General features: G+C 43.6%; 76 protein-coding genes (2 of these 76 running past the window's edge). 50 read left to right on the top strand and 26 right to left on the bottom strand.

Going from position 1 to position 115,343, the window contains the following annotated elements; genetic code table 11:
- The 6 genes from P3L47_RS06670 to P3L47_RS06645 form a co-directional block, all read right to left on the bottom strand.
- On the bottom strand, positions 1-874 hold the 5' portion of the coding sequence (locus P3L47_RS06670) for a PDDEXK nuclease domain-containing protein (RefSeq protein ID WP_277783092.1). 194 nt of this gene lie to the left of the window's left edge; only the first 874 of its 1,068 coding nucleotides appear in the window; it begins with the start codon at positions 872-874; the stop codon falls past the left edge of the window.
- A 525-nt stretch (positions 875-1,399) separates the two neighbouring features.
- On the bottom strand, positions 1,400-2,512 hold the full coding sequence (locus tag P3L47_RS06665; RefSeq protein WP_277783091.1) for an aldose epimerase family protein: 1,113 nt from the start codon (positions 2,510-2,512) through the stop codon (positions 1,400-1,402).
- Between the two features lie 18 nt (positions 2,513-2,530).
- Complete coding sequence (locus P3L47_RS06660) at positions 2,531-4,675, bottom strand: alpha-galactosidase (protein WP_277783090.1); 2,145 nt, start codon at positions 4,673-4,675, stop codon at positions 2,531-2,533.
- A 23-nt stretch (positions 4,676-4,698) separates the two neighbouring features.
- Complete coding sequence (locus tag P3L47_RS06655) at positions 4,699-7,482, bottom strand: glycoside hydrolase family 2 protein (protein WP_427910566.1); 2,784 nt, start codon at positions 7,480-7,482, stop codon at positions 4,699-4,701.
- Positions 7,483-7,594: 112 nt separating this feature from the next.
- Positions 7,595-10,882: a DUF5107 domain-containing protein gene (locus P3L47_RS06650; protein WP_277783088.1), complete on the bottom strand. Its 3,288-nt coding sequence runs from the start codon at positions 10,880-10,882 to the stop codon at positions 7,595-7,597.
- A 10-nt stretch (positions 10,883-10,892) separates the two neighbouring features.
- Complete coding sequence (locus P3L47_RS06645; RefSeq protein WP_277783087.1) at positions 10,893-12,266, bottom strand: sugar porter family MFS transporter; 1,374 nt, start codon at positions 12,264-12,266, stop codon at positions 10,893-10,895.
- A gap of 130 nt (positions 12,267-12,396) precedes the next feature.
- On the opposite strand from P3L47_RS06645, the gene P3L47_RS06640 reads away from it, so the two are divergent.
- Positions 12,397-13,284 carry an AraC family transcriptional regulator gene (locus P3L47_RS06640; RefSeq protein ID WP_277783086.1) on the top strand — a complete coding sequence of 296 codons (888 nt, stop codon included), beginning with the start codon at positions 12,397-12,399 and terminating at the stop codon, positions 13,282-13,284.
- Between the two features lie 50 nt (positions 13,285-13,334).
- Here P3L47_RS06640 and P3L47_RS06635 read toward each other — a convergent pair whose 3' ends face one another.
- From P3L47_RS06635 to P3L47_RS06615, 5 genes are all read right to left on the bottom strand, one after another.
- Entirely contained in the window at positions 13,335-15,764 is a 2,430-nt protein-coding gene (locus P3L47_RS06635) for a glycosyl hydrolase (protein WP_277783085.1), read from the bottom strand.
- A 56-nt stretch (positions 15,765-15,820) separates the two neighbouring features.
- A complete protein-coding gene (locus tag P3L47_RS06630) occupies positions 15,821-17,605 on the bottom strand; it encodes a RagB/SusD family nutrient uptake outer membrane protein (protein ID WP_277783084.1) in 1,785 nt (594 codons plus the stop codon).
- An 18-nt stretch (positions 17,606-17,623) separates the two neighbouring features.
- On the bottom strand, positions 17,624-20,944 hold the full coding sequence (locus P3L47_RS06625; RefSeq protein WP_277783083.1) for a TonB-dependent receptor: 3,321 nt from the start codon (positions 20,942-20,944) through the stop codon (positions 17,624-17,626).
- A gap of 205 nt (positions 20,945-21,149) precedes the next feature.
- On the bottom strand, positions 21,150-22,085 hold the full coding sequence (locus P3L47_RS06620) for a FecR family protein (RefSeq protein ID WP_277783082.1): 936 nt from the start codon (positions 22,083-22,085) through the stop codon (positions 21,150-21,152).
- A gap of 111 nt (positions 22,086-22,196) precedes the next feature.
- A complete protein-coding gene (locus P3L47_RS06615) occupies positions 22,197-22,745 on the bottom strand; it encodes an RNA polymerase sigma-70 factor (RefSeq protein WP_277783081.1) in 549 nt (182 codons plus the stop codon).
- 294 nt (positions 22,746-23,039) lie between these two features.
- On the opposite strand from P3L47_RS06615, the gene P3L47_RS06610 reads away from it, so the two are divergent.
- The 9 genes from P3L47_RS06610 (at position 23,040) to galA (ending at position 37,788) form a co-directional block, all read left to right on the top strand.
- Positions 23,040-23,648, top strand: a complete 609-nt coding sequence (locus tag P3L47_RS06610; protein ID WP_277783080.1) for an HU family DNA-binding protein — start codon at positions 23,040-23,042, stop codon at positions 23,646-23,648.
- Positions 23,645-24,208 (top strand): RNA polymerase sigma-70 factor, encoded by a 564-nt coding sequence (locus P3L47_RS06605; protein WP_122361957.1) that lies wholly within the window; start codon positions 23,645-23,647, stop codon positions 24,206-24,208. The genes P3L47_RS06610 and P3L47_RS06605 overlap by 4 nt, the downstream gene beginning before the upstream one ends.
- Positions 24,209-24,300: 92 nt before the next feature.
- Entirely contained in the window at positions 24,301-25,266 is a 966-nt protein-coding gene (locus P3L47_RS06600; RefSeq protein ID WP_277783079.1) for a FecR family protein, read from the top strand.
- 172 nt (positions 25,267-25,438) lie between these two features.
- Positions 25,439-28,816 (top strand): SusC/RagA family TonB-linked outer membrane protein, encoded by a 3,378-nt coding sequence (locus P3L47_RS06595; RefSeq protein ID WP_277783078.1) that lies wholly within the window; start codon positions 25,439-25,441, stop codon positions 28,814-28,816.
- 29 nt (positions 28,817-28,845) lie between these two features.
- Positions 28,846-30,585 carry a RagB/SusD family nutrient uptake outer membrane protein gene (locus tag P3L47_RS06590; RefSeq protein WP_427910541.1) on the top strand — a complete coding sequence of 580 codons (1,740 nt, stop codon included), beginning with the start codon at positions 28,846-28,848 and terminating at the stop codon, positions 30,583-30,585.
- 34 nt (positions 30,586-30,619) lie between these two features.
- On the top strand, positions 30,620-31,081 hold the full coding sequence (locus P3L47_RS06585) for a DUF5018-related domain-containing protein (protein WP_277783076.1): 462 nt from the start codon (positions 30,620-30,622) through the stop codon (positions 31,079-31,081).
- A 101-nt stretch (positions 31,082-31,182) separates the two neighbouring features.
- A complete protein-coding gene (locus P3L47_RS06580; RefSeq protein WP_277783075.1) occupies positions 31,183-33,852 on the top strand; it encodes a beta-galactosidase in 2,670 nt (889 codons plus the stop codon).
- A 138-nt stretch (positions 33,853-33,990) separates the two neighbouring features.
- Positions 33,991-34,938: an alkaline phosphatase family protein gene (locus P3L47_RS06575; RefSeq protein ID WP_277783074.1), complete on the top strand. Its 948-nt coding sequence runs from the start codon at positions 33,991-33,993 to the stop codon at positions 34,936-34,938.
- A 15-nt stretch (positions 34,939-34,953) separates the two neighbouring features.
- A complete protein-coding gene (galA, locus tag P3L47_RS06570) occupies positions 34,954-37,788 on the top strand; it encodes a beta-galactosidase GalA (protein WP_277783073.1) in 2,835 nt (944 codons plus the stop codon).
- A 92-nt stretch (positions 37,789-37,880) separates the two neighbouring features.
- Here galA and dpp7 read toward each other — a convergent pair whose 3' ends face one another.
- Together dpp7 and P3L47_RS06560 are read right to left on the bottom strand one after the other, a co-directional pair.
- Positions 37,881-40,013: a dipeptidyl-peptidase Dpp7 gene (gene dpp7 / locus P3L47_RS06565; protein WP_353934106.1), complete on the bottom strand. Its 2,133-nt coding sequence runs from the start codon at positions 40,011-40,013 to the stop codon at positions 37,881-37,883.
- An 18-nt stretch (positions 40,014-40,031) separates the two neighbouring features.
- Positions 40,032-41,390, bottom strand: coding sequence for a TIGR00341 family protein (locus tag P3L47_RS06560; protein WP_122361972.1), 1,359 nt, complete (start codon positions 41,388-41,390; stop codon positions 40,032-40,034).
- 204 nt (positions 41,391-41,594) lie between these two features.
- Between P3L47_RS06560 and P3L47_RS06555 the strand changes: the two genes are divergently transcribed.
- The gene (locus P3L47_RS06555) at positions 41,595-43,664 is read left to right on the top strand and encodes a sensor histidine kinase (protein ID WP_122361973.1); all 2,070 of its coding nucleotides are present in this window, start codon (positions 41,595-41,597) and stop codon (positions 43,662-43,664) included.
- Between the two features lie 11 nt (positions 43,665-43,675).
- On the opposite strand, the gene P3L47_RS06550 is transcribed toward P3L47_RS06555, so the two are convergent.
- Both P3L47_RS06550 and ruvB read right to left on the bottom strand, forming a co-directional pair.
- Positions 43,676-45,181 carry a lipopolysaccharide biosynthesis protein gene (locus P3L47_RS06550; protein WP_122361974.1) on the bottom strand — a complete coding sequence of 502 codons (1,506 nt, stop codon included), beginning with the start codon at positions 45,179-45,181 and terminating at the stop codon, positions 43,676-43,678.
- A gap of 38 nt (positions 45,182-45,219) precedes the next feature.
- Positions 45,220-46,245, bottom strand: coding sequence for a Holliday junction branch migration DNA helicase RuvB (ruvB, locus tag P3L47_RS06545; RefSeq protein WP_122362077.1), 1,026 nt, complete (start codon positions 46,243-46,245; stop codon positions 45,220-45,222).
- Between the two features lie 167 nt (positions 46,246-46,412).
- On the opposite strand from ruvB, the gene P3L47_RS06540 reads away from it, so the two are divergent.
- From P3L47_RS06540 to P3L47_RS06495, 10 genes are all read left to right on the top strand, one after another.
- Complete coding sequence (locus P3L47_RS06540) at positions 46,413-47,381, top strand: hypothetical protein (protein ID WP_277783072.1); 969 nt, start codon at positions 46,413-46,415, stop codon at positions 47,379-47,381.
- A complete protein-coding gene (locus P3L47_RS06535) occupies positions 47,347-48,036 on the top strand; it encodes an ABC transporter ATP-binding protein (protein WP_277783071.1) in 690 nt (229 codons plus the stop codon). The genes P3L47_RS06540 and P3L47_RS06535 overlap by 35 nt, the downstream gene beginning before the upstream one ends.
- Before the next feature lie 72 nt (positions 48,037-48,108).
- Positions 48,109-49,320 (top strand): ROK family transcriptional regulator, encoded by a 1,212-nt coding sequence (locus tag P3L47_RS06530; RefSeq protein ID WP_122361977.1) that lies wholly within the window; start codon positions 48,109-48,111, stop codon positions 49,318-49,320.
- A gap of 216 nt (positions 49,321-49,536) precedes the next feature.
- The gene (locus P3L47_RS06525; RefSeq protein ID WP_277783070.1) at positions 49,537-50,454 is read left to right on the top strand and encodes a dihydrodipicolinate synthase family protein; all 918 of its coding nucleotides are present in this window, start codon (positions 49,537-49,539) and stop codon (positions 50,452-50,454) included.
- A 5-nt stretch (positions 50,455-50,459) separates the two neighbouring features.
- Positions 50,460-51,662: an AGE family epimerase/isomerase gene (locus P3L47_RS06520; protein ID WP_277783069.1), complete on the top strand. Its 1,203-nt coding sequence runs from the start codon at positions 50,460-50,462 to the stop codon at positions 51,660-51,662.
- A 49-nt stretch (positions 51,663-51,711) separates the two neighbouring features.
- A complete protein-coding gene (locus tag P3L47_RS06515) occupies positions 51,712-52,956 on the top strand; it encodes an MFS transporter (RefSeq protein WP_122361980.1) in 1,245 nt (414 codons plus the stop codon).
- A 99-nt stretch (positions 52,957-53,055) separates the two neighbouring features.
- Entirely contained in the window at positions 53,056-54,678 is a 1,623-nt protein-coding gene (locus tag P3L47_RS06510) for a sialidase family protein (protein WP_277783068.1), read from the top strand.
- 6 nt (positions 54,679-54,684) lie between these two features.
- On the top strand, positions 54,685-56,694 hold the full coding sequence (locus tag P3L47_RS06505) for a family 20 glycosylhydrolase (protein ID WP_277783067.1): 2,010 nt from the start codon (positions 54,685-54,687) through the stop codon (positions 56,692-56,694).
- 15 nt (positions 56,695-56,709) lie between these two features.
- Positions 56,710-58,815 (top strand): GDSL-type esterase/lipase family protein, encoded by a 2,106-nt coding sequence (locus tag P3L47_RS06500; protein WP_277783066.1) that lies wholly within the window; start codon positions 56,710-56,712, stop codon positions 58,813-58,815.
- An 18-nt stretch (positions 58,816-58,833) separates the two neighbouring features.
- Complete coding sequence (locus tag P3L47_RS06495) at positions 58,834-60,039, top strand: cyclically-permuted mutarotase family protein (RefSeq protein ID WP_277783065.1); 1,206 nt, start codon at positions 58,834-58,836, stop codon at positions 60,037-60,039.
- An 862-nt stretch (positions 60,040-60,901) separates the two neighbouring features.
- Here the strand turns inward: P3L47_RS06495 and rhuM are convergent.
- The 5 genes from rhuM to P3L47_RS06470 form a co-directional block, all read right to left on the bottom strand.
- Positions 60,902-61,297 (bottom strand): RhuM family protein, encoded by a 396-nt coding sequence (rhuM, locus tag P3L47_RS06490; RefSeq protein ID WP_277783064.1) that lies wholly within the window; start codon positions 61,295-61,297, stop codon positions 60,902-60,904.
- A 12-nt stretch (positions 61,298-61,309) separates the two neighbouring features.
- On the bottom strand, positions 61,310-61,624 hold the full coding sequence (locus P3L47_RS23890; RefSeq protein WP_486651779.1) for a virulence RhuM family protein: 315 nt from the start codon (positions 61,622-61,624) through the stop codon (positions 61,310-61,312).
- Between the two features lie 79 nt (positions 61,625-61,703).
- Positions 61,704-62,453 carry a TIGR02757 family protein gene (locus P3L47_RS06480; RefSeq protein WP_277783063.1) on the bottom strand — a complete coding sequence of 250 codons (750 nt, stop codon included), beginning with the start codon at positions 62,451-62,453 and terminating at the stop codon, positions 61,704-61,706.
- Positions 62,454-62,456: 3 nt separating this feature from the next.
- Positions 62,457-63,158, bottom strand: coding sequence for a DNA alkylation repair protein (locus tag P3L47_RS06475; RefSeq protein ID WP_277783062.1), 702 nt, complete (start codon positions 63,156-63,158; stop codon positions 62,457-62,459).
- A complete protein-coding gene (locus P3L47_RS06470; protein WP_122361987.1) occupies positions 63,155-64,117 on the bottom strand; it encodes a 2-hydroxyacid dehydrogenase family protein in 963 nt (320 codons plus the stop codon). The genes P3L47_RS06475 and P3L47_RS06470 overlap by 4 nt, the downstream gene beginning before the upstream one ends.
- An 84-nt stretch (positions 64,118-64,201) precedes the next feature.
- Between P3L47_RS06470 and P3L47_RS06465 the strand changes: the two genes are divergently transcribed.
- On the top strand, positions 64,202-65,437 hold the full coding sequence (locus P3L47_RS06465; protein WP_249389736.1) for a nucleoside recognition domain-containing protein: 1,236 nt from the start codon (positions 64,202-64,204) through the stop codon (positions 65,435-65,437).
- Positions 65,438-65,570: 133 nt separating this feature from the next.
- The gene (gene ybeY / locus P3L47_RS06460; protein ID WP_122361988.1) at positions 65,571-66,005 is read left to right on the top strand and encodes an rRNA maturation RNase YbeY; all 435 of its coding nucleotides are present in this window, start codon (positions 65,571-65,573) and stop codon (positions 66,003-66,005) included.
- A 28-nt stretch (positions 66,006-66,033) separates the two neighbouring features.
- Here ybeY and P3L47_RS06455 read toward each other — a convergent pair whose 3' ends face one another.
- Positions 66,034-67,092, bottom strand: coding sequence for a PDDEXK nuclease domain-containing protein (locus P3L47_RS06455; protein WP_277783061.1), 1,059 nt, complete (start codon positions 67,090-67,092; stop codon positions 66,034-66,036).
- A 207-nt stretch (positions 67,093-67,299) separates the two neighbouring features.
- Between P3L47_RS06455 and P3L47_RS06450 the strand changes: the two genes are divergently transcribed.
- The 7 genes from P3L47_RS06450 to deoC all read left to right on the top strand — a co-directional run bounded on the left by P3L47_RS06450 (position 67,300) and on the right by deoC (position 76,291).
- Positions 67,300-69,915, top strand: coding sequence for a sensor histidine kinase (locus tag P3L47_RS06450; protein ID WP_277783060.1), 2,616 nt, complete (start codon positions 67,300-67,302; stop codon positions 69,913-69,915).
- 8 nt (positions 69,916-69,923) lie between these two features.
- Entirely contained in the window at positions 69,924-70,679 is a 756-nt protein-coding gene (locus P3L47_RS06445; protein WP_277783059.1) for a LytR/AlgR family response regulator transcription factor, read from the top strand.
- Positions 70,680-70,784: 105 nt separating this feature from the next.
- Positions 70,785-72,662: a tRNA uridine-5-carboxymethylaminomethyl(34) synthesis enzyme MnmG gene (gene mnmG, locus P3L47_RS06440; protein ID WP_277783673.1), complete on the top strand. Its 1,878-nt coding sequence runs from the start codon at positions 70,785-70,787 to the stop codon at positions 72,660-72,662.
- Positions 72,663-72,745: 83 nt separating this feature from the next.
- Positions 72,746-74,554: an excinuclease ABC subunit UvrC gene (gene uvrC / locus P3L47_RS06435; RefSeq protein ID WP_277783058.1), complete on the top strand. Its 1,809-nt coding sequence runs from the start codon at positions 72,746-72,748 to the stop codon at positions 74,552-74,554.
- Between the two features lie 9 nt (positions 74,555-74,563).
- Entirely contained in the window at positions 74,564-75,016 is a 453-nt protein-coding gene (dtd, locus tag P3L47_RS06430; RefSeq protein ID WP_122361994.1) for a D-aminoacyl-tRNA deacylase, read from the top strand.
- 1 nt (position 75,017) lies between these two features.
- On the top strand, positions 75,018-75,356 hold the full coding sequence (locus tag P3L47_RS06425; protein ID WP_277783057.1) for a nucleotide pyrophosphohydrolase: 339 nt from the start codon (positions 75,018-75,020) through the stop codon (positions 75,354-75,356).
- The gene (gene deoC / locus P3L47_RS06420) at positions 75,353-76,291 is read left to right on the top strand and encodes a deoxyribose-phosphate aldolase (RefSeq protein WP_122361996.1); all 939 of its coding nucleotides are present in this window, start codon (positions 75,353-75,355) and stop codon (positions 76,289-76,291) included. Before P3L47_RS06425 ends, deoC begins: the two co-directional genes overlap by 4 nt.
- A gap of 67 nt (positions 76,292-76,358) precedes the next feature.
- Here the strand turns inward: deoC and P3L47_RS06415 are convergent, their stop codons facing one another.
- A complete protein-coding gene (locus P3L47_RS06415; RefSeq protein WP_122361997.1) occupies positions 76,359-77,333 on the bottom strand; it encodes a polyprenyl synthetase family protein in 975 nt (324 codons plus the stop codon).
- A 98-nt stretch (positions 77,334-77,431) separates the two neighbouring features.
- Here P3L47_RS06415 and polA point away from each other — a divergent pair, with 98 nt between their 5' ends.
- Both polA and P3L47_RS06405 read left to right on the top strand, forming a co-directional pair.
- Positions 77,432-80,218: a DNA polymerase I gene (polA, locus tag P3L47_RS06410; protein ID WP_277783056.1), complete on the top strand. Its 2,787-nt coding sequence runs from the start codon at positions 77,432-77,434 to the stop codon at positions 80,216-80,218.
- A gap of 393 nt (positions 80,219-80,611) precedes the next feature.
- Positions 80,612-81,640, top strand: a complete 1,029-nt coding sequence (locus P3L47_RS06405) for a hypothetical protein (protein ID WP_277783055.1) — start codon at positions 80,612-80,614, stop codon at positions 81,638-81,640.
- Between the two features lie 386 nt (positions 81,641-82,026).
- Here P3L47_RS06405 and P3L47_RS06400 read toward each other — a convergent pair whose 3' ends face one another.
- Positions 82,027-82,608: a GNAT family N-acetyltransferase gene (locus P3L47_RS06400; protein ID WP_277783672.1), complete on the bottom strand. Its 582-nt coding sequence runs from the start codon at positions 82,606-82,608 to the stop codon at positions 82,027-82,029.
- Positions 82,609-82,749: 141 nt separating this feature from the next.
- On the opposite strand from P3L47_RS06400, the gene ychF reads away from it, so the two are divergent.
- Positions 82,750-83,853: a redox-regulated ATPase YchF gene (ychF, locus tag P3L47_RS06395; RefSeq protein ID WP_122362000.1), complete on the top strand. Its 1,104-nt coding sequence runs from the start codon at positions 82,750-82,752 to the stop codon at positions 83,851-83,853.
- 39 nt (positions 83,854-83,892) lie between these two features.
- Here the strand turns inward: ychF and P3L47_RS06390 are convergent, their stop codons facing one another.
- Positions 83,893-87,891: a hybrid sensor histidine kinase/response regulator transcription factor gene (locus tag P3L47_RS06390; protein WP_277783054.1), complete on the bottom strand. Its 3,999-nt coding sequence runs from the start codon at positions 87,889-87,891 to the stop codon at positions 83,893-83,895.
- Positions 87,892-88,117: 226 nt separating this feature from the next.
- Here P3L47_RS06390 and P3L47_RS06385 point away from each other — a divergent pair, with 226 nt between their 5' ends.
- From P3L47_RS06385 to P3L47_RS06375, 3 genes are all read left to right on the top strand, one after another.
- Complete coding sequence (locus tag P3L47_RS06385; protein ID WP_122362002.1) at positions 88,118-91,402, top strand: SusC/RagA family TonB-linked outer membrane protein; 3,285 nt, start codon at positions 88,118-88,120, stop codon at positions 91,400-91,402.
- A 38-nt stretch (positions 91,403-91,440) separates the two neighbouring features.
- Positions 91,441-93,051 carry a SusD/RagB family nutrient-binding outer membrane lipoprotein gene (locus P3L47_RS06380; protein ID WP_122362003.1) on the top strand — a complete coding sequence of 537 codons (1,611 nt, stop codon included), beginning with the start codon at positions 91,441-91,443 and terminating at the stop codon, positions 93,049-93,051.
- A 133-nt stretch (positions 93,052-93,184) separates the two neighbouring features.
- Positions 93,185-95,584, top strand: coding sequence for a glycoside hydrolase family 3 N-terminal domain-containing protein (locus P3L47_RS06375; protein WP_122362079.1), 2,400 nt, complete (start codon positions 93,185-93,187; stop codon positions 95,582-95,584).
- Between the two features lie 407 nt (positions 95,585-95,991).
- Here the strand turns inward: P3L47_RS06375 and P3L47_RS06370 are convergent, their stop codons facing one another.
- Entirely contained in the window at positions 95,992-97,128 is a 1,137-nt protein-coding gene (locus P3L47_RS06370) for an acyltransferase (RefSeq protein ID WP_122362004.1), read from the bottom strand.
- Between the two features lie 62 nt (positions 97,129-97,190).
- Entirely contained in the window at positions 97,191-98,318 is a 1,128-nt protein-coding gene (locus tag P3L47_RS06365) for an AraC family transcriptional regulator (RefSeq protein WP_277783053.1), read from the bottom strand.
- A gap of 205 nt (positions 98,319-98,523) precedes the next feature.
- Between P3L47_RS06365 and P3L47_RS06360 the strand changes: the two genes are divergently transcribed.
- The 14 genes from P3L47_RS06360 to P3L47_RS06295 form a co-directional block, all read left to right on the top strand.
- Entirely contained in the window at positions 98,524-99,486 is a 963-nt protein-coding gene (locus P3L47_RS06360; protein WP_277783052.1) for a fimbrillin family protein, read from the top strand.
- A gap of 690 nt (positions 99,487-100,176) precedes the next feature.
- On the top strand, positions 100,177-100,737 hold the full coding sequence (locus P3L47_RS06355; protein WP_277783051.1) for an RNA polymerase sigma-70 factor: 561 nt from the start codon (positions 100,177-100,179) through the stop codon (positions 100,735-100,737).
- An 89-nt stretch (positions 100,738-100,826) separates the two neighbouring features.
- Positions 100,827-101,783 (top strand): FecR family protein, encoded by a 957-nt coding sequence (locus tag P3L47_RS06350; protein ID WP_277783050.1) that lies wholly within the window; start codon positions 100,827-100,829, stop codon positions 101,781-101,783.
- A gap of 216 nt (positions 101,784-101,999) precedes the next feature.
- A complete protein-coding gene (locus tag P3L47_RS06345; protein ID WP_277783049.1) occupies positions 102,000-105,368 on the top strand; it encodes a TonB-dependent receptor in 3,369 nt (1,122 codons plus the stop codon).
- 12 nt (positions 105,369-105,380) lie between these two features.
- Positions 105,381-107,126, top strand: a complete 1,746-nt coding sequence (locus P3L47_RS06340; RefSeq protein ID WP_277783048.1) for a RagB/SusD family nutrient uptake outer membrane protein — start codon at positions 105,381-105,383, stop codon at positions 107,124-107,126.
- A 32-nt stretch (positions 107,127-107,158) separates the two neighbouring features.
- Positions 107,159-107,617, top strand: coding sequence for a DUF1735 domain-containing protein (locus P3L47_RS06335; protein ID WP_277783047.1), 459 nt, complete (start codon positions 107,159-107,161; stop codon positions 107,615-107,617).
- Between the two features lie 98 nt (positions 107,618-107,715).
- Positions 107,716-109,755, top strand: a complete 2,040-nt coding sequence (locus P3L47_RS06330; RefSeq protein WP_277783046.1) for a beta-galactosidase — start codon at positions 107,716-107,718, stop codon at positions 109,753-109,755.
- Between the two features lie 315 nt (positions 109,756-110,070).
- Complete coding sequence (locus tag P3L47_RS06325; protein ID WP_277783045.1) at positions 110,071-110,649, top strand: RNA polymerase sigma-70 factor; 579 nt, start codon at positions 110,071-110,073, stop codon at positions 110,647-110,649.
- A gap of 78 nt (positions 110,650-110,727) precedes the next feature.
- Positions 110,728-111,705 carry a FecR family protein gene (locus tag P3L47_RS06320; RefSeq protein WP_122362015.1) on the top strand — a complete coding sequence of 326 codons (978 nt, stop codon included), beginning with the start codon at positions 110,728-110,730 and terminating at the stop codon, positions 111,703-111,705.
- Positions 111,706-111,962: 257 nt separating this feature from the next.
- Positions 111,963-113,099 carry a carboxypeptidase-like regulatory domain-containing protein gene (locus P3L47_RS06315; RefSeq protein ID WP_277783044.1) on the top strand — a complete coding sequence of 379 codons (1,137 nt, stop codon included), beginning with the start codon at positions 111,963-111,965 and terminating at the stop codon, positions 113,097-113,099.
- A gap of 977 nt (positions 113,100-114,076) precedes the next feature.
- Positions 114,077-114,292, top strand: a complete 216-nt coding sequence (locus P3L47_RS06310; protein ID WP_004320352.1) for a hypothetical protein — start codon at positions 114,077-114,079, stop codon at positions 114,290-114,292.
- A gap of 11 nt (positions 114,293-114,303) precedes the next feature.
- Positions 114,304-114,525: a hypothetical protein gene (locus tag P3L47_RS06305; RefSeq protein ID WP_277783043.1), complete on the top strand. Its 222-nt coding sequence runs from the start codon at positions 114,304-114,306 to the stop codon at positions 114,523-114,525.
- A 12-nt stretch (positions 114,526-114,537) separates the two neighbouring features.
- Positions 114,538-114,948 carry a PcfK-like family protein gene (locus tag P3L47_RS06300; protein ID WP_134855715.1) on the top strand — a complete coding sequence of 137 codons (411 nt, stop codon included), beginning with the start codon at positions 114,538-114,540 and terminating at the stop codon, positions 114,946-114,948.
- A gap of 2 nt (positions 114,949-114,950) precedes the next feature.
- A protein-coding gene (locus P3L47_RS06295; RefSeq protein ID WP_277783042.1) for a PcfJ domain-containing protein crosses the window boundary here: on the top strand, positions 114,951-115,343 show its 5' portion. 939 nt of this gene lie beyond the right edge of the window; only the first 393 of its 1,332 coding nucleotides appear in the window; its start codon is at positions 114,951-114,953; its stop codon lies beyond the right edge, outside the window.

Here is a 115,343-nt window from a genome sequence, read left to right as displayed (position 1 = left end):
CACCTTCCGTTCGTTTCAGTTCGTCATACATACGTACATACATATCCATCTGCCCTACGTCTTGATGCGTTATCTTTCCGACTTTCAAGTCCACGAGCACATAACATTTCAGTACTACATTATAGAATACGAGATCAATGAAATAGTCCTCGGCATCAGTGCGAATATGTTGCTGTCGGGCAACAAAGGCAAAACCACGTCCAAGCTCCATTAGGAAGTCTCGCAAATGTGTGATGATACTAGATTCCAACTTGCGCTCTGAAAAACTTTCATCAGATTTAAAACCGAGAAACTCTGCCACTAACGGACTTTTCAGGATTTCTTCTTTCTGCGGAACAGCCGCTTTCATATTTTCTTCAGATAATATCGGCTGCTTAAAATGACGCTCATAATATTGTGTCGAGATATTCCGGCTCAATGTACGTACGCTCCACATTTGCTGCGATGCGTTTTCCAGATACCAGCGGACAGCCGCCTCATCCCCGACCCGAAGAGTTTGGTATATATGCGTCCAGGTAAGATTTGGAAATCGTGATTTCCAAATCTCATAATTCGGGACTATTATATAAAACTGTCGGAATGCCCGTAGATAACGATCGGAAAATCCACTCCCATACTCATGTGTCAGTTCCTGAGCAAGCATTTTAATCAATTCCTTACCATATTCGGCACGCTCTTTTCCATGCTGTTCTTCTTCCACGATACGCCTGCCTATATTCCAATAGGTAGTAATCATTGCCGTATTCACTGCTGCATAAGCCGTAGTTCTACCTGCATCAATGATGCATTTTATCTCTTTGATAAAATCAAAAGAGTGAGAGTCTATTATTTGATCATTATTCTCTGCCATGGATTTTGAATCTAATTTTTTCATAATTAAGCGTTTTTATGTTACGTAATTCGCAAATATACATAATTAATGGATGGATAAGAATAGTAAGTATATTTATTATCAATAAAAAGCAATTGCCATGCCGACAAACAGCATATACTAACAGCCTTCCCTCCCCCTTTTAATCGTTGATAAAGGAGATACTACCTGTTAAGAAAGGAGGAACTATGTGTTAAGTGCTTATATTTTGTTGCTACCCTGTACACCATAGCTGATTACGCTGTACGCCCTGCGTGACTACCCTCTACACCCTGGCTAACTCCCCTGTACAGGGTGGTTTTACTAAATAGGGACTTTACTCCTAATTTGTCGGGATTTAACACGTAGTTGTCTGCCTTTTAACAGATAGTCTTTTAGCAGCACTGATGACAGATGACAGACTCCGTTGCAGATAAAAAAAGCATCTGTCACGCCCTTATCCACTGAATGACTACGTGTTACATCAACGAATGACAGATGACAGATACTTTTCTAAAAACTTTGTGTAGAAAGTTATTTTTCTCGTGGCTACCGGCTCACGTTCGTGAAGCAGTATTCGGTGATATGGCGATACTTCTTTGCCTCATCTATCAGGATAGAGGGGAAAGCCGGTTGGTTAGGCGCATCCGGATAGCCCTGTGTTTCAATGGCTATACCTGCACTGGCATAGTAAGGGGTATTACCTTTCCCGATGTCCGTACCATCCATAAAATAACCGTTATACACCTGGACGGAGGGCTGGTTGGTATATATTTCCAACATTCTTCCGGAAAGATCATCAGACAGACGGGCGGCAAAGCTCAATTCTTCGGGTTCTTTGGTATCCAAGATATCCAAGGCATAGGCCAGGGAGAAACCTTTGTCCTTTTGTATCTGCGGATGTTCCTCAACCAATGACGAGACAATGGTACGGGGCGAACGAAAGTCGAGCGAGGTTCCGTCTACCGGTAACAATCGGCCTGTAGGAATTAATTCACCGTCGCATTCTATGATAGCAGAAGCGTTCAGAGTCAGGTTATGGGATAAGACATTTTTCCTCTCTGCCGGAGCGGAAGGAGATTGCAGGTTGAAGAAAGCATGATTGGTCATATTAACAGGAGTCGGATGGTCGGTCGTTGCTTCGCATTCCATCCGCAGGGTATTGTCCGCTTTCAACAGGTAAGTAACCTTCACTTGCAGGTTGCCCGGATAGCCCTCTTCACCGCTTTGTGAATTATTTGTGAACTCGACGGCTTCCTCTCCGGAAGGAGAAATATATGTACGGAATTTCCAGTAACGGTTGTGAAAAGCATCGATTCCACCGTGTAAATGGTTACGAACAGGTGTACCGTACACATCGTTGGAAGCTAACAGATACTCCTGCCCTCCTATCCGGAAACAGGCATTACTGATCCGTCCGCAGACACGACCGACGATAGCACCGTGGTATCTCTCCCCTGCCGTCCGGTAACCGTCTATCGTATCGAACCCAAGCACGATATCCGACAAGCGACCCTCCCGGTCGGGTACCCACATACTTACCCAACGTGCACCGTAATCGGTGAACTGGGCGACAAGACCGTTACGGTTCCTTAATGTGATCAATTCAGCGGCAGGGATCAATCCCCCGCCGCTGAATGTCGATGCAGATAGAAGTTTCATATAAGAAGCTATGCTTTATTATTGTTTTACGATCTTGAAGATACGGCTTTTGAAAGCTCCGTACAACGGAAACTCGACACCTATATTCATTAACTGGCGGCCTTTATAAAGACCTTCCATGCCGTCGATCCGATAAGAAGCATCCGCTTCCAGTCCGCGTAGTTTCACCTTTTTGGGGCGTTTGGTCTCCGGAATGGCGTTGTCAGGATATTCAGCCAGGTTATATACGAATACTACAGATTCCGTTTTCGGCTTATTGACAAACTGGAGCACGCTCCGGTTATTTTCATAGGGGGAAACGAGACGGTAATGGTCGCCTTTATGAACCGTTTCACGGATCTCTTTATACAGGGCAATCTTCTCACGAGCCGTTTCTTTCTCCTTATCGGTCCACTTTGTTATGTCATAGCCGACACCCAGCACACCGCACATGGATACGTCGAATTTAAATTCCAGCGGATGCTTCTGGTTATGCCAGTCCTCCTGCGTCACCCAACTGATCATGGAATTGGACGGGAAAGCATTCAGGAAAGAATACTGGATGAAAGTTCGTTCCACCGGATCGGTATTATCGCTTGCCCAACAGAAATCGGTACGTGCCATCATACCCAGGTCCACTCTTCCCCCGCCACCGGCACAGTTCTCGAACCACACATCCGGAAATTCGGCACGTAGCGTCTCAAACAGGCGGTACAGGTTTTCGATATATTTGATACGCACAGCCCGTTGCTCGTCAGTCGGTGCAGACAGGAAACCCGGTTCAGTCACCCCGCGGTTCATATCCCATTTGATGAATTTGATATTGTTTTCACGCAACAGAGTAGAGAAGCTGGTATACAGATACTGATAGACATCCTCACGTGCGAGATTCAGCATCAGCTGGTTACGTGTCTCATGACGGGTACGGTTGGGATAATGGAACACCCAGTCAGGATGCTGACGGTAGAGGTCGCTGTTCGGATTTACCATCTCCGGCTCTATCCAGATACCGAAATCCAGCCCCATAGCATTGATCTTATCGATCATCGGCTGCAGGCCGTTAGGGAATTTATTCTTATCGACCGTCCAGTCTCCCAGACCGCCTTTATCGTTCACACGGCCTTTAAACCAACCATCGTCGATCACGAAAACCTCGACACCCAGCTCTTTAGCGATCTTTGCCAATGCCAGCTGATGCTCTTCATTCACATCAAAAGTGGTCGCATACCAGCTATTATACAAAACCGGGCGTACCTGGTCGCGATGGGAAGGATACAGCACCTTTTCACGGGTAAAAGAGGCCAGGTTCTGTGAGACACCTTCCATTCCCCGATTGGTATATCCTATCATCATTTTGGGGGTAGTAAAACTTTTTCCGGGCTGAAGAACCAGGAGTTGATCCCAGAAACTGATACCTCCGGTCACCTGTACCTCGCCGGGAGCATACTTTTCGAAATCCATCCGCCAGTTGCCGCTATACTGCAAAGTACCGAACCAAACTTCCCCGCAGGTCTCTTCCTGCTCGCCTTCCGGCCTTATCGCAAAGAAGGAAGAACCGTATGAGCGCAGGTCTTTTGTCTGAATTGTTTTCAGTCCCTGGGTCAGTTTGGTCACGTTCATCTGGTATTCGTAGCCCCACCTGCCGGACAAATGCGTCAGTTCATAGGCATTCTTCGGCAGAAAGAAGGTTCCGGACTGGGCATTTTCGATATCGATACTGCCTTTCTTTCCCGTATTCTTTATCTCTATCCACTTTTCCAGCAGATCGTATTCCGGAAGGACACGGATATATTCCGTTACCGCCAGCGGATAAAACTTATCTTTCTGATGGATAGCCAACGTCGTGTATCCATCCTGTGTCAAAAGCTCCGAACCGGCATAAGTCAGCTCTATATCCCTCACCCGATCTTTAAAGACAGCTTCCAGCATCGGAGTGGTAGCCGAATAGCCGCCGCGAACCGTTACTTCCTCGCCTAACGGATGACGAAGCATGTCCGGATCCTGGCTTTTATCACCGAAATAAAACATATTCACGACTCCCTGTTCAGACACACGTATCTGATAAATAAAAGAGCGCGTAGACAATGTCCACGACTTTCCGTCATTACCCGTTGTAACAGCAGACTGTTGTGCCCAACCCATCCCTGTCACCAGTACAAATAACACGATAAACAGCTTCTTCATAAGTTACTTTCTTTTTACATTAATCAATAAATATCTTCCGGTTTGCTTGTTTCCGCAGAGGTTCCGCCTATAAGCAATCGGGACAAAACTCCCGATTCCATCGTGTTTGACGGGTTAAATGCATCGCTTTTCATATATTCAAGCAGACTGAAATATAACTGACGCGCTTCCGGGCGTTGCTTCCAGTCAGACAGCAAATCCATAGAACAGAACAGGAGTTTACCCGCTCCGACTTTCACCTCAAACAGATTCGACAAGCGGCGGTTATTGACAAAATTATCGACAACCTCCACCAAAGGCGTTACAGCAGGCAAGCTATCTGTCACGACCGTCCGGGACTGTTTCAGCAACGACCACCATTGCCAGTCGGTATAGTTGCCTGTCGGGAAATGGCGGAATGCCGGATGCGTGGCATCACATAAGATACCCATCGAACCTGCCTGTTTCGGGAAATGAACCGGACTCCAGAACACCGGAACGAATTTGCCTTCCAGTCCTTCCACCTTCTTATAATCGGGGTTATACAATACTTTCTTTCCGTCGGCTAACGCCTTTTGAGCCTCCCGTTGGTCACGAGTAACGATGATTTCGCCCTTTTCAGTTGTCAACTCTGCCGGATATACCCAAACAGACCATTCATTCCGGTAAGGCGTATCCTCCAATGAAAGCGACAAAGTCAGGCGGCCTGCTTCCTTCCGATTCAAAGGACAACTGATCGCTACAGGCAATTTGTTCAATCCGATGGAAAGGGGCTGACAAGCGATCTTTCCCTGATTCATCTCTTTTCCCGCCTCATCTTTCAATACCCAGGAAAGAGATTGCCCGCTCAGCTCGCGATCGGTAAAGTTCGCAATCTCCACAGATGCCGTAAAAGTCTCATCGTTTGTATAAACAGCTTTCGGAAAACGTGCCAAAGGAGTTACCGGAGCACATGCCTGACGGAAAGTCTCCGCATCGGTTACCCCCTTACTGTCCCAAAAGGCATCCAACAGACCGACCAAAGCCGTTCCCTGTCCGGGAAAGTCGTGCAGGTCCAGCAACTGGAAACCACTGCAACCAGCCGTTTTCATCGCACGTTCTATCTCTTCCTTATAGAGAATAGATGCCAGATAACCGGATGCTTTCAGGTAATCACCGGCTTTATCCAAAAGACCTTTCTGTTCCAGTTCCTGTCTGACACCTTTAAAGTTCAGAGGGTCGAGTACACCTGTATATTTATCTATCTCCTTCAGGTTCGGGAAAATGGAATACTGTCCGATCTCGTGGGTGATCAACGGAACGGTCATGCCCTCGACGGATGCAACATAATCTTTGTCAAACGAAGGTGACTGGGTATCGAACACACCCTGACCACGTACCCAGCCTTTCTTTGTCCATTGCGTGATAAAGAAATCATCGTCCGGTTCGGGCCAGTCACCATGACCTCCTTCAAAGGTAAAGGAGGTAGTTGTATATAGATGACGCGGGTCCTGCGATTTGACATGTTTCAGTAATCCGGTCAGGAAATCAAAATCGGGTTGCAACTCATTACCCAGACTAAAGAAACAGAAAGAGGGATGATTTCCGTATTCCGACAGGATACGGTCGGCTTCAGCATACAGGAATTTGTTTGTCCGGGCTTCTTCACCCACTTTCAAAGACCAGAGAGGCAGCTCCACCTGCAGATAAAAGCCCAAAGAATCCGCCACTTGAAAAGCGGCTTCCGGCGGGCACCAGGAATGGAAACGGAGATGGTTCAATCCCCATTCGCGGGCAGTCAGGAATACTTTCTTCCATCCTTCCGGATCCATCGGCGGACGACCGGTAAGGGGGAAAATACAGCATTCGAGCGTTCCCCGCAGAAATACCTTTTTCCCGTTCAATAACAGATCTGACTGGTTTCGGCTAAATTCACGCATACCAAACCTAACACTCCCTTTTGCCTTCTGTGAACCAGCTTCCACCTTCAGATCCATTGTATATAGAGTAGGGTTAAATTCACTCCACACTTCTATCGAATCACCCATCGGACAGGTGATGTTCACCAGGTTTTCACCTGGCTGAAAATCCATCTGCTGCTCGAAAGAAGATATTTGCAATCTGCTTGTTGAGTTTTCCACCTTAGCTGACAACATACCTTCTATTCGTTCACCTGCATTAAAGACCTTACCTTGTATGCGGATTTGCTTACGGGTGATATCCGGATACACCTGCAGATTGTCGATGGAAAGGGCCTCTTTTGCAGTCAGAGATATTTCTCCGATGATACCGTTCCACATGATCTGCGTTTCGTTGGTGTAGGCATGTACCATATCATTGACAGAAATATCGTGTTGTTTCCGGTTATCGACACGGATCGCCAGCTTGTGTTTACCGGGTGTCAGATAGTCCGTCAGGTCGAAACGATGCGGACTGATCAGGCTTTCACAAGTTCCCGGCACAGGTTGTCCGTCTATCCAGACTTTCGTCTGCCAGATAACGCGTTCCAGTTTCAGTTCGATAGATTTGTCTTTCCAGTCCGATGGAATCGTGATTTCACGCGAATACCAGGCGGGACCGACATAGCTGTTCCGACGGGTCAGGTGAAGTATCTGCGGCTTGCCGACTGAAGGAGGCAAACTGTTCGGAGTGCCGTAGCCTGCCTCATCGGTAGTCCCCGGTAACTCTATTTTATCGGTAAACGAATGTTCAAACCACTTCTCCGTTACTCCGACATCAGTACTGTCCAAAGCAAACTGCCACTCTCCGGCTAAAGAGAGTTCAGATGATCTTTCCCTGCAAGAAGAAAATATCATCAGAGATATGCATACAAATAGAAGTTGCTTCATCATATTTTGTTGTTCTAGTAATTTGGTTATTGTTAGTAAGCTATCCCCTCATCAAAGGAACCTGTAACAACCAAGACCTCCTATTTATTGGATCGCTCAAGACCTCCTATAGTCAGATCATTTCCCGATGTATCTGTACTCCCTGATGGTTATTATCCATTTCGGCAGCAATATTGAAATACTTCATTGCTTTTTCGGTATCTCCCAAGCCCAGGTGGCCTAATGCCATCAGGTAATTGCAGTGGATACGGTTCTTTTTGTTCATATCATCTTCCCAAATCTGCAAGTCCGGCAGGGAGACGGCGAAGTAATCCATCTTAAAGACATCATACACATGCTTTTCACCATAGGAGATCAGATTGTTGAAGCGACCGCGTGCCTCGTCTTCACGACCCAGTTTACGCAATGCCAGTCCCTGATAGAATATCTTATCCGGCTTCTGGTCGTTGTAATACATAGCGGCTGCAGGCTGACTGTTTCCGACACTGGCTTTGAGGAATAATCCGGTTGCTTCTTCATTGCGTCCCAATCCCTGCAAAGCACAAGCTTTATAATAATTGAAATCATTCTCCTGGGCACCGTACAGTTTCCCTTCTCCAAAGTTATGCGGATAGACGAAACATTCTTCTATCAAGTTCAATGCATCCTGATATTTCCCTTCCGACAGCAATTGCTTCACCAACTCTACGCGGGCAAGCTGATATTGGGCAGGAACTTTACCTTCTCCCCCTTCCCACGGATGGAACTTGCGGGCATCGATCATGCGGATGGCTTCTTCATACTGTCCAAGCTGGTTGAGTAAAGTGACATATTCCAGATACAGGTCATCGCGCTCGAAAGCGACTTCTTTGTGTTTATCCAGGAAAGCCAGCCGATCGGCATGCGGACGGTTCAAGCGTTTATACAGTTGGTCAAGCTCCATCAGAATGCGGGCGTCTGTCGGATCGAGGGCAAAAGCCTTCTCCAATAAAACAACTGCTTCTTCCTGCTTATTCAGTTTATTGAAATAAGCGAGCGAAAGGTTACGCAATACGGTCGGGAATGTTTCATCCTGCTTCTTCGAAGCTTCCCAACAGGCAATCGCTTCCGGATACTGACGTTTGTCGTACCACAAATTGCCCAGGTAATACAACGCTTTCGGAGCCTCGGCTGCAAAATCAACCACTGCCTGAAGAGCCAGAATAGCTTCCAACGTATTCGGGAAACAGCAGTCTGGAATTTGCTGTTCAGCCTCACGGATTGCCGCCAAAGCCTCTTCCTTCCGATCCAAACGGATCAGGAACCAACTCTTATAATAATGTAACATCGTCTGATCGGCAACCTGCAAATCGATGGCCGTCTCAGCCACCTTCAATGCTTCTTCCCAGCAACCTGCCGATGCATAATCGAGTGCCAGCTCGCTATAATTATGTCCTTCCGGACGCATCAAAGCGACCAGTGCTTTCAGATCGGAATCGTTCCCGGTTATCAGATACTTTTCAAAGCCGCAACCAAAGTTGAAACGGTCGATACGCAACGATTCGTCGATCAACGCAATCGCCTCATCGTTTCGTCCCAAGTGACGAAGAATAATAGCCTTCAAATGACGTCCCCGCAGGTTATGCCAGTTGCGGAGCAAGGATTTATCTATTTCATAAAGAGCTTCTTCCCACTCTTCTTTTGCAGCTGATAATTGGGCGAGAGAATAATAGCCGGCATCCTGCCAGGCTGCATTCCAACAGGCTTTATAGAAAAAGTCGTATGCTTCTTCATTCTTTCCCTGATATTTCAGGGAGAGGCCCAGGTTGTATAACGGTTCGCCGTCATACGGATTTGGATTCCGCTCGGTCAATGTCTTCACCGCCTGACGCAGATAAGGTTCTGCCTGGGCAAACTGTCCTTTACGGATCAGCCACAAACCCATTGCATTATTATTGCGTACATCGGTCGGATCGCGGCGGATGGCTTCCTGATAATAATCCGTAGCCGAATAGGTGGCATGGCGATACTGTTCCAGATGCAGACCGGTCAGGTAGAGTTGTTCGGTAGTCCGTACATCTTCCGGATCGAGTGCTGCTTTCGCAGGTTCGGGAACTTCTTTGATCACATCCGGTTCAGGTTCCCATGTCAATACCTGTTTGCCTTTTGCATTACAGATACAAACCTTCACATCGCACAAACTGTCGACAGGAACAAACTCCTCCAGTACATTTTCGGGGGTGATATCACGGGTAATATCGAGACAGGTTTCCCCTGCTTTTTCGATGGTAATATGCAGCTCCTTCTGTACCGAAGTGGCAAATATCTTTAATAAAGCGCCCTTTCCATCGGGTTCTATGTTCATCAGAAGATCGGAAGAGGCGTTCTTTACGACACCCAGTTCGCGGTAAGGCATGAAGTACTGGGTGAATGTTTTTTCTTCGTAAGGTTGCAGCCAGGTGAAGTCGGGCTGATTGTCGGTATAGACACCGGTCATCAGTTCGATATAAGGGCCGTCGGTATCCGTCAGGTTGCGGTCCCAGGCTTGTCCGAAATCGCCGTTCCCCCAGGTCCACTGTTTTTTACCCGGTGAGATGTGATGGTTCGCCACATGCAGGACACCGGCACGGGTATCGTTCTCATAGCCTCCCACAAAGTTATATTTGGAACGGATCGCCATATAAGAGGTAGGAACCGGGATATTCTTGTAACGGGAAATATCCACGCCTGCCGAATAGTCCATCTTATAGTAAGTGCCCGTAGCAATCGGGTAACGCGAAACATCCCGTTTTCCATGATCGAAAACGGCGTTTACATCGGCAGGAAATACCGATTGATAGGCATCATTTACGGCAACTGCCGGGTTGGCCCACCAAAGGAAGGTCTGTGGAACCGGAGTCGGATTATACAATTTCCCCTGTATCTCCAATACTGCACGTCCCGGACGCAAGGTAAAACCTGCCATCCCTTTCTGATGGAACATCCGTTCGCGTTCGCTTACCCAAACGATGGCACTTCCATCGGCACAACGTTCGATCGTATAGTCGATCGGCAGGAACGTACTCGGACGGTGATGTTGCGGCCAGTTAAACTCGATACCGCCGGAGATCCACGGTCCGGTCAGTCCGACCAAAGCGGGTTTGATAACATGGTTATAGTAGATGAAATGGCGGTTTTTGATCTTATCGTACGCCATTTGTACCCGTCCGCCCAGCTCGGGAAGGATCATCACTTTTATATATTCGTTTTCCAGCCAGACAGCATGGTAACTCTTTTCCTCGCAGGTATCCTCTATCTTTTCAACCACCGAATAAGGGTAAACCACACCACTGCTTCCCTGGTAAACACGCTTCTCCAGGAACATCGGATTCTTTTCAGCTTTGCCAATACCGTAGGTAGGAAGAAGGATATCTTCTTCCCAAACTTTCACATTTTCAGTCATTTCAGTATATTTATTTCGTTAATTCTTTTTCCAGTTCCTCTAAAGTTTTACCTTTTGTTTCAGGAAGTTTCGCACGGATAAACAGGAATCCGCCCAGACAGATAAGACCATACAGCCAGAAGGTTCCCGAAGCACCCACCGCTTCATTCAGTATCGGGAAGGTATAGGTCAACAGGAAGCAGGCCACCCAAAGGAAGAAGGTAGAGATCGCCATTGCCATCCCGCGTATCCGTACCGGGAATATTTCGGAAAGAACCACCCAAACCACCGGCGCTAGCGACATAGCATAGCAGGCAATAGCCATCACTACCAATAGAAGCATCGGCCAGCCGCTCATTTCCAGGAAGTAGCAGGTACCTAATACCGCATAAATAATGGCCAGCCCGGCAGAACCGACAAACATCAAGGTACGTCTGCCCCATTTATCCACCGTATAGATAGCGACGAAAGTAAAGATCACATTAGTCACCCCTGTCACTACAATATTCATCAGGACATCAGATACGGCATAGCCTGCCTCTGAAAATATCTCATGTGCATAATTGAAGATCACATTGATACCACACCACTGCTGGAAGATAGCCAGTACGATCCCGATCACCAATACATTCCGGACTCCCGGCTTCAAGAGTGCACTCCAGTTTGCTTTTTCCTCCTTTTTATCGGTCAATTGGGCTAATTCGTTCAAAGTCTGATCGGCATACTCATTGCCACCGATACGCAGAAGAATGCCTCGTGCCTGTGTGGTCTTTTGTACGGTTGCCAGCCAGCGAGGACTTTCAGGAATAATAAAAGAAAGGACAAAAAACAATCCTGCCGGAACCAGCTCCGCCCAGAACATCCAACGCCACGCCCATTCGATACTGTTTGCCGTCAACGTTTCGCCTCCTTGTGTAAAGTATTCTCCGATCTGCCAGTTTGCCAACTGTGCCATCAGGATACCTAATACGATTGTCAGCTGATTGAGGGAAACGAATTTTCCCCGGACTGAAGCCGGAGCTACCTCAGCGATATATACCGGCGATACGTTCGAAGCAATCCCGATACCGAACCCACCGATGATACGATAAATAATAAACCAGGTAAAACTGTCGACCGCCCCTGTCCCATAGGCCGACCATACAAAAAGAAAAGAAGCGATGATCAACATTTTCTTGCGCCCGTATTTATCACTCCATTCTCCGGACAGTAATGCACCCACCAGGCAACCGATCAAAGCACTACTCATAGCCCATCCGCGAAGAGCGGCAGAGCCTTCCAACCCAAAGAACGGTTCATAAAATATCTTTGCACCACCGATCACCACCCAGTCGTAACCGAATAGCAATCCTCCCATGGCAGAGACGAGACAGATAAGTAATAAATAAGCTGTTGTTCGCTTCATGACAATAGAATTAAAGTTATGGTGCAAAGAAACGGTCTTTTCTTCAACAACGAAATAGATAAAATCAGCTTAAAGATGGACAATATTCCGATTTAATCATATCTTTGCAAATATCTATAAATCTGGTACCATGATCAAACTAAAAGACGGTTTTAGCGGCGAACGTGCACTTGTGCTTCCCCAATCGGTTGTGCAGGAGATGGAGAAAGATGCTCTTTCATCGATCCTGCATATTACAGACATAGGTTATTATCCGAAAGCCCTGCATCATTTCCGGGAACGTACGGAACCGGTCAGCCAGTTCGTTTTCATTTATTGTATAGAAGGAGCCGGCTGGTTTCGCGTCGGCGAACAGGAATGTACGGTAAGAGCAAATCAATATTTCATACTGCCTGCGGGAGTTCCTCACGCTTACGGTTCGGACGAGAATAATCCCTGGACAATTTACTGGATACATTTCAAAGGGAAACTAGCCTCTTACTTTGCCGGGCAGGCCAGTCGTCCGATAGAGATCAAGCCGAGCGTACAGTCCCGTATCAGTAACCGGAACGATCTTTTCGAAGAGATATTCCGCACACTGGAAATGGGATACAGCCATGAGAACCTGTTGTATGCCTGCTCCGCCTTCCATTATTACCTGGGGTCTTTACGCTACCTGCAACAATACCGCGAAGCGGCCCGCAACGAATCGGATGCAAATGATATCGTAACAGCGGCCATCCATTATATGAAAGAAAACCTGGAAAAGAAACTGACATTGGCCGACCTGGCAACTCATATCGGTTACTCACCATCCCATTTCTCTGTTCTGTTCAGTAAACGTACCGGATATGCTCCACTGACTTACTTCAACCAACTGAAGATCCAGCAAGCTTGTCACTTACTGGACTTCACCGATATGAAAGTCAACCAGATCTGTTTTAAGATAGGAATCGAAGACACCTACTACTTCTCCCGCCTGTTCAGCAAGGTGATGGGGATGTCACCGAGGGAGTATAAGAAACAGAAGAAGGGGTGATTCATATGCTCATTAAATATCATGAAATTAATTAGTTTCTCATTTCAAACTCACTTATATTTAATTTTTTGTTCTATTAGTTGTACAGGACCAACCAATCCTGCAGGCTGAAGAGGAGAATCCTTTCGGTGGTAATACCAGATATAAAAAGCTTTCCGTTCTTTAGAAGGACGGGGTTGTTTTTGTATAAACCAATCAGGAAAAGCTTTCATCGCTCTCCCCATTTCAGGACCACGATCTTGCCCCCATTCAAAATCTGCGGGGTATTGTTCATCTCCGATCAGGCGATTTGCCCAGTTGTTGGTCACGGCTATTTCCAGTCGGTTGTTTCCTGACTTTAACCATGAAGTTATCTCTATTTGATAAGGTGGATACCACAAAACCCCAACATGTTTATCATTAATCCTAACTTCCGCTATATCATTCAATTCTCCTAAATCGAGTATAATCCGCTTATTATCATCTATTAAAGATTTGTCAATCCCTATTTCCTTTTTATACGTTGCTGTACCAGAGAAATATTTTATCGAAGGCTCTGTGTGCTGGCTAAAATCAGATAATACAGGAAAATTTTGTTCAAAAGTTGTATCCAATTTAGGTTCAAAGCAGACTAGCCAATTACCTCCTAGCTGATAACTGGTTTCCTGCATTACTTCAACAGCCGGTAATACTAAGTTCCTGTAACCATGCTCCTTCTTTCTCGGAAAAACCACAAAGACAGACTCGTCCGGATAAAGAGTCAGATTAATATAAGTAGAATCACCTGATTCTTCCCAATCATATATCTGTCGAATAATACCACTATCTGCATGCCACAATTCCGGGACTCTATTCTTCACATCAAAAGCGAAGCGATTGTTCAAATCAGAATGGGTCGGATTGATAACAAAATAGATTTCGGCATCTGCCATACTTCTATGTAACACATTTTCGTTTGTAGAGATAAAAGCACTCTCCTGCAATAACATTTGACAACGAGCAAGATAAGTAAAATAAGCCTTTCCAGGCTTGATCCAGGTCTGATTTCTCCCAAAATGAGTTCCCCACCAGCCCATGCCCATACCCGGTTGATAGTCATCCTCAAATGGCTGATGAACCCAATGATGCAAAAATAACAGATTAACACCAGAAAGAAAACTTCCATCTGTGGAATGCTTAAGGAAAGCCGGATCTTCTGTATACTGACTGATCTCCGGACGCCCAGTAAATGCTTCTGCACCCACTAACCTTTTCCCTGCTGTTTTCGCAGCTTCAGTTATTTCCGAAGATATAGCACCATCTTCTCCAATCCAGAATTCTCCTATTGGTAAATCCGCAATCGGCACACATTCCGTAGTATTAAAAGGTCCAGAGTAAGGCTCCCAATAAAATTGTAAACCAGCTTTATTTATCATCTCTTTAGCAACCATCCAACCATTATCAATATATAAACGATTTACAACGTCTTTAAAGTCTTCATCAAACCTATTGATCTCCTCATTCTCTTTACAGGATTGTTTCAAAGCAATCCAAGGAAGTGGATCATATCCTTTCCGTTGAATAAAGGCATCTCTAAATCCAGGAGTCCAGTTTTGGTCTCCCGCTTCATAACTATCAATCAAAATATGAGTGAAAGTCGTCCCTATATAATCATGTAAATATTCGGTCAAAGGGTCTAAAAAGTTTTGCCAGTGATACAGGTTTTGTTCCCTGCTCATTTTATCCGCTTCAAGTACTTTCCCAATCAAGTCATCCGGCAACGGATGAGGATTTGCCATGGTCGGTGCATATCCAATCCGATACACTGTCCACATCCCGCCTGGAACATTCCATTTGAACAAGCCATTTGAATCCATAAAGCCAGAAACATTGATTACCTCATTAATCGATACTTCAGATTTATCAGGAACAGCCATAACAGCGATATCTCGATAAAAAGTCGCTTGTTTATTACTACTTCCCCACCCTTTATAAATCGGCAATTCGGGTTTCTCCAAAAAAAGTTCGACCAGTTGACACCCTTTTATCTCTGTTCGGCTGTAAACCAGTGTTTGCATACCTCTTTCCTCTGTAATCCAAGGTCCTCCAGTTGTCGAATACCCCGGAGTATTTTGCATACCTAATTTCAATCCTAGTCGCTTTGCCTCCGAAGCTGCATATTTCAAAGCTTCCCAGTAAGCCTCGCTTCGATAGATCTGCTCCGGCCAAGGATTATTTTCAATCGGGACTTGCGACTCCTGAACAGCTGATGTCAAATTAAAAATAGTTGCTCCTCCAATACCAGCCTCTTTCATGGCTTCCAAATCTTTTGTTATTCCCCCCTTTGAGAAATTGCTCCCCATCCAATGCCACCATACATAAGGACGATAGTCCATAGTCGGTTGTTGAAACATTCCAGCCAACTCCTCAATTGTTATGCTTTTTCTCCCCTGTTGGCAATCAGAAGCCGAACAGGAACACGACAAAAGCAATACGGATAATATATATAAAATTTTATTCATAATTTCTTCAATTAAAGGGAAAGGGAGTCTGTTTTATCTACCTTTCCCCCAATTATTTACCAACCTTGATTTTGTTTCAAATCTACATCTTTATTTGTATCGATAACAGATTGTGGAATAGGCCATACACTAAACATTTTATTCAATGTATTACGCGGATAATCCCAATAAGAATATCTCTTGATACGATCAATAGCAACCGTACCTCCCATACGCAATAAGGTATTCCAACGACTCTCTTCGTAAACCAATTCACGAGCTCGCTCATCCAATATAAGATCAACATTTACATCCGAACTCGTTACCAGATAGCTACATTTTGCCCGTGAACGTAACATATTAATATCCGATGCTGCACCAACATTATTACCCATACGCATCTTGGCTTCCGCACGCAAAAGAATGGTTTCAGGTAAACGGATCAGATAATCGTCACGAAAAATACTACGCAATGTACCATCTGTAGCGGGCATATAAACATCAGGAGCTATTTTACAAGATATAGGATATAACATCGTATAAGCTGCATCTGCTGGTTGTCCATTTTCATCTATCCGATAAAGAACTTCCCAAGGAATCTTTTTACCATAATATTCCGATGTCTTTACATTTCCCAAATAAGTTCGATGAAAAACAGCTTCAGAATTACGTAAATCATCACCCCATTTATCTGCATAAATCAAATCACGAGCATATGGTGTTGGAGTTATCTGGGACATGCCGAAACCTCCTACATCTTCCCTATCTCCCGTAATATATGCTGCTCCCTGATCTCTGAATACCGGTCCATAAATACCCGGATAATCCAAACAAGCCTTTTTACCATCGGATTTATACACATCATAATCAGACTGAGCACACCAAATAGCTTCCATATTTCCTTGCTGATAATCCTGATTGCCAACCTGAAACAAATCCCAATAAACATTTCCATCTATTGGATAACCCGCAGAGGAATAAGTATGATCTGGTGTTTGCTCTGCCACTGAAGAAGCATAATAAAATTCAGGATGTTCATCTTTACGCGTCCCAAATCGCTCCGTCATAAGACTATATATTCCGGAATCAATAACATCATTAGCATACAAAATTGCTTTATTATAGGTAGTGGCAGCATCTCCCCCTTCTGATTCTTGTAATATCCCCTTATCCAAATACAACTGACAAAGGTTATGTTGTGCCGCAGCTTTTACCAAGCGTCCAGCTTCTGCAGTCTTTTCCGGCAAATCATTCAAAATAGCCTCCATTTCTTCAATAGCATACTGATACGTTTCCATTTGTGTAGAACGAACATAATCATAACGCGGAGTAGTTGTAATCTCTGTCACCAAAGGGACACCGCCAAATAATTCACCTAAATTGCGATACGCAAAAGCCCTAAAAAAACGAGCTTGTGCAATAATATACGCTCTCTCCTCTTCCGAATTCCATACAATATCTTTCCTATCGGCAGCATATAAAGCCATATTCGCCGAATTAATTAAATAATAAAATGCGGCATAAGTATCCTTAAACACAGCATTCTCCGAATTAATTATACTATAATCGTTAAAACGATAATTAAACCGTATCGTCGGGACATCAAACATATCAGTTCCATTCCCCATACTGTATGACCATACATTTAACTCCGAGGAATTATCATACGGACAATAGATATTACGAACCAGTTGATAACAAGTCGTCACAACCTGATCAACTTGTTCTGACGTTGAAAATACATTATCAATCGTATAAAATGTTTCCGGATCTTCTTTTAAAAAACCTGCATCATCGCAACTTACCCCAAAAAAGATTACCAATAGCGACAAAACAATATGCTTGCTATATATTTTTTTCATTACCTTACAATTTAATAGTTAGAAACTAAGATTTAATCCTAATGATAAACTGGTCGCAACAGGATATGTTCCACTTACTGCCGTACTGCCCGTTTCAGGATCCCCACTTTGATAACCAGTAATAGTTGCTAGATTCTTTCCGGCAAGATACAATTTGAAATTATTTATACCAAGATTCTTCACCCATGGCTGGTTAAATGTGTAGGACAACGTCACATCTTGCAAACGAACATAAGCCCGACTCTGCAAACCGAGGAAATAACCGTCACCTGTAAAAGTTGCTGACGGATATTTATTATTAGGTTTTTCTTCTGTCCAATAAGGTATATATATACCATTTGAAGCAAAATAAGCTCTTTCCCCAGAAGTAATATATGCGTGGGGATTACCTTTTTGAAAATATCCATTACCACCAAAAACACCGGTTATCATTATATATAATTCCCAATTCTTATATTGTAAAGTATTATTCAGGTTCAATTTGAAATTAGGGTCAATACTTCCTAAGATAGTACGATCCTCTGAATCAATTTTTCCATCACCATTTTTATCAACATATTTTGGAGTACCAGCAGAAACTCCATTTACCTGCATATACTCTACATCATTAGTCTGAACAATACCATCCTGTTCATATCCGAAAATAGAATGAATCGATTCACCAATAAATAAGCCATTCCCAAGATCATCATCTTCTTTTCCATCGCCATTCAGATCCTCACCATAAAGATGGACCAATTTATTACGATTCAACCAAAATGTCAAAGAAGAGCTCCAGGAAAAATTTTTATTTTGAATATTAACACTTCGAACAGTAGCTTCAACCCCTTTATTCCTCACTTCTCCCATAGAAGAAAGCATACTGCCAAAACCTGTCATAACAGGAATTGTCCGAGTAAATATTTGATCGTTTGTTTTTGAAAAGTAAACATCTAAATCAACAAATAGGCGACTGTCAAACCATGTGGATTCAAAACCGACATTCCATGCATCCGTTGTTTCCCAACCTAAATTTGCATTGCCAATCGAATTCTGATGGATACCATAAGAAGGTTTTCCTGAGTTATCAAAAGGATAGTATATACCGCCTGACTGTCCATTACTTACTCTTGAAAGTGTAGAATATCTACTCAATCCCTGATTACCATTCTTACCCCATGAAAATTTTAATTTCATATCATTCAAAAATCCGACTTTTTTCATGAATGTTTCATTACTAATACGCCATGCAGCTCCTACAGCTCCAAAGTTTCCCCATTTGTTATTCACCCCAAAAACAGATGAACCGTCACGACGATAAGAAGCTGTTAAATAATAAGTATCATTGAACGAATAAGAAACACGCCCAAAATATCCGACATTAGTCTGTTTCCAGTTATCTTGCGATATTTTTTGAGTTGTAGCATAATGAAGTCCATTTAATCCTAAAACTGTATTCCCATTCGCCGCGAAATCGGAACCGGACAAATTCTGACATTCATATTTTGTATAGTCACGGGTAGCAACAGCTGTTAGATCAATACTATGTTTGCCAAATACTCTATTATAATTCAATATATTATCAATCACATGGCTAGAAACCCTTTCATTAGCCATATAACCACTAGCACTACTTAAATAACTATTTTGGGTTGTAGCCGAATAACGATCATCATTATCATAAGCCCCGTTAGGAACAAAAAAAGACTCATGGGTAAATTCTCCGCATTTCCTATAATCCAAATTACCAGCAAAATTAAAACGATAACTTAATCCGGAAATCCAGGGACACTTTACTACAGCATAAGTATTAGCACGAAGATTATCTCGGTAATCAACATTTTCTTTTTTGGTTTCGTCATAAATCCCCCATAACGGATTTATATTCCCACGGGTACCGTCCGGATTTGCTTCTAATAATCCATTAGGTCTGTACATCATTCCATAAGGAGACAATATTGCTGCATTCCACACAGTTACTCCCAAACCTGAATAATCCGGTCTCGTATAGGCAGCATCCAAACCTATCTGCAACCAATCTGTGATATTTGCATTCACTTTCGCTAATACCGAAACACGCTCAAAATCATCACCTTTGATAACACCCTCATTTTTTGTATAAGTAGTAGACAAATAATAATTCATATTCTCACCAGCTCCAGAGATGGCAGCCTGATAATCCTGTATCCATCCGATTCGTGAAATTTCATCTAACCAATTTATTTCATTTCCAGACTTCATATTCAATTCCTCCTGAGGAGTCAAAAAACTGTAATCCGAATATCCGTTCGCAGCTGCCACTGCATCCAACCATTGTTCACCATTCATTAAATCCGGTTTAAGATGCCATGCCTGCATACTCCCACTTATATTTAAATGAATGACAGGTTTACCTGTTTTTCCTTTTTTAGTAGTAATGATAATCACACCATTGGCAGAACGAGAACCGTAAGCAGCTGAAGATGTCGCATCTTTTAATATGTCAAATGATGCAATATCATTGGGATTAATATCATTCATATTTCCTAAGAAAATAACTCCATCCACAACGATTAACGGATCATTTGAACCGGAAATAGAATTTTGCCCACGTACTTGCATAGAAGGTATTCCTCCTGCTGAATTTGTAAAACCAATATCCAGGCCAGAAACATTTCCTTTCAAAGATTCCAATGCATTCAAATTACTTGTTAACGCTATCGGAGAATTTTCTAATTTTACAGAGGCTACAGAACCTGTAAAATCTTTCCTTTTTGCTGTTCCATACCCAATGACAACAACTTCATCCAAAGCTTGCAAATCTTCTTTTAGTAATATATTCAATTGAGTCTTATTCCCAATTTCGACTTCCTGTGTTACATACCCTATATAAGATACAAGAACCAATCCATTTCCTGAAATCTCTAGTATAAAATTTCCATTAATATCTGTAATTGTTCCTATACCCGTACCTTTTATTGATACATTCGCACCGATAATCGGTTCGCCGTTTTGATCTTTGACAACACCTGTCACTTTCTTTGATACTTGTTGGTTCGACATATTTTCAGATGTAACAGTAGCTTTCGCTAAAGTGATATTCTTACCCACCACTTTATAAACCACACCTGTACCTTCAAATACTCTGTTAAGAACTTCAGAAACAGGTTCATTATTCACATCGACAGAGACTTTCTTATTCACATCGACTTCATTCTTATCATACACGAACAAGTAATCGGTCTGTTTTTCTATTTCACTAATCACTTTCTGAATAGAAAAATCGTTAGCCTGTATCGAAACCTTCGCATTCTGCGAGTTAGCTTCAACCGCAAAAAGTGTATAAACACAAGTAAACAAGGCAATAATAGTGATCTTCATAATACGAAATATATGTTTAATTTCACGTATAGATTGTCTGTACAAAATATAATTCATAATTTTGTAATTAATAAGTTGTTAGTACTTCGATAAATATCCCAGTTCGGGGTTCTAACCCATAACCGGTAAGCGTTGGCGCGCTTGCCGGTTTTTCATATACTTTTTATGTCATAGGCAATCAGATTTAAAGGGTTACACAATAAAGTCAATGAATAGTAATCAGATTCTTCTCCTCATCTTTCTTATAAGTGAAATGGTTTGTCAATTGCAAAACATTTAAGATATGATCCAGACCATCCCTCGTCCGGAACTTACCCGTACAATGCCGTTTGTTCTCCAGTACGGATTTATTTTTTACATCGATGTTTACATCAAAATATAATTTCAGTTTATCCAGTACTTCGGTAAGCGGCTCATCAAAATAGAGAATACCTTCGCGCCAGAGGTAATAATCCTTACTTTCTATGGGAACAACCGATAGCCCGTTATTCCCAAGCACGGCACGATTGTTAGGAGTAAGAGACAGGGCACGGGCTGTTATACGATCCGATATTTCAACTTTTCCTGTTAACAGGGCTGTCTCAAATTCCTTCGATTGCTTATAGGCATTTACATTAAAGGAGGTACCCAATGCCTTAATATCATATATAGATGTCGAAACAATAAATGGTTTTTCCTTATTGGCCTTTACTTCAAAAAAACCTTCACCTTCCAGGGTTACCTGCCGTTTTCCCTCAACGAAGCGAGTAGGAAAATTCAGTGTACTCCCGGCATTCAGCCAGACTTTAGAGCCATCGGCCAGTGTCAACTGTGCATTCTGTCCGGCCGGCACATGTACGGTCTGCATGGCAATATCTTCTTCCGTGCCCGGATTGAACCAGTAATTCAACGTAAATCCCAAAACAAAAACAGCAGCAATCTTCACCGCCTCCCGCATAATACTCCGCCACCTGAACTTTCCTTTCAGCGACAGTGTGACAGTTTCCGGTTCTTCGTACCAAAAACCAATTTCATACAAACGGCACAGCTGCTGATAATGTTTCATATTTGCCACATCAGCATCCAGCCATTCCGTGATCAGGCGGGACTGTCCTTCCGTTGTACGACCTTCAAAATATAATTGTAATAGTTTATCGTCCATATTCTTTTGCTTTACATATATAAGACGACAGCCGGAGAAAGTTCACTAGTACCGGACGAAAAAAAAATTTCATTCGAATGAAACTACTTTTTCGTCCGAATGAAACCCAATTCAATTAAGCAGGAAATAAATCAAAGGCAGATAATCTTTTAAAGAAATGCGTAACGCTTTCAATGCTTTTGCTATATGATAATCGACTCCTTTTACCGTGATACCCAGTGCTTCGGCAATTTCCTTGCCGGATTTCTGATCGAAACGACTCATCATAAAAACCTTGCGGGTCTGCGAAGGCAGTTCTTCTAAAGTCCTGGTTAGGATCTGTTGGATCTCTTCTGAGAAAATATCATTCGGGTTACAGGCTTCAAGCGTCGAAATACGGATAGATAATTCCCGTTGTTGCCATGCCGCCATGGCTTCAAAGGCTTCTTCTATACTGGTCTGCTTTTTCAGATAGTCAAGTGATTTATGTTTGAGTATGGTCAATAACAGAGCAAGAGGCTTCTCGACAGGCTCCTTTTTCATCGTTTCCCACAACTTGATAAGAGATTCCGTTGCTATATCTTCAGCCACCAAGTCATTACGAACATACAACCGGGCAAAGCGGTATGTCTTATCATAATGCTTCACATATATATTGTTAAATCGTTCGATCTCTGACATTGTTATATAGTATAGACAATACAAACTTACATAAATATCCCAAACTGCAATACAAACGGAACCAAATATAATAGGGAGATAGCATCAATTACCCTCCTGCAAGATTAAATTACCCCGCAGACTGTATGGGTTTACTGGAATATATTGTACATTTGTATTGATTCCCTATTCATATCACAGCTGTGATACAAAAGAAACTCAACTGTGATACAAACGGAATCCAACTGTGATATGAAAGAAACACAGCTGTGATATGCAATAAAACTGTTAAATAACCTTTTACCAGAAATTATTATGGGAGCTAAATACGCTTTATATGAGAATCCTAATCCCAGAAAAGATGGGAAGAAACAGCCTCTACATGCTCGAATCGTGCCTAAAGGGACAATCCGTACACCGGAAATTGCAGAAGAGATAGCCGATAGCTGTGGTTATTCCACGGCTACGACCAAAGGAATGCTGGATGCTCTGGCAAAAGTGATTTCCAAGAACCTACGTAGAGGATATACTGTGGAACTGGATGATCTCGGCTCATTCTCTATCTCGCTGAAATGCCGTCCGGTAATGGACAAGAAGGAATTACGTTCTTGGTCAGTACATTTCAATAATGTCCATTTTAAAGGAAGCAAAAAGTTGAAAGAACAGTTGAAACCCCTAGACCTGGAACGCGATTCGCAAGCCGGAGCTACTCGTTATTCTCCGGAACAACGTAAAGGTCGGATGCTGAACTCTATGGAAGGGAAAGAATACTTTACGGCTGCACAATATATGCGTTTGAACGGATGTAACCGTTCCACTACCATACGCGATCTGAACGAGTTGATCGAAGATGAGAAAATAAAAAAACTCGGCCATGGAAAAACTGTATTATATGTATCTGTAAAGGGAAAGGAGGAGGTATGACACAACTCTCAGGAATAGAGAATGCTACATTCTCAAAAATCTATCTGATCTATTTTCCTAAGCTTGTACGTTTTGCACGGGAATATGTAATATCTATTGAAGATGCGGAAAACATCGTACAGGATATTTTCATGTATCTTTGGGAACACCGGGATATGCTGGATTCCCTGACCAATCCGAATGCCTTTCTGTTTACTCTGACAAAAAACAGATGTATTGATTTCTATCGTCACAAAACATTCATAGACAGCAAGAATGAATCGCTGGATAACCTTCCGGAAAGAGAACTAAAATTAAAAATGGAGGCATTGATGCAATTCGATGAAAATATTTTTACGGAGAAGGAAATAGAAGACTTACTGGCTAAAGCAATCGAACACCTGCCGGAGAAATGCCGGCAGGTGTTCATTCTGAGCAGAATGAACGGCTTAAAATATGAAGAGATAGCCACACAAATGGATATTTCCGTCCATACTGTGCAAAACCACATTGTAACCGCTATACGTAAACTGAAAGTTGAGCTAAAGGACTATCTCCCTCTCTTTGTTTTCATTATCTAAAATCTTTTCAAAAAAAATTTACTTTTTTTCTGTTTCCGACTAGTAGATGGCCGGAACTTATCCGTCATATAAACAGAACAAGCACTAATAACATGAATGAACAATTAGATAAATATTTCCTCGGAGAACTTTCAAACATAGAAAAGAGAGCACTCTTCGATCAGATAGAATCTGATCCGGCTAATAAAGCCGAATTTATCCGGATGCAGAACACAGTTACGGTATCCAAACTCGGAGAGCAAAGTGGAGATAATGAATGGGCCACACAAAAAATGGAAGAACTGGGAAGCCGGATCAACCACAAAAAGACCCGTAATCTTTATCTCAATCTAGCTAAATATGCGGCAGTGGCAGCTATTCTTCTCGTCAATATCTGGTTACTCACCGATAAATTCATACCCAAAGAAAAAACCGTACTCTATACAAAAATAGAAGTTCCCAAAGGTCAACGTATCTATATGACACTTCAGGACGGGACGAAAGCATGGTTAAGTCCCCGGTCAATTATTAAAATCCCGAATGAGTTTAGCAATAAAGAACGTTCGGTTGAACTGGATGGAGAAGGTTTCTTTTCAGTAACAAAAGATACGGAACGTCCTTTTATCGTTAAAACTAAACAATATGATATAAAAGTACTCGGTACCAAATTCAATATATTCGCTTATTCAGAAAGCAACCGGTTTGAAACAAATCTGGTAGAAGGTAGTGTACAGGTTATCAACAATAACAGACCACAGGAAAATGTCATTCTGAAACCAAATGAAATGGTCTCCCTTTTTAATGGTAACCTAATAAAATCCACCGCTTCATTCAACAATGAAGAATATTTGGAAAGTGGAATATTCTATTTTAGTAATAAGAAATTTTCTGAAATACTGGATTATCTGACCTTATGGTATAAGGTAAAATTTGATATCAAAAATACAGCCCAGATTGATCAGTATGTATCTGGAAAATTCCGTCAAAGTGATGATATTGAAAGGATATTGAAAGCACTTCAGGGCGTTCACCATTTCCGGTACAAAATAGTCAACAATGAAGAAATCGAAATATTTTAATAAAACAAATATTCACCTAAAATTATAGTGCCTATGAAATAGAACCAGATCATTCCACAGGACATGGTATAAAAAAAGGGGCAAGTGTTACCAGCACCTACCCCCTAAGTCAATACCTTCCTTTTTTCATGTATTCCACAAACATTTAAAAACAGTATTAACTTTTAAAGCTATGAGCAAAGTTATGAAAAAAAACTTATTGCTATTGTTCAATCGTGTCAATTATATTGAATTAAAGCATACAATTCGTATTATGAAAATAACGACAGTTCTCACATTAATTGCAATTTTCCAGCTAAGTGCCACTTCTTTGCATTCCCAAAATGCCAAAGTGAGCATCAGCAGGAATAATCTGCCACTCAAGGAATTTATCCATGAGATAGAGAAACAGACCGATTATCTTTTCATGTACAGTGAAAAAGAGATCGATCTGCAAGAACAGGTACAAGTCAAAGCAAAAAACAAACCTGTTTCAGAAGTACTGGAAGAGGTATTTGCCGACAGCCAAATCAAATATAACTTCAATGAAGGATATATTTCCCTACGAAAAGCAGAAAAAGGATCAATCAATCAGGAAAAACGAAAAATATCCGGTATTGTTAAAGAAACAACCGGTACTCCTATTATCGGAGCTAATGTCGTAGTGAAAGGGACTACTATTGGTAGTGTCACAGATATAGACGGTCGTTTCACACTGGATGTTCCGGCAAACGCAACCCTTACTATTTCTTATATAGGCTATCTGGCACAGGAAATCGCGGTCGGAAACAAATCGGATTTCTCTATCCTGCTAAAAGAAGATAGCGAAACATTGGATGAAATTATCATTATCGGTTATGGTACCACTTCTGCTAAAAAAATGGTTTCTGCCGTCACATCCGTAAAAGGAGAAACATTACAGGACTTACCTTTTCCGAACGTCGCATCCACCCTGCAGGGACGGGCTTCCGGCGTAATCATCCAGAACCAAGGCGGAGAACCGGGTAGTGAACCTAAAATATCCATTCGTGGCGGTGGTGACCCGTTATATGTTATCGATGGTATCATTACCACAGACTGGGAGTTCAAAACATTGAACTCAGAAGACATTGAAAGCATCTCCATCTTAAAAGATGCTGCCTCACTGGCTGTTTACGGTTCACGCGCAGCAGACGGTATTGTTTTGGTTAAAACAAAAGAAGGTCGAAAAGGCAAACGGTCAATAGTCTACTCTTTCAATGCACAGTACAGCCAGCCAACTGTTTTACCAAAGAAACTGGATGCTTACACATATGCAGATGTTCAGAACCAGGCAGCAATAGCAGACGGATACGGAGAATACCATCAATTCAGCAAGGAAGAAATGGATGCCATCCGAAACCAGTCCGATCCTTACCTGTATCCGAATACAGACTGGTATTCGTTAGGATTGAAAAACTTCGCTCCGGAATACAGACATTCTCTATCTATGACTGGCAATCAGAAAGATGTCAACTATTATCTTTCATTAGGTCTTTTCGACCAAGGTAGTTTGTACACTTCCGATGCTTTGAATTATTCAAGATACAATCTCCGAAGCAATGTGAATACGACTTTTGAAGAAATTGGTCTGAAAGTATCTTTCAACATCAATGCTGCCATGGAAAAGAAAAAATACCCTTCATTTTCTGCTGATAAAATCTGGGATCATCTGAATGCCAAATCACCTTTAGATCTTGCCTTCAATGAAGATGGCACTTTAAGTACGGTATCTGATAACCCGTTGATGGAAATGGATGAACGCTCCGGATATGATAAGAACGACGGAATGTACTTAAACACACAATTTGCAGCCGACTGGGCATTGCCTTGGGTGGAAGGTTTGTCACTTGGTTCTATGCTTTATTACCGCGTCAATTCCAGTCATATAAAAAAGCTTTCAGCCCGTGCTCCCCAATATGGTAAAGATGGTACATTGTTGGAAGTAACAAAACCATCACTAAGAGAAGAATCCTATACCGGTGAATCTTACCAATTTGAATTAAATGCAGCTTTCCAGCGTACATTTGCCAATGTGCATTCAATTGATGCCAAGGCGGTATTTACCCTGGCTGAAAATACCGGACATAATTTCTGGGCTTCCCGCAGAGACTATCTGTCGACTACCGTCGATCAGTTGTTTGCCGGCTCCAGCACGACCATGCAAAATGCAGGAAATTCGGAAGAAGGCGGTCGAATGGGATTGGTTGGTCGCTTGAAATATGACTTCGCGAACCGTTATTATATAGAAGGTAGCTTCCGCTACGATGGTTCGGATAATTTTGCTCCGGGACATCGTTGGGGATTCTTCCCATCTGTCGCTTTGGGATGGGACATCACAGAAGAACCTTTCTTCAAAAAACTCAATCCGAAGAACGTTGATCTCATAAAGCTACGTGGTTCTTACGGACAGATGGGGACAGAGTCCGGAGTAAACCGATTCGGTTATCTGTCCACTTACAATATGGTTGAAAATGCAATCTGTATCGGTGGAGATTTATTATCCGGATTTAATGAAGGAGGACTGACATCCCCCGAATTATTAAGCTGGTACACACGTAATTCTCTAAACTATGGTATTGATGCGGCCTTCTTCAACCATCGGTTAAAAGGTTCCGTCGACTATTTCTTTTATGTAACCAAGGGGGGATTGGTTAGTCCGGAAGACCGTTACACGACTCCGCTGGGGACCAAATTGCCACAAATCAAGTCGAACAATGAACATCGTCGCGAAGGCTTTGAGTTATCCATGAGATGGAATGATAATATAGGTTCGGATTTCCATTATGAGATCGGAACAAACATGACCTATTACAACAATTTGTATGTGGTAAAGCAAGAAGAAGCGTTATCTACGCTGATGAACCCGTATAAACGCAGTACACACCAAACGGATTATTACAAAGTCATACTTATCGACAACGGTTTGTATCAGTCGCCGGAACAGATATTGGGTGTACCGCGCAGGTTAGCATCTTCCGAAACAAAATTAGGAGATATCGTTTATCAGGATCTCAACGGTGACGGAAAGATAGATGCTGAAGACCAGATACGTTACGGTATGCCTACCGCTCCTCATTTTACCTATGGCGTGGATTTTGCATTCTCTTACAAAGGATTTTCTCTATCCGGCCTGCTCTACGGAACAGGTAAACGCAACATGGAATTCGGTGTCAATACCCAAAAAGACGAATCCGTCCATGTAAAAAACGAATATCAACTGGATTATTGGAGAGAAGATAACAGGGATGCACTTTTCCCGAGAAAATCGTTATCAGCAAGCGTTAACGGAGGTAACAATCAGGTAGAATCGAGCTTCTGGGTGAAAAATGCTTCATTCCTTCGTTTGAAAAACTTGTCACTATCTTATGATTTCAAATACAAGCTGTTGAAGAATGCAGACTGGCTCAGCATGTGCCGGGTAAACCTGACGGGAAGCAACCTATTTACCATTTCCGGAGTTTCAGACTATTTCGATCCGGAAACGACTTCCACAAACGGAGGTTATCCGGTACAGCGTGTTTACTCTATCGGTGTAACAGTCGGATTTTAATAAAGGTATAACAATTGAATTTTAATAATATGAAAAATATGAATATTAAAACAATATCAGTGGCCTTACTAATAGGGTGTACGGCTTGTAGTGACATTCTAGACAAAGGTCCGTTAGACAAATTTTCGGAAAACGATGTATGGGAAAGTGCGGAATTGGCACAAGCCTTCTTGTATCCCTCACTCAATTATGCCACCGGACAGTTGGTGTGGAATGATAAATGGACGGACAATGATGTCATCCAGGATGACGGAGACGCTTCGAACGTAAATAAAGAACAGATCGACCGATATTTTGATGCCGGCTGGAACCCTGGGGCAGATAAAGATAAAGCCGGGGATATTTATACCAACATCCGCAAATGTAATCTCATGCTCCAAAAAATGGAAGAAAACACGACCTTCCTGGAACAAGATAAAAATTACCTGATTGCACAGGCTAAGATGCAGCGTGCCATGATCTACTTCAGCCGTGCTCGTTTGTTCGGAAAACTGATGATTGTAGATCGTGTACTCGATCCAGAAGAAAAGATGGAACTGCCCAGAACGGAAACAATCAAGGACACGTATGATTTCATACTGAAAGATTTGCAGGATGCAGCTGCCGAACTGCCCTCCTCCATTAAAGGCTCCGAGACAGGTATGCTTACTCAAGGTGCAGCCTATGCATTAATGGCGGAAGTAGCACTTCACGGTGCAGCCTATATCGAATCCGGTCAAGATGAGTACTACAACATTGCAAAGAAAGCCAGTGAAGACCTTTTTGCCCTCGGAGAATATAGTTTGGATACCGATTACGAAAAAATGTTCAACGAGTTCGATTATGCACTCAATTCAAAAGAGATTATTTTGGCCCAGTTCAGGCATGAAAATAACACAACGTTCGCAGATACCTGGATGCAGAATCTTGTTCCGAATGTGAACAATGATAAACTGAAAGAGTTTGCCAATCCTAAACTGAATGATAGTTTTGAAGGATGGATCGGTACATTTCCTTCCGTTGACCTGGTAAACGATTACGAAGTCAGAGACACGGACGGAACAGCCAAAGACTGGGATCAAAGTAGTTTTTACAAAAGCTGGCAACAAAATGGCGGATATGTTTCGGACGCTATTTATAAGAACCGGGACAATCGCTTCTATGCAACTGTCGTACAAGACTCAAGCCATTTTTTCAACAGCCTCGTAACGATGCGCGCAAAAGGTAATATGCATTGGGATAGTAAAGCCGGAGGTGATTGGGGAATGGCTCTAAACGGATATGTTTATCGCAAAGGTATATACACGGCAAAACCGTTATTGAATTCAGACCCGACTTATTATCATTACGTAGTTCTGCGATTGGGACGCTCTTATCTGAACTATGCTGAGGCAATGTTACGTTTGGGTAACATCTCTACGGCAATTGAATATATTAATAAAACCCGCACAGTACATGGTGGAATGCCGGAACTTCCTTTGAACTTGTCTTCTGAACTTGCCTGGAAAGCCTATAAACGTGAACGCCGTATCGAGTTAGTACATGAAGGTGACAGATATTGGAGTCTATTGCGATGGGGAAAAGCCGACAAAAAAGATAAAGTGGAAGAATTGACAAAAGCTCATCACGCTATCAGTATTTCCGAAGACGGAAAAAACTTTGAAATTATTCCTTTACCCTATCAGAGCTCTTCCAACGAACGTATCTTTACAAAGAAAAGATATTTGTTCCCGGTTCCTGAAGGAGAAAGAGTAAACAACCCGTCTCTCGATCAAAACGAAGGATGGTAACTATTTATAAATATCTTACAAAACAACAAGAAAAATGAAAGCATTGTATAATTATTTAGTTCTACTTTTATTGATCGTCATAAACACTTCTTGTCTGAAGGCCGGTTTAGACGAACTGGAAACATACAGTCAGAATGATATTACAAATATTCGTTTTGAATACAGATGGTGGGATGAAAGCGAGAAAAGACTTCGTGTTATAGAAATGGCAACGGAAAAAACGATTAATGTGGATACAAAGGAAATAGTATGTTCAATAAAGGTTCCAGATGCTACACAAACTTTTACCGCTCCCATCAGAGAGCAGGTTTCTTTGACTACATTAGCAATTAATGTCGACGTGTCTTCAGCTGCTCGTATCACTCCAATAGATGGTGCTCCGACAATGGGAACATTTCCCTCCGATTTTTCTGCAAAAGAATTTGTATATAAAGTTATAGCAGGAAATGGGGATGATGCAAACTGGACAATCAAGATTACGAATTTCGTAAAATAAGAAAATTTCATAAAACAGACTCTTTATATTCTAAAAGCTGGGTTAAGAAGGAGAAAAATCCTTTTAACCCAGCCTCTTAACTAAATTCAATATTATCGGGAATGAATAAAATATGCCTATTATCCGCTTTTTCTCTTATCGCGGGGGGAATCTCCGCCCAACATACGATAGACCTAAGTAAAGTTTCTTCTCCTTCTACCCAATACCTGACATTAGGTAATCCAGGGCCGGCCGGAAAAGAAATCCGTATAAATAACCTGTACATGGATGAAGGAGGAATTCCGAAACTCCCTGTCATGGGGGAATTTCACTACAGCCGGATGCATCCAGACTATTGGCGAGACGCTTTACTGAAAATGAAAGCTTCCGGTATTAACATCGTTGCGACCTACTGTATTTGGTCATTACATGAAGAGACGGAAGGCGAATTATCCTGGGAAGGTCATCTCAATCTCCGGCGTTTTGTTGAATTATGTAAAGAGTTAGGGTTGAAAGTACATCTCCGCGTCGGCCCCTATTGCAATGCAGAAATCAAGAACGGAGGACTTCCTGACTGGATTGTCGAAAACAAACACCTCAAAGTTCGCTCGAATGACCCTCTATACCTTGAATATACGCGTCGATGGTATCAAGGTTTATATGGACAGATCAATGGCTTGCTATGGAAAGATGGCGGTCCGATCATGGCTCTTCAACTAGAAAATGAATATGTAACAAGAGGAATGATCGTCTCTCATTTAATGAACTTGAAGAAAATGGCTGTCGAAATTGGTTTCGATGTACCTCTTTATACCATGACTCACTGGATGGACAGTGAATATCCTAAAGGAGAAATCGTGCCTTACGCCGGCTTCTATATTGAAGCACCGTGGACTACCACCGGAAAAGAAGAAATGCCAACTTCTAACTTTGAGTTCTTTACTTACAATCGTTTATCCGATAACATCGGCACAGATATCATCAAAATCGAAGGAGACGTAGAATCATTGAGTGGAGAGAACAACGATTCTCCTTTCTTTACCTGTGAAGTCGGTGTCGGGTCAACCACATTTTATCACCGCCGCGCAGTTGTCCCTGAAGAACTGGCGGGAGAAATGATTAATTTACGCCTGGGATGTGGGGCTAATCTAATGGGATATTACATGTATGTAGGTGGCTCCAACCCCGTAGGAGAAAAGAGAACCTTCCAATCTTCCGGACCACGGATCAGTTACGATTATCAAGCACCGATCCGTGAATTTGGAACATTAGGTACTGTTATGCAGGAAACTAAAAAATATAATTATTTCATGAATGATTTTGGAACGACATTGGCACCATCCATCGCTTATCTTCCCAAAGAAAATCAAAATCGTGATAATTTACAATGGGCTGTTCGTAACAATGGGGCTACAGGATACTTATTTTGTTCGAACTATTTATACAGAAACGGTAAGAAAGATTATAAAAATGTTCAGTTTTCCATAAAGCTGAAAGATGAAACCATCCGTATGCCGCGTAAAAAAGTGACAATAAAAGATGGAACTTATTTCCTTTGGCCGTTCAATCAAGAATTGAGCAATGTCTTATTGAAATATGCAACCGCACAACCTATTTGCTCTTTAAAAGAAGATAACAACGATACCCATTTCTTTTTTGAAGACGATTATATTCAAAGTGAATATCTAATAGCAGACAAAGAAATACTGGATGTTAAAGTAAAAAACGGCAGTTGTAAAAAAGAGAAAAACGGATATTTTATCAATCAGTTAACTCCTGGTAAAGAATGCGTAATCGAAATCACTAAAAAGGACGGTTCGACGGTACGTTTCGTGACATTGACGGAAGAGGAATCTGACCATATATGGAAAGGAACTCTAAAAGGAAAAGAATTTGTTGCTATCACTCATTCGGCATTGATCTACGACAAGGACAAGATCACGCTTATCGATGATCGGCCTGCAACAGAAATATGGATGTACCGGAATGGTTCCTTCAAACAACAAAAGTATCAGGCAGCCCCACGCAATCTGCAAGCCACTTTCCGTTCAATCACACCTATGGAAAAAAGTCAGTGGATCCGACCGACAGAAGGAGATAAAGTAAAACGCTCATTTGTTCTGAATACATTCTCTACGATAGAACAGGCCTATTTACGCTACGTCTCTCCAACTTCTGTCCGTTGTATTCTAAACGGTAAAGAGGCTAAAACGACTACGATGGACCATTATTCGTATGCTGACGTAACTTCTTTACTTCAAAAAGAAGACAATACGATAGAGTTCTCTTTACCGACAAATAAAAGTGTCATGGCCGAGATTGAAATTCTCTTGAAGAACGGCGAACGTATTATATGGAATACAGATGCAACCTGGCTATCGGCAAAAGACAATCAACCGGTAATTATCGCAAAAGAAGAAAAAAAGGTTGTCACTTACGATCCGAAAGAACACATTGCCCTCTACGAAATAAAAGCTCCGAGGGTATCTTCCGGAGAAGAAGAAACACGCATGTATATCTCCTACAAAGGGGATATAGCCAACGCATACCAGAACGGTCGGTTAATAGGAGATTCATTCTATGACGGTACAGACTGGATTCTTAGCTTAAGTCGGTTAAAAGAAGCCATTGATGTCAACCCGATGGAAATCCGCATCAACGGGTTAAAATCGGCTGACGCTCCTATTTATTTTGAAAAAAATGTTGATCCTGCCGATTGTGTAAATCCTACTATTTCCGGTATTCAGGTAAAACAGGAATATCGTTTCAAAATAGAAATGGATTCTATTTAAACTCATGTAAACAGGGCACAAGAAAAGTACGCAAACGTTTGCGTACTTTTTTTGTGAAAATTAAGTGTAAAACAATATATTCCATTATTTTTGAGCACTGCTAAACCATTGACAAAACAATATAAAATATAGACTCCTATGGAAAACTCAAGAAGAAACTTTTTTAAGAAAGGACTTGCCGGAGCATTGACATTAGGCACTGCCTCCCTTGCCAGTCCCGCAACGGCTTTATCAACAAAGGCAAGCGCCTCCCGTGCAAAACGCATTGTTTTAATCTCTCTCGACGGCATTTGCGTAGACGGATATTTGAAAGCAAAAACGCCCAATTTGGATGCACTGATGGCCGAGGGTTCGCTTTCACTAGAGACACGTGTGGTCATGCCTTCGGTCACATTACCCAACTGGACCAGTCATCTAACCGGGAGCGGTCCGGAACAGCACGGTGTAGTGGACAACAGCTGGGAAATAACCAAATTCACATTACCCGCTATAGAAAAAGATAGTGCAGGATATTATCCTTCGGTATTCAAAATATTGAAAGATACCATTCCTACGATGAAAACAGCATTTTACTATAACTGGATCAATCTGTTCTATCCATATAACAAACAATATTTCGACGAAGTAAGTTATCTTGAACAGGATGCTTACATACCGAATTATGAAAAAGCATTGTCCTTCCTGATGGCAAACCGGACAAATCCGACTTTAGTCTTTCTCTACTCTGTGCATACCGATCATGCCGGACATAAATATAAATGGATGTCTCCGGAATATATCCGATCGATTGAAGAAGCAGACATCGAGATCGGCAAGTTTATCAATAAAATGAAACAGGAAGGAATGTATAAAGATACTCATTTCATGTTTCTCACAGACCATGGCGGTATTAATTACGGACATGGCGGAGTCAGCACAGACGAAATGATCGTACCGTGGGGAATCACTGGTCCCGGAATAAAAAAAGGATTCAAGATCACAGAAGCCAATAATACGGTAAATACTGCAACAACTATCCTGCATCTGTTCAAGGTTGATCAACCTTTATTCTGGACTGGAGAGGTAATAAAATCGATATTCAAATAATCCAATAATATTACAATGACAACATTCAAAAGTTTTCTACTTCTTTTGTGCATAAGCTTCTCTCTGCAGGCACATGCACAGGAAAAAGTAACCAAGCGCGAAGTCCTGTCCCTCGATAAAGGCTGGAGCTTCCACAAAGGGGATATCCCTTATCCAGTCATCAAAGGCCATAATGCAACTTACCGGAACGCCAAAGCCGGATATGTAAGCGGAGCTGCCTCTCCAAACTATGACGACTCTTCCTGGCGTATAGTCGATTTACCCCATGACTGGGCCATCGAAGGGAATGTGAATCCGGATGCCAACCTCTCCCAGGGATACTACGACCGCGGTTTTGGCTGGTACCGCCGCAAATTCAAACTCGACCCCGAAGACAAGGGGAAACATCTTGAGATACAATTCGACGGTATTTCAACCCATGCAACCATTTGGGTAAACGGAACTGTACTGCATCGCAACTGGTGCGGATACACCTCCATGTATATCGACATCACTCCGTATGCAACTTACGGAGATGAGATCAATACAATCGCCGTACGCGTGGATGCAGAAGCGCAGGAAGGCTGGTGGTATGAAGGAGCGGGAATCTACCGTCATACATGGCTGGTCAAACGTTCGCCGCTGCATATCATTACCGACGGTGTATTTGCTCATCCAGTAAAGAAGAACGACAGCCAATGGGAAATACCTGTGGAAGTTACTTTATATAACTCGGGCAAGTTACCGGCTGACGGAGAAGTCGAAGTCACCCTGTTCGCTCCCGATGGCAAACAAATGACAACACAGTCAAAAGCAGTCTCTGTCACTGCATTAAGAGAAGGCATTACCCATCTCCCGCTGACCGTATCAGACCCGAAACTTTGGTCACCCGACAGTCCTAGCCTCTATAAAGTAAAGACTACAGTGAAACAAAACGGCATTGTAACCGATGAGGTCGAAACCAAATGCGGCTTCCGTACCATCCGTTTCGATAACAATACAGGTTTTTGGCTGAATGGAGAGAACATCAAGATAAAAGGTGTTTGTAACCACCAGGATCACGCCGGAGTCGGTGTTGCCGTTCCCGATGCCTTTTGGGAATTCCGCCTCCGCAAATTGAAAGAGATGGGAGTCAATGCCTATCGTGTAGCTCATAATCCGGTTGCCAAAGAGTTTATGGCTGCTTGCGACAGCATGGGTATCATGGTTTTAGATGAAAACAGATTGTTCAACACTTCACCCGAATATGTGCGTCAACTGGAGTGGCAAGTACGCCGCGACCGTAATTGTCCAAGTGTCATCCTTTGGTCTGTTTTCAATGAAGAACCGATGCAGGGCACGGAAAACGGGGTTGAAATGGTTCGACGTATGTATGATGTCGTTAAAAAGATGGATCCGACTCGCCCTATTACGGCAGCCATGAACGGAGGATTCTTCTCCAAATACAATGTATCACAAGCGGTAGATGTCGGCGGATTCAATTACCAAATCGAAAGTTACGACCGTTTCCATGAAGAGAATCCGGAACTTCCTCTGACCAGTTCGGAAGATGGTTCGGCCTTTATGACCCGAGGAGAATATAAGACAGACTACGAAACACACGTGATGGATTCCTATGACACTGAATGTGCCGGCTGGGGTGCTACGCATCGCAGAGCTTGGAAAGCTGTGAACGAACGTCCCTGGATGGCCGGTTGCTTCTACTGGACCGGATTCGATTATCATGGCGAGCCGACTCCGCATCGCTGGCCAACAGTCAGTTCCTTCTTCGGCATCATGGACTTATGTGGTTTCCCCAAAATGGCTTATTACCTGCATCAGGCACAATGGGTAAAGGATAAGCCAATCCTGGAACTGGTCCCACACTGGAACTGGCCTGCCGATTCCATCGGAAAACCGATCAAAGTAATGGCTTTAAGCAATGCAGACAAAGTGAAACTGTTGCTGAACGGCAAAGAAATATCCGAACAACAGGTAGATCCCTACGAAATGAATACCTGGTTCGTTCCTTACAAGCCGGGTAAACTGGAAGCGATCGGCTACAAAAACGGCAAGATCGTTTCGCGAACGAAGGTGGAAACGACTAAAGAACCTGTCCAGGTCCGCCTGACTCCGGATCGTAACAACCTGGCAGGCGACGGAAGAGATGCCATGCCTATAACCGTAGAGGTCATTGATTCCAAAGGCCGTCACGTCCCGACAGCCAACCATATGATCGAATTCACCGTAACCGGTCCGGCAGAAATCATCGGTTTGGGAAATGGTGACCCCAATTGTCACGAACCGGAAAAAGGGAATAAACGCAGCCTGTTTAATGGCCTTGCACAAGTGATCATCCAAAGTAAAGAAGGCGCAGGAACAATTACTCTGACAGCCTCCACTCCCGGATTAAAACCGGCTGCGATTACAATCAATGCCGACCAGGTCGCTCCTATTCCATCCATTGCTCCTGAATTTCCGCCTATGTTGCTGAATAAATGGGTTGCTTCTCCCCTTTCGACCGAGAAGCCTGATGCAACCCGCCAGATAGCAGACAACGACATGAACAGCTGGCAACCGGTAGCAGGTAATGAACTGATCAAACTGGAAAATGCCAACTTCGTTATATTACGTTCCACGTTCAATCCCTATGAAGCACATAAGACAGAAGGTGGAAGTATCCTCTTCAAACAGTTGACGGGGAAAGCAGAAATTTGGTTGAACGGAAAACAGATAGGCTCCAAGGCATCAGATAAGGAAGAAGACTTTACAGTCGAGTTCCCTGCAGTAAACGAAAGATGTGACCTGCGAGTATTACTGAACGGAACAACAGACAGTGCCGTAGGCCTGAAAGGTAATGTAACAGTCCGGACCAAACGGGCTGTCAAGTAAATATTTGCTGATATAAAAATGGCGCAAATCATCATTGAATGATCTGCGCCATTTTTATATTCTTAGTTTTTTACAAACGAATCACAAACTCGTTATCTAACCAGCTGCAATTCCTTGATCAAGCGCGGGCATTTTCCCCATTTGTCGATCATGTAAAGGACATAACGGATATCTACTGCGATACAACGCTGCAAGTCCGGTTCGAATGCGATATCGCCACTCATCGCTTCCCAGTTTCCATCGAAAGCAAGACCGATCAAACGGGCGTTTTTATCGAATACAGGGCTTCCTGAGTTTCCACCGGTAATATCGTTGTTCGTTAAGAAGCAAAGCTGTAATTCGCCGTTTTCATTGGCATACTGACCGAAGTCTTTGCTGCGGATCAGATCCAGGATTTCCGGCTGAACCCAAAATTCGTCATCTTCCGGATTCTCTTTTTCAAGAATACCTTTTTCTGTAGAGTAATAATCATACCAGGCAGCATCATACGGACGGTAACCGCCGATGGAACCGTAGCTCAAACGCATAGTGAAGTTCGCATCCGAAGAAAGGGCCTTTTCCGGATACATCTCTTTCAGTCCGGCAAAATACAGACGCTCGCCTTTAGCGATTTCGAAATGGGCATCACCCATAAACTGCTGCAATTCGAATAAAGAAATCAGCGTAGACAAGCTCAGTTCGGCTGCCGGATCTTTTTTCAGTTTCGCATACAGTTTAGGATCTTTCAGCATCTTCTCGATCTTGTCGTATGATAGCAAGGAAGTCTTTTTAAAGACATCTGCTGCATATTTAGCATAATTGCCCTTATACTTTTTATCGATCTTCTGATAGATATCCGGCAGATACTGGGCAGGAACACGTTCTTTCACTACCTGCATCATGGCTGCCAGTACTTTCTGATCGAGCGTAGCATCATAATCCTTAAAGAACGGCTGGATCTTATCCTGCAGAATGCTGTCTATCTCTTCCGGAGTAGAACCATTTACATCCACTCCCTGAACCATACGTGCCAGACGCACTATTTCAGTACCGCTCACAAATGCTTCAGACAAATAAGTGGAAACATTTCTGTATTCATCTGTCGAAGTATATCCTTTTTCCAATAATTCCAGTACTTCTCCATATTTTTCTTTACGCTCCGGTGTCTGAGCAACCCAGGCTGCAAAAGCAGCTTCTTCTTCCTTCTTACGGTCTATCACGTTCAGGTTAGCCAAACCGCGGTTCATACCGATCGAGTTCTTCCAATAGTTGGAACTTCCTGCATATTTAGATGCATATTTAATGCGAACTTCATCGCTGGCCAACATAGCTTCTTTCCAAATAGCCTGCTTCACGCCACGCACCTCGATACGCGGTTTATTGCTGTCTTCGATACGCTGTTTTACGCCCCATGAACTCAGATAGCGGTCCGTACTTCCCGGAAAACCGATCGTCATCGCATAGTCTTTATCCTGATAGCCCTGCAGAGATACTTCCGCTACATATTTAGGACTGTACGGCTTGTTGTCTTTGCTGTATTCTGCCGGTTTATTATTGCCATCGGCATACACACGGAATACAGAGAAATCACCCGTATGACGCGGCCACATCCAGTTATCCGTATCGCCACCGAACTTTCCGACAGAACTGGGCGGAGCAAACACCATACGAACATCGTTGAATACATCGTAAACAACCAGGAAATACTTGTTATTATTGTAGAAAGGGATCACGTCTGCCGACTGAAATTCCGTATTGCCGATAGAGTCGCAGATTACCTGTCCGATAGAATCGGCAGCAGCCAAACGCAGATATTCTTCTTCAATATTCGCGATTTCACCGTTGATACGGTCACTGACATCCACTGTCTCACGCAGGTATCGGACACTCAAACCCGGAACGGGCAACTCTTCTTCCTTACTCTGCGAAACAAAACCATCTTTCAGATAATCATGTTCAACACTACTCAACTGCTGGATCGAGCCGAAACCACAGTGATGATTGGTAAAGACCAATCCCTCTTCCGATACGGTAATACCGGTACATCCGCCACCAAAAATCACAACAGCATTGGCCACACACGGGTCAGTTTCACTGTAGAGCTGCTTGTAGGACGGAACAAATCCAAGTTCCTTGATCCTCGCCAGGTTCTGTTTGTTTAATTCCTTCAGAACCCACATACCCTCATCGGCATATACCTGGCCTGCAGCAATCAGAAGCAGTAAAACTGCCCATACCTTCTTCATAAAATTCATTCTTTATATTTATTCGATTAGTAATTTGATATTCTTTGCATTCACACGGGCCTCCAACCACTCCCGTATTTTTTGTTGTTCTTTTTCATTGATACGTTCTTTACTTTTCAGGTAAACCAACATAACCGTATCCTGCTTCATGCTGTCGGTAGTCATAATATAGGTATTCGAACAGGAGGCTTCGAGAACGGCCGGAAATAATACTTTCATTTCCGGGATCAGTTCGGATGTGATACGTGAAGCATTTTTATAACGGTCGACCGTCTTTTTCAACGAATCGATCTGTATGGACTGTACACGTAAAACTTCTTCACTATTCTTATAAAGATCCTGCATCAACATGCTTTTCAGTTCATTTATATCTGTGGCTTCCTGTCCAAAACCTTGCTGGACAACTAATGAAACATCTTTCAGTCCATATTTGCGAAGCCGGCTCCGTGCTATTTCGATCATCGGGTCCGGCACGTTTTCACCGATCAATACGACCTTCACCTCCTGCTTCTCACTGGTATTTGTCACCGTTTTGCTTAATATCTGCGTATTCGGGAACGCCAGCTCTTCCGATACGAAATTGGTAACCCGGTCATTGAAATAACTGGAACGGATCAGGTTATAACTTAAGAAAAGACTGGGAACGATCGTGAAAAATACGATCACACCGACATAGCGCGTCACCACTTTCTCACGTTGCTTATCCAGGAACACCTTTTTAGGGTATTTCAAAAGCCGGACAACCACGAAAGTAGCCAGGCTGATAAATACCGTATTGATGAAATAGAGATAAAAAGCTCCGAAGAAATAATACAGATTACCACTTGCCAATCCGAAACCCGCCGTACAAAGCGGAGGCATCAACGCCGTTGCGATAGCCACACCCGGAATCACATTTCCCTTACTTTTGGTAGAACTGGCAACAATTCCCGCCAATCCACCGAAGAAAGCGATCAGGACATCATACACGGTCGGTTGCGTACGCGCCAACAATTCACTTTGTGCCTCACTGATTGGTGAGATCAGAAAAAACAAGGTTGAAGTGATTACACTAAAGACAGTTGCTGTCAGAAAATTACGGAAAGAGCGCTTGATCAGTTCAAAGTCATAGATACCCAATCCAAGACCGAATCCCATAATAGGTCCCATCAACGGAGAGATTAACATCGCACCGATAATCACCGCAGTAGAGTTGGTATTCAACCCCAATGAAGCGACAAATGTTGCAAAGATCAAAACCCAAAGATTAGTACCTTTAAACTCAATACCTTTCTTTATAGATTCAACTGTTTCCAGTTCATTTTCTTTCTCTTGGCGAACGTCAAAATTACGAACAAAGAAGTCGCGTATTTGCTTGTGTAACACTCCTTTTTCCATCCCACTAACTTGTATTTATAAATACTCCGACTAATAGCCTCACCTTAATCGTGCAAAGATAGAAATTGTATATCGAAATAAAAAATAAGAAGTGTGAACAAGAATAAGTTGTTCAAAATTAAAAGAATTGTTGATTTTCAATTAACTTTGCGAATGAGCAATCACATTTTACGACAAGAGTTCATTTTAATATCTATATAAATAATGAAACGCTACTTAATTCTTATATATCTGCTTAGTTACGTCCTGTCTGTCGTAGCTAATAATTCTGCGACTAAAGAAATCTTAAACGCTGGTTTAAAATCAGTAACCTCCGCCCGGGAAAAGCTGGAAATACTGACTAACCTAATGGATATCTCCCGTCAAGAGGAACAAGTCAACTATGCCAAAGAACTTTATAAAGAAGCTATTGCCGAGAACGACGATTACTATAAAGAAGCAGCTCTTACTGAAATTCTTCGTTTCTACGTCAACAACGACATCAAAGACAGTACCGATGTCTACATGGACGAGGCAAAACGCGAACTGAAAGGGAAAGCACGCGATTTTTTGGTTACTTATATGCAAACGATCATCGATGTACGTGTCGTCTTTTATACAGAAGGGGAAAGCAGAAAAAAGTTGATAGAACAATACCAGCTTAAACTGGAAACAGACAAAGATTTGTCACCACTGGAAAAAATGTCCATCAATTACCTGTTGGGAATGGCATACAGCAACCGCGAAGAACCGGGTAATGAAGAAAAATTGCATAACGATATCTGTACACGCTTTAAAGAGGTTATAACACTTTCTGAAAATATCCCGCTGCAATATTCTTATCTGTTCCGCCTGAACACGTTTAACCTCCTGACGCTCTATTCACTTGATCCGACAGACCAGGCCAAATACGCCTTTCAGTATCTTTACATGCAAAAAGAATATGCAGAAACAAAAGAGATGAAAAAGCGTCCTTATGTAACCAAACGACATCTGCTCAATGCCTATTCCTGTCTGGCTTGTACCGCTAAAACATTCGGTAAAGATATGGCAACTTCCTATTATCAGCATTTTATGGACTTGAACAGGCAATATCCTGAAGATGCCCCCTTTTCTGCAGATTACGATCGACTTTTCACATCGCTTAATTATTACCGGACAACAGATCAACTCTTGAAAGCCACACAATATTGCGATTCCGTCATGCATTATTTCCGTACAGCTGACTTCAAAATTGACCTGTCCGATCATATCATATCGACTCTGAAGGATAAAATAGATATGCTCGACAGCCTTCATCTTTATAAGGATGCTTATCAGGCTCAAAAAGAATATACCCTGTTGCTGGACTCTACACGGATCAGGAACATGAACGAGAAGCTGGAAGACCTGGAAATCAAAAAACGGGTAGATGAACTGGTCATTGAAAAGAAAGCATTGGAAATCGATCTGCAAAAGAGCAGAAATCAACTCTATATGTTCCTGTCTTTATTCATCCTGGCCGTCAGTTTTGCCATTTTTGTCGCATTTCGCTTATGGAAAATTAAAGCTTTATATATAAAACTGCAAGAATCTAACCTACAAGTAATCCTTGCCAGCGAGAAAGCCCAGGAAAGTGAGCGGATGAAAAATGCTTTCATTAAAAACATGTGTCATGAGGTCCGGACACCATTGAATGCGATCAACGGATTTGCCGACCTGATCACGGAAGAAGATATTACAGCCGAAGAAAAACAGGAATTCAGCAAAATCATTTTCGAGAATTGCAACCACATCACTTCCATGATGAACAGTGTTCTGGAAATTGCCCAACTGGACAGTAATAAGGAAGAATTATCATTATCACCGGTCAATATCCACCTGCTTTGCTCTTGTGAAATGGAACAATTGAAGAGGCTTAACGGAAAAGAGGATATTGAATACCAGATCGAAGGCGACCGGCAAAAAGATATGGCTTACACCAATGCAAACCATTTCAGCCTCATCCTGTCCCACCTGTTGAACAATGCGAATAAATTCACCGACAAGGGACACATTACCCTTGCTTACAAAGCAGAAGAGGAACAGAACCGGATGGTAGTTGAGATCACAGACACCGGTTGTGGCATTTCCCCTGACCAACGTGAATGGATATTCGAGCGGTTCACCAAAGCAGACGATTTCGTTCCAGGTTCCGGATTGGGATTATACCTCTGCCGGCAGATTGCACACCGTATGAAAGGTAAGATTTACGTAGACCCCGATTATACAACCGGCCTACGTATCATCCTGACGCTCCCCCTCAAACCGGAATAAATATTCGGGAACTATTTCTTTTTCCCAAAATAACGTCCGACATAGGGTAATTCCTGTAACGGCAAATCACGTTTCACCACGATACCGACAAACAGACAAAGCAGCAAAGTACGGTATCCTAAACGCAAAAACTCCGATTCTATCGTCGGCAACATGCCGGCGAGATAGAAAGCGACGGCTAAAACAGAATAGATAGCTGCGGATTTAAGATCGTATTGTATCGGGAATTTCTTCTGGCCGATAAGATATGAAAGAAGCATCATGATCAGATTACTGGCAAAAGAGGCCCATGCACAAGCCATATATCCGTATGTTGGAGCAAAGAATACAATAATCAGAATCGTAGCTATACACCCGATCGTTGAGAAATAAGCTCCCCACTGGGTTTGATCAATCAATTTATACCAAAACGAAAGATTGAAATAAATACCGAAAAATAATTCACCCAACATAACGATAGGTACCACACGTAATCCCGGATAATAAGCTTCTGCCACAAAATGCTTTAATATATCGATATAGAACATGACTCCCAGGAATATGATCAATGAAAAAATAATGAAATACTTCATCGCTTCCGAATAGGACTTCTTGCTGTCATCATCCTTATTCTTCGCAAAGATGAATGGCTCATAAGCATAGCGGAACGCCTGGGTAAACATCACCAGTACAACAGCTATTTTAAAGCAGGCACCATATATTCCCAGCTGTGTATTTGCCAACTCCTTATCTTCAAACAGAAAAGGAAATAATATCTTATCTGCCGTCTGGTTAAAGATACCGGCTATTCCCAAGATCAATATTGGGAAAGAGTATTTGAGCATTTGACGGAGCAAAACGAAACTGGCTTTTTCACGCAACCCCGGAACCATATCCGGAATAAGCAAAACAAAGGTTACCACCGAAGTTATCACATTAGCAATAAAGATATAACCGACCTGGTAATCGGGCATATAAAACCAATTAACCAAAGCCGGAAGATGATCGGATAACCACGGACAAACTATTAAAAAGAAAAGAACCAGGATAATATTTAAAAAAATATTGAACAGCTTTATAGAGGCAAAACGAACCGCTTTTCCCTGATATCTCAGAAAAGCAAACGGGATACAGCAAAAGGCATCTATCGCTACAATAGCCGCCATCATTCCGACAAATTCCGGATTCGAAGCATATCCCAAAGAATTACTGATAGGATGCAAGGCATTAAAAATGATCACCAGGAACAGAACGGAAGTGGAAGCTATACTAAACAAAGTGGTAGCATATACCCGCATCGGAAGCGTTATTTCCTTCTTATTCATAAAACGGAAAAATCCCGTTTCCATCCCATAAGTAAGTATAACCATCAACAACGCCGTCCAGGCATATAAATTCGTAACGATCCCAAAATCACTCTCCGTTGCCAGTACACGCGTATACATCGGCACGAGCATCCAGTTCAGGAATTTCCCTACAATACTGCTAACGCCATAAATCGCAGTCTCTCCTGCGAGCCGCTTCATTCCTCCAGCCATAACTAAACAATTGATAATTGATAATTGACAATTGACAATTAAAATAAAGAACCTATCACTCCGTCACCCCGCGTCCGTCCCAAATGGGTATAAGCCAGTTCCGTTACCTCGCGGCCCCGCGGTGTGCGTTTGATAAATCCTTCTTTGATCAGGAAAGGTTCATATACTTCTTCCAGCGTTCCGGGATCTTCACCTAAAGCCGTAGCAATAGTCGTCAGGCCGACCGGACCTCCGCCAAATTTGTCTATAATTGTTGTCAGTAACTTATTATCTATCTGATCCAGACCGTATCGGTCAATATTTAACGCCTCCAACGCATAGCAGGATATAGCCTTGTCTATTTCGCCGGAACCTTTCACCTGTGCAAAGTCACGCACACGACGCAACAACGCATTGGCAATACGAGGAGTTCCACGGCTACGGGAAGCTATTTCCTTGGCCGCACTCAGTTCGCATTTTACATTCAGGATATCCGCACTACGAAGAATGATCTTCGTCAATGTCTCCATCTCATAATATTCGAGGTGCATATTGATCCCGAAACGGGCACGCAACGGACTGGTCAGCAAACCGCTACGGGTAGTTGCCCCCACCAACGTAAAAGGCGCCAAGTCTATCTGGATGGAACGGGCGCTCGGTCCTTTATCGATCATAATGTCGATCCGGTAATCCTCCATAGCCGAATACAAATATTCTTCCACGATCGGACTCAGACGGTGAATCTCATCGATAAAAAGGACATCATCCTTTTCCAGCGAAGTCAGCACACCCGCCAGATCGCCGGGCTTATCCAACACCGGCCCGGAAGTCACTTTAAAACCTACTCCCAGTTCATTGGCGATAATATTCGATAATGTCGTTTTTCCCAGTCCGGGAGGTCCATGCAGCAATACATGATCCAATGCTTCTTTACGCATACGGGCAGCCATTACAAAGATTTTCAGGTTCTCGACTACTTTGGCCTGTCCGCTGAAATCGTGAAAAGAAAGGGGACGGAGTGCATTCTCGTACTCTCGTTCACTTTCCGGCATACGGGTATCTCTTATATCAAAATCGTCTTCCATATTTTTGCTCATTGCCTCGCAAAGATAGTAAATATATTCGCTTTACACCGGATAGCCGCCTATTAGCAAATACAAATTTCTTCCCGATGCAAAATACAATTACCATGTATACTAATCTGAAATAGATAAAATTCCCTACATTTGTCGGGAACGTTAATTGAACACCCATGAACAGTGCATTCCTTCGTTTCAGGCTCCGGCAGTCGGGAAAGTTTATCCGTGAAATTCCTGTGATCTATCTGATTGCGATAACAGGCATTTTGCTTATCCCCGGAATTGCACTGTACCAATTTACAAAGGAATTAACAGGAAGCCTGATCATAGCAGCCCTCTTGCTGACACTTCTGGCTTTGTTTCAGTTAGGGAGAAAAGACTACCATTTCATCTTTCTTGCTGAAAGGAATGCCTGGAAAGTATTTTGCATGGATTACATCTTATTATCCTTACCGTTCTTTATTATTATACTGATAAATTCATTCTGGTATATATCGCTGGCAATTATAATAGGATGCCTGGGAGTCAGTTTCATAAAACAGCCTTTTCACCGGACAAAGAAAGGGATAGATTCTCCTGAATGGATACCGGCAGAAGCCTTTGAACTACGGTCAGGAATACGAAAATACGGTGGCTTGCTATTGGTTCTTTATATCAGTGCATGGATAGGTCTGTTGCTGCCTTTCGCCTCTTTGGCTTCATTTTGGTTTTTGACAGTTATATTATCCGATCTATTCCGATTTTCAGAGCCGGTACAGATACTCTGTGCACAGGAACTCCCAGCCAATAGGTTTCTGCACAGGAAACTGTTCCTGTATCTTAAATTATTCTTCTGCGCGATAATTCCCGTTTGCGCGATATATACGTTTTTATATCCGGAACACTGGTGGCTTATCCTCACCTTTCTAGCCGCAATATCCCTTAATATATCGTTATTCATTGTAAACAAATATGCCCATTATCTGCCTGGCACTAAGATAACAGGAGGACAAGTGCCCCTTACTATTGCTGTAATAAGCATTTTCCTTCCGGTTCTTTTACCGGTTATCCTGTTTTTCCTGATCAAAAACTATCTGGCGGCACGCCGGACTCTAACAACCTATTTATATGCTTACAATCCGGAATCTACAAGTAGAATATAAAAAAGAATCTCCTGTCCTGAAAGGGATCAACCTCTCGATGGAACCGGGTAAAATACATGGTTTGGTCGGCTTGAACGGTGCAGGAAAGACCACCTTGCTGAATACGCTTTATGCTTTCATCCGCCCGTCCGAAGGCTCGGTCCTTTACAATGACACAGCTCTGAAAAGAAAAGATATAGCGTATCTGGAAGCCGAAAACTATTTTTACCCTTATATGACAGGACGGGAATACCTGAATCTTTTTCCGGCAGGCAAAAACGGATTTGACACAGAGAGCTGGCAACAGCTTTTCCATATTCCACTGGATGATATCACAGAGAACTATTCCACAGGGATGAGAAAGAAACTCGCCTTGCTGGCCGTCCTCAAACCGGATAAGCCGATTCTGATCCTGGACGAGCCATTCAACGGTTTGGACCTGGAAAGCGCACACATCCTCACTCTTATCCTGCAACAACTCCGGGAAGGAGGCAAAACGGTGTTGGTTACATCACATGTTTTCGAAACATTGACTTCCAGCTGCGACCAGATCCACCATATCGATCACGGCACAATCGACCATAGCTATTCCAAAGAGCAATTCGGAATGCTACAGGAGTTACTCTATTCTACTATAGAAAACCGGGCTTCCGATCAGATAAGAAAACTTATTTAAGAAGAAGAGAGAGATTTGAAATTTATTTATCTATTTTTGCCATATAATCATATAACTGTAAATAATATAGCCATGAATACAAAATTCCTCATTACAAATGACTGCACACGTAGTGAGCTTCTTAAAAAGAAAATCATACATTTCTACATTGCCAATGGTGATGCTACAATTGCTGAGCTATGTAAAGAAATGGATTTAAGTATCCCGACCGTCACCAAACTGATCGGTGAACTACAAGAAGATGGTTATATACTGGACTTCGGGAAACAAGATACCAGCGGAGGACGAAAACCGAATATCTACGGACTGAATCCGACATCCGGCTACTTTGTGGGTGTAGACATATACAAGAATAAAATAAATTTGGCAGCCGTTGATTTTAAAGGGGAAAAAGTTAGAATAGAAGAAAACATCCCTTATTTAATGGAAAATACACCGGCCGCACTTGAATCTCTATGCCGGTTAATCAATACATTCATCGATTCGCTCCCGATAGAAAGAGAAAAGATATTGGCTGTCGGAGTAAACATCTCAGGGCGTGTCAAACCAGTATCGGGATACAGTTACAGTAGATTCTATTTCGACGAAAAACCTCTTTCACAAATACTGGAAGAACGTATCAAGATAAAAATATATATTGAGAATGATAGTCGAGCCATGCTGTACGGCGAATATATGCAGGGAATCGTCAAAGGAGAAAAAAACATACTATATATAAATATGAGCTGGGGACTGGGACTTGCCATCCTTATAAACGGGGAACTTTATTATGGTAAATCCGGTTTTTCCGGTGAATTCGGACACTTCTGTTTCTTTGATAATGAAATATTATGCCATTGCGGCAAAAAAGGTTGCATTGAAACCGAAGCTTCCGGTTCTGCACTTCATCGCAAACTGCTCGAAAAATACAAAGAAGGAAGCAGCACCATCCTGGCCAAAAAAATAGACCAAAACGAGGAGATCACCATGGAGGATATGATAGAAGCCATACAAAAAGAGGATGTACTATGTATCGAAATACTGGAAGAAATGGGCGTCAACCTGGGAAGAAGTATTGCCGGACTAATGAATATCTTTAATCCGGAACTGGTTGTATTAGGCGGTACATTATCCCTGACAGGTGAATACCTCAGTCTGCCGGTCAAGAGTGCCATCCGTAAATATTCACTGAATCTGGTCAGTCAGGATACAGAGATTAAAGTATCTAAATTAGGTGAACGTGCCGGAGTGCTGGGAGCATGTTTATTGTCCCGAAGTAAGATACTCGGTATGATTCGCTATTGATCATCCTGAAGTGCATTGCCAAAACCTTACAATTCACAACTTTACATTTCCTGTTGTTTATGTTTTTACCAAACTGGCAGGTCTTTGGTATTTGGTTTGTTATGCGCTTATTAATAAATAATATCCTTAAACAAAAGCCATATTATTAAAATATTTTATTTATATTTGCCGCATATTTAAAACAACAGCAACAATAACTATTAAATACGAAGTACCATGGAAAGAATTAAAGGTCTGATCGATGCCCCTTTTACTCCGTTTTATGAAAATGGAGAAGTGAATTACGAACCCATTGAAGCTTATGCTAAACTCCTAGTCAACAACGGATTAAAAGGCGTATTCATCAACGGATCATCCGGCGAAGGATACATGCTGAACGAAGAAGAGCGCATGAAACTGGCCGAAAGATGGGTGGAAGTTGCCCCGGAAGGATTCAAAGTGATCGTACATGTCGGAAGCACCTGTGTAAAAACAAGCCGGAACCTGGCTGCTCATGCTCAAAAGATCGGCGCATGGGGAATCGGTGCCATGGCTTCTCCTTTCCCAAAAGTAAATCGCGTGGAAGAATTGGTGAAATATTGCGAAGAGATTGCTTGCGGAGCACCGGAACTGCCTTTCTATTACTATCACATTCCGGCCTTCAACGGCGCTTTCCTTTCTATGGTAGATTTCCTGAAAGCAGTAGACGGGCGTATTCCTAATTTTACCGGTATCAAATATACGTACGAGAGCCTGTATGAATATAATCAATGCCGATTGTACAAAAACGGCAAGTTCGACATGCTGCACGGACAAGACGAAACGATTCTGCCTTGCCTGGCCATGGGCGGTGCACAAGGTGGTATCGGCGGAACAACCAACTACAACGGCAAGGAATTGGTCGGTATCATCGAAGCCTGGAAAGCAGGTGACCTGGAAACAGCCCGCGAAAAACAAAACTTCTCACAGGAAGTGATCAACGTGATCTGCCATTATCGCGGAAATATCGTAGGAGGCAAGCGCATCATGAAACTGATCGGTCTGGACCTCGGCAAGAACCGTACGCCGTTCCAGAACATGACCGATGCCGAAGAAGCTGCCATGAAAGCAGAGCTGGAAGCCATCAACTTCTTTGAAAGATGTAACAAATTCTAATCATTATGGATACAAAAGCAAATATAGCCCAGCCTACCGAATATCTAAGCTATTGGGGCGACGTTTACAAAAATGATTTCCTGAACGATGTCATGCCATTTTGGTTGAAATATGGCATCGACAAGGAAAACGGCGGTTATTTTACCTGCCTGAACAGGGATGGTTCATTAATGGATTCCAACAAATCCGTATGGTTCCAGGGGCGTTTCGCTTTCATCCTGGCTTACGCCTATAATCATATCGAAAAAAATCCCGAATGGCTGGAGACATGTAAAAACGGCATTGACTTCATCGAAAAACACTGTTTTGATGAAGACGGACGTATGTTTTATGAAGTGACGGCAACCGGCATTCCGGTACGCAAAAGAAGATATGTGTTTTCTGAAACTTTTGCTGCCATTGCCATGGCTCAGTATTCCATTGCATCGGGAGACAAAAGCTATGCGGAGAAAGCCGTCCGGTTATTCAAACAGATTCTTTATTATAAAAATACACCGGGATTGCTGGAACCGAAATTCCGTGAAGGATTCGTTGCCAAAGGGCACTCTTTATGCATGATCCTGATCGATACGGCTGCCCGTATCCGCGAGGCGATCGATGACGAGATCCTCACCAAACAAATAGACGAATCCATCGACGAGCTACGCCGGGATTTCATGAAACCGGAGTTCAAGACCATCCTCGAAACAGTAGGACCTAATGGTGAATTCATCGATTCGATACCCGGCCGTACAATTAATCCGGGCCATTCCATCGAAACTGCCTGGTTCATTCTGGAAGAAGCCAAATACCGGAACTGGGACCCCGAACTGAAAGAGATGGGGCTGACTATCCTCGACTGGGCCTGGGAATGGGGCTGGGATAAAACATACGGCGGCATTACCTATTTCAGAGACTGCAAGAACCTGCCTCAGCAGGAATACTGGCACGATATGAAATTCTGGTGGCCTCAATGCGAAGCCATTATCGCCACATTGTATGCCTATGAAGCCACCGGCGACAGTAAATATCTGGAAATGCACCGGATGATCAACGAATATACCTATGCCCGCTTCCCGGACAGGGAGTATGGTGAATGGTACGGTTATTTCCACTACGACGGAACTCTCTCCCAGCCAGCCAAAGGCAATATGTACAAAGGCCCGTTCCACATCCCCCGGATGCTTCTGAAATGTAACTTGCTTTGCCAAGAAATTCTTTCAAAATAATATGAACAGCCTAACCAAACTTTGTTTTCACCTTATAAAATAGAACGAAATGAATAATAAAAAGATATATCCCTGGGTCGTTGTCGGTCTGTTATGGGGAGTAGCCCTACTGAACTATATGGACCGGCAGATGCTCTCCACCATGAAAGATGCAATGATGATCGACATCACCGAACTGGAATCGGCAGCCAACTTCGGTCGCCTGATGGCCGTATTCCTTTGGATTTACGGATTCATGAGCCCTGTAGCAGGTATGATTGCCGACAGGGTAAACCGCAAATGGCTGATCGTTGGTAGTTTATTCGTCTGGTCGTTTGTAACTTTGATGATGGGCTACTGTACCACATTCAACCAAATTTATTTCCTGCGCGCCTTGATGGGGGTAAGTGAAGCTTTGTATATCCCTGCCGGATTATCTTTGATTACCGACTATCACCAGGGAAAAACCCGTTCATTGGCAGTGGGTATCCACATGACCGGTCTTTACACCGGCCAGGCTCTCGGAGGCTTCGGAGCCACGGTAGCAAGCGCTTTCACCTGGGAAACGACTTTCCACTGGTTCGGTATTGTCGGAATCGCCTACAGTGTCATCCTGATCCTGTTTCTGAAAGACAAGAAAGACCATATCGTTCATAAGATCAAAGAAGTCGGTGCAGCCGTCGAGAATCCGGTCAAAGGAGCCCTCAAAGGGATGGGGATGCTGTTTACCAATATATCATTCTGGATCATCCTGCTTTATTTTGCAACTCCCAGCTTGCCGGGTTGGGCAACGAAAAACTGGCTGCCGACCCTGTTCTCGGAAAACTTATCCATAGATATGTCGGAAGCCGGACCACTGTCGACCATCACGATCGCTTTGTCATCGTTTATCGGTGTTATCGTCGGTGGCATCCTGTCAGACAAATGGATACAGACGAATGTACGCGGTCGTGTCTATACCGGAGCAATCGGACTGGCTTTGACCATTCCATCGCTATTATTGCTCGGTTTCGGTCATAACTTCCTGATGATTGTAGGAGGCGGACTTTGCTTCGGCGTCGGTTTCGGTATCTTCGATGCAAACAACATGCCGATCCTCTGCCAGTTCATTTCTCCCCGCTATCGTGCCACAGCTTACGGTATCATGAACATGACAGGAGTATTTGCCGGAGCTGCCATCACGGATCTACTGGGCAGGTCGACGGATGCCGGAAATCTGGGACATGATTTTGCCATGCTGGCAGGTCTTGTAGCCATTGCTTTGCTGATCCAGATATGTTTCCTTCGTCCGAAAGTGGCAAATATGACGGATTAACAATAAGAATATCAATAAAAAGCTCCAAAGGTAATCGTATTCATGTCCTGAATTTATTACCTTTGGAATCAGCATTAACTAATTCACAGAACAAATATCATGAAAAAAAGCATCTTTTATCTCTGTCTTCTATTCATCGTGCAAACCGCCATTGCTGCAGACAGCCTGTATGTCAGGGAGCAGCAAATCCCGATTCTGATCGATCGTACAGACAATGTGCTGTTGGAAATGCGTATTCCTGCACAAAAAGGGGATATCTTAAATAAACTGACTCTTCAATTCGGTAATGAAACAAATACATCCGACATAAAAGCAGTCCGGTTGTTCTATAGCGGAGTCGAAGCACCTTCAAGGGAAGGGACTCATTTCAGTCCAATCACTTACATAACCGGATTTACCCGAAGAAATAGCCAGGCAGCCAATCCGTCCTATTCCGTTAAACAGGATGAAGTAACCGCTCCGGGCAATACCATTACACTGACATCCAAACAGCCGATGGTAAAAGGTACAAACTATTACTGGGTGAGTATCGAGATGAAGCCGGAAACCTCTCTGCTGTCAAAAGTGTCTTTCACACTTCCGGAAGCAGTCATCAACAATAAACCGATGGAAATCACCTGGAGCGGCAAAGCAGAATCTCCCCGTCGTGTAGGTGTAGGCGTACGTCAGGGAGGTGATGACGGTTCCGCAGCATTCCGTATCCCAGGACTGGTGACAACAAATAACGGCACTCTTCTGGGTGTTTATGATATCCGCTACAACAGCAGCGTAGACTTGCAGGAGATGGTCGACATAGGTGTAAGCCGTAGTACCGACAAAGGACAGACCTGGGAACCGATGCGTGTTGCCATGACCTTCGGTGAAACCGGCGGTTTGCCTCATGCACAGAACGGCGTAGGCGATCCTTCCATCCTGGTAGATGAAAAGACAAACACGATCTGGATCGTTGCCGCCTGGACGCATGGCATGGGTAACGGACGTGCCTGGTGGAACTCGATGCCGGGCATGACTCCCGATGAAACCGCCCAATTAATGCTGGTAAAGAGTGAAGACGACGGCAAGACCTGGAGCGAACCGATCAATATCACTTCACAAGTAAAAGATCCTTCCTGGTACTTCCTGTTGCAGGGTCCCGGTCGAGGTATCACCATGCAGGACGGCACATTGGTGTTCCCGATCCAGTTCATCGACGCTACCCGTGTCCCGAACGCCGGAATCATGTACAGTAAAGACCGCGGAGCAACCTGGCATCTGCATAACCTGGCACGTACCAATACGACTGAAGCACAGGTGGCGGAAGTCGAACCGGGTGTACTCATGCTGAATATGCGCGACAACCGGGGAGGCAGCCGTGCCGTGGCAACCACCAAAGATCTCGGAAAAACATGGACAGAACATCCTTCCAGCCGCAGTGCACTTCAGGAGCCGGTATGTATGGCCAGTCTTATCAAAGTGGATGCCAAAGACAATATCACCGGAAAGAAACTGCTGTTGTTCTCCAACCCGAACACAACTAAGGGACGTAATCATATTACGATCAAAGCCAGCCTGGACGGCGGTCTGACATGGCCTGCCGAACATCAGGTATTGCTGGATGAAGCAGAGGGCTGGGGCTACAGTTGCTTGTCTATGATCGACAAGGAAACGGTGGGAATCTTCTACGAGTCAAGTGTTGCGCACATGACCTTCCAGGCCATCAAGATAGCTGACCTGATTAAATAAAGAAGGATGAAGCAAAAACTGCTCATAACATTTATACTATGTTTATGGCTACCGGCGGTCTATGCTGACGGTAGCCTGAACTTACTTCCCTGGCCGCAGCAGGTGGATTGGACGAAGCAGACCTTCTCCGGCAAGGAGATTTCCCTCTCGCTGGACGGCAACACCGAACAAATGGTTACCGACTGGCTGCAGGAAAGCAATATCGGCATAAATCCTGCCAGCAGGAAAGTGTTCCGGGTAACTCTTACCGACAACTTTCCGGAAGCGAAAATAAATCCGGAGGAAGCCTACAAACTACAGGTTTCATCGCAGGGAATCTCCATCGAAGCAACCACCGAACAGGGAGTGTATTGGGCTATCCAGACGCTCCGCCAGCTGACGGAGAAAAAGGGTGACAAATCCTATATCACAGGATGCACCATTACAGACTGGCCCGCTTTCCGTATCCGCGGATTTATGCAGGACGTAGGCCGTTCGTATATCTCGATGGAAGAACTGAAACGCGAGATAGCCAAACTGGCACAATATAAGATCAACGTATTCCACTGGCACCTCACGGAGAATCAGTCCTGGCGCCTGGAAAGTAAAATCTTCCCGATGCTCAACGACAGTATCCATACGACTCGTATGCCGGGTAAATACTACACATTGGAAGAAGCCAAAGAACTGGTCGAGTTCTGTAAGCAACATCAGGTATTACTCATTCCCGAATTTGATATGCCGGGACACAGTGCCGCTTTCATCAGCACCTTCCGCCACGACATGCAAAGTCCGGAAGGCATGAAAATACTGAAACTGCTGATTGAAGAAGTGTGCGAGACATTCGATGTGCCGTACCTGCATATCGGAACCGACGAAGTGAAATTCACCAACCCGCAATTCGTTCCCGAAATGGTTGCTTTCGTACGGTCAAAAGGCAAAAAAGTAATCTCCTGGAATCCGGGATGGCACTATCAGCCGGGAGAGATCGACATGATCCATATGTGGAGTTATCGGGGTAAGCTACAGGAAGGAATCCCCGCCATAGACTCACGTTTCCATTATCTGAACCATTTCGATACTTTTGCCGATCTGCGCGGATTGTTCATGAGCAATATCTACCGTCATACCGAAGGCAGCGATGATATGGCAGGTGTGATCCTGGCTGTCTGGAACGACCGCCTGGTACAACCGGAAGAGAAAATCATCAACGAGAACTATCTGTATCCGAACATGCTGACCATTGCCGAACGTTCCTGGAGAGGGGGCGGCTATGAATACTTCGATAAATACGGCACGAATATGCCTCCGGAAAGTAGCGAGGAATACAAAGCATTTGCAGAATTCGAGCAGCGTCTGCTCTGGCATAAAGAACATCATTTCAAAGGTTATCCGTTCCCGTACGTTAAACAGACAGGTATCCGCTGGCGCATCACCGATGCTTTCCCGAATAACGGAAACAAGGACAGCATATTCCCTCCGGAAACCGAATTGAAAGACAGTTATACATACGAAGGAAAGACATACGGCACCAACGACACCGAAGGAGCCGGAATCTATCTGCGCCATGTATGGGGCAACACAATTCCCTGCTTCTATAAAGATCCGCAGGAAAACCATACCGCTTATGCCTGGACCTGGGTTTACTCTCCCAAAGACCAGGAAGCCGGTGCCTGGATCGAGTTCCAAAACTACGGACGCTCGGAAATGGACCTCGCCCCGCCACAGGGACAATGGGACTATAAAGGAAGCCGTATATGGCTGAACGACGAAGAGATACTGCCTCCTGTATGGACAGCTACCCACAAGGAGAAATCGAATGAAGTTCCGCTGGGGAACGAGAACTGTGTAGGCCGTGAACCGACGAAAGTCCATCTGCAAAAAGGATGGAACAAAGTGTTTATGAAACTGCCTGTAGGGGAATTTCGTCTGCCGGAAGTACGGCTCGTCAAGTGGATGTTCACCTTCGCACTCGTTACGCCGGACGGAGAAAAAGCAGTGGACGGACTGATCTACTCGCCGGATAGGAAAAGATAAACAGATCATCATACAATGAAAAAAACTCTTTTATTACTATGCTTGTTACTCTGCACGACCGCCTATGCTCAGAAAAAGATCAAGGTGGCTTGTGTAGGTAACAGTGTAACCTACGGTGCAGGCATAGACAACCGGGAAGTAAACTCGTATCCGGCACAATTACAGCGTATGCTGGGAGAGGATTACGAAGTAATGAACTTTGGAAAAAGCGGTGCCACCTTACTGAACAAAGGCCATCGTCCGTACTGCGAACAAGAAGAATATAAAGCCGCTCTCGACTTTGCCGGAGACCTGGTTGTCATCCATCTCGGACTCAACGACACCGATCCGCGCAACTGGCCGAATTATCGGGATAACTTTGTCGCGGATTATCTTTCTCTGATCGAATCGTTCCGGAAAGTAAACCCGGCATGCAAAATATGGATTTGCCGGATGACACCGATCTCGCATCGCCATCCTCGTTTCAAGTCGGGTACACGCGACTGGTACTGGCAGGAACAGGCGACGATCGAAGAGATAGCCAACCTGGGAAATACCGGATTGATCGATCTCCAGGCAGGACTTTATAACCGTCCGGATCTCTTGCCCGATGCCCTGCACCCGACAGCCGAAGGGGCAGGTATCCTGGCAAAGATGATCTGCCGGGAACTGACCGGTAATTACGGAGGATTGCAAATGCCCGTCACTTACTCAGACAATATGGTCCTGCAACGGGAAAAGCCGTTGTCCGTCTCCGGAACAGCCAACACTGGCGAAAAAGTAACCGTACAGATTGCCGGGCAAAAGAAAGAAACCGTAACTGCTTCCAACGGCAAATGGTCGGTCACACTCGACCCGATGCAGGCAGGAGGCCCTTACGAACTGACCATCGAAGCTTCTTTACCGACAGAGAAAAAGAACAAGAAGAAAACCCAGACCTCCCGAAAGCTGACTTATAAGGATGTACTGGTAGGTGAAGTATGGCTCTGTTCCGGCCAGTCGAACATGGCTTTCCGGGTAGACGAACTGGTAGACAGCCAGCGTAAGGAATTGACCGGATATGCCGGTAAACAACCGCAAATACGCCTGTTCAATATGGAGCCACGCTGGTTCACGAATGCGGTGGAATGGGATGAAGCGGTAATGGATTCGCTCAACCGACTGCAATATTACCATGACACGCAATGGACGGTATGCAACGAACAGACAGCCGACAGGTTCTCCGCCGTAGCTTTCTCCTTCGGACAGATGCTTTCGGATAGTCTGCAAGTTCCGGTCGGACTCATATTAAATGCCGTCGGAGGTTCGGGTACGGAAGCCTGGATAGACCGAAAAACACTGGAGTTCGACTTCACCGATATCCTGTATAACTGGACAGAGAACGATTTCATCCAGGATTGGGTACGCGGCCGTGCCGCCCTCAACATAAAGAAATCGACCAACAAACAACAACGACATCCGTACGAACCCTGTTACCTGTATGAAACAGGCATCGAGCCATTACAGCAATATCCGATCAGAGGAATCATCTGGTATCAGGGTGAATCGAACGCACAGAATATGGAGACACACGAACGCCTGTTCCCATTATTGGTGAATAGCTGGCGGGAGAACTGGCAAGAGGAACTACCGTTCTACTATGTTCAACTGTCGAGCATCGACCGTCCGAGCTGGACCTGGTTCCGTGACAGCCAGCGCCGGATGATGCAGGAAATTCCCAATTGCGGAATGGCGGTAAGCAGCGACCGGGGCGACTCGTTGAATGTACATCCACGATACAAACGTGAGATAGGGGAACGCCTGGCCCGTTGGGCATTAAACCGAACCTACGGACATCGGCTCACTCCGTCAGGCCCGCTCTTCCGTTCGGTTGAGTTCAAGGACGATGCCGCCTATATCACCTTCGATTATGCAGAGGGCTTGCATACTTCCGACGGACAGCCGATACGGACCTTTGAAATAGCTGAATACGACGGGTTATTTGTTCCGGCAGAGGCTGAAATTGTCGATGGAAAGGTCAAAGTCCGGAACGATAAGATCGCCCGTCCCCAATTAGTCCGCTACGGATGGCAACCTTTCACCCGTGCCAATCTGGTGAACGGGGACGAACTTCCGGCTTCCACATTCAGATCCAAAGAGTAACTTTATAGTAATAACAAGATGTACGACAAATCAATAATAACCGGATGGTTGATCCTCCTGCTTTTTTCATTGGCAGGATGTAACCATTCTACATCTGAAAAAACAACAAACATCATGATCAACTGGAATAAATTACCCGACCTGCCGGGCATGGCAGATACCGCATCACTGGGAGTATCGGCTCCGTTTACCGGCATAAGTAACGGAATGCTACTGGTAGCCGGTGGTTGCAACTTCCCCGACAAACCTGTCACAGAAGGCGGTGCAAAAAAATACTACAGCGACATATTCGCCCTCGACCTTTCCAACCCGGCCGGCGGATGGAAAAAAGCGGGTAATCTTCCTTTTCCGGTAGCCTACGGCGCAGCAGTTACTACCCCCGAAGGTATTATCTGCATCGGAGGAAACAATAGCGACACCTTCTTCCCGGATGTACGCCTGCTATCCTGGAATACGACCGATGAAAAGGCGGAAATCAATATACTGCGATCTCTTCCGGCACCCATGGACAATCTTTCTGCAACCTATACAGACCACACGGTGTATGTTGCCGGAGGAAACGAAAATATGCTTCCATGCAATAGTTTCCTCTCCATGGACTTAACAGCAGGAAGTAATTGGGTAAACCTGCCTGACTTCCCGGGAGCCGCCCGCGTCCAGCCTGTTTTAACAGCCCAAAAGTCAGCAGACGGTGTACGCATCTACCTAGCCGGAGGTTTCCAGCCCATTCAGAACGATACGGAAGCGATCGTACCTCACGATATGCTCTCGTACCATCCGGCAACAAAAACGTGGAGAACGGAAGCAGAACTGCCTTTATTCAAAGATGGAAAACATCGCACCTTCACCGGAGGTTGTGCAGTCTCTTATAGCGACAGTTCAATCCTGCTGATGGGTGGTGTCAACTACGACCGTTTCCTTGCCGCCGTCAACCGTCCGAAGCTGATCGAGGCAGCCGAAGCCAAAGGAGACACGACTTTGGTCAATACGTTACAGGAGGAAGGCAAAGCTTATATGCACCATCCGGTGGAATGGTACAAATTCAACACAGCTTTGTTGCAATACAACACATTCACTAAAGAATGGACCGATCTGGGCGACTACGAACCATTAGCCCGTGCTGGAGCAGGAGCCATACTCAAAGGCGACAGCCTCATCATCGTCAACGGCGAATTAAAGCCGGGTATCCGTACCCCACAGGTCAACCTGGCCATCATAAAATAAACGCTTTCTACATAAAGTTTCAGAAAAGTATTTGTCATTTGCAATATCCCGGTGTAACACACAATTACTCAAGGGATAAAGGCATGGCAAATACTTTTTTTATTTGCAATGGCGTTTGTCATCTGTCATAATATACACAAAGTTTTTAAAAAGTATCTGTCATCTGTCACATCGCAATGTAACAAGCAGGTTTACAGGTAGTAAAATATGGCAGACGTTTCTTTTTATCTGCAACTGCATCTGCCATCTGTCACCGGTATTGCAGGGGAAAGTTTATCTGTTAATAGTCAGGCTACTACCTGTTAAGTCGGGAGAAACTAATACAAAAGTCGTTACTCAGTAAAACTACCCTGTACAGGGTAGCAAGCCAGGGTGTAGAGGGTAGCCACGCAGGGCGTACAGCGTAATCGGCCAGGGTGTACAGGGTAGGAATAATGAGTCAGGACTTAACAGGTAGCTCCTCCTTTATTAACGATTAAAAGGTGCAGGGGTTGGTACTACTGCGTCTCCTAATACGATCTGAATAGGTTCACATCTAGAAAAATTTGAGTCTTTTTTATGAGGCAAAGCCTCATGCCGTAGGCTCTATTTTGCCGTTTGCTTCAGCTGACGGATAGATTAATACCCCGGCTTTGCCGGATTCCTCTGTGGGTTTTAACCCCTTTAGACATATAATGGTAGTCCCTGTTTTAAAGGGGCTTAAGCCCACAGAGGAAAAGGCTTTGCCTCCTGTCTTTATATCCGTCGGTTAAAACCGACGGCAAAAGAGAGCTTGCGGCACAAGGCATTGCCTTGTAAAGAAAGATAGCTCATATCTGATAAATTTTGAACTAATTGCTATCTCTTTTGGCATATTGGCAAATTAGAAGTTAGTGCCGGGCTTTCCTGTATTCTTGCCTTTCAACCGTTTTATATCTTCATCCAATTCTTTAATACTGTTTAAGCGTTCCAATGAGCGTTGTATCTGTTTATACTTATCGTATTCTTGTCCTGCCTTTTGAACGGCTAGTTGATGAGAAATACAACCGGCATCCTCCAAAATGCTCTTTTCATTGAGAGTCAAAACGAGCTTCAGTTTTTCTATCCAGTCCCGCATATACATCGGCTTGTGAGCCATTGCCTGTGCTTCGGCATAAGCCAGAAACTGTTCGACAATCAGCTTCAGCATATTTATCTCGTCTTCACTCAGATAGTTTTTACTAATGGAAATATCCGCTTTATGCACTTTATCAGGCTGAGAAGTATTGGTCAAGCCCATCATTGGCAAGTGTTACCTCTGCGGACGGGTCATAATCGATACTTGTCGCATAAATATCTTTGATCTGCTGATAAAAGACCCGTTCGGAAAGCCCTTTGTAGAAAAATCGGAAATTCCGATTTTTCTCATACTACTATCTTCTAATAGTTCTCCTTCCTGATATATATTTAAAATATGCTCATTAATGGTAGAACGAGATTTCCCAAATAACGTACTCATTTGGTCTATTGTCAACCACACGGTTTCTCCTTCAAACAAAACATCCACCTTGATCGTTCCGTCCTGAGATTGATATATTAATACCTCGTTGTTTTTATTCTCCTCCATATACCTGCAATGATTATTGAATATTACTGCTTGCTACGCCAAATATACAGATTTATTTATGTATAATGAAAGAAAAGACTTACAACGTTTTCCTATTTATATCATACCCAAACAGCGCAAAATCCCCCAGACACGGATCATCGGGAAAGACTTCTTTCAGGGCTTCGGTTATCTCGATGGCTGTTTTTAAGGTGGCATTCTTTTGAGCGGTCAATCCCAGTTCCAAGGATATCTGATGGACATGTGTATCTAAAGGAATGATCAGTTCATGGGGGCGTATCGAGGTTCCCCAGATTCCGAAATCGACAATACCGTCTTTCCGGACCATCCAGCGAAGGAACATCGCCAGACGTTTGCAGGCGGATGTACCGGTCAATACCGGAATACCTTCGATACCCGAAAAGACATCCTGTATCTTCGTAATCGGATTGGGGTATGGACTGGTAGCCAATGCGTCTTCCAGCGATTCATGTTTTTCATAGATACATTTCAACCGCTCGCACAATTGCCGGAGATGGGAGTAGGTGTAGAAACGGTAAAAAGTATCCCTTTTGCCCGGTTCCACCGCATTTCCCGGCAAGTCTTTATAACCTTCCTCCATGATCCAGCAGTACGGACTGACACCCATCACCGCATGCAGTTCGTTTGCCTTCCGCAAGATCAGTTCCCGTCGTCCGTAAGAGATCCAGGAAGTGAGAAAGGCGGATATTTCTATGTCTTTCTTTTCGGTGTACCGGTGCGGAAACTGTACCGGATCGTCCGGGATAAAGGTATCTACGTTATATTCTTTTGCCCAATGGCGGAGCTTTTCTTTTATCTGTTCATCCATCTGTTATTTCTTCTTCAGGAAATACTGACGCTGATCCTCCGGGTAATGCTCGATGGCATAGCGGAGCGCTGTGCGGGGGAGACGGGTGGCATACTCTTCCAGGAAAGCGGTTAAAGTCTCCCGGTCCTTCTTTCCAACCTCACGAAGCATCCAGCCCACAGCCTTATGCATCAGGTCATGTTTATGCGACATCAGTTTTTCCGCCAATGCCAGCGTATCGGTATATTCACGATTACGGATAAACGTCACCGTCGAAACCATCGCGATGCGTTGTTCCCACAGGCAATCGCTTTCCGCCAGTTCATACAACCGGGAACGGTCTTTATCCAGCAAATAAAGACCCACCAGATGCGGACAAGTTACATCCACCAGATCCCAGTTATTGATCCGGCGGGCATTGTCGAGATAGAAATCATACAGTTTCTTCCGGTCGGCTTCCGAAGCCTTTTTGAATTGCTCGACCGCGATCAAAAGGGCACAAAGGCGTGCTTCGTGATATTCGCTATTCATCAGTTTCTGCAATTCCGCCAAAGGTGTTTGCTTGTTCGCCTTTGCGATGCTGCGGGTGAGGGGAACGACCAGTCCGAGGAATACATCGCCTTCGGCATACTGTCCCGGCCCCGTTTTAAAGAAACGTTGCAGGAAAACAGCCTTCTCCGGATTCGCCATCGAGAGAAGTTCGCTCAATACAAACTCCGCCGTCATGGACGCATGACACGTGATACGGGACGGTCGCCTTCCAAAAATCCGATAACGTTATTGCAAACCGTACGGGCCATGACGATACGTACATCCAAGGTCTGCGTTCCTATATGCGGGGTCAATACGACATTATCCATTTCCAGCAGTTCCGGCAGCGGATAATCGCCAAATTCAAATACATCCAGACCGGCACCATGAATCGTTCCGTCCTGCAAAGCCTTCACCAGCGCCTGTTCGTCTACCAACGGGCCGCGGGCGGTGTTAATCAGGATAGCGGACGGCTTCATCTGCTTCAACTCTTCTTCACCGATGATATGATAGGTGTCGGGGGTATAAGGAGCATTCAAAGAAACGAAATCGGATTGTGCCAAGAGTTCCTCCATAGAGGCGTAAGTCACGTTCAGTTTCGTTTCTTCATCCACATATAACTGGCGACGGTTATGGTAAATCACTTCCATGCCACAGGCGTTCGCACGTTTGGCAAGCGCCTTTCCAATACGTCCCATACCTATGATACCCAATGTTTGTCCGGTAATATTCACACCCAGATTTTCGAGTACGCCTATTTTCATTTCCTTGCCTAAAGTGCGCAACTTACGGTCGCATTCGGTAATGCGGCGGGCGGTGTCGATCATCAGACCGAGTGCTAGGTTGGCGGTAGGGGCGGTCACCGGGTCAGGGGTATTGGCTACCGTAATACCTTTTTCCAGGCAGTAAGCCACATCGATATTATTGTAACCTACTGCGTAATTGGCCACCATTTTCAGATTGGGTGCATGGTCTATCAATTCCTTGTTCACCGGAAAGTCGAACATGGAGCATAATACATCATACTCCGGAATCATTTCGAACACTTCCTCATAGGTGAAATCTCTTCCGTCGGGAAAAGTCACATCATACTTGCTTTCCAGCTCCGTGAAGCCTTCACGGAACATGTCGTAGGTTACTAATATCTTTGTCATAAGTCATTACGATTATTATTCGGGCAAAAATACAAATCTATCGTTAATAAATTCCTATTTTTGTGAGCATAATATTAAAACAGTATGGTTCTAAACTACATTTGGATTGCTTTCTTTCTTATCGCATTCGTTGTCGCACTGGGAAAACTGATCTTTGCAGGCGATACAGTGGTATTCACCGATATCATTAATGCCACATTCGATTCAGCCAAAAGTGGATTTGAAATATCATTAGGCTTAACAGGTATCTTGTCGCTTTGGCTAGGCATTATGAAGATAGGTGAAAAGGGAGGGGTGATTCAGTCGTTTGCCCGGTTGGCTGCCCCGGTGTTCAGCAAACTCTTTCCCGATATCCCCAAAGGTCATCCGGCAACAGGTTCTATCTTTATGAACTTCTCCGCCAACCTGCTGGGACTGGATAATGCAGCGACTCCGATGGGATTAAAAGCGATGCAGCAATTACAGGAATTCAACACGGACAAGGAATCGGCCAGCAACCCGATGATCATGTTTTTATGTATCAATGCTTCCGGACTGACACTGATCCCTATCACGATCATGATGTACAGGGCACAGCTGGGAGCCGCCAATCCATCGGATGTATTCCTGCCGATCATGCTGGCGACATTTACTTCTACACTGATAGCTATCCTGGCTGTTTGTATTAAACAGCGTATCAATATCCTTCAGAAAAACCTGCTGTTATTCTTCGGAGGGATGGCTGCCTTTATCGGAGGGCTCGTTTGGTTATTCAACTCGCTGGAACAGGAACAGGTATCGCTTTATTCGACTGTCTTCGCCAATACGTTATTGTTTACCATTATCTGCGGATTCATCGTAAGCGGCGTACGCAAAAAGATCAATGTCTACGACACTTTTATCGAAGGGGCCAAAGAGGGCTTCAAGACAGCCATAACAATCATTCCATACCTGATAGCGGTACTGGTAGCCATCGGCGTATTCCGTGCATCGGGTGCAATGGATTTTGTGATAGGAGGTATCCGGACAGGAGTAGAGGCGGTAGGGCTGAATGCCGATTTTGTCGGTGGATTGCCAACCATACTGATGAAGCCGCTGAGTGGTAGCGGTGCCCGTGGCATGATGCTGGATGCAATGCGAACATATGGAGCAGATTCGTTTGTCGGACGCCTTTCGTCGATCGTACAGGGTTCTGCCGATACTACTTTTTATGTGGTGGCCCTTTATTATGGCAGTGTAGGAATCCGCAACACACGGTACACGGTACAGTGTTCTTTACTGGCTGACCTGGCGGGGGCTATTGCAGCAATAGCGCTCACTTATTTATTCTTTGCACAGTAAACTTCCATAGTATCAAAATGTCACTACTATACCGGGTAAATCGGATTACTAGTGCAGGTAATTGGAATTAGTATACCGGGTAATATTTTTTAACAAATCATTCTGATAAAGAAACAAGATAAATAATAGCATTATGGCAATATCATTTTACGCGGAAGACATCGAACTTCCGGCTATCAAAAAGAGAGCTGTCAGCAGCTGGATCAAAGCGGTGACAGAAACATACGGGAAAAAGACAGGGGATATCAGCTATATCTTTTGTTCCGACGAAAAGATCCTGGAGGTAAACCGCCAGTATCTGCAACACGATTATTACACCGATATCATCACATTCGATTACACCAGCGGCAACAAAATATCAGGTGATCTTTTCATTAGCCTGGATACAGTGAAAACAAATTCAGAAAAGTTCGAAACACCTTATAACGAAGAATTGCACCGCACGATCATCCACGGAATTCTTCATCTATGCGGCATCAACGACAAAGGCCCGGGGGAGAGGGAGATCATGGAAGAAAACGAAAATAAGGCTTTGGCTATCTTGCCGGAGGAATGCCGGGAGGGGTGATCCCGGCATTATTATTTATCTATTTATATCAAAAGTTCTTCATATTCTTTTCAATTTCCTCAATAGTAGGAAGACTGCTTCTAAATGTCTCTGGTAAAATATTATTCAGATCATAAGCAGATATACCTAAAGGTTTTTGTATATCAGCCAAAGTATATTCAGCAATTACATCTTCTTTGTCTTTACATATCAATAAACCAATAGTCGGATTATCATCCTTATCCCGCATCTGCCTATCAATAGCTGTTACATAAAAATTTAATTTACCTGCAAATTCAGGTTCAAACTTCACTGTTTTTAATTCGACTACAACAAAGCACTTCATCCTGAAATGATAAAATAACATATCAATATAATAAGATGATTCACCGACCTGAATAGGAACTTGACGTCCTACAAAAGCAAAACCGGTTCCAAGCTCCAATAAAAATCGAGTAAGATTGTCTGTTAAAGCCTTCTCCAATTCTTTTTCTTTATATCCTTCCGTTAATGTAAGAAAATCAAAATTGTAAGGATCTTTCAACATATCTTGTGCAAGTTCACTTTGTAAAGAAGGTAAAGTTGAGGAGAAGTTTGAAATAGTTTTCCCTTGTGATCTATATAAATCAACCCCTATATAATGGATTAAGATAGCACGACTCCAACCCTCCTGTAAGGTCTTTTTTATATAAAACAATGCTTCTTCGATAGATTTGCATTTAGTTATTATTTCAGTATGATGTCTCCATGGAATTTCTGCTACAAACTGTGGCATCTTTGATGAAGATTCTGCACCAACTTGGTGCAGTTTTATATTTTCACCAGAGTAAAACAAAAACCACTTCTTCATATACCACAAATTACGAGAAGAAAAACCTTTGATTTCCGGGAAGGCCAGCCGTAGATCAAGACTTAGTTGTTCAATAATTCCATCTCCCCAATCAGATTCGGTCTGTTTCTTTACAATATCAGAACCTATACTCCAATATAGTTCTAATAATTCAGTGTTAACCTTTACAGCAGCCTTTATCTGACTTTGTTTGATACGTTTTTTGAGATTAGCCAACCATTGCTGATACTCATTGTCCGCTTTAATTAAATTGTTCATAGTCTCGGATTTGTTATTAATAATTATGTATGCAAACATAGTATTTTTTTATTCTTTATCATCCTATTCAGTTCATTATTTATATTTATGTTCAAATGTTACATTATTACTCACTCGCAACTACCATTTACTCATTTCCCGGCCACGCAAGAGTCTTTCTCTCTACATTTGGTCTGTAATCTAATTTTTCATCTTAAATTTACAGATATGAAAGTAAGGCTCTTATTTTTATTCGTATGTCTGGCATGGAACGGATGGGCGGAATCATTCACTCCTTACAGTCGCGATTCTCTTAAAAAAGGGGATTGGTTCACTTTTGAGTGTGTTCATTATTATCCTTATGTAGCACCGGGAATCCAGGAAGAGATTCCCTGGAGAGCAGAGAATATCCGGAGGGTCATTATCCGGGCAACGGTGATAGACAGAACGGATAAGTCTATTTCTATCGATTATACGCTGGATAACCTGTATGATTGTCACAATGATAAAGAGAAACAGGGATTTTATTATTTCGACAATCGTTACCAGCAGGATTTCGGTTTTAAAGACAGTACCTCTGACAAACAGATTCTACATGTCACATACGATCGGAAGAGTGGAAAAGCACTCACTTTCGACAGAACGAACTCACTCTACTCCTATTCGAAAACGTATATTCCTTTCGGAGTAAGACAAGAGGGATTATCAGCCAATACGGATGTATCTGTTCAGGATTCTTTAAATCTGGACAAGCTTGTCACCTCGACAGCCAACGATCTTCTGACCGGATGGAGTGAGGGCCTACCTAACTTTCCGACACCGAATACACGAATTATCGAAGCCTCCTTCCCTCTTCCTCCAAATACGGAATTTACCTGCTGCAATTTAGATCTCGACACATCTGGAGATTCAACCGTTCATAAAAAAATATTTATCCCCTACCCGACAGAATACAAAGTCGGAGAACAAAAAACGCTATTACTAACTCCCGGAGATTCCATTGTTCAGGACAAAAAACTATATACAGATACACATCGCATCCGTTACGAAGGACGAGGAAACGAGCAAAACAACTTCCAATACGGCTATCGAAGGTTCGCCAACCTCTATGAGTCTGACATATTTGCTTTCAACCTCAGACAACCCGACGAGCTGGAAAAAGCTTTCCAGTCCCGTAATGCTCTTTTTCAAACGGTCTTGGAGAAAGATTTTGGAAAGATGGACCCCTATTGGCGAAAGGTATTCGAACGCTCGGAACAGTATCTCAAAGGAGCTGTTATCCTACAACGCTATATGTATTACACCGACAAAGAAGACTGGCATAAAAGCGGTTTGCTCAGCTGGCAAGCCCCCCACTTTGCATCGGTCAATCCACTTATCGATTATGCATACAACCTGAAAAAACCGGATGCTGCAAATTATGACTATTTCCTGTACGAGTATACTATCTATAAAAAACAGGAACTCAAGTCGGATAATCTACGTCTGAACAAGCAGAAAGAATTAACTCCACAGGAAGACTATCTATTAACTAAACAAATCCTTTCCGGTTATCCAAAATATCAAGTAAACAAAGTTAATCTAAAGGCTTTAATGGGTGAAAAAATGCTATCCGAATTAGAAGCGGATTACAACGATTTTATCAGTTCCTGCCCGGATACCAGCCTGACAAACGATCTAAAAAAGACATACAACAAGCTGTTACCTTTTGAAGCCGGAAAGAATATTAAAGAAACCGGTCTAATTATAACCGACAGCCTGCACCTGGCGAAAGGAAACGACCGGAAATACATCCTGTTACAACTATTGACATGGGATGGTCTTCCCGCCAATATTCTCCAAAACGCACTCGACTTGAAACAGCGTATTGAAGCGGAAGGACTAACTTCCACCATACAACTCGAACTATACTCAAATTTCTCCTCTCATAATGCGGAGAAGGTAAAGCCATACAAAGCTATACCCAGCCAGCAAGCACAAGATTTAAAGTCTAAGGGTATCTACCCACTCACCATTCTGATGTGCGAAGACGGAACTATTCTCTATCGGAGACTCTGGGATTTTGACATAGACACAATCATTGATTTAGTAAAAAAAGACCTGAGCAGAGAAGACAAATCCTTTAACGATTTCATAAAAGGATTCAAAGAAGGTGTTATAGGTGCGTTTTTACTCGCTGCGATCATCGGTCTTATTTACTATTTCCGAACCAAAAACAAACAAAAGCAGGAGCTTAACCGCCGTCGTATCCGTGAACTCGAACTCCGTGCGATCCGTTCCCAGATGAATCCGCATTTCATCTTTAACGCACTCAGCTCGATCCAGAATTTGATCAATCGCTCCGCCAATCAGGAGGCGAATAAATATCTGATCGACTTCTCCCGCTTACTGCGGAAGGTACTGGCCACATCCGAAAAGAAGCTTGTTCCCCTCTCCGACGAGATCGAACAGCTACAGTTATATTTGAAACTCGAACAACTTCGTTTCCCCTTCTCCTATTCCCTGACAGTAGACGAAAACATCCAGCCGGATACGATCGAGATACCAGGAATGCTGATACAACCTTTCGTTGAAAATGCAGTTAAACACGGAATCGCCCCGCGTGGTACCGGAGAGATTACAATTCGATTATCTTTGCAAAACCAGTTGTTGATAATCGACATCACCGACGATGGTCCCGGACTGAAAACAGAAGAGAACGGAGGTTTCGGTATCCGTGCCGTCACCAACGAGTTCGAAATATTAAAGACTTTGTACAATACGGAAATCGGTGTTACAATCGAAAACAGGCAGGAAAAAGAAGCTGTCTCCGGTTGCCATGTCCGGTTATCCATTCCTTTATAACGCAAAATATGAATACGAAAATAACCGCAACAATTGTAGATGACGAGCAGGGAAACCGGGAGAACCTGCTCCGTATGATCAGGACCTATTGCCCGCAGATCAGCATATCGGCCATCTGCAGTTCCGTTACGGAAGCTCGTACCGTCCTACCCGAAGCAAAACCGGATATCCTCTTTTTGGATATCCGGCTGGGTGACGATACCGGTTTTTCCCTTCTGGAAAGTCTTCCGGATATTCCTTTTGAGGTGATCTTTGTAACCGCCTACGACAGCTATGCGATCCAGGCAATCCGTTTCAGTGCACTCGACTATCTATTGAAACCGATCGACCCGGAAGAGCTAACACATGCCGTAGACAAAGCCATCCAGGTAGTCTTGCGGAAACAGGAAAACAAACGGATGCAGAACCTCCTGCAGAACACGCGGGCGATAGACAAACAAAAAAAAATAGCACTGTCTGTCGCCGATAAAATAGAGTTTGTAGAGATCGGCTCCATCATCCGTTGCGAGTCGGAAAGCAACTATACGACTTTCTATCTAAAGACAGGTGAGAAACTGGTTGTCTCCAAAACATTAAAAGAATTCGACGAGCTATTAACCCCTTATCATTTCCTGCGCGTACACCAATCGCATCTGATCAACCTGGATGAGATCAAAAGTTTCATCAAAAGCGACGGAGGATATATCCGCATGAAAGACGGATCGTCCATCCCTATCTCCCGGCAACGGCGAAACTACGTGATGGATGTTTTAAAGGAATTATGACCGAAACCTTTAACGAAACAAAGCATAAGCAAAATATCCTTTGGGATGATGACTAAAAGGCGGAGTATGACTATCTTTGCAGAAGAAACAAAGATAATTACGACAATGACTTTCAATTACGATGTGATCGTGGTAGGTGCCGGTCATGCAGGCTGTGAAGCCGCAGCAGCTGCCGCCAACCTGGGTTCGAAAACGCTTCTTATCACAATGGACATGAACAAGATTGCACAGATGAGTTGCAATCCGGCCGTAGGCGGTATCGCCAAAGGACAGATCGTTCGTGAGATTGATGCACTGGGAGGGTATATGGGTATTGTTACAGACCGTACCGCTATTCAGTTCCGTATGTTGAACCGGAGTAAAGGACCTGCCATGTGGAGTCCGCGCTCACAAAGCGACCGTGCCCGTTTTATAGATTGCTGGCGGGGAATACTGGAAAATCTTCCCAATTTATACATGTGGCAGGATACCGTCCGCGAAATCCTCCTGGATGGTGACACCGTTTGCGGCGTTAAGACGAATATGAATGTAGAATTCCGTGCGAAAAGCGTCGTTCTGACCAACGGCACTTTCCTGAACGGTCTGATGCATATCGGACGAACGCAAATACGCGGCGGACGCATCTCCGAACCGGCAGCCACCGGATTGACGGAACAACTGGTTTCATTAGGTATCAAATCGGAACGGATGAAGACCGGAACCCCGGTTCGTATTGACGGAAGAAGCGTACATTTCGATGAAATGGGCGAACAGCCGGGAGAGAACGATTTCCATAAGTTCTCCTATCTCGATATCCAGCCGCGTCCGTTGAAACAGCTCAGTTGCTGGACGACTTTCACCAACGAAGCCTGTCACAATATTTTGCGCGAAGGTCTCCCCGACTCTCCGTTATACAACGGACAGATCCAGAGTATCGGACCGCGTTACTGCCCGAGCATTGAAACGAAGATTGTCACGTTTGCCGACAAGAACCAGCACCAGCTGTTCTTAGAGCCCGAAGGTGAGACGACACAGGAGTATTACCTGAACGGTTTCTCCTCTTCTCTCCCACTCGACATTCAGCTACGTGCCCTACAAGCTATTCCGGCATTCAGGGATATCCATATCTACCGTCCGGGATATGCCATCGAATACGACTTCTTCGATCCGACGCAGTTACATCATAATCTGGAAACAAAACGAATCCGCAACCTGTTCTTTGCCGGACAGATCAACGGAACCACGGGATACGAAGAGGCAGGCGGACAAGGTCTCATGGCTGGTATCAATGCTCACATCAATTGCCACGGCGGAGAACCATTCATCCTGGGACGCGACGAAGCCTATATCGGCGTGCTGATCGACGACCTCGTGACGAAAGGTGTAGACGAACCTTACCGTATGTTCACCTCCCGTGCCGAATACCGCATCCTGCTCCGGCAAGACGATGCCGATATGCGACTGACGGAAAAATCCTATCAGCTAGGTTTAGCCAAACAGGATCGTTACGAGCTGCTCACCGAAAAGAAAGAGCAACGGGATGCGATCATCCGTTTTGCAGAGAATTACTCGGTAAAGCCGCAATACATAAACAGCGGATTGGAAAACCTGGGGACAACCCCACTCTCTCACGGTTGCAAACTGATCGACCTGATTCCCCGCCCTCAGGTTACACTGGAGAATATTGCCGAACTCGTTCCGGCCTTCCGTACAGAGTTGGATAAAGTATCCGTTGCACGAAGGGAAGAGATCATCGAAGCGGCAGAGATACTGATTAAATACAGCGGTTATATCCGTCGCGAACAAATCATCGCAGACAAAATAAACCGCCTCGAAAATATCCATATCAAAGGCAAGTTCGATTACAATTCGATCCAGTCTTTATCGACGGAGGCACGGCAGAAACTAACACGAATAGACCCGGACACGATTGCCCAGGCAAGCCGTATTCCAGGCATCTCCCCGAGCGACATCAACATCCTGCTGGTACTGCTCGGAAGATAAAACGCGAATTGTTCCACGTGAAACATTTACTTTAGGTAAAAGAAGGTAAAACACTGGGAATAGGACAGAAAGAGTAAAACAAAATGAGTGCGGAAACTGAGAAACATATTAAAATGATCCTTTCGATCCTGCCGGACAAGCCTGGTTGCTACCAGTACTTCGACGAGAAAGGAACCATCATTTATGTAGGCAAAGCGAAGAACCTGAAGCGTCGTGTATCCTCCTATTTCAACAAGGAACACGACAACAACAAGACGCGTGTATTGGTAAAGCAAATTCGCGACATCAAATACATTGTCGTAAACACAGAAGAAGACGCCCTCCTACTCGAAAATAATCTGATCAAACAGTACCGCCCTCGCTACAATGTATTGCTGAAGGATGACAAGACCTATCCTTCCATCACGGTCAAAAACGAATATTTTCCGCGCGTATTCCAAACCCGGAATATAGTAAAAGACGGTTCGCAGTACTACGGTCCCTATCCGTCTGTATATACAGCCAAGGTCATGTTGCAGATGTTGAAAGAACTTTATCCGTTGCGCACCTGCAAATATCCGCTGACACCCGAATCGATTGCAGCCGGAAAATACGATGTTTGCCTGGAATACCATATCAAACGTTGCAAAGGACCTTGTGTCGGATTGCAATCACAGGAAGAATATCAGAAAAACATTTCCGAGATAAAGGAGATACTTCGCGGAAATATTTCGCAGATCAGCAAGCACCTGTATGAAGAGATGCAGACTTTGGCTGCCGAGCTAAAATTTGAAGAAGCGCAGAAAATAAAAGAAAAGTACGAAGTGATCGAGAACTACCGTTCCAAATCGACGGTTGTTACTCCTTTGTTACATAATATAGATGTATTCTCTTTTGCAGAAAACGAGAAGTCTGCCTATATTAATTTCATGCATATCGGTAACGGAGCCATCGTTCAGGCTTATACATTCGAATACAAGAAACGTTTGGATGAAACGAAAGAGGAACTGTTAAGCCTGGGCATCGTAGAGATGCGTGACCGGTTTAAAAGTACGGCACGCGAGATCATCATTCCCTTTGAAGTGGAGATGGAACTGGGGAATGTTTCTTTCACGGTGCCGCAACGCGGAGATAAAAAGAAACTGCTGGAGCTTTCGGAAATGAATGTAAAGCAATTCAAGGTAGACCGTTTGAAACAGGCAGAAAAACTCAATCCGGAGCAACGGAGCACACGTATCCTGAAAGAAGTACAGGACGCTTTACACCTCCCCAAATTACCGATACACATCGAATGTTTCGATAACTCGAATATACAGGGAAGCGATGCCGTTGCCGGTTGTGTTGTCTTCAAAATGGCGAAACCATCGAAGAAGGACTACCGCAAATACATCATAAAAACAGTAGTCGGTCCCGACGATTACGCCTCCATGAAAGAGGTGGTACGACGCCGTTATCAGCGGGCGATTAACGAAGGTTCTCCCCTGCCCGACCTGATACTGACTGACGGTGGAAAGGGGCAAATGGAAGTGGTCCGCGAAGTGATCCAGGACGAGCTCCATCTGGATATACCGATAGCCGGTCTGGCTAAAGACGGAAAGCACCGGACTTCGGAATTGCTTTTCGGCTTCCCTCCTGTCACGGTAGGTATGCCGATACAAAGCCAGATGTTCCGCTTCTTCACCCAGATACAGGACGAAGTGCACCGCTTTGCCATCACGTTCCACAAAGACAAACGAAGCAAAAGCCAGACGCGTTCCGAACTGGACACCATCAAAGGGATCGGGGATAAAACAAAAGTATTACTTTTACGCCAGTACAAGAGCGTAAAAAGAATCCGGGAAGCCAGCTTTGAAGAATTGAAAGAATTGATCGGTGAAGCGAAAACAAAAGCATTAATAAATGGTTTAAAGTAATTAGATAGAATGAGAACAGTTATACAACGTGTACAGCATTGCTCCGTCACAATCGACGGAGAACTCAAATCCCGGATAGGGAACGGAATGCTGGTATTGGTCGGCATCGAAGACCGCGATACACAGGAAGACATCGAGTGGTTGTGCAAGAAGATTGCCAACCTGCGCATATTCGACGATGAAAACGGCGTTATGAACCGTTCTGTGATCGAATCGGGAGGCGAGGTAATGGTGGTCAGCCAGTTCACCCTCCATGCCTCTACAAAGAAAGGAAACCGCCCTTCTTACATCAAGGCATCCAAACCCGACTTTGCCATTCCGATGTACCAAACGTTCTGTGACGAGATGGGACTGCAAATAGGCAAGCCCGTAGCCACCGGCGAATTTGGGGCAGACATGAAGATCGAATTGTTGAACGATGGGCCGGTCACGATCCTGATCGACTCGCAAAACAAAGAATAAGATGGCAGATATTACCCTGCAACAGGCCCAGGAGAAAGTAGACCAATGGATCAAAACATACGGTGTCCGTTACTTCAACGAACTGACGAATATGACGATCCTGACCGAAGAAGTAGGTGAACTGGCGCGTATCATGGCACGTACCTACGGCGAACAATCGTTTAAGGAAAGCGATAAAAACCGCGATTTAGGCGATGAAATGGCGGATGTACTATGGGTATTGATCTGCCTGGCAAACCAGACCGGCGTAGACCTGACAGCAGCCTTCGAAAAGAACCTGCAGAAGAAAACCTGCCGGGATAAAGAAAGACATATAAACAATAAAAAATTAGATGTATGACACACGAACACAATTGCAGTTGCGGTCACGAACATGATCATGAACACCATCACGATCACGAACATGAGCACATGGATAAATACCATGAAGCGTTCGCTAAATTCGATCCCGCCGGAACGGAAGAGATAGTAGGGAAACACGTTGCTTCGATCCTTGACAAGCATGAAAAGGAGAACTTCACTCCCGACGTTCTGAAGCAAATCCACGGATTCATCGACCTGACCTCGCTGACCAGCATCGACACAAAAGAAAGTATATGGAAGCTGGTAGACCGCGTAAATGATTTCGAGGGTACTCGTCCCGACGTACCGAATGTCGCAGCGATCTGTACCTATCCCCTCTTTGTGGAAACGGTCAAGCAAGCATTGGCCGCACAGGACGTAAAGATAGCTTCGGTAGCCGGAGGATTCCCTTCTTCTCAGACATTCACGGAAGTGAAAATAGCAGAAACAGCCATGGCTATCATGTCGGGAGCCGATGAAATAGACGTGGTTATGAATCTCGGATACTTCCTGGAAGAAAATTACGATGAATTGGCAGAAGAGATACAGGAGATCAAAGACAGTTGTCGCGAAGGCAAGCTGAAAGTCATTCTGGAAACCGGTGCCCTGCTAACTCCGGAGAATATCCAAAAGGCTGCCATCCTTGCCCTGTATTCGGGTGCTGATTTCATTAAAACATCGACAGGAAAGGGTTATCCCGGTGCAACCCTGGAAGCCGTTTATACGATGTGTAAAGTGCTCAAAAAGTACCATTCCATCACAGGTAAACAGATCGGCATTAAAGTATCCGGTGGCGTTCGCACAGCAGAAGATGCCGTTAAGTACTACACGATCGTTAAAGAAGTACTGGGGAATGACTGGCTGAACAAGAATTTGTTCCGTATCGGCGCCAGCAGCCTGGTAGAAGATATTGAACACCGATTGGGAAAATAAGGGTAAAGTTATAACCTAAAAAAGGGACGCAGATTGCGCAATCTGCGTCCCCTATCTAATATACAATCTATTTCTGTCGTTCCATAATATAATCAGCCAGTGCAAGCAATCCCTCGCGGGCATCCGATTCCGGAAACTCCATAAGCACTTTCACTGCCTTATCATGAAACTCTTTCATTCGCGATTCGGCATATTCGATACCTCCATTCGCCTTGGCAAACTCGATCAAAGCATCAATATTTGCAGCAGAGAAATCTTTATCGTGAATCATTTTAAGGAAAGAAGCCACTTCCTCTCTCCTGCCCTGCTCCAGCGCATGCAACAGAGGCAAGGTCACTTTCCCTTCCCGTATGTCATTGCCGGTAGGCTTTCCGATATTCATTTCCTTATAATAATCGAAAATATCATCCTTGATCTGAAAACAGTATCCCAGGTACTCACCGAACTTGCGGCATTTACGCACCAGCTCCGGTGAAGCGTCTGCCGATATAGCACCGATCTCCGTACAGGAAGAAAGCAGAGTAGCCGTCTTTTTCTTAATCACCTGCATATAGCAAGCCTCGTCGAGGATACTTTCCTCGGCTGTCTCCAACTGTTTGATCTCGCCTTCCGACAGGTCGCGTCCCAGGTTGGATACGATATTTATGATTTGCAGATTACCCGTCTGGATAGAACGGATCAATGCGGTAGAAAGGACATAATCTCCCACCAGAACGGATATACGATTATCGAAAATAGCATTCAGGGAAGGGACTCCCCGGCGTTCTTTCGTTTCATCTATTACATCGTCATGTATCAGGGTAGCCGTATGCAACAATTCGAGAAAAACAGCCGAATTGATCGTATGATCGGTTACTTTTCCACAAGCTTTTGCTGTGAGCAATACCAGTAACGGACGAACATGCTTACCGCTGGCATGCAAGATCTGGTCGATAGCCGATTGCAGCCGATGCGTCTCGCTACGAAGCGAATCCGCAAACTCATCGTTAAAGCGTTTAAACTCTTCCGCAACCGGTTGTTCTATTTTCTTTCTGTCATTCATAATGTTTCAAAGATTCGCAAAAGTAACAAAAAGTATTGAGTAAGCGAGTTTTTTCGTACATTTACCGTCTATTGTCACCCTAAAACGTGTTAAAAGAGATGAAGCTATTCCTTATAGACGCGTATGCACTGATCTACCGGTCGTACTACGCATTTCTTAAAAATCCGCGGATCAACTCGAAAGGCATGAACACTTCTGCCATTTTCGGGTTCATCAACAGTCTGGAAGATGTGTTGAAACGTGAGAATCCAACGCATATTGCCGTTGCTTTCGACCCGAAAGGCCCGACATTCCGTCACGAAGCTTACGAATTATATAAGGCACAGCGGGAAGAAACGCCGGAAGTGATCCGGCAGTCCGTACCTATTATCAAAAATATTATCGAAGCCTACAATATCCCAATCCTGGAAGTTCCCCGTTTCGAAGCCGACGACGTGATAGGCACCGTCTCCAAGCAAGCGGAGAAAGAAGGATTCGAAGTCTATATGATGACACCGGACAAAGACTATGGCCAGCTGGTGTCCGAACATATATTTATGTACCGCCCTAAATTCGGAGGCGACTACGAAGTGATGGGTGTACAGGAAGTATTGAATAAATACTCGCTGACTTCGGTCGACCAGGTGATCGATCTACTGGGACTGATGGGCGACAGCTCCGATAACATTCCGGGATGTCCGGGTGTCGGAGAAAAGACAGCACAGAAATTACTCGACGAGTTCGGTTCCATCGAAAACCTGCTGGAGAATACCGACAAGCTGAAAGGCTCCCTTCAGAAGAAAGTAACGGAGAATGCCGAACAGATCCGTTTCTCCAAATTCCTGGCAACGATCAAGACGGATGTCCCCATTCAGTTCGATGCCGCGCAATGTATCCGGGAAAAACCGAACGAAGTGCGTCTGACCGAGATTTACACTGAATTAGAGTTTAGAACATTTATTAACAAAATGTCCGGAGAGGAGAAAAAGCCTGCCCCTGCTCCTGCCCCTAAAGCAGCCAAAGGCCCTGTTCAAGGCAATCTCTTTGACTTATTTGCGACCGAAGAGCCGAGTGTTCCCAAATATTCGACTCTCGCGAGCTTAAAAACCATCCCTCATAATTACAATATCGTTGATTCTGAAGAGGATAGAGCTAAATTAGGGCATTTTTTACTGGATCAGGATTTTTTCGCTTTTGACACGGAAACCGACGGCATCGATCCGCTGACAGCCGGATTGGTCGGAATGTCGTTCGCAGTCAAGGAAAATGAGGCATGGTACGTCCCGGTTCCTGCCGACAAGGAAGAGGCAGCAAAAATTGTCGCCCACTTCTCCCCTGCCCTGCAAAACCCGAAATCACAAAAAATAGGACAGAACATCAAATTCGATATCATGGTCCTCCGCAAGTACGATGTCCGGGTAGCGGGCCCGTTGTTCGACACCATGATCGCCCATTACCTGCTCAACCCGGAGCTGCGTCATGGGATGGACTACCTCGCGGAGACTTATCTCAAATATAAACCGGTTCCCATTACGGAACTGATCGGCCCGAAAGGAAAGAACCAGTTATGCATGCGCGACGTGCCGCTCGACCAGATTGCGGAGTATGCCGCCGAAGATGCCGATGTCACATTAAAGTTGAAAAACTTCTTTGCCCCCGAACTGAAGAAGGCAGGGATCGAATCTCTTTTCTTCGACATCGAAATGCCATTAATATATGTACTGGCAGAAATGGAGCAGACAGGAGTCAAACTCGACACGGTCGCTTTGAAACAGTCATCGGAAGAACTGACCGAAGCTTTGCTCAAACTGGAAAAAGAAATCCATGAACTGGCAGGAGTAAAATTCAACATCAATTCCAGCAAGCAGGTCGGCGAGATCCTTTTCGAACGGCTGAAGATAGAGGAAAAAGCAAAGAAGACAAAAACCGGCAGCTACAGTACCAGCGAGGATATCCTGGAAAAACTCCGGTCGAAACATCCGGTCGTAGACAAGCTGCTCGAATACCGGGGACTGAAAAAGTTACTGAGCACCTATATCGATGCGCTGCCCGAACTGATCAGCCCGGTAACAGGTAAGGTCCACACATCGTACAACCAGACAGTCACCGCCACCGGCCGTCTGAGTTCGACCAACCCGAACCTGCAGAATATCCCTATCCGGGATGCACTGGGACGTGAAATCCGTAAAGCCTTCATTCCCGACAATGCGGACTGTACTTTCTTCTCTGCCGACTATTCGCAGATCGAACTGCGCATCATGGCGCATCTCAGCAACGACGAACATATGATCGAAGCCTTCCGCAGCGGAGCAGATATCCATGCCGCCACGGCTGCCAAAATATACGGTATTCCGGTAGAAGAAGTCAGCAGCGATATGCGCCGTAAAGCGAAGACAGCCAATTTCGGAATCATCTACGGTATTTCGGTATTCGGCCTTGCCGAAAGGCTGAACATTCCCCGGGCGGAATCGAAAGAGCTTATAGAAGGATATTTCAAAAGCTATCCGGGCATCCGCGATTACATGGACGAAAGTATCCGCATCGCCAAAGAAAAAGGGCATGTGGAAACGATCTTCAAACGCAAGCGGTATCTGCCGGATATCAATTCACATAACGCTATCGTCCGCGGTTATGCCGAGCGAAATGCGATCAACGCCCCCATCCAGGGCAGTGCTGCCGACATCATCAAAGTAGCCATGGTACGTATCTTCAATCGTTTCGAATCCGAAGGCTTGAAGAGCAAAATGATCCTCCAGGTACACGATGAATTGAACTTCAATGTCTGCAACGACGAATTGGAGAAAGTAAAACAGATCGTCCTGGAAGAGATGGAAGGTGCCATCAAGCTACAGGTCCCACTGATTGCCGATTGCGGCGAAGGGGTAAACTGGCTGGAAGCACATTAAATACAATTTACATTGTAGCAACCATTCCGGATATAATGAATCAATATGTGATAATTATAGAAAGATATATGAACTATTTTAATAAGAACCAGGTACGCGGATGACGCGGATTGAGCGGATTTGAACGGATCGGATCATTTAATCCGTTTTGATCCGCCTAATCCGCGTCATCCGCGTACCTGGTTCTTTTATTGCAACAAATAGATTCATTTCTGATAACAATTGAACCTATTTATATTGATTTCAATATGGATTTAGCATCTAATAGGTCTGTAAGGGCGGGACAGACTAGCCCAAGTAACCTTGGGTATAAGTAAGCTAAGTTGTTTTTTCGGCACAAACAGGCTCACATTTGATCATAATGAAACATTCATATTTAATAAAAACTGAAAAATGATCAGAAATTACATATTCTTAATCCTGACTCCATGCATATTGGCCTGCTGCTGTTCAAAACCTGAAGTCACAGTAGAAAAAATAGACATACAAACTGTTTCTCAAACCTCAATAGAAGAGGAAGCATTGACAGACCTTCCGGACCTCTTTGCCCCTCCCCTTCATCTACTGAACGATACACTGCTTTGCCTGTTGAATCCGCAGGATGCATCTTCCATCCGCATCTTCCGGACGCAAAGCAAAGAGATGGACCAATATACGCTGAAAAGGAAAGACACTTCAATCGCTATATCCCCGGACAGTCATTTAAATACTAAACTCGACTATCTCAACCGGGCAAACAATGTCTACTATGAACTGATCGTCAACAACGGACAAATGTCGATCGCCAATTTCATCCGCCTGCGGTTAGGAGACTTTTCTCCCAGTGAAGCATACCAAACCGAAGATAAACGATTTGTCTGCCTGGGTCCTTTCATCAAAGGTCTGCTGAGCGTATATAACAGTGACAAACGGAGTAAAGAAATGCTCTTTTTCGGAAACTATCCCGTGATTGGTCCCGAGTATCAATACAAAGAATATCTCGATTTTTTTCAAGGACATCTGGCCAGATATGACAATCAGTTTGTATATGCCAGTACCTACTTCGGCTATCTTTCATCCTATATCTATAAAAACAAACGATTAGTCAAACAATGGGAAAAGCAAACATCCGATTTTTTGTTTCACAAGACACCCGACCGCATCCGGTTCGATAGTCTGCACCACGAGGGATTCGGGTGCGTCACGATGGGGAAAGAACATATTTATGCTTTCAGCCAATACCTGTCTGAAAAACATCAGAAAGAAAACGGAATACTCATCTTCAACAGGGATGGCAAACTAGTTTCCCATTTGATAATAAAGAATCCGATGGTTTTTCTTACTGTAGACAGCCAGGAAAAAAACTTGTATGCCGTTTCCTACAATTTGAAAGAAGAGAAACTATACATTGGGAAGTACAATCTCCCGGAAAGTCCGAAATAGAACCATCCTATAGATCTGTTTTCTCATCTCCCTATAGATATTTACCTGAAACAGGTGACCTAAATTGAGTAATATAGTTACAAAAAGTAGATAACACCCCCATTTCGCCCTCATTTACACCCCCATCTTGGCATTCCGCACACCCGGGTGTAAAAGGGGACGAGACCCGGGTCTCGGTAAACTTATATCATTATCTTTCTGATCTTAAGTCATATACTTAGTCAAAAAAGTCATAAGTCTACACACAATGAATGATAGTTATGATAGATGGAATGATAGTTATTTTTGGCAACTATCATAATACAAAGAGTTATCATTCAAGGCATTAAATCAGAAAATGATAGTATGATAGTTATTTTATAAATTATACTTATAGTATATAGCGCTTAAATGTCTTCTACAAAACGAACGGGATACTGCTCCCAGTACTTACTGTAAACCCGCTCGTCATTCCCGTCAAAGTTCAATTGGTACATTCTGAATGTAACCAGGAAATCTTTAGGTTGCCATTGCTCTTCATAAGAATATTGATACTTCATGCCTATACTCTGCATGACCTTCCCACTTCGAGGATTGTTTACATCGTGCGTAGCGGTAATATACCGGATATCTGTCTGTTTCAGCATATCCACCACCGCCCGGCAAGCCTCTGAAATAAACCCTTTATGCCAAAATTCTTTTCTGAGCCCATACCCCAAATCATGGCTATCATCACCGCTTACATGGACATATCCGATCGGGACATTGTCTTCTTTCAAACAAACAGCATACTGAAATCCTTCTTTCCGGACATAGCTATCCAGGTACTTCTTTTGAAGATACACTTTTGCTTCCTCTATGTCTGTAAGAGGAAACATAGGTAAGAAAGTATTCACTTCCTTATCACTCAGGATAAGAAATAAAGCTTCTGCATCTTCTTCGACAAACTGGCGTAAAATAAGGCGTTCCGTTTCTATAAGCTCATTCATCTCTTCCTGCTTTTCTTGCATAACCTTCTATATATCATTCGATAGGCAAAGATAATCATTCATGCAAAAAATTGATTACCTTTGCACACCAAAACGAGGTGAAAGGAATATAATTGACAATAAAAAAAATACTATAATAATATGGCATTACAATGTGGCATCGTAGGTCTTCCGAACGTAGGGAAATCTACTCTTTTCAACTGCTTATCGAATGCAAAAGCACAGTCTGCAAATTTCCCGTTCTGTACGATCGAACCGAACGTAGGTGTTATCACCGTTCCCGACGAACGTCTGAACAAGCTGGCAGAGCTGATCAACCCGAAACAGATCGTTCCTACTACGGTAGAGATCGTCGATATCGCCGGCCTGGTAAAAGGAGCCAGCAAGGGAGAAGGATTAGGGAATAAATTCCTTGCGAATATCCGTGAAACAGATGCTATCCTACATGTGCTGCGCTGCTTCGACGATGAAAATATCGTACACGTAGACGGTAAGGTAGACCCTGTACGCGATAAGGAAATCATCGATGCGGAACTCCAGATCAAAGACCTGGAAACGATCGAAAGCCGTATTGCCAAAGTGCAGAAACAAGCCCAGACTGGCGGTGACAAGCAAGCTAAACAAGCCTACGAAGTATTGATAAAATATAAGGAAGCACTGGAACAGGGAAAAAGTGCCCGCACAGTTACGTTCGAAACGAAAGACGAACAGAAGATTGCCCACGAACTCTTCCTGCTGACCAGCAAGCCCGTCATGTATGTTTGTAACGTAGACGAAGCGAGTGCCGTAAGCGGTAATAAATATGTCGATGCAGTACGTGAAGCTGTGAAAGACGAAAACGCAGAAATCCTGGTCGTAGCAGCCAAGATCGAGAGCGAGATTGCCGAGTTCGAGACTTACGAAGAACGCCAGATGTTCCTTCAGGAAATCGGACTGGAAGAATCGGGTGTAAGCCGCCTGATCAAATCCGCCTACAATCTGCTGAACCTGCAGACCTATCTGACTGCCGGTGTACAGGAAGTACGTGCCTGGACATTTGAAAAAGGCTGGAAAGCTCCGCAATGTGCCGGTGTGATCCATACTGACTTCGAGAAAGGATTCATCCGTGCGGAAGTGATCAAATACGACGACTATATCAAATACGGTTCGGAAGCAGCCGTGAAAGAAGCCGGAAAGATGAGCGTGGAAGGAAAAGAATATGTCGTACAGGACGGCGACATCATGCATTTCCGCTTCAACGTATAAAAAGACATTACGTCATTAGATAAGAAGCCGTTCCCGTTATCAGGAACGGCTTTTATTTTTTGAATTCCTGTACTGCAACGGTGTGACACCAAAATACTCCTTAAAGCATTTTCCCATATATCCCGGACTGGAAAAGCCGGCTTTCCAAGTTATTTCCGAGATGGTCAGATCGCTGTTTTCCAGGAACCAGGCACATCTCCGCAACTTTATCTGCAGGATAAAGTCATTCAGTGTCAGTCCGGTGATACCTTTTATTTTAGCCCCCAGACGCGTACGTCCCACCGCGATCTCACGGCACCACATATCGATATTAAATTCCTTATTCTCCATATTCTCTTCAATGATCCGGACAGAATCTTCCAGGAGCTGCTGGTCCAAACGGTTCGTAGCCAGCTCAGTTGGAGTCGTCTCCGCCTCCGTACGGAAACGAGCCTGCTGCCGCTTCAGAGTAGCGATGATGTTATTACATTTCAGCAATAATAACTCGATGTTGAACGGTTTCATTATATAATCGCTTGCACCGCATTTAAGCCCCTCCAAAGCACTCTCCAGATCGATACGGGCAGTCAGTAAGATGATCGGAATATGCGATGTTTCGAGCTTCCGCTTCAGGCGCTGACACATCACTGTCCCGCTGATACCCGGCATCATCACGTCGCTGATGATAAGGTCCGGCTGCATCTCCTCTGCCATACGAATACCCTCTTCCCCATCGCACGCCTTATATACTTTATACCGGATAGAGAAAGCCTCCTCCAAAACTTGCAGCAAATCTTCATTGTCTTCCACAAGCAGTACGGAAAGCGACTTCTCCGTTTCTTTCGTATCCGGCAGCTTGTCCATAGATACGACATCTGGTAAATCGGGCATCCCGATCACTTCTTCCCGTTTTACTTCCTGTATAGGCAGGACGTCGACCGGTTGCGTCTCCGTCGATTTCTGCTCGGAAGTCAGATGCTCGTCCCCCAGCCGCAGCGTAACCGTGAAAGTCGTACCTTCTCCCAGTTCACTCTTCACCTCGATCTGTCCTTTATGCTGCATGATTATCTCCTGAGTCAGTGCCAGTCCGATACCACTTCCCGATAAGGATATGCCGGTCGCATTATCCGCCTGGTAAAACCGTTCGAATATATGAACCTGCTGGCTCTGGGGAATACCAGAGCCAGTGTCGGAGATACGTATCTCCACAACTTCTTTTTTACGAAGTATGCTCACGGTGATGGTTCCCTCTTTCGGGGTAAACTTAAACGCATTCGAAAGCAGGTTGTTAAACACTTTACGTATCTGTACCGGATCGAACCAGACAGGTATCTCTTCATCCATCGTTTCGAGCCTGTACTGAATCCGGTTCGTCACGGCATAGTCCTTGAATGAATCAAATATCTGGCGCATAAAAGCAACCAGGTTCTGCTGACTTGCATGGAAAGGCATTTTTCCCTGTTCCAACCGCCGGAAATCGAGCACCTCCGTAATAAGCTGCTGCATCTGCGCCGTATATTGCCTCACCTTCAGCAGCTTGCTTCGGAACGTACCTCCCAGGTCGTAGTTCTGCAGGATCAGGTCGACCTGGCTGATCATCAGCGTAAGCGGAGTACGCAGTTCATGCGATATGTTGATATAGAATTTCAGCTTCATCTGGTTCAGCTTCTCTATACGTAATTTCTCCCGCTGTTCGAGCTCCAAAGATGCCTTCAGGAACGCCCGGCTCCGGTTAAAACGGATCAGCCAGACCAGGAACAAAAGGACCAGCAAACCATACAGGGTAAAAGCGTAAACCGAAGCATAGAAAGGAGGACGGACGCGGATAGGCATGACGATCTGCTTGCCGTCTCCCACCTCCCTCAGCAATAAATTATAATTCCCCGGAGGTATGGAGGTATACACTATCTGCTGATGGCGGGTACGCGTCCACTGCTTATCCAGTCCTTCCAGTTTATATTCGAACAGATTCTTATCGGCATACCGATAGTTGGTCGAAGTAAATCCCAGCGTGATGTTATTCCGGTCGTAGGGAAGAGTAAGACGGGAGGTATACGAAACAGCTTCCCGCAGGATATTCGATGAAGGCGACGGATAGACCGGCATATTATTCACGGAAAGACTGTTGAACGAGATGGAATAAGAGACCTCTACAGGAGCCAGTCCGAACTCTTTCGTAGCAATCATCCCTTCCACACCTCCGATAAAGATCATGCTGTCTTTGGGAGACAGATACACTCCGCAATTGGAATTTAGCCGGTGCAGCGGAGAGGAAGTTCCCAGCAAGGTATGCGTACTTTTTCCTGTTTTCATATCCAGCAAGGTAATTCCCCGGATAGAAGTAACCAGCAGCCGTCCCGTAGGAGTGATCAAAGCCCGGAAAGGCTCGTTTGTCAGCAACTGACCTTGTTCCTGGTTATAGCATGTCCAAAAATCATTCATCGGATCATAGCGTAAGACCCCCACTCCCGTCACGACGAAATAGAGATTCCCCCTACTGTCTTCCGTAATGTGCGGAACCGGCTTCTTTCCAATCATACTTTTCACCGACGGTATCTCTTCGGCAGTCCGGGTATCCATCCGGATACAAAGAATGTCCTTATTGGCAGGAGTAAGCCACAGCCTGTTTTCGTTATCCAGCCAGGCGGAACGGATGGTTCCATCGGTCTGATTAAGCAGTTCGGGATCGGAGAATAAATGAGACAGCTGCTGGGTTGTCAAATCCAGAAGGTATAATCCTGTCTGGGTTATAACGATCAGATTACCCTGCCAGGGTATCAGGTCCGTAATGATCCGTTGCCCGTCATCCTGCAGTATATCTGTTCCCAGCTGTTTCAGATGACCGGAAGAGGAATAACAATACAAGCCGTGGCGGAAAGTACCGATATACAACCGGTCGTTTTCAGCGTCATACCAAACGGACTTGGTCGTACGGCAAGGGATACGCAAAAGGCCCGGGTCGAAATATTTGACCTTCTGTGTTGTACGGTCCAGGCAGTTCAACCGTCCATGTTCAGTAGCAATATACAGATTGCCTTTCGTGTCCTCAGCCATCTTACCGAACAGGAAACCATCCAGGCTCTCCGGATCGTCGGGAGAAATACCGTAGAATGTATAATCTTCGGTATTCGGATTGAAGTAACTCAACCCGCCATAATAGGTTCCGACCCACATGCCTCCCTGCCTGTCCCTGAAGATCGCATACACCGATGAATGCTTCAACGACCAGGAAACCTGTTCCTTATGCGACAGATGATAACAATCCCGAAGAGACGAGTTTACCACAGTGATACCGGCATAAGTACCGATCCAGATGTTCCCCTTGATATCCTGATCGATAGTACGTACCTGATTATTGACAAGCGGATGGGCGGCATCGTTCTCCCGCATGGAAATCCACTCTCCTTCACTGAACACTTTGGCACCATTGGATAATGTACCTACCCACAATCTCCTCCAATTATCTATAAACAAAGAAGTGATCGATTCATCTTCCAGCAGATTCTGAAAAGTCCCGTTTGAATAGTTATACAATCCTTTCGTCGTAGCCAATAGCCAGCCGTCATCCATAAAATGCAGATCCCGGATGATCAGTGTAGAATCAGGCAAAGCACAGATCTTTTCCGATACGCCATTGGATTTATAACGATACAATTCGTTCCTGTTAGCATAAAACAAGGCTCCATGATGGTATTCCAGAGCATGTGCCTGCACCGTTGTCAGCCGGAACTCTTCCGTCCGCATATTGAAAAGGACCAGCCGTCTGTTGGCCAGCATATAAATACATGAATCCCCGTCTCCACAAATTCCGTGGATGTTATTGTCCTCGACCTCATCCAGATAGTTAGAGAGGCGGAAAGAGCGGACAATTCTTCCGTCATACACATTAAAATTATCATTCCCGAACCAGATAGCTCCTTTAGCATCCTGATAAATAGAAATGGCTGAAGGCTGTGTAAAACCGTCGTTCAGATCGACATGTCTAAAATAAAGCTCTTTCGCCGACAGCGGTAATAATGTGCATAAACAGAGTAGTAGATATAAGTATTTAACCCCCATAAACATAGATATTTAATGCAAAATTAACTCATTTTTAGCGGCAAGCAACAACAATCGCGGACATTAACTAAAAGCCAAATAGTAATATCCGTCAAAAAAATAGCAATATCCGTCACTAACGGCATTTACCATTCTATCAACAGATTCTAATACGCCTTTCTTTCAGCACCTTATAGTTTTGCAGCATTGAAAATAAATTTTCTTGAATCTAATTAAAGATTTGTTTATGAAAAAAGTATTGAGACCTATCGGACTTATTTTACTGTCCGGCGCTCTCTGCTCTACCGGACAGGTATTTGCAGCAGACGGCACACCGGAAACTGTCGCCAACATCGCTCAACAAAAGAAGCAAGTAACAGGTACAGTTACCGACGCATTCGGCCCTGTAGCCGGAGCTTCCGTTTCCGTAAAAGGAACCAGTGAAGGAACTATTACAGACATGGACGGAAATTTCTCCATTTCCGTAGCGCCAGGAAGTACACTTTCTATCTCTTTCATCGGCTATGTTACACATGAAATCAAGTACACGGGACAGACATCCCTGAACGTAACATTGAAAGAAGATACCCAGACAATCGACGAAGTGGTTGTTACCGCCATGGGTATCAAGAAAGAAAAAAGAGCCCTCCCTTACGCCATGAGCGAACTGAAGGCAGAACAGATCCAGACTGTTCCCGTACAGAACGTAGCCACCTCTTTATATGGTAAGGCTGCCGGTGTACAGATACAGCAGACAGCCATGGGACCTACGGGAGGTACCAAGATCCAGATCCGTGGTATCAACTCGGTGGAAGGTAACACCCGTCCGCTGATCGTTGTCGACGGTATACCTATCAACGACGTAGATTCTAACTGGGCCGGTCGCGAACGTAGCGAAACACAACAAGGTTCTGCCCTTAACGACATCAACCCGGACGACATCGAATCGATGTCTATTTTGAAAGGTGCAAACGCTGCCGCCCTGTACGGTTCACGTGCGACCAACGGGGTAATCGTGATCACTACCAAACGTGGCGGCGAAGGCAAAGGACTGGGCATTCAGGTAGGAACTTCCTATACGTATGACCAACGTGCTTTCATGCCGGAACTCCAAAACGTATTCGGTGGCGGTGACAAACCCTATTTCACGACAAACGCAGACGGTCAAAACATTTATAACGGTGATACTTACCGTAGTTTCGGTCCGCGTATGGACGGAACGGAAGTGATTTGGTGGGATGGCGTAAAACGTCCGTATTCCCCGCAGCCGAACAACTACCGGGATGTATTTAAAGACGGTTTCAGCAACAACAACAGTATCTCTATAACCAACGGTACCGATAAGAACAGTATCCGTCTGGCCTATACGAATATGAACTACGGCGGTTACCTGGAAAACTTCAAGCAGAACAAGCATAACTTCAGCTTCTCCGGTAACTTCAAGGTGCACGAACGTCTTACGTTCGATGCTTCCGTCTCATTCAATATCTCGGATACGAAGAATCCGCCTACACGTATCGACCGTGTATCCAACTACCCGATGCCTCGTAACGAAATCACTCAGTTATGGAAAGACCATTACAAGAATGATGAAGGTTATTTCCTGACAGACCAGATATCGAGCATCAACTCCGGAAACCGCGACAACATCATCAAATACCTGATGTGGCAGCAGAACGAAAACGAATATACGCAAAAACGCGAACGCCTGATCGCTTCATTATCTGCCAACCTCAAGATATTCGACTTCCTGACTTTCCGCCTGCGCGGTGGTACGGACCGTTACCGTGACGACAAAGAAAACAAAGAATACTTTACTAAATATTCGGATCCTTCAGACATGAACAGCCTGGAAGGCACCTACCGTAAGGAAGATGCGCACTACCAGAAAAACTATGTGGAAGGTTTGTTGATGTTCAACAAGGCAATCAATGAAGATTTCGACGTGTCTGCCAACCTGGGTGTTTCCGGTGAAGATATCACGGAATCGAAAGTAATCTGGGAATCTCACGGATTGAAATACAACGGTATGTTCTCTTCCAACAATAACAAGAGAGACCCGAAGGGTGCCGGCAGAGACAAAGTCGTTAACCAAGGTGAGTTCCTGGGAGCCGTCTTCGCCTCTGCACAGGTTGCTTACAAACGCTTCCTATATTTGGATTTGACCGCCCGTAATGACTGGTCTTCCCGTCTGACAGCCGGTAACCGCAGCTTCTTCTATCCGTCTGCGGGTCTGAGCTTCGTGTTCACGGAAGCATTGGATCTGCCGGATTGGTATAACTATGGTAAGATCAGAGGATCATATGCAATCGTGGGTAACACGACACCGTCTATCTACTTTACCAACTCTGAATATCAGTACGGATCATTCAACAGTTCAATCATTACGAATGAGTTCAAAGCAGACGTTCCTCCTACCAATATCGTTCCGGAAAAGACCTATTCATGGGAAGTCGGTCTGGAAAGCCGCGTGCTGAACGGCCGTTTAGGATTAGACCTCGCTTTCTATACCAACAAAACCAAGAACCAGATCATCACCGTTCCGGTGGCTCCTTCTACTGGTGCTACAGGCATGAGAATGAATGCCGGTGAAATCGGAAACCGCGGTGTGGAACTTCAGCTTACCGGTACTCCTGTTGAAACAAAGAACTTCAGCTGGGAAGGTATTCTGAACTTCGCCTATACGCATAATGAACTGCTTTCATTGATCGACGGCATGGAAGACCGCCAGATCAGCAACCCGTGGAGTGCCGCTATCTTCAAAGCTGTTCCGGGATATGCTACACCGAGTGTATTTATCCGTAAATGGATACGCGATGACCAGGGAAGAATCGTTGTGGATAAGAACGGAAACTATCAGCAGGAATCTGAATTTACTTATGCAGGCAGTGCAGCCCCGAAGTTTACGGCAGGTTTCACGAATACATTCCGTTACAGAGACTTTTCTTTAAGCGTACATATCGACGGTTCATTCGGCGGTAAACTGCTTTCATTCACCAATAATTTCCTGAAAGCATCGGGAGCAGGTAAGGAATCCTTATGGGGACGTGATGAAGAATACGGCGGTCTGGCTTATTACATTGATAAGAACACAAATCAAAAGATACGCCTGGACAGTCACAGTGCTTCAGCTCCGGCAAATGCCCTCGACGGACGTGTACGCCACGACGGTATCATTGTTGACGGTGTAAACGAGAAAGGAGAAAAGAACGATATCATCGTATCGGCAGCCGACTATTACAACTCACGCTACAACCGTAACGGTTCTGAAGACAACCTATATGACAACACCTATATCAAACTGCGTGAAATGAAATTATCGTACCGCGTTCCGAACAATATCGTTTCTAAGATCGGTCTGCAGAACCTGAATGTTTCATTGATCGGTAGCAACCTGTTCTTCATTTACAAGAATGTTCCTAACGTGAATCCGGAAGCAACATTAGGTACAGGCGGTACGAACCCGTATGTGGAATACACTTCTTACCCGTCAGCCAGAAGCTTCGGTTTTGCTATCAACACCAGTTTCTAAACCAAGTAACTTATTCATAATAAAAACAGTAAACTTTTATGAAACATTTAATATATAGCCTGCTTTTAGGTACTGCCGTAGCCTTCTCTTCCTGTGAAAGCAAACTGGATGACAAGCATGATAATCCGGATGGATTTACCACGGCAGAGATCGAATACCTTTTTACCAAAGGTGCATTAAAAACGATCGAAATCGATTACGCCGATACCTGGAATTATAACTTTCGCCTGATCGGAAACTATATCCAGACAACTGCTCGCCAGGCAGGAAAAGACCGTGTCAACCTGTACCAGAATATCCAGGACGATAAGGCACGTTGGGAAAATTATTATGTAACACGTATGAGCACTCTGACCGAGATAGATAAAATGTATGCTACTCTGTCACCGGATGAACAAGCTAAATATCAGATTTTTGTCGAAGCCGGTAAGGTTCTGAAAGCATACAACACGGCTATCGCCACCGACTTTTTCGGAAATATGCCTTACACGGAAGCTTTCACTGCACGTAATGTAGTCTATGGCGGAAGCGTAATCTTCAAACCGAAATACGATACTCAGAAAGATATTTACTATTCTATCCTGGAAGATCTGAAATCTGCAGCTGCTTATTTCAAGACAGCTACTACCAGCAATACGTTCAAGCAGCAGGATATTATCTACAAGGGTAACTGCGACGGCTGGTACAAGTTTGCCAACTCACTGCGCCTGCGCTACGCCATGCGTATTTCAAATGTCGATCCTGATAAAGCGAAACAGGTATTGGCAGAGCTTTCACTGGATCAGCTGATCACCAAAAACGCTGATAATACTTATATCATGGTTGACAACCAGAGTACTGCACCTGACGGTATCTGGCGCGCCATGAGAGAGAGTCATTCGAAAGCTCACAGCTATTACATGTATCCACCGGAATTTACCGTCAACTTATTGAAAGAAGCCACCGACCCACGTTTGGTAGTATTCTATCAGCCGGCAACGGATGACGAAGGGGATGTTTATGAAGACAGCAAAGAGATCATCGGTTATCCTTCGTCGGCAGATAAAGCCATCGCTTTGGTGAACGGTCCGAACGGAACAGAGCTTTTCAAGATCTACGGATGTCTGAATACGGTTACTTTCCGTAAGAACTATCAGTTGCCGGTAGGTATCGGCATGACGGCTGCCGAAGTTTATTTCTGCCTGGCAGAAGCTGCACAACGCGGTTTATTCAGCGGAAACGCTGAAGAGTTCTATAACAAAGGGGTTATCTTATCTATTCAGAACTACTACGAATATTATAAGAACAGCGATGCGGAAAAGGGTAAAGATATGGACATTGCCAACAGAGACGTATCCGACGGTACTTTGGGTAGCTGGCTGGCGACTTCAACATTCAAATTCAACCCGGCAAAGGCTTTGGAACAGATCGCAACCCAGAAATGGCTGCACCTCGGCTTCCTGCAGATCTACGAAAACTGGGCTGAATACCGTCGTACGGATTTGCCTGTTTTCGATGACGACCGTGAAAACGGTGTTCTATTGAACAAAGAGAATGCCCCGGTACGCTTTTTATATCCTTCAAAAGAAGCATCCATGAACACGGAAAACTACAACGCACAATCGGAATACAATAAGATTGGTGCTCGTTTGTGGTGGGATGTAAAATAAGTCTCACTCCCTGAACTTTAAGCATTGACCGTATGGTTGATAATTGTTACCTTTGCGCTAATGATTACCGGCCATACGGTTTTATATTATGGATATATTCAATAACAAACAGAATAAATACCCGAAGAAAAGCATGAATTTTAAGTATTTGTTATTAGCTGCCGCCTGCCTGGGAACCGGAGCTATACAAGCCAAAGACTCGATCTACAAAAAAGGGTGGATAGATCTCAACAAAAACGGCGTGAAAGACGTCTATGAAGATCCGGAAGCTCCTGTCGAAGCACGCGTACAAGATCTGCTCAACCAAATGACGCTGGAAGAAAAGAGCTGCCAAATGGCTACGCTCTACGGTTTCGGACGTGTCCTGAAAGATTCTCTCCCTACCGAAGGATGGAAGAATGAAATCTGGAAAGACGGTATTGCCAATATCGACGAACAGTTGAATGGCGTAGGAAGTGCCCGCCGCAGGACACCGGAGATGATCTATCCGTTCAGCAACCACGCCGAAGCGATCAACAAGACGCAACGCTGGTTCATTGAAGAAACCCGCCTGGGTATTCCTGTCGACTTCTCCAACGAAGGTATCCACGGGTTGAATCATACCAAAGCGACTCCCCTGCCCGCTCCTATCAGCATCGGTAGCACCTGGAACCGAGACCTGGTTCATCAGGCGGGAGACATAGCCGGTAAAGAGGCAAAAGCGTTAGGCTACAACAACGTGTATGCCCCTATCCTCGACGTAGCCCGCGATCCTCGCTGGGGACGCGTACTGGAAACGTACGGAGAAGATCCTTATCTGGTTGGTGAACTGGGCACACAGATGGTCAAAGGTATCCAGCAGAACGGTGTCGCTTCTACCTTGAAGCACTTTGCCGTTTACAGCATCCCGAAAGGCGGACGCGACGCGGCTGTCCGTACCGACCCGCATGTGGCTCCCCGCGAACTACATGAAATACATCTCTATCCGTTCAAGAAAGTAATCCAGGAAGCACACCCCAAAGGCGTCATGAGCAGCTATAACGACTGGGACGGCGTACCTGTAACAGCCAGCCATTACTTCCTTACAGAATTATTACGTCAGGAATATGGTTTCAGAGGATACGTGGTAAGTGACAGTGAGGCGGTAGAATTTGTACAGACCAAGCATCACGTGGCCGATTCGTATGAGGAAGCCGTACGTCAGGTGGTAGAAGCCGGATTGAACGTCCGTACCAACTTCACCCACCCGAAAGATTATATCCTTCCGGTACGCAAGCTGGTTAAGGAGGGTAAATTATCCATGAAGTCAGTCGACCGTATGGTAGCCGACGTATTACGTGTCAAGTTCGAACTGGGACTATTCGATTCCCCGTACGTAAAAGACCCGAAAGCAGCCGACAAGATCGTAGGTGCAGACAAACACCGCGACTTCGTACTGGATATGCAGCAACAGTCTCTCGTCCTGCTGAAGAACGAAAATAACCTGCTGCCGCTGGATAAGAACCAGACAAAGAAAGTGCTTATCGCTGGTCCGCTGGCAAAGGAAACCAACTATATGATCAGCCGTTACGGTCCACAGGGATTGGATAATATCACGGTTTACGACGGCATCAAGGATTATCTGGGCAACCAGGTTGAAGTAGCCTACGCCAAAGGATGCGAAATAAAAGATGCCAACTGGCCCGACAGCGAAATCGTCCCCACCGCACTGACGGATGAAGAAAAGAAAAGCATTGCCGAAGCGACAAGCGCTGCTGCCGATTGTGACGTGATCATCGCCGTATTGGGAGAAGACGAATCCTGCACTGGCGAAAGTAAATCGCGTACCGGACTCGATCTTCCGGGTCGTCAGCAACAACTCCTGGAAGCGTTGCATGCCACCGGCAAACCGGTCGTACTCGTTCTGATCAACGGTCAGCCGCTGACCATCAACTGGGCAGACCGCAACATTCCTTCTATCCTGGAAGCCTGGTTCCCCGGCCAGTTAGGCGGAGAAGCGATTGCCCGAACATTATTCGGCGATTATAATCCGGGCGGACGTTTATCCGTTACCTTCCCGAAATCGATCGGACAGATCGAGTTCAACTTCCCGTTCAAGCCGGGTTCACAGGACGGACAATACTTTGCAGGTCCCAACGGCTCGGGAAATACCCGCGTAAACGGTGCCCTTTACCCGTTCGGCCATGGATTGAGTTATACGACTTTTGCTTACTCAAAACTGTCGGTTAAACAGGAAACACCGTACTCACAAAGCCCTGTAACCGTGACTGTAGATGTAACCAATACGGGTAAACGTACCGGTGACGAGGTGGTACAGTTGTATATCCGCGATAAAGTCAGCAGCGTCATCGCTTACGAATCTGTTCTGCGTGGCTTCGAACGTATCTCCCTGCAACCGGGCGAAACGAAAACCGTCACTTTCGTCCTTCTTCCCGAAGATCTCCAGATCCTGGACAGACACATGGAATGGACCGTCGAACCGGGTGAGTTTGAAGTCAGAATCGGTACCTCATCTACCGACATCAAGTTGAAAGATACATTCGTCGTAAAGTAGCAAATGAGTGATATATACAAGTCGAGGGCCGGATGGTAAATACTGTCCGGTCCTCTTCGTTTCTCCCTCTTTTATGCTTTATTAAAAAAAATCCTTACGGTTACTATCAACCGTAAATAGAAAAGGGATACCCAAAAAGGATACCCCCTAACACTGAAAAGATTTGTTTTTATTCTAATCCATACTTTTGTATCGCATATTCTCCCAAAACTTCCAGGTAATGCAGACACTTACTAACTACTTTTTTCATAGCGCTTCTCTTATTATTTAAAACGATTTGTATCATAAAACATGTCATTCAGATATGTTTTACAACACAAAAGTAGTAGTAATATACATACGTTATACCAGCCTCTTCGGCTTTTAACATCATTTGCACAAAACAGACAGCCGCTTTTCGAAAGCCCTTACCCTATAACATATTTCGAATAAGGCAATTTACTCAGCAAATAAACAAACAGCCACGTCGCAGCCAGTGTAAAGACAGCCGATACGGGAACAATGGCAGGTATAGGAATATGCAGCCAAAGCGTCAGTAAATAAGACGGTCCCACAAAGAAATAATGTACACAATAAATGCCGAACCCGAGTTTGGTCAGATTAGCCAATGCACGGCAAATCAAAGGAGAAGTGATACGGACCTTTTGCATCAAAAGGAATATGGCAGCCGTCATCAGCATCGCATTCGGGGAGCAATAGGTGAAAAACAACTCCATACCCTCTTCACTCACATTCGGATCCGAGGTCATATACCTGAAACCTACAAAAGTAGCCAAATAGCCGATCAGGAACAAAGGCACAACGATAGCCAGTGTTTTTCTTATCGACCAGTCATTGCCTTTCCCTAAATAATGCCCCAGCAACAAATACCCGTTGAAGCCTGCAAAATAATAGAACAATCCGTAAGCGTTCCATGAACAGGTTCCGAACAGATAATGGGACACAAACTCCATCAGATAAGGAATAAACAACGAAACGCCCCAGATCAGCAGAAACCACCGTTTTGCCTTATCGGAAGCCTTTTCTACCCAGGCAGAGAAGACCGGCATATAGAGATACAGACCGATCAAAGCATAGATATACCACATCGGCGTTGCATAAACGGTAAACGTGAGCGGTATCATGGCTATATCTTTCAATCCGTCAGCCAGGGAAGCCGAAGGATCGGGTGCCCAGGGAAAGAAATCGGTAACCAGTTCAGGACTTCCGCCTACCCATTGGATAAACCACGGAGCCAGATTAAACAGTATCGACCAGATCAGGAAAGGGAAAAAGACCCGCGGAATGCGTTTCTTATAAAAGAGAGAAGCCTCCTGCTTCAGCGGAAGCAATAAAAAACCGGTCATCATGACAAACAGAGGCACACAGGCTCTCAACATAGATCCGTAGGCCGATCCCCAGAAATTAATTTCAGGATTGGCACGCGACTCCGGAGAGGCGTTAAACGGGTCCGTACAATGACAGGCAATCACCATCAGGATAGCAACGAAACGAAGAGCGTCCAGCCAGACTATATGCGGACGGGCAGTAGTAGTGTTATTCATGACAAGTTTATTTTCAAACAGCCGTAAAAGTAAGCATAGTTCTGTATATTACGAAACTATTGTTATCCTCTTTTATATTCGGAAGGTACAATTCCCGTCTGCTTGATAAAAGCACGACGGAAAGTACTCATGGAGTGAAAACCGGAACGTTCGGCAATCTCCTGGATACTTGCCAGCGGTTCGGCATCCATCAGACGCTTGCTCTCCTCTACACGGAACTGGTTCACATAATCGGAGAAAGACATACCCAGCTCTTTATTGAATAATTGTGACAGATAAGAACGGCTGATAGGAAAAACCCGCTGCAGATCAGTCAAGCGCAGGTCATCGTTCAGATAAGGTTTTTCGCGTTCAAACCAGGCATTCACCTCTTCCGCATAGCGTTTGAAAAGTGCTCCCCGCTGCTCTTCATCGTCATCATCTTCCTCCTCGTCATCGTTCGACGGAAGATCCCATCCGTTCTTAAAAGAATGCTCCAGCCGGATATTCTTGAGAAATAAGGCCTTATAAAAAAAATAAAACCAGACAACCAGCATGACGGCCTTAATAACGACATACAGGATTGTCCGATCGGTCAATAATAAGACCACATAAAGAAAATAGAGAATTGACAATATGATCATCGTTCGCTTCAACCAACGCAAATCATAGCTTTCAGGGTCTGAAACATTCTCACTCAGATAAGCGGTATATTCATCGGCATACTTTACAACCAGATATATCGGCAGAATCATATAAAAAAGAGTAAGTGCCAGCACCAATAAACGCAAAAAGACATCCAGATTAAAATGCGTAAAGACATCTTTTATCGAATAAAAAACATGTATTTCCCCACCCGATAAACGATAAGCAAGATAAGAAAAACCACCTATCACGACAGGCGAAAGGAAAACGGCAAAACGCCTTAAAGTAAGAAAACCGGGACGTAGCTTTTCGATCACATAACAAGCCAGACAAGCGGTCACCAGACAGCTCGCAATAAGTATGTCAGGATGGAACGCTTCCTTTGCCTCATCCACGTAAGAATTAACAGAAATTCTGATTACAGCCATCAATGCCCACATAATCATACTCCATGCTAAAATAAGTCGTGCCCGGTTGCCAAATGACCTCAATAGCATCATAATGCCACCCAATACGCACAGGCCTATTATCTGCATACTCAATAAAAACTGTATTTTGTCCAGCATATGTTATCGCCTCATTTAAGTATAAACAATTTGAATCTTCAAATGGTTGATTTGCACTCTATTTAGACAATTTGACGCTTCTGGATTATTTGCACCATGCGTTTTTATACCATTTCATCGTGGTTTTATACCGTATGATCTCCCTTTTTCCTCAAACTGCCGGATATTTGCAATATGAAATTTGATACAAAAATAGCATAAAAGTATGAGAAATTTATTACTATTTATTACACTGATTTCCAGTTTGGCAGCTTGCTCTCACGATAGCAATTTCGCAGCCATTGAGAGTATTAGCGCGAAAGAAAAACCATTAAAAATTATTACACGTATTTTAACTACAAAATCGGCGAATTTCGTCCAGGAATTCAAAGACGGATCGGAAATAGGACTGCTGATCACACGCGAAGACGACGGTGGTCTTTATGACGAGGATAGTGATTATATAAATGTAAAAGCGAAAGCAAATTTAATTAGTAATAAAATCTCCTGGCGGCAAACGCCGGAAGTCACGCTTAACTTTGACCCAGCCATCGTGTATGCCTATTATCCATATCAGTCGCAAATGAGACTGAGCACGGCAAGTATCCCTGTAAAGATATCGCCGGATGCCACTCAGACACGCGACTATATGTACGGCACACACGCTCTCGGCCAGAAAGCAGTAAACAGCATCTCCCCGATGGTCTTGCTGAATATGGAACATGCCCTGTCGCTCATCTCTTTTCAGGTCAACCTGGAAAAAACAGAAGAAGAAATTTATGAGTTAAGCGCTGTCCAACTGGGAAACAAAGCCGGAGGTACGGCACTGATATGCAAAGGTATGATGGATATCAGGACCGGACAAATCACCGGAACGGCTTGTTGCAGCGTCGCTAGCCGGCTCAACCTGGAGGAACCTGTCACACTGACAAAAGAGTTCTGTGATCCGCAGCAGATCATGGTGATCCCGACAGCATCGGGTACCACGGCAGAGGGTGACATCGAGGCACTCTTTACGATCAACGGAACTTCGTACAAATACAAAATTCCCGCAAAGACTGTATGGGAAAAAGGACATAAATACCTCTACAAATTAACTCTCAGCGGAGAGGCTCTTACATTGAAAGAGGTATCCGTTACGGACTGGATACAGGGTAACGGCAAAGATGCTACAAGCAGCATTATGTAAGTTTTATTTTATGTTTTGGTTATGGTTTAGAATCTCTGGGTAACCGTATTTTGTTGGAATGCCGATGATCTGCTGTCCGGATGTACGGACGATAAGTCTGATTGGACAGACAGCCCGGCATTGCAAGAAGAAATAGGGTTTACCGTAAAAAGGAAATAAGGCCTCCATCCCTGCCACGACATCCGGCAGAGGGCCGAAGAACATCCTTTCAACAGGATTCTATAAGTGTAAACGCCGTGGCAAGTCGTTCCATACTTCTTGCCACCGGCCACTACACCGATCCGACCATCCGGGAGCTGACAGCGGTCAGTCCTTCAAAAAAGAATTAACGAACTAACTCGTGAGAGTTACGTATACATTTAATTAATACTAAAATAGTAGTAATGAGCCGGCCCCGAATACCGCGCCCTGCACTCAACAGGACGCATATTCCCTCTCAACTTATCGCCGACAACACTCTTTTATTTGACTATAAACCTTGCCGGGGCCGGTTTCATTTATACTATCCGAAAAAGTGTTTCACCCTAATGGAACAGTTGTTTCTCCTAGATGAAACACTTGTTCCATTAGGGTGAAACACTTTTTATTTTGAAATGTAAACATTCAGCTTTTTACACAAAAAGATTCACATTCTGTATATTTTCCTTACATTTGCTCCATTGCGACTAGCATTGAAAACAAAGAAAGGAAATGATCGGGACTGAGATACACAATTTCAATACGTTATACACCAAATTCTACAGAAAATCCTTTCTGTTCACTAAATCGTATGTGCATGACGAATGTATTGCCGAAGACATTGTGTCGGACGTTCTGATAAAATTATGGGAGATACTAAAAGAGAAGGAGATTGAACATATCGAAGCCTTACTCTTAACCACATTGAAAAATAAATCGCTCGACCACCTGAAACATGAAGCGATTAAAACGGAAGCGATCAGCACCTTAACGGATATGAAACAAAGGGAACTGGATATCCGCATTTCTACCTTGGAGGCTTGTAACCCGGAAGATATATTCTCTGCAGAAGTACAGCAGATCATCACCACTACCTTAGCTCTCCTGCCGGAACAAACCCGTCGTGTTTTTGAAATGAGCCGCTTCGAAAATAAAACAAACAAAGAGATAGCAGAAGAACTGGAAATCACTGTCAAAGGTGTTGAGTATCACATCACAAAAGCTTTAAAACCACTGCGGGAGAATCTGAGGGATTACCTGCCTCTCTTCTATTTCTTCTTTTTTTTCCATTAATTTTTCATATTCCACTAGGGTTATCAAAAGATGAATCGTTTTAATAATAACGAGGCACAATACATGCTTCAAAACATTGAAAAGAAAAAATGGATCTGGATATACTACATAGATATATAGCAGGTGATGCAACCCTCTCAGAAAAAGAAGAAGTTGCCCGCTGGCTGGATGCTGACAAGAAAAATATGAAAGAGTTTCTTGCACAGCGAAAATTATACGATATATCTATCTGGCAACAGGAATCGATTCCTGTTGCCAAAGGGACAGTCCCTTTGGCAACAAAACAAAAGCGATGGACATTTCGAACAATAGCTACCGAACTTTCGAAAATAGCAGCCATCTTCATTCTAGCCTTTACCGTACTTTATTCATTTATGATAAACAAAGACAATTCAGATCCAGCTATTATGCAGACAATTTTCGTTCCACCCGGCCAACGTGCAGAACTTACGTTAACCGACGGAACCAGAGTCTGGCTGAATGCTAAAACAACATTTACATTCCCCAATAAATTCACAGCTAATACCCGTAATGTAACTTTAGACGGTGAGGGTTATTTTAATGTAACAAAAGATACAAAAAAGCCATTTTTTGTACAAACAGAAAAATACGACATCAAGGTACTTGGTACGGAATTCAATGTAACCGCTTATTCCGGTTCACCAGACTTTGAAACCGCCTTACTAAAAGGAGCAGTTGAAGTATCCTCGCCAGCAACATGTTCAAAAGTTCACCTAAAACCCAACACACGTACTTACGAAAAGAACGGAGAATTAAAAACAGGAATAATCGAACACCAGTCTTATTTCCTGTGGAAAGAAGGGTTGATCTGCTTTTTCGATGAACCAGTTGGCAAAATGATAAAAAAACTGGAATTATATTACGACATAAAAATAGATGTACAAAATAAAGAATTACTCAACAACCGTTATTCTGGAAAATTCCGGACAAAAGACGGTGTAGAACATGTACTTAAAGTGCTTCAGTTAAGACATAGATTTAGTTATATCAAGGATAACGACTTAAATCTAATTACAATTAAATAATTAATCACAAAAATAATTCGCCTATGAAATAGAAGACATGAAAAAACGAAAACCGGAAAGTGTTGGAGCACTTTCCGGTCTAAAGTAAGTCAATACCTGACTGCTTTCCTTAAACATCTAAGTATTAACTAACAAATTGACAAAAGTATGAAAAATATTTTGTTAAGAGATTCTTTTATTCCACTTAAACCACATTTTAAACATATTTTGCGTAGTATGAAATTAGCTTTTGTGTATCTATTTATTCTTGTATCCGGAGTATTCGCAACGGAAGCCGATTCACAAACAATGAAAGTTTCTATCGTAGCGAAAAATATTTCGACACAAGATCTTATGCAGGAAATAGAAAAACAAACCGATTACTTGTTTGTTTACAACAAAAATGAAATAAACCTGCATCATAAAGTAACTGTCAATGCAGCAGACAAAACTGTTGCAGAAGTCTTGAATCAAGCATTCGATCAAACTGATATTACCTATGCAGTAGAAGGTTCTAATATCATGCTGATGAAGAAAGGAGAAGAAAACCGTTCTTCGGCAATCGCACAACAAAAAACACGTACAATTAACGGTGTCGTTACCGATACCAATGGAGAGACGATTATTGGAGCTAACGTATCCGTTAAAGGCACAACTATCGGTACTATCACGGATATTGACGGTAAATTCTCTTTGGAAGTACCCGAAAATGCCCAGTTACAAATTTCCTACATCGGCTATTTAACTCATGAAGTAACTGTTGGAAATAAAATATCATTTGATATACAACTTGCTGAAGATACGCAGAATCTAGAAGAAGTAGTTGTGGTCGGATACGGTATACAAAAGAAAACAAGTATTTCCGGCTCTATCGCAACCATTGCACAGGAAGATATCAAAAAGGCTTCAACTTCCAATTTAAGTGAATCGTTGGTAGGACGTATGCCGGGTTTGATTGCCGTTAACGAATCGGGAAAACCCGGATCGGGTTCTAAATTGTTAATCCGCGGACAAGGAACCTGGAATAACAGTGACCCATTAGTGATCGTGGATGGTATCGAACGTGATTTCAGTAATCTCGACCCCAACGAAATCGAAAATATCTCCGTACTAAAAGATGCAGCAGCCGCAGCCGTTTATGGTGCAAGAGCTGCCAACGGAGTTATTCTAGTAACTACCAAACGTGGTAAAGACGGCAAACCTTCTGTCAAACTGGATACCTATTACGGTTTAAAAAGTGTGACACGTTATCCGGATCTAGCTAATCCGTACGAATGGGCTACAACCCGAAATAAAGCTTATCTAATGGATGGTGTTGATCCTAACGATACCCGCATATTTTCGAAGGAACAACTGGATAAATTCAGAAATGGCGAACAGGGAACCGACTGGTATAAAGAAACATTTAATAAAACCGCTTCCCAATATTATGCCAACCTCAATCTTTCCGGTGGTTCGGAACGGGTAAAATATTTCGTTTCACTAGGTCACCATAATGAAGACGGATTAATCGACAATTTTGATTATAAGAAATACAATTTCCGTTCCAATATTGATGCGAAGGTAACCGAAAGACTAAATATCTCGGCTGATGTAGATGCGAGTACTAGAACTTACGATACCCCTGGATGGAATCCTGAGGATTTATACCATTATGTAGCCCGTCAAAATCCGACTCTCCCAGCTTATCACCCCAATGGTTTACCAGCTAATACCAATGGGGAACATTTGCCGGAAATGGTACACAGTTCAGGTAATAATAAGCAAACATATAATGATTTTCGAGTAACATTCAAAGCTGATTACAAAATACCCGGCATCGAAGGGTTGGTAGCCAAAGGTATGTTCTCTTACGGAAAAAATTATATGTATAATAAAAAGTTCTTTATTCCATACAAAATGTATGATATAAATGAAAATGGCGATATTACAAATACCAAAGTAGTAGGTGAAAAAACCAAACTTGACGAAAAATTCGATCAGGGAGACGGTTATACTTATAACCTTTCTTTAAACTACAATCGTACATTTGGCAAACATGATGTCGGTTTACTTTTCCTATATGAAGAAGAATCTTCCAAAGGAAACGAGTTCTCGGCTTTCCGTACAAACTTCGTATCAAATTCAGTACCTCAACTCTCAGCCGGAGGCGATACCGATAAAACCAACGCAGGAAAAGCACACGAATGGGCACGTAATGGTTTAGTCGGACGTATCAATTATGCTTATAACGGAACATATATGTTTGAAGCATCTTTCAGATATGACGGCTCTATCACCTTCCCCAAAGGACATAGATATGGTTTTTTCCCCTCTGTTTCAGGAGCCTGGAGAATATCCAATGAATCTTTCATCAAAGATAACTTCTCGTTTATAGATAATTTGAAACTGAGAGCATCTTATGGTACTTTAGGTAATGACCAGGTAAAACTGTGGCAGTATATGTCCGAATTTGTATATTCTGATGTAGCTACTATCGGAGGAAACAATGTCAATAGTATTGCCGTTTACAAAGACTTATTCCCGAATCCAGATATTACATGGGAAAAATCCTCTACCTTCGACCTCGGATTGGAAGGTTTGCTGTGGCAAGGTTTGTTAGGGTTTGAAGTAGATTTCTTTGCTAAAAGAACCAAAGACATTCTCGCACCGCAGATTCGTACGATTCCGGAAACATTCGGAGCCACTCTCCCTGACATAAACTATGGTATATTGGATAATAAGGGATTGGAAATATCACTTACACATGCCAATCAGATAGGAGATTTTACATATCGTATTGGAGGAAACTTTAGCTTCGTTCGTAATAAAGTTATTCAGTTCGACGAAAGTGAAACGACCCCTGACTATTATAAAGTAGTAGGTCGTCCTTTCACACATACACTGAGCACCAGCGGTACAAAAGTGAATCTTATGGATAATACGACAGAAAAGATAGGACGCCCATACGCAGGACTTGTCGGAATGAAAGCAATCGGTATATTCCAATCACAAGAAGAAATCGATGCATGGCCTAAACAGTTCAACGGCGGACAAAAACCGGGTGATATAAAGTATGCTGATGTCAACGGTGACGGTATGATTAATGAAAACGACTTGATAGTGGTCGACCGTTACGGTTCCATCCCTGAAATTATCTATGGATTCAATTTCTCTTTAGGCTGGAAAGGATTCGAACTGACAGCCCTGTTCCAGGGAGCAGCCCATAAATCTGTTATGCTGGAAGGATACGGAACAACCATGTTCCTGGATGGTTCAAGTAACTATTATAGCTATTTGTCTGATAATTCCTGGTCACCGGAAAACAGAGATGCACAATATCCAAGAGCTTATGTAGGAGGTAACTCCAATAATAACAGAGCTTCAAATATCTGGATGAAAAACGGAAATTATCTTCGTCTGAAAAATATCGAACTGTCGTATACATTCCCCAAATCATTACTTGCAAAAGCAAAAGTAATCAATGGTTTGCGATTGTACATTAACGGCACAAACCTGTTGACATTCGATAAACTGGACATTATGGACCCGGAAATGACAGGTGGTTCGGCTCAATATTATCCACAAATGAAATCTGTAAACTTCGGTCTTAATTTCACCTATTAAAAAGAAGAAATCATGAAAAAATATATTCTATTATTCAGTGCAGCCTGCATGTTTTCATGCAATGATCTGTTTGACAAAACAAATTTGGAATCCATGGGATCCGACATAGTATGGCAAGATCCGGTTTTGGTAGAGACATATGTGAACAATCTATATGCTAAATATCCCACTTGGTCCCGAGAAGAAAATGACTTCACAGACGAGGCTAGAAACGGATACAGAACACATACAGCTTGGAATGTAGTCAAAGGAGAATGGGGATTGGAAAATAATCCAATGGCATACTGGAAGTATGATTATGTTCGCAAATGTAACGAGATCCTACAAAACATAGATGATGTAACCATGGAGGAAAGTCTAAAGAACAGACTGAAAGGGGAAACTACTTTCTTCAGAGCCACAGCTTATTTCAAAATGGTTATCCGTTATGGTGGTGTACCTCTTGTTTTAGAACCTCAAACATTTGAATCGGAAGATCTTTATCCGAAACGAGCCAGTATTGATGAAGTATTTGATTTCATAACCAAAGAATATCAGAAAGCAGCAGAACTCCTTGTAAACTTCAAGACTCCTGATAACAATAACTTCGGACGTGTAACTTGGGGAGCCTGCAAAGCAATGGAAGCCCGTGCCTTCTTATTCTGGGCAAGTCCTTTGTATAATACTACACAGGATATGTCTCGCTGGGAAAAAGCCAGTCAGTTAAGCAAAGAGGTCATAGACTGCAATTTGTATCAACTGAAAGAAAATGCACGCGATCTCTTCCTGGACTATCAGTCACCGGAAAACATCTTTGCCATTTACTACAAAATGCCCGAAAGATATAATGGAATAGATGCCATGTGTAAACCTTTAGGCATAGCCAATGGAGATGCCGCACACTGGGGACCACTGCAAGAGTTGGTTGATGCCTTCCCTACAATCAATGGTTTGGACATAGCTGACGACAGCACCTACGATCCTACCAATCCGTATGCAAACAGAGATCCACGCTTAAATGCTTTCATTGTAGTCAATGAAACAGAATATTGCGGTCGTACGCAGTATAGCTATTACGATTTGGGAACTATCGATCCATCTTTCCCGAAAGAAGAATCCGACAGATTCAAATCATGGGAAGCCAATGGGGAATTTCAGGATGCAGCCGGTTCGGCCCATAACTCTCTGACTTCTTATCTGTGCCGTAAAGTAATCAAAGAAGATCTTCCTAAAGACGGTTATTCCTATGGTTGGGGAAGCGAAACCCCGTTTATCGAAATCCGTTTAGGAGAAGTGTATCTGAATTATGCGGAAGCATTGAATGAACAGGGAGATATCAACGGCGCTTGCGAACAATTGAAAATAATCCGTCAAAGAGCAGGTATATTGAATCCTGAAGTCCCGGCCAAAAACAGGGCCAATAAAGATGAACTTCGTAAATTCATTCAAAACGAACGTTACATTGAGCTTTGCTTCGAACAGAAAAGATACTGGGACTTACGCAGATGGAAAGAAGCAACAACTCGTTTAGGTGGCAAGAAGTTCTCCGGCATGAAAATATATTTGAACTTGTTGGACAATTCAGACATCCTGGCTTCAGAAGCCTACAAAACAGCAACATTCGACAAGCAATTGGATATGTTAAGAAAGACATGGACATACGAACGTTATACTGTCGACGAAACAGCTTATGTATTCGACGAAAAAATGTATTTTATGCCTATACCGCGTAACGACATGGAAACAAATGGAAACTTGGTACAAAACACAGGTTGGTAATCTATTTCACAGAACTATAAAATTAAACAACAATGAAACATTTTATATATGCTATATTTGCATGCCTGTTCGTATTAACAGGCTGCAACAGTGAGGAGCCCGGTTACGGATACAAAGAACCGGTCGTATATTTCTCAAGAGCCGGTATTCAGGAAACCAATATATCTGGTAGTGAAATTCCGGTATCCGTCTATTGTAGTGGTAATCCGGACAGAGCAGCAGTTTCTGTCTCAGCCGAAATAGACAGGTTATTATACGATTCTTTTGAACAGAAAAGTGAATACCAATTGGTTCCTGAAAGTTTTTATACTGCTTCTTCCTGGGTAATAGATATACCTAAAAAGGAACAGTTAGGAACATTCAATATCCCTATTCAGACTTCTACTCTCAGTGCAGGCAAATATGTATTGCCTTTAAAATTGACAAACTCATCTCCTTTCAATATTTTGAAAGATAAAGATGTACTCTATCTCACGTTCATAATTGAATAAAAAGATCTGAATTACCTGCCTTTTCTTCGTATAGGGCAGGTAATTTTTTATCCGGATATACGAAATAAGAATAAAAGAACTCCTTAAAACAGAATATCATGAAGACAAAATTATTCTTTCTATTATGTATCTTTATTCTGTCTTCGGCAGGAATAAATACGTCGGCACGTGACCTTTCACCGGAAAAGCATCCGGATAGTTCCTCGAAAACATTAAAAAGAAGCGAAAGTTTTCTGGGTTTTCATTTTGATTTTCATGCAGGTATGGATTGCAATGAGATAGGTAAAAGACTCACGGAAGAAATGATCGATTCTCTGCTTTTACTCACCAAACCTGATTATATCCAAGTTGACTGTAAAGGTCATGCAGGCTATTCCAGCTATCCAACGCAAGTAGGGAATCAGGCCCCTGGTTTTGAAAAAGACATTTTGGACATATTCAGGAAAGTAACCCGGAAACATAACGTTGCTTTGTATGTACATTACTCGGGGATTTGGGACACACGCGCCATGCAAATACACCCGGAATGGGGCATTGTACATCAAGATGGCACATATGACCAGGACAAAGCAGCTTATTTTGGTCCTTATTCCGACAAATTACTAATTCCTCAACTAAAAGAGATAGCAGCCAAAGGTATTGACGGGGCATGGATTGACGGAGATTGCTGGAGTGCCATACCCGACTATTCCCTCTATATGCAACAGTTCTACACAAAAGAAACCGGCAAAAAGATAATGCCCAAAAACGGAGAAGAGGGTTATCCTGAATTTCTGGAACTCAACCGGAAAGCATTCCGTTTGTATATGAAAAAATACATGGATGCCATTCATGAAGCCTATCCCGGATTCCAAATTACAAGTAACTGGTCTTATTCTTCTATGATGCCCGAGAAGATAGACACACCTGTCGACTTTCTTTCGGGTGATGTCGCCGGAAAAAATGGTGTCTATAGCGCAGCTTGGGAAGCCCGTTGCCTGGCATTACAGGGAAAACCGTGGGATTTAATGTCATGGGGATTTAATTTTAACCAAACTCTTCCTTCCAATAAATCATTGGTCATGCTGCAACAGGAAGCCGCCGAAGTAATTGCCATGGGAGGAGGTTTTCAAACTTACTATCAACAAAACAGGGATGGTTCTTTAAAAACAATTTATTTCGACCAGATGAAAAAACTGGCTGCCTGGTGCCGTGCAAGACAAGCATATTGTCACCAAAGCAAAGCCATTCCGCAAATAGCCCTGTGGTATTCCACCCACGCATGGAAAAAGGTACAAAAGAGCTTATATACCAGCGGAGAAAGCAAACGGATGGCGGAAACACTCAATATGTTACTCGACGGACGTCAGACTGTCGAAGTATTAATGGATCATTATCTAAAAGATCACATCACCGATTATTCACTGGTTGTCTTACCTGAATGGTCGGATGTCGGGTCAGAAATGAAAGAAATCATTTTGAATTATGTGAAAAACGGTGGAAATCTTCTGATTACCGGAGTGGATGCCAGCCTGGCCTTTAGCAATGAAACAGATATAAAGCCTGAAGAATTCACACAAAACGGTCATGTATTCTTGTTTGCAGATGGCCAGAAAGCAGCATTAAATACCAGGTGGCAAAAAGTCATTCCCGGCAGTCAAACCAAAACTTTCGGCATAATGAAAACATGTGATGATCCTTACTACAATCAGGAAGAGACTTATCCAATGGCTACTATCAGTCCTTATGGGAGAGGAAAAATAGCCGCCATATACTGTGATCTGTCTGATCCTTATCAACAGAACCGTTCTGCAAATATGGCTCAAATATTTAATTCTCTTGTAACTACGCTCCATTCCAAACCATTGGCAACAATCAGCGGTAACGGTCGCATGCACCTTGTCTTAAATCAAAAAAAGAATGACTGGATAGTGAATATCATCAATATCGATGGAGAACATAACAATAGCCAGGTATCTGTTTATGATTCTGTTCTTCCTACAGGCCCTGTTGAACTAACAATAAATACGGATAAAAATATAAAAAAAGCAACATTACAGCCAGAAGGAAAGAAACTTTCTGTAAAAGAGGCAAACGGAAAATATGTTATATCTGTTCCTCCGGTTCGTATACATAGTATTATACAACTATCCTTCTAAAGATAATAGATATTATTCCTATAATTCAATATCCGGTTCATTTTTCACATGAATCGGATATTTTCTATTTATCAAAATATAACTATCCTACTATACATTCAAAAACGGACTTAGTTCTAGAAGAACTATATCCATAAAAGTAGCTATATTATTGATATCCTGAAATATGTAAATTGGTCCAAAATAAAAAAGGCTTTGTATTTTATTACGTGAATAAAATGATTTATCTCACACTATTAGGAACTTATCTCATAAATGACTTATATTTGCATTAAAAAAATAGAGTCAGTTCTTCTAGAACAAAGTTATTAATCAATGGAAATAAAGGCATTGGGTGAACAAAGGGAGAATATCAAATTCGAAGATATTTATCTCTCTTATTTCTCAAAAATGAAGCATTTTGCTACAGAGTACGTTATTTCGGATGAAGATGCCGAAAATATTGTACAGGATGTCTTCGTTGAACTTTGGGAAAATAAAGAAATGCTCAATATGCATATGAATCTTATTGCTTATCTGTTTACTACCATCAAAAACAAATGCCTGAATCATATCCGCCATAAAATAGTTGTGCAGAACACAGCCACAAAAATGCAGGAAGAATACCTTATTTCTTTACGAATGAATTTAGACTCATTAGAAACATTTGACAATAAACTTTTTTCTGATCAGGATATTGAAAAAATTATAAATCGTGCACTAGACTCCCTTCCTGAAAAATGCAGGACAATATTCTTCATGAGTAAAATTGAAGGCAAAAAACAGAAAGAGATAGCCCAGGAGCTGAATATTTCTATCAATACCGTTGGAACTCAAATAGGTATCGCCTATAAAAAACTAAGAACTGAGCTCAAAGACTACCTTCCGATAATGCTGTTTCTCCTCTCTTTATAGGAAATCAGAAAAAAAAATTACTTTTTTGTTTAACGATTTTCTTTTGTTCAGGTGTCTACTATATACAAGGACAAAATTATGGATGAACAAATAATAAAATATTTTCAGGGAGAGCTTAATGCTACAGAAAGATTGCAGTTTTTAAGACAGGTAGAAGCTGATGATGAATTAAAAAGACAATTCATCGAATATAAAAACATGCATGCTCTATTGCATTTTTCCGACCAGGCTAATGATAAAGAGGAGAACAGGCAAGGTTATATACTGTTTAACAAAATCATCCGGACGAAAAAGATACGCAGAATCATATCGCATGCAACTGGTTATGCAGCAGCTGCTGCATTGCTGATTTTATCGACTTACTGGGTTGCTTCCAGTCATTCCGATATCCAGCAACCTGTGGCGAGTATCGAGAATACCCTTTATGTACCCGCCGGACAACGAGTACGATTGACGCTACAGGACGGTACGGAAGTTTGGTTAAATTCTCAGACCAAATTGACTTACCCTGCTCTATTCTCCGGAAAAGAAAGAAGAGTAACCGTAGAAGGAGAAGCCTTTTTCGATGTCGCTAAAAATCCGGAAAAGCCGTTTATTGTATCTTCGCAGGGAGTAGAAATGAAAGTTTTGGGTACAAAATTCAATGTTTACAGTTATCCGGGAAAAGAGACTATTCAAACAAGCCTCCTCGAAGGAGGATTAAAAGTATATTTTCCGGATGCAGAATCCAAAGGAGTTACCCTTAAACCTGAAGAGCAAGTGACGATAAAAGGAAATCAAATGAAAATAGGTTCCTTACCCCATGCAGATTATTTTTTATGGAGAGACGGAATATATAGCTTCATCAATGAGCCGCTTATCGATATATTGAAGAAGCTGGAACTCTATTATGATGTAAAGATCATCGTTAAGGATCAATCGATATACAGCTGGGAATACACCGGTAAATTTCGTCAGAGGGATGGTATCGATGAAATCCTACATATGATACAACGAATACACAAATTCAAAATCAGCAGAGATGATGAAAATAATATTTTCACATTAAGCAGATAATATGTCTAATCATTAAAACAATATGCCTATGAAGAAACACTTTTAGAAGCGAAAACGGCAGATGCTGTAACATCCGCCGTTGGCAATCAAGTAAACACATCAAGTCAAAAATTTTTAGTATTCACTTAATTATTAGCAAAGATATGAAAATAAAAACTTTGTTACCACTCTTTATTGTACATGATCAACACTTTAAAGAATATTTTAGAATCATGAGAATATCGTTATTCATGCTATTCGTCTGTATTTTTCAACTTATGGCAACAAATACAGAAGCACAAAATGCCATTATGAAACTGGAAACAAATGTGATATCCATTGGGCAACTCATCAATCAGATAGAGAAACAAACAGACTATCTGGTGGTATTTCGTAACCGGGAAGTAGATACTGAACGAACAATAAAAGTCCAAAATAAGTCAGGAAAAGTTATCTCGTATCTAAAGGATGCATTCGAAGGTACAGACATCAGTTACGAATTCACCAACAAATACATTTTGTTATCTAAAAACAGTCATTCGGATGCCGTAAACAACAGCCTGCAGTCAAATAAAAAGATTACAGGTTCAGTGAAAGATAATAACGGAGAGCCTGTGATCGGTGCAAATGTTTCCATAAAAGGTACTACTAACGGAACGATCACTGACGTCGACGGTAATTTCAGCCTGGAAAATATATCGGATAATGACATTATTGTCATTTCATACATCGGTTATACTCCACAAGAGATCAGAGCCGGAAAACAAACCAGCATAAAAGTCATTCTAAAAGAAGATACACAAGCTATTGATGAAGTTGTCGTTGTCGGATTCGGTACACAAAAGAAAGTAAACCTGACCGGATCGATCGGAACTGTAAAAGCAGACGAGGTTTTAAAAGCCCGCCCTGTAACAAATGTACAAGAGTTGCTGGCAGGATCTGTACCGGGTATGGTAGTCACTAAGGGAAGTGGTGCAGCCGGTTCAGGGGCAAGTATCAATATTCGTGGAACATCTACTATCGGCAGTAGTTCCGGTGTACTGGTACTTATTGACGGTATACCTGGCAATATTTATACACTGAATCCTAACGATATAGAAAGTGTATCCATCTTGAAGGATGCCGCTTCTGCAGCTATCTACGGTTCACGTGCTGCCAACGGTGTCATTTTGGTAACAACCAAGGGAGCGAAAGCAACAGAACGCCCTACCGTTGAATTTTCAAGTAATATCGGTATACAGAATCCACAGTTCAAACTCGACTTCGTAGGTGCTGAAGATTTTATGCGCTTGTATGACCAAGCCATGATAAACGACGGAAAACAGGCTGTCTACGGCGAACAAGGTATCCAGGATTTGCATACGGGCAAATACGTAGATAATAAATGGCACACGGAAGTTATGAAAAAGGTCTAAGATATTGAAAATGAGCATAGGTTATTCGCTCATTATGGTAATAGGTTACGAATAAGAGAGTTATCTCCTTAAATATACTTCTGCGCGTTGCGTAACCTTCAAAGAACTCTTCAAGTACAAAAGTATAAATAAAACTGGAGATTACGACAGAATCTCCCTACTTTTTTCACTCTAATTTGGCTTTTCCGTAAAAGCGGTTTTATTTCGTCGGCACACCATCGCCAAAACAAGTTTTGACAACCATGTCCCGACTATCCGCATAAGCGAAGAAAAGGGCTTTGCCTCATGCCTAAACAACAAGTTTAGACTGATGAAGCAAGGCCCATTTCTTTAGGGCTTATGCCGCAAAGGTGCTTTTACGGATTTTCTGAGATTTTTTCTTTTTGCTGTTTTTTTGAGCCGGTAGCGGAAAGCTGCATGTGACCGCCCGCCCATAAATGGGACAAGCCGTCACCCACAGCAGGCAAATCGGGAAGAATGGTTTATTTGCCCGACCAAACGGGTTTGGTCAGACGGATAAACCATACTTCCTTGCATATGGTTTGCCCGGTTTCACGCTTCCGGCAGTATTTCCTTTCTCTTTGTCTTTTCTTCTTTTTGTGGATTTCTCTCTGAAGTTTTCTCTCGAATCTGCCTTTACTTCCGTTTACCTCCATTTTTACGCCTTTCAGTAGCCGCATCAGTCAGTCATTTTCGTTCTGGGCGCAAAGGTAATTCCGGGATTTTACGGGAATGCAAGGTCAAGCCTCCTGTTTTCTGGAAAAATCTCCAGCCCTGCGGGTAGTATTTTTCCGAAAAACCTTGCATCCCCTAATCCCTACCTTTTTGAGCACCCGAAACGAAAACGACCGATGCGACAGAAAGACGCATTAAAAAAAATGTCGGATAAACGAGAGGCAGATAAGATAGTTTGAAACTCAACTCCCTCAGCTCTTGAATCCGCATTAAAAACAAAAAAAATCAAAAACAACGTAGATATGACAGCAACGGCAAATTTCAGACAAGTGGCGCAGAACATAGGACTTGCAGTATGCGGTTTAATCGTGCGCACCGCCTTTGGGATGTTCGGCATCCTCTTGGGCATCATTTCAGAGATTGTAAACGGATTGTTCCGAGTGGCAATAGGTATAATCGTGGCTATCCTTTCCACCATTGCCTTCTTCGGTCTTATCCTTTGGTTATTCACCCTTTAATACTTACCGATATGGCAAAGAGAAACAGCAAGACAGCAGCACAGCAGTGCAGATACTATGAGGTGGACAACATCTTCGAGTATATGGTGGAAACATACATCAACGGCAATATATCCGTGTTTCGTAAACTCTACCACGAACTGAACAAGGACACCCGAAAGGATTTTACCGAATTCCTATTGAGCGAAGTGGAGCCGACCTATTGGAGAGAGATACTGAAAGAAACAATCTAAAACGACAGCGATATGAAAGGAACTGACCATTTTAAGAAAACGATACAGATGTACTTGGAGCAACGTGCAGAGGAAGACCAACTCTTTGCCAAAAGTTTCAGCAACCCTGCCAAGAACATAGACGACTGCGTGACCTACATTCTGAACTATGTGAAGAACAGCGGTTGCAACGGCTTCACGGACGGAGAGATATTCGGGCAAGCCATCCACTACTATGAAGAAAACGAGATAGAAGTGGGCAAACCGATGAACTGCCAAGTGGCGGTGAACCATATTGTGGAACTCACGGCAGAGGAAAAGGCGGAAGCACGGCAGAAGGCTATCCAAAAATATCAAGAAGAGGAAGTCCGCAAGTTGCAGAACCGCAACAGACCGGCAGCGAAAAAAGAAACTATTGTACAACCCTCCCTATTTGACTTTTGATTATGAAACCCAAGACACGCATACAAAAAGAGGTGGCAAGACTTTCCACCAACCTTCGCCCCATATCCGCGACACAAATTGATTGGGCATACCGCCATTGTGTTGAACATATCGGCTACCGCACCAAGAAAGGAAACATCACTTGTTCCGACTGCGGTCACGAGTGGCACAGCAACAGCGGATTATGCGATAGCCTTGATGGTTGTACCTGCCCCCAATGCCGTACAGAACTCAAAGTGCGAGACACCCGAAAGCGCACTCACAAGGAAACGCAGTATTTCAGCGTGATAACCACCTGCAAAGGCTATCAGTTAATCCGTGTGGCACAGGTCAGATGCGAGAGCAGGAAAGGCGAGCCGATGAAATTCTACTGCCACGAGGTTGTGCAGCGTTGG

The sequence above is a fragment of the Parabacteroides chongii genome, from assembly GCF_029581355.1.
In the GTDB taxonomy this organism is placed as follows: domain Bacteria; phylum Bacteroidota; class Bacteroidia; order Bacteroidales; family Tannerellaceae; genus Parabacteroides; species Parabacteroides chongii.
This window is presented reverse-complemented; position numbering and strand designations above follow the sequence as displayed.

Coding starts and splice junctions, on each gene's coding strand:
- P3L47_RS06665 (WP_277783091.1), bottom strand. CDS start 2,512: ATGAAACTTCTATCTGCATCGACATTCAGCGGCGGGGGATTGATCCCT.
- P3L47_RS06660 (WP_277783090.1), bottom strand. CDS start 4,675: ATGAAGAAGCTGTTTATCGTGTTATTTGTACTGGTGACAGGGATGGGT.
- P3L47_RS06655 (WP_427910566.1), bottom strand. CDS start 7,482: ATGAAGCAACTTCTATTTGTATGCATATCTCTGATGATATTTTCTTCT.
- P3L47_RS06650 (WP_277783088.1), bottom strand. CDS start 10,882: ATGACTGAAAATGTGAAAGTTTGGGAAGAAGATATCCTTCTTCCTACC.
- P3L47_RS06645 (WP_277783087.1), bottom strand. CDS start 12,266: ATGAAGCGAACAACAGCTTATTTATTACTTATCTGTCTCGTCTCTGCC.
- P3L47_RS06640 (WP_277783086.1), top strand. CDS start 12,397: ATGATCAAACTAAAAGACGGTTTTAGCGGCGAACGTGCACTTGTGCTT.
- P3L47_RS06635 (WP_277783085.1), bottom strand. CDS start 15,764: ATGAATAAAATTTTATATATATTATCCGTATTGCTTTTGTCGTGTTCC.
- P3L47_RS06630 (WP_277783084.1), bottom strand. CDS start 17,605: ATGAAAAAAATATATAGCAAGCATATTGTTTTGTCGCTATTGGTAATC.
- P3L47_RS06625 (WP_277783083.1), bottom strand. CDS start 20,944: ATGAAGATCACTATTATTGCCTTGTTTACTTGTGTTTATACACTTTTT.
- P3L47_RS06620 (WP_277783082.1), bottom strand. CDS start 22,085: ATGGACGATAAACTATTACAATTATATTTTGAAGGTCGTACAACGGAA.
- P3L47_RS06615 (WP_277783081.1), bottom strand. CDS start 22,745: ATGTCAGAGATCGAACGATTTAACAATATATATGTGAAGCATTATGAT.
- P3L47_RS06610 (WP_277783080.1), top strand. CDS start 23,040: ATGGGAGCTAAATACGCTTTATATGAGAATCCTAATCCCAGAAAAGAT.
- P3L47_RS06605 (WP_122361957.1), top strand. CDS start 23,645: ATGACACAACTCTCAGGAATAGAGAATGCTACATTCTCAAAAATCTAT.
- P3L47_RS06600 (WP_277783079.1), top strand. CDS start 24,301: ATGAATGAACAATTAGATAAATATTTCCTCGGAGAACTTTCAAACATA.
- P3L47_RS06595 (WP_277783078.1), top strand. CDS start 25,439: ATGAGCAAAGTTATGAAAAAAAACTTATTGCTATTGTTCAATCGTGTC.
- P3L47_RS06590 (WP_427910541.1), top strand. CDS start 28,846: ATGAAAAATATGAATATTAAAACAATATCAGTGGCCTTACTAATAGGG.
- P3L47_RS06585 (WP_277783076.1), top strand. CDS start 30,620: ATGAAAGCATTGTATAATTATTTAGTTCTACTTTTATTGATCGTCATA.
- P3L47_RS06580 (WP_277783075.1), top strand. CDS start 31,183: ATGAATAAAATATGCCTATTATCCGCTTTTTCTCTTATCGCGGGGGGA.
- P3L47_RS06575 (WP_277783074.1), top strand. CDS start 33,991: ATGGAAAACTCAAGAAGAAACTTTTTTAAGAAAGGACTTGCCGGAGCA.
- galA (WP_277783073.1), top strand. CDS start 34,954: ATGACAACATTCAAAAGTTTTCTACTTCTTTTGTGCATAAGCTTCTCT.
- dpp7 (WP_353934106.1), bottom strand. CDS start 40,013: ATGAAGAAGGTATGGGCAGTTTTACTGCTTCTGATTGCTGCAGGCCAG.
- P3L47_RS06560 (WP_122361972.1), bottom strand. CDS start 41,390: ATGGAAAAAGGAGTGTTACACAAGCAAATACGCGACTTCTTTGTTCGT.
- P3L47_RS06555 (WP_122361973.1), top strand. CDS start 41,595: ATGAAACGCTACTTAATTCTTATATATCTGCTTAGTTACGTCCTGTCT.
- P3L47_RS06550 (WP_122361974.1), bottom strand. CDS start 45,181: ATGGCTGGAGGAATGAAGCGGCTCGCAGGAGAGACTGCGATTTATGGC.
- ruvB (WP_122362077.1), bottom strand. CDS start 46,245: ATGGAAGACGATTTTGATATAAGAGATACCCGTATGCCGGAAAGTGAA.
- P3L47_RS06540 (WP_277783072.1), top strand. CDS start 46,413: ATGAACAGTGCATTCCTTCGTTTCAGGCTCCGGCAGTCGGGAAAGTTT.
- P3L47_RS06535 (WP_277783071.1), top strand. CDS start 47,347: ATGCTTACAATCCGGAATCTACAAGTAGAATATAAAAAAGAATCTCCT.
- P3L47_RS06530 (WP_122361977.1), top strand. CDS start 48,109: ATGAATACAAAATTCCTCATTACAAATGACTGCACACGTAGTGAGCTT.
- P3L47_RS06525 (WP_277783070.1), top strand. CDS start 49,537: ATGGAAAGAATTAAAGGTCTGATCGATGCCCCTTTTACTCCGTTTTAT.
- P3L47_RS06520 (WP_277783069.1), top strand. CDS start 50,460: ATGGATACAAAAGCAAATATAGCCCAGCCTACCGAATATCTAAGCTAT.
- P3L47_RS06515 (WP_122361980.1), top strand. CDS start 51,712: ATGAATAATAAAAAGATATATCCCTGGGTCGTTGTCGGTCTGTTATGG.
- P3L47_RS06510 (WP_277783068.1), top strand. CDS start 53,056: ATGAAAAAAAGCATCTTTTATCTCTGTCTTCTATTCATCGTGCAAACC.
- P3L47_RS06505 (WP_277783067.1), top strand. CDS start 54,685: ATGAAGCAAAAACTGCTCATAACATTTATACTATGTTTATGGCTACCG.
- P3L47_RS06500 (WP_277783066.1), top strand. CDS start 56,710: ATGAAAAAAACTCTTTTATTACTATGCTTGTTACTCTGCACGACCGCC.
- P3L47_RS06495 (WP_277783065.1), top strand. CDS start 58,834: ATGTACGACAAATCAATAATAACCGGATGGTTGATCCTCCTGCTTTTT.
- rhuM (WP_277783064.1), bottom strand. CDS start 61,297: ATGGGCTTGACCAATACTTCTCAGCCTGATAAAGTGCATAAAGCGGAT.
- P3L47_RS23890 (WP_486651779.1), bottom strand. CDS start 61,624: ATGGAGGAGAATAAAAACAACGAGGTATTAATATATCAATCTCAGGAC.
- P3L47_RS06480 (WP_277783063.1), bottom strand. CDS start 62,453: ATGGATGAACAGATAAAAGAAAAGCTCCGCCATTGGGCAAAAGAATAT.
- P3L47_RS06475 (WP_277783062.1), bottom strand. CDS start 63,158: ATGACGGCGGAGTTTGTATTGAGCGAACTTCTCTCGATGGCGAATCCG.
- P3L47_RS06470 (WP_122361987.1), bottom strand. CDS start 64,117: ATGACAAAGATATTAGTAACCTACGACATGTTCCGTGAAGGCTTCACG.
- P3L47_RS06465 (WP_249389736.1), top strand. CDS start 64,202: ATGGTTCTAAACTACATTTGGATTGCTTTCTTTCTTATCGCATTCGTT.
- ybeY (WP_122361988.1), top strand. CDS start 65,571: ATGGCAATATCATTTTACGCGGAAGACATCGAACTTCCGGCTATCAAA.
- P3L47_RS06455 (WP_277783061.1), bottom strand. CDS start 67,092: ATGAACAATTTAATTAAAGCGGACAATGAGTATCAGCAATGGTTGGCT.
- P3L47_RS06450 (WP_277783060.1), top strand. CDS start 67,300: ATGAAAGTAAGGCTCTTATTTTTATTCGTATGTCTGGCATGGAACGGA.
- P3L47_RS06445 (WP_277783059.1), top strand. CDS start 69,924: ATGAATACGAAAATAACCGCAACAATTGTAGATGACGAGCAGGGAAAC.
- mnmG (WP_277783673.1), top strand. CDS start 70,785: ATGACTTTCAATTACGATGTGATCGTGGTAGGTGCCGGTCATGCAGGC.
- uvrC (WP_277783058.1), top strand. CDS start 72,746: ATGAGTGCGGAAACTGAGAAACATATTAAAATGATCCTTTCGATCCTG.
- dtd (WP_122361994.1), top strand. CDS start 74,564: ATGAGAACAGTTATACAACGTGTACAGCATTGCTCCGTCACAATCGAC.
- P3L47_RS06425 (WP_277783057.1), top strand. CDS start 75,018: ATGGCAGATATTACCCTGCAACAGGCCCAGGAGAAAGTAGACCAATGG.
- deoC (WP_122361996.1), top strand. CDS start 75,353: ATGACACACGAACACAATTGCAGTTGCGGTCACGAACATGATCATGAA.
- P3L47_RS06415 (WP_122361997.1), bottom strand. CDS start 77,333: ATGAATGACAGAAAGAAAATAGAACAACCGGTTGCGGAAGAGTTTAAA.
- polA (WP_277783056.1), top strand. CDS start 77,432: ATGAAGCTATTCCTTATAGACGCGTATGCACTGATCTACCGGTCGTAC.
- P3L47_RS06405 (WP_277783055.1), top strand. CDS start 80,612: ATGATCAGAAATTACATATTCTTAATCCTGACTCCATGCATATTGGCC.
- P3L47_RS06400 (WP_277783672.1), bottom strand. CDS start 82,608: ATGAATGAGCTTATAGAAACGGAACGCCTTATTTTACGCCAGTTTGTC.
- ychF (WP_122362000.1), top strand. CDS start 82,750: ATGGCATTACAATGTGGCATCGTAGGTCTTCCGAACGTAGGGAAATCT.
- P3L47_RS06390 (WP_277783054.1), bottom strand. CDS start 87,891: ATGGGGGTTAAATACTTATATCTACTACTCTGTTTATGCACATTATTA.
- P3L47_RS06385 (WP_122362002.1), top strand. CDS start 88,118: ATGAAAAAAGTATTGAGACCTATCGGACTTATTTTACTGTCCGGCGCT.
- P3L47_RS06380 (WP_122362003.1), top strand. CDS start 91,441: ATGAAACATTTAATATATAGCCTGCTTTTAGGTACTGCCGTAGCCTTC.
- P3L47_RS06375 (WP_122362079.1), top strand. CDS start 93,185: ATGAATTTTAAGTATTTGTTATTAGCTGCCGCCTGCCTGGGAACCGGA.
- P3L47_RS06370 (WP_122362004.1), bottom strand. CDS start 97,128: ATGAATAACACTACTACTGCCCGTCCGCATATAGTCTGGCTGGACGCT.
- P3L47_RS06365 (WP_277783053.1), bottom strand. CDS start 98,318: ATGCTGGACAAAATACAGTTTTTATTGAGTATGCAGATAATAGGCCTG.
- P3L47_RS06360 (WP_277783052.1), top strand. CDS start 98,524: ATGAGAAATTTATTACTATTTATTACACTGATTTCCAGTTTGGCAGCT.
- P3L47_RS06355 (WP_277783051.1), top strand. CDS start 100,177: ATGATCGGGACTGAGATACACAATTTCAATACGTTATACACCAAATTC.
- P3L47_RS06350 (WP_277783050.1), top strand. CDS start 100,827: ATGGATCTGGATATACTACATAGATATATAGCAGGTGATGCAACCCTC.
- P3L47_RS06345 (WP_277783049.1), top strand. CDS start 102,000: ATGAAATTAGCTTTTGTGTATCTATTTATTCTTGTATCCGGAGTATTC.
- P3L47_RS06340 (WP_277783048.1), top strand. CDS start 105,381: ATGAAAAAATATATTCTATTATTCAGTGCAGCCTGCATGTTTTCATGC.
- P3L47_RS06335 (WP_277783047.1), top strand. CDS start 107,159: ATGAAACATTTTATATATGCTATATTTGCATGCCTGTTCGTATTAACA.
- P3L47_RS06330 (WP_277783046.1), top strand. CDS start 107,716: ATGAAGACAAAATTATTCTTTCTATTATGTATCTTTATTCTGTCTTCG.
- P3L47_RS06325 (WP_277783045.1), top strand. CDS start 110,071: ATGGAAATAAAGGCATTGGGTGAACAAAGGGAGAATATCAAATTCGAA.
- P3L47_RS06320 (WP_122362015.1), top strand. CDS start 110,728: ATGGATGAACAAATAATAAAATATTTTCAGGGAGAGCTTAATGCTACA.
- P3L47_RS06315 (WP_277783044.1), top strand. CDS start 111,963: ATGGCAACAAATACAGAAGCACAAAATGCCATTATGAAACTGGAAACA.
- P3L47_RS06310 (WP_004320352.1), top strand. CDS start 114,077: ATGACAGCAACGGCAAATTTCAGACAAGTGGCGCAGAACATAGGACTT.
- P3L47_RS06305 (WP_277783043.1), top strand. CDS start 114,304: ATGGCAAAGAGAAACAGCAAGACAGCAGCACAGCAGTGCAGATACTAT.
- P3L47_RS06300 (WP_134855715.1), top strand. CDS start 114,538: ATGAAAGGAACTGACCATTTTAAGAAAACGATACAGATGTACTTGGAG.